This window comes from Stenotrophomonas maltophilia group sp. msm4 (assembly GCF_032025605.1).
Lineage (GTDB): Bacteria > Pseudomonadota > Gammaproteobacteria > Xanthomonadales > Xanthomonadaceae > Stenotrophomonas > Stenotrophomonas sepilia.
In genome coordinates this window covers 1,702,268-1,814,977 of sequence record NZ_JAVSKK010000001.1, presented here as the reverse complement: position 1 = coordinate 1,814,977, position 112,710 = coordinate 1,702,268, and the positions used below count along the sequence as shown (strand labels likewise).

Below are 112,710 nucleotides of genomic sequence, written 5' to 3'. Positions count from 1 at the left end.
TTGATCTGAAGCCGGGCGACGACCCGGAGCTGCCGGTTGAACAGCCCGGTCCCTTCGGCCTGCGCATCGGCATGACCCGTGCCCAGGCCATGGCGCAGTTCCCGAAGCCGCCGGTATCCAGCCCGCATGCCTACGACGGTGACCAGGGCGAGTACCTCACCTGGCAGGACCCGGGTTCGGACCTGGGCATCCGCCTGGAACTGTTTGAAGGGAAGGTCACCCGGATGTACTGGGGAACCAGCGATGCGATTGAACTGATTGAAGGATGTGCCTGAAATGCCCGTATCCCGACTCGATGCCTGTTTCCTGCGTCTGCGCGAACAGCAGCGCAAGGCGCTGATTCCCTTCGTCACCGCCGGTGATCCCTCGCTGGAGGCGACCGTGCCGGTCATGCACGCACTGGTCGAGGCCGGCGCCGACGTGATCGAACTGGGCGTGCCGTTTTCCGACCCGATGGCCGATGGCCCGACCATCCAGCGCAGCTCCGAGCGCGCGCTGGCACGCGGCGCCGGCAGCCGCTACGTCCTGCAGGCCGTGGCGCAGTTCCGCGAACGCGATGTGCAGACCCCCGTGGTGCTGATGGGCTACCTCAACCCGGTGGAGATCCATGGCTACGCGGCCTTCGCCAAGGCCGCCGTCGACGCCGGCGTGGACGGCGTGCTGCTGGTCGACCTGCCGCCGGAAGAAGCGGGCGATGCCCAGCAGGCGTTCGACGCAGCCGGCCTTGCGCTGGTCCTGCTGGCGTCGCCGACCACCAGCGAGGCGCGAGCCGACAAGCTGCTGGCGCTGGCCCGTGGCTATCTCTACTACGTCAGCTTTGCCGGTGTCACCGGCGCGTCCGAGCGCCTGGACAGCGATGCCGCCGGTACCCGCCTGCAGGCGTTGCGCGCGCGCGCATCGGTGCCGGTGGTGGCGGGCTTCGGTATCAAGGATGCCGCCAGTGCCGCGGCCATGGCCCGCCAGGCCGATGGCGTGGTGGTCGGAAGCGCGCTGGTGGCGGCGCTGGCGGAAGCGGGCTCGGCGGAAGACGCGGTGCAGCGCGCCCGGGCCTTCCTCGCCCCGCTGCGGCAGGCGCTGGACGCGTAACAGGACTGCCGGCCGCTGGCCGGCGTCCTCCTGATGGCTGGCGTGCAAAGGCTGCCGGCCGGCGGCGGGCACCGTCCAGCACCTAAACGTACGTCCCAGCATGGTTTTTTCCCGCTGCCCCGCGGCTGGCAAGGGGGTGCACGGGCGGGGAAAGCGGAGCTAGACTGTCCGCCTTTGCGGCCCCCGGGCCGCCCTGAACGGAAGTGTCCTCCCGCATGAGTTGGCTCAGCAAGTTGATGCCGTCCGGCATCCGCACCGACAACACCCCCAGCAAGAAGCGCAGTGTCCCCGAGGGCCTGTGGGAAAAGTGCAGCAACTGCGGCAGCGCGTTGTACCGTCCGGAACTGGAAGAGAACCTGGAAGTCTGCCCGAAGTGCGGCCATCACATGGCGATCCGCGCGCGCGCGCGCCTGGCCGCCCTGTTCGACGCCGACAGCACCACCGAGATCGGTGCGCGCCTGGGGCCGACCGACCTGCTCAAGTTCAAGGACCAGAAGAAGTACAGCGAGCGCATCAAGATCGCGCAGAAGAATACCGGCGAGTACGACGCGCTGATCGCCATGCGCGGCCTGCTCAAGGGCCGTGCGCTGGTCGCATCGTCTTTCGACTTCGCCTTCATGGGCGGCTCGATGGGCTCGGTGGTCGGCGAGCGTTTCGCACTGGCCGCAGAAACCGCAGTCGAGATCGGGGCGCCCTACGTGTGCTTCTCGCAGAGCGGTGGCGCCCGCATGCAGGAAGGCCTGTTCTCGCTGATGCAGATGGCCAAGACCTCGGCCGCGCTGGGCAAGCTGCGTGAAGCCGGGCTGCCGTACATCTCGGTGCTGACCCATCCGACCACCGGGGGGGTCTCGGCCTCCTTTGCGATGCTGGGCGACATCAACATCGCCGAACCGCAGGCGCTGATCGGCTTCGCCGGCCCGCGCGTGATCGAGCAGACCGTGCGCGAGAAACTGCCGGAAGGCTTCCAGCGCTCGGAGTTCCTGCTCGAACATGGTGCCATCGACCAGATCTGCGATCGCCGCGAGCTGCGCGACCGCCTGTCCGACCTGCTGGCGATGCTGGGCCGTCAGCCGGCGCCGGAGGTGGCTTGATGGGAGGCCGCAAGTACTTCGGTACTGATGGCATCCGTGGCCGGGTCGGCCAGGGCGTGATCTCGGCCGACTTCGTGCTGCGCCTGGGCAACGCCCTGGGCCGTGTCCTGGTCGCCCAGCGCGGCCAGGACGGGCGCCGGCCGATCGTGGTGATCGGCAAGGACACCCGCATCTCCGGCTACATGTTCGAGGCGGCACTGGAAGCCGGCCTGGTGGCCGCCGGTGCCGATGTGCAGCTGCTGGGGCCGATGCCGACGCCGGCGGTGGCGTTCCTGACCCGTACGCTGGGCGTGGATGCCGGCATCGTCATCAGTGCCTCGCACAACCCGCACTACGACAACGGCATCAAGTTCTTCTCCGCCCAGGGCGAGAAGCTCGACGATGCCACCGAGCTTGCCCTCGAAGCGGCGCTGGACGTTCCGTTCACCACCGTCGAATCGGAGAAGCTGGGCAAGGCGTCGCGTGGCCGCGAGGCGGTCGGCCGCTACATTGAGTTCTGCAAGGCCAGCGTGCCGCGCGCGTTCGACCTGCGTGGCGTACGCCTGGTGCTGGACTGCGCGCACGGCGCCACCTACCAGATCGCACCGCTGCTGTTCCGCGAGCTGGGTGCCGAGGTGATCGGCATTGGCGCCGAGCCCAACGGCGTCAACATCAACGCCGGCGTGGGCTCCACCCATATCGACAATCTCGCGGCCAAGGTCCGCGAAACCCGCGCCGATCTCGGCATTGCCTTCGACGGCGACGGCGACCGCGTGCTGATGGCCGACGACCAGGGCAACCCGGTCGACGGCGACGACCTGCTTTACATCCTGGCCCGGGCATGGAAAGCCGAAGGCCGCCTGCGCGGCCCGGTGGTTGGCACGCTGATGAGCAACTACGGCGTGGAGAAGGCCTTCGCCGATCTGCAGATTCCTTTCGTGCGCAGCAACGTCGGTGATCGCTATGTGCACCAGGCGCTGATCGAAGGCGGAGGGGTGCTCGGCGGCGAAGCCTCCGGCCACCTGCTGTGCCTGGATCGGGCCACCACCGGTGACGGCATCGTCAGTGCGCTGCAGGTGCTGGTGGCGTTGCGCAACAGCGGGCAGACCCTGCGCCAGGCATTGAAGGGGCTGGTGCGGGTGCCGCAGAAGACGGTCAACGTGCGGCTGGGCAATGTCTCGGCCAAGGCCACCGTGCAGGCCGACAGCGTGCAGGCCGCGCTGGCCGTCGCGCAGCAGTCAGTGGCCGGCCGTGGCCGTGCGTTCCTGCGCCCGTCCGGTACCGAGCCGGTGGTGCGTGTCACTGTCGAGGCCGATGATGCAACGCTGATGCAGGACACGCTGGACCGCCTGTCTGCAGCGGTCCGTGAAGCCGCCGCCTGAGGCAGCTGTGCATTTGCCCAAACAGAAACGCCCCGCAATGCCGGGGCGTTTTTTCGTTCAGGCGGCAAGGCGGCGCGAGGCTCACGGCCCCGGCACCATCTTCTTCTGCCGCGCCTTGAAGCCATTGAACAGCGGCGCGATCAGGGGGGTGTAGCTCTGGGCGATGCGCTTGCGCAACCAGCTCGCCGGGCGGTTGCGGATCGCGAAGCGGTAGATGCGTTCCGGATCGCCGCCGACCACGTTACGGCCGAACGGGTGGGTGGTGTGCAGGTAGCGAAAGCCGTGCTCGCGTGCCACCTCGATGTGGTCCTGGTCGAAATCGCCGTAAGGCCAGCACAGCGTATCGGACACCTCGCCGAGCTTGTCCCGCAGGACTTCGCGCGAGACTGCCAGGTCGTGGCTCAGGCCCGCACGGCGCTGTGCGCGGTCCAGGTCGTCGCGGCGCAGCCAGCGGGTGTGGGTATGGGTGTGGCAATGCACTTCGAAGGTGCCGGCGGCGATGGCCGCGCGCGCTTCGCTCCAGCGCATCATCACGTCGTCGCTGCGGTTCTGCTCGTAGATCGCCGCTTCGCAACCGCGGTGGTCCGGCGTGGCAGGCAGCACTGCCCCGGCAAGCCCCGCGTGGGGCCGCTCCGGGCCTTCACCCATCCAGCCGGTGACCACGAACACCACTGCGTGCATGCCGTACTTCTGCAGGATCGGGTGCGCATACACCCAGTTGTCCAGGTAGCCATCGTCGAAGGTGATCACGATCGACTTGCGCGGCACCGGCTTGCCGGCCAGGAAGCCGGCGTACTGGTCCAGTGTCAGCGAAGTCCAGCCGTTGCCGGCCAACCAGGCGATCTGGCTTTCGAAATTTTCCGGTGACACGGTGATCATGCCCGGCGACGGACTGACGTGGTGGTGCATGAGCACCGGTACGGTTCGGGCATCAGCCATGTCCCAGCTCCTTCAGCCACTGGCGGTAGTAGTGTTCGGTGGTCTCACCGTGGCCATCGGGGGTGAACCGGTGCGCGCCGTGCATCCAGTCCCACCCGGCGCGGCCCATCTGCCGCCGCCGTTCCGGATCTTCCACCAGCAGGCGCAGTGCGCCTGTCAGGGCTGCATTGTCGCCCAATCGGGTGAGGATCGCATTGCTGCCCTCGACCACCATCTCCGGCACGCCACCTACGCGCGTGGCCACGATCGGTACCCCGACATAGGCGGCCTCCAGGAACACGGTACCGGCCGCTTCCTTGTGCGAAGCCAGCGCGAAGATGTCGAAGCCGGCCATCAGCCGGCACGCGCCGTCACGATAGCCGAGCAGGTGGACCTGTTGCTGCAGCCCATGCTCGTCGCGCAGCGACTGCAGCCGATCCATGACCGGCTGGCCATCGCCGATCACCACCAGGTGCAGGTTCGGATGCGTCCTGCACAGCGGCACCATCGCCTGCAGGAGGTCGGCATGGCCCTTGGGTCCGCGCAGCACCGCCACGCAACCGACCACGATGTCCTGCTCGCCGAAACCGAGCTCGGCGCGCACCTCCGCGCGCACCTCCTGCAGGCATTGCCAGGGATCGGCCTTGCGGATCTCGCTCCAGCGCGGCGGGACTGCAATTGGCGGCACGATACCGATGTGCTCGGCCGGAATGCCGCGCTCGGTCAGCAGCTGCTTGACGAAGCTGCTGACGGTCATCACCCGGTGCGGCAGGCCGGTATAGGTCAGCAGCGAGTTGACCGGGCTCATCAGGTGGCGCGAGCGTATTACCAGCGGTGTGCCGCCCAGGCGTGCACCGGCGGCGGCGATCAGCGCGTCACGGCGGCTGGTGGTGTTGACCACGTCGTAGCGCTCGCGACGCACCAGGCGCGAGACCGACCAGATGCCGCGCAGCAGGCGCAGCAGGCCCCCATGCGCAGGGTGTACACGGTGAAACCGTCGTCGCGTGCCAGCTTGGCCAGGCGCGCTTCGGGCTGGCACAGCAGCGCCACCTCATGGCCACGCGCGCGCATCACCTGCATGTGGCGGAAGATGTAGATCTCCTGCCCGCCCATTCCCTTGGCGGCTTCGGTGTGCAGGATGCGCAGCGGACGGTTCATGCGGGATCGATCCTTGAAGGTCAACGATTGCGGAAGCGGGTCAACGCTTCCCATGCAGTGCGTACGGCAGCCGCATCAGGGGCCTGCTGGGGCAGCGGGAGGTAGTGCCGGTCCAGCGCTGTGGCGTTGCCGAACTTGTCGAACACGTAGATCGCGTCGCCATGGCGTATCGCGCGCTGCGACCAGCTTTCGACCACCAGGGCACGCGGGCCCTGCGGTTCGGCCAGCAGGTCCTGGCCGGTGCTGTAATCGCTCAGCGCGTTCTCGCAGCCCAGCGCATGGCGCATCAGTGTCGGTACCCAGTCTTCGTGCGAGCTGGTGCGGGCGTCGCGGCCAGCGGCCCTGCCTGGCCAATGCAGCACGAACGGGACCTGCAGCTGGTAGTCGGAGAAGTTGCCGTTGTGGCCCCAATAGTTCAGCTTGAGGTCGTTGAACTCTTCGGCATGGTCGCCGGTGACCAGCACGATGGTGTCCTCGGCCAGGCCCTGTGCGCGCAGGTCGTCCAGCAGCGAGCCGATCAGGCTGTCTGCGTAGTGCACGGCGGTGCGGTAGCGGTTGAGTTCCGGCGTCGGGTCATGCTCCGGGCCGAATTTGAGGAAGTCGATGTCCGCAGCCATCGGCGTCGCCACGGGCGGGTAACCATCGGGCATGTGGTACGGCGCGTGGGTGGAGTCGAGGAACACGAAGCCAAACCACGGGCGCTGCGCCGCCTGGCTGGCGCGGATGTCCTGCTGCAGTGCACTGATGATCGCGCGGTCGCGGCCGTCGGACTTCAGTGCCGATGGCCCCTGGTGCAGCTGGTCGCGCACATCGGCGAATGCCGTGCGATCGAATTCCGGGCTGTACAACGGCGCACTGCCGTACAGGTGCAGGTCGTAGCCCTGCTGGCCCAGCACCTGGAACAGCTGCGAGCCGCGCTGCTCGTCGAGCATGCTTGGCCAGTAACCACCGGGCAGGCCGTACAGCAGCCCGAACAGGCCGTAGCGGGTGGCATTGCCGGTGCTGAAGTGCTGGTCGAACACGCGCGCGTCCTGCGCCAGCGCCGACGTGTTGGGCATCAGCTGCGGTGTCAGCACGTCCTGGCGCAGCGATTCCAGCACCACCATCAGCACATTGGGACGATGCGGGTTCTGGCACCGCAGCGGGTGCAGTGGGTACTGCAGCTGCGCATGGCGCGGGTCGGGCAGGCCGGCCTGCTGCTGGCTGACCACGCCCAGGCGCCGCATGAAGCTCTTGGCGGTGATCGGTTGCGCCCACGGCAGGTAGTTCCACTGCGCGATCACATCGCGGTCGCCGCGGGCGTCGTAGTAGGCGGTGGCCACCTGGCCGCCGGCCATCAGAAGCGCGACCGCTGCCCACGCCTGCAGCACCCGTCGCCGGCGCGGCACTGCCGGCAGCAGCTTCCAGCACGCCCAGGCCAGCAGGCCTTCGGCGGCGAAGACCGCGGCGACCAGCAGCGCGACCTGCAGCCAGGTCTTCCAGGACAGGGCGACCTGGTCCTGCAGGGCGCCGCCGAACACCATGTTCACGACCATGGCGTTGAGGTGGAAGCGGTACAGGGTGAACACCTTGGCGTCGACCAGCAGCAGGCACAGCCACAGGCCCTGCAGGAGAACGGCGCTGATGCTCAGCGTACGGGCAGTGCGTGGCCACAGCCCCAGCAGCAACGGCAGCAGGCCGGCCAGCGCGCCGAACGCGAGCAGGTGGCCGGGCAGGGCGATCGCGAGGTAGGCCAGGCCCGCGCTGCCGCCTGGATTGTCCCGCAGCGGCACGTTGCCCAGTGCGATCGCCGCAGCCAGGACCGCATTGCCGGCGACGAACAGCGACCACCAGGCCAGCCGGCGCCAACGCCGGGTGAAGCCTTCAAGGGCGAGTGCGGCAGGGGCGGCTGCAGACATGGCGAAGCGGATTCAGGGAGCGGGGAAAAGGTCGGGCCCCACGTGACGGAAGCGTTAATCCGCGCGCGGGTCGCGCATTGTATCGGTTTGTTTCTTCGTATCGAGTGGCGTCCCCCGGGCGATCTGTCACAATGTTCAGGCGGGCCATGAATGCGCTGGCCCCCCAGACCCAATGACAAGCCAGGAACCGCTGTGAGCCAGATCCCCACCCTCGACATCACCCGTTTCGACAGCGACCGCGAGGCCTTCGTGGCCGAGCTGGGCGCGGCCTATCGCCAATGGGGATTCGCGGGCATCCGCAACCACGGCATCCCGCAGGCCGACATCGACGCGGCCTACGATGCCTTCAAGGCCTTCTTCGCCCTGCCGGAAGAGGTCAAGCGCAAGTACCACGTGCCTGGCAGCGGCGGGGCCCGCGGCTATACCCCCTTCGGCGTGGAGACCGCCAAGGGCTCCAAGCACTTCGACCTGAAGGAGTTCTGGCACATCGGCCGCGAGATCGCCGAGGACTCCAAGTACCGTGACGTGATGGCGCCGAACCTGTGGCCGACCGAAGTAGAGGGCTTCCGCGAGCGGGGGTACGGCCTGTACCAGGCGCTGGACAACCTGGGGTCGCGCGTGCTGTCGGCGCTCGCCCTGCACATCGGCCTGCCGGAGAATTTCTTCGCCGACAAGACCAACTTCGGCAATTCGATCCTGCGCCCGATCCACTACCCGCCGATCACCACCGACGACATCCCGAACGTTCGTGCCGGTGCTCATGGCGACATCAACTTCATCACCTTGCTGGTGGGTGCCAGTGCCGCGGGCCTGGAAGTGCAGTCGCACGACGGCGAGTGGGTGCCGTTCACCTCGGACGCGGACACCATCGTGGTCAACATCGGCGACATGCTGCAGCGCCTGACCAACCATGTGTATCCGTCGACCATCCACCGCGTGGTCAATCCTCCGGGCGAGCTGGCGCGCCAGCCGCGCTACTCGGTGCCGTTCTTCCTGCACCCGAACCCGGACTTCCTGATCGACGTGCTGCCCTCGTGCATCACCCCGGAGAACCCGAGCCGGTACCCGGAGCCGATCACCGCCCACGGCTTCCTCGAGGAGCGCCTGCGCGAGATCAAGCTGAAGTAAAGAGAAGTGAGGCCGCCGAAAGGCGGCCTTGTTTTTTGCAGGGTCGCAACCTGCGCCCGCGGTAGTGCCGGCCGCTGGCCAGCAAGCCCAAAGCCAAAGCGGCTCTGGATTCGTGCCGGTTGAGCGGGGCGGCGTGGGTTGGCAGGACACGCCGTGAACCCGTCCATGGGGGCTCGATGGCGCCATCCATGGCGCCAACGGTCCTGCCAACCCACACCGCCCCACCCCCGACAGTTTCCCGGTGACGGTGGGTAAATCCCGATTCTCGGTAGGTGTCGACCTTGGTCGACACGGTAGATCCACGCCATGCGTGGATGAGATCTGTCAGATCGAAGTGGGGCAGGGCACCCGGAATGCCGCTTTTGCTCTTGCTCTTCTTTTTTCTTTCCGTGGCGGGCGGAACCGTCGGAATGTGTCAGAGGCCGGGCGGGCGGGGATGACGGGGGTGTTCGCGGCATCCATGCCGCGGCCAAGCCCCAGATCCAGCCGGGCTCTCCGCGACCAACCCGACCCCCGCCACGAGGGGCTGCGCCGTTGGCTGAAAATCCATGTAACCGCTTACACGGAAACGGATTTTTGCCGTAGCGGGTATCATGACCGGCTGACTTCACACAGGAGCCACCCGCTCATGCGCCGCAAGATCGTCGCCGGAAACTGGAAGCTGCACGGCAGCCGTCAATTCGCCAATGAACTGCTGGAGCAGGTGGCCGCCGGGCTGCCGCTGGAGGGCGTGGACGTGGTGATCCTGCCGCCGCTGCCGTACCTGGGCGAGCTGGTCGAGGACTTCGGCGCGACCGGCCTGGCCTTTGGTGCACAGGACGTCAGCAGCAACGAGAAGGGCGCCTACACCGGCGAGGTCTGCGCAGCCATGCTGGTCGAGGTCGGGGCCCGCTATGGCCTGGTCGGCCACTCCGAACGCCGCCAGTACCACCATGAAAGCAGCGAGCTGGTCGCGCGCAAGTTCGCCGCCGCCCAGCATGCTGGCCTGGTCCCGGTGCTGTGCGTGGGCGAGACCCTGGAACAGCGGGAGGCCGGGCAGACCGAAACGGTCATCGCCAGCCAGCTGGCGCCGGTACTGGAACTGGCCGGTGCGGCCGGTTTCGCCAGCGCCGTGGTCGCCTACGAGCCGGTCTGGGCCATCGGCACCGGCCGTACCGCCAGCAAGGAGCAGGCGCAGCAGGTGCACGCGTTCATCCGTGGCGAAGTCGCGCGTATCGATGCTAGAATCGCCGATTCACTGCCCATTGTTTACGGCGGTAGCGTGAAGCCCGACAATGCCGGGGAACTGTTCGCGCAGCCGGATGTCGATGGTGGGCTGGTCGGCGGCGCCTCCCTGGTGGCCGCGGACTTCCTGGCCATCGCACGGGCGGCGGCCGCGAACTAATCCTAGAAGTATTGTCCGAGGGCGGTTTCCAATGCTGATGTTGATCCTCAATGTCGTCTACGTGCTGGTCGCTGTGGCCATGATCGCGCTGATCCTGATGCAGCGTGGCTCGGGTGCGGCGGCAGGTTCGGGCTTTGGTGCCGGTGCCTCGGGCACGGTGTTCGGTGCGCGTGGCGCCTCGAACTTCCTGTCCAAGTCGACCAAGTGGCTGGCTGTCGTGTTCTTTGGCATCAGCCTCTTCATGGCCTGGTATGCCGGTCACGGCACCCGTCCGGCGGCCGACCAGGATCTGGGTCTGATGTCCGCCCCGGCAGCGACCGCTCCGGCGGCGCCGGCGGGCGAGCTGCCGGCCGTCCCGAAGGCCGATGCGGTCCCGGCAGCCCCGGTTCCGGCCGCCAATGTGCCGGCTCAGGCGGAATCTTCGGTTTCTGGTGAAGAAAAGCCTTCGGAAGGCTCCCAGAAAGACTGAAGCCGGTTACAATACGCGGCGCATCGGAAAGATAGTCTGATGTGATCGTTTGCCCAGGTGGCGGAATTGGTAGACGCACTACCTTGAGGTGGTAGCGACGCAAGTCGTAGGGGTTCGAGTCCCCTCTTGGGCACCATTTGTAAGTAAAGCGGGTTCGTCTGGCGCGCAAGGCGCCAGGCAGGTTCCCGTCCACTCCCCCATGCCAAAGCGCCTGCAGGCGCAGCGGCAGAGGCAAGAGAGAATCGCTGTGCTGGCCGAATATTTGCCGTCTCTGCTGTTTCTGATCGTTGCCACCGGTATCGGCGTTACGCTGATGCTGGTTGGTCGATTCCTCGGTCCCCGCCGCCCCGATCTGGAAAAGCTGTCGCCGTATGAGTGCGGCTTCGAAGCCTTCGAAGACGCGCGCATGAAGTTCGACGTGCGCTACTACCTGATCGCGATCCAGTTCATCGTCTTCGACCTGGAAATCATCTTCATCGTGCCGTGGACCCAGGTCTTCATGGAACTGGGCGCCCGTTCGCTGGTCACCATGGGCCTGTTCGTCGGCATGCTGTTCCTCGGTTTCATTTACGTCTGGAAGAAGGGAGCGCTGGAATGGGAGTGATTCAGACTCTCGATGGCCTCATGAACAATCCGTCGCCGGAAGGCCGGGTTGATGACATCCTGCGGCCGGAAGGCGACAACCCGCTGCTGGAAAAGGGCTTCGTCACCACCAGCGTCGACGCACTGCTGAACTGGGCGCGCACCGGCTCGATGTGGCCGATGACCTTCGGCCTGGCCTGCTGCGCCGTCGAGATGATGCACGCCGGCGCCGCGCGCCTGGACCTGGATCGCTACGGCGTGGTGTTCCGCCCGTCGCCGCGTCAGTCCGACGTGATGATCGTGGCCGGTACCCTGGTCAACAAGATGGCCCCGGCGCTGCGCAAGGTCTACGACCAGATGCCGGACCCGAAGTGGGTCATCTCGATGGGTAGCTGCGCCAACGGTGGCGGCTACTACCACTACTCCTATTCTGTGGTGCGCGGCTGTGATCGCGTGGTGCCGGTGGACGTCTACGTCCCGGGCTGCCCGCCGACCGCCGAGGCGCTGGTGTACGGGATCCTGCAGCTGCAGAAGAAGATCTGGCGTACACAGACCATCGCCCGCTGACCCCTTCACCTGACTAGAGCGCGCCAAGCCCCCATGGCAGAGCAAGCATCCTTCATCGACCGACTCTCCGCACGTTTCGCTGGTGCGAAGGTCATCGTGGTCGAACCCCGCGGCGAAGTGACGCTGGAAGTGCCTGCCGCCGAGTGGCACGCCACCGCCCTGGCGCTGCGTGACGAGTTTGGTTTCGAGCAGGCCGTGGATCTGTGCGGCGTCGACTACCTCGGTTATGGCTCCGACGAATGGGACACCGCCGATGTGTCCTCGCAGGGCTTCAGTCGAGGCGTCGAAGGCAAGGCCCAGGGCCGCTTCGCGTGGGGCGAGTTCCCCACCGAGGAAAACGGTGCCGACGGTGCCCGCCCGCAGCACATGCCGACCCAGCGCTTCGCCGTGGTCGCGCAGCTGCGTTCCTACCAGCACAACCTGATGATGCACCTGCGCTGCTTCGCTCCTGACGAAGCGCTGCCGGTGGTGTCCTCGCTGACCAGTATCTGGCCGGGCCTGAACTGGTTCGAGCGCGAGGCGTTCGACCTGTACGGCGTGATCTTCGAAGGCCACCCGGACCTGCGCCGGATCCTGACCGACTACGGTTTCGTCGGCCATCCGTTCCGCAAGGACTTCCCGCTGATCGGCAATGTCGAAGTCCGCTACGACGAAGAGAAGAAGCGCGTGATCTACGAACCGGTCACCTCGGTGGAGCCGCGTGTCGGCGTGCCGCGCGTGATCCGCGACGACGCCCGTCTGCAGACCGCAGAAGGTGAGCGCGCGCAGGAGGCAGTGAAGTGAGCCACGTACACCAGGCCGGCGAAGCATTCGCCAGCAACGCCGCCGAGAGCCGGCAGGAAATCCGCAACTACACCATGAACTTCGGCCCGCAGCATCCGGCCGCTCACGGTGTGCTGCGCCTGATCCTGGAAATGGACGGTGAAACCATCATGCGCGCCGACCCGCACGTGGGTCTGCTGCACCGTGGTACCGAAAAGCTGGCCGAGTCCAAGCCGTTCAACCAGTCGATCGGCTACATGGATCGACTGGACTACGTGTCGATGATGTGCAACGAGCACGCCTACGTACGCGCGATCGAGACCCTGATGGGCATCGAGGCGCCGGAGCGTGCCCAGTACATCCGCACCATGTACGATGAAATCACCCGCATCCTCAACCACCTGATGTGGCTGGGCTCCAACGCGCTCGACCTGGGCGCGATGGCGGTGATGCTGTACGCCTTCCGCGAACGCGAAGAGCTGATGGACTGCTACGAAGCGGTTTCCGGCGCGCGCATGCACGCGGCGTACTACCGTCCGGGCGGTGTCTACCGCGACCTGCCGGACCACATGCCGAAGTACAAGGAATCGCGCTGGCACAAGGGCAAGGCGCTGAAGCAGCTCAATGCTTCGCGCGAGGGTTCGCTGCTGGACTTCCTGGAGAACTTCACCGTCGAGTTCCCCAAGCGCATCGACGAATACGAAACCCTGCTGACCGACAACCGCATCTGGAAGCAGCGTACCGTCGGCATCGGCGTGGTCACTCCCGAACTGGCCCACCAGTGGGGCATGACCGGCGTGATGCTGCGCGGTTCGGGCATTGCCTGGGACCTGCGCAAGAAGCGTCCGTACGCCAAGTACGATGCCGTCGATTTCGACATCCCGCTGGGCAAGGAAGGCGACTGCTACGACCGCTATCTGGTCCGCGTTGCCGAAATGCGCGAATCCAACCGCATCATCAAGCAGTGCGTGGCGTGGCTGAAGGCCAACCCGGGCCCGGTGATGGTGAAGAACTTCAAGGTCGCTCCGCCCAGGCGCGAGGACATGAAGGACGACATGGAAGCGCTGATCCACCACTTCAAGCTGTTCAGCGAAGGCTACTGCGTGCCGGCCGGCGAGACCTACTCGGCGGTGGAAGCCCCGAAGGGCGAATTCGGCTGCTACCTGGTCTCCGATGGCGCCAACAAGCCGTTCCGCGTGCACCTGCGTGCGCCGGGCTTCGCCCACCTGTCCTCGATCGATTCGGTCGTGCGCGGCCACATGCTGGCTGACGTGGTGGCGATGATCGGCACCTACGACCTGGTGTTCGGCGAGGTTGACCGGTAATGCCGTCCGCCACGCCAACGCCCGCTGCAGGCAGCCGGCGCAAGCCGGCGCCGCAGTTTCTGGAATTTCACGTTATGCATTTCGCTGAGGTCGGCCGATGAAGGCGACAGGTAATTTCGAGGCGGCGCGCGACGTCGACCCGATGGTGGTGCTGAGCGACAAGACCCGCGCTCACATCGATCACTGGCTGTCCAAGTTCCCGCCGGACCGCAAGCGCTCTGCCGTGCTGCAGGGCCTGCATGCGGCCCAGGAGCAGAACCAGGGCTGGCTGACCGACGAACTGATCGCCGGCGTGGCCAAGTACCTGGACCTGCCACCGGTGTGGGCCTACGAGGTCGCCAGCTTCTACTCGATGTTCGAGACCGAGAAGGTGGGCCGCAACAACGTGGCCATCTGCACCAACATCAGCTGCTGGCTCAATGGCGCCGAGGACATCGTGCGCCATTGCGAGAAGAAGCTGGGCATCAAGCACGGTGAATCGACCCCTGACGGCCGCGTCTACCTCAAGCGCGAGGAAGAGTGCCTGGCCGGCTGCGGTGGCGCGCCGATGATGGTCATCAACGGTCACTACCATGAGCGTCTGACCCTGGAAAAGGTCGACGAGCTGCTGGACGGGCTGGAGTAAGGGCATGGCACATCACCACGAATCCAAGGGTCCGGTCGGCCCCGCGCCGCTGCCGCACCAGGTGGTCTATACCACCCTGCATTACGACACCCCGTGGTCGTACGAAAGCTACCTGAAGACCGGTGGCTACGCTGCCCTGCGCAAGATCCTCGAAGAGAAGATCACGCCGGAGCAGGTCATCGAGATGGTCAAGGCCTCGGGCCTGCGCGGCCGCGGTGGCGCCGGCTTCCCGACCGGCCTGAAGTGGTCGTTCATGCCCAAGGGCAACATGCAGAAGTACATCCTCTGCAACTCGGACGAATCCGAGCCGGGCACCTGCAAGGATCGCGACATCCTGCGCTACAACCCGCATTCGGTCGTGGAAGGCATGGCGATCGCCTGCTACGCCACCGGTTCGACCGTGGGCTACAACTACCTGCGCGGTGAATTCCACCACGAGCCGTTCGAGCACTTCGAGCAGGCCCTGGCCGACGCCTATGCGAACGGCTGGCTGGGCAAGAACATCCTCGGCAGCGGCGTGGACATCGACATCTACGGCGCGCTGGGCGCCGGCGCGTACATCTGCGGCGAAGAAACCGCGCTGATGGAATCGCTGGAAGGCAAGAAGGGCCAGCCGCGCTACAAGCCGCCGTTCCCGGCCAACTTCGGCCTGTACGGCAAGCCGTCGACGATCAACAACACCGAAACCTACGGTTCAGTGCCGGCGATCATCCGCAACGGCCCGGAGTGGTTCAAGGGCCTGAGCCTGACCGCCAACGGTGGCCCGAAGTGCTTCTCGGTGTCCGGCTGCGTGCAGAACGGCGGCAACTTCGAAGTGCCGCTGGGCACCACCTTCGACGACCTGCTGGAAATGGCCGGTGGCCTGCGTCCGGGCCGCAAGCTCAAGGGCGCGATCCCGGGCGGCGTGTCGATGCCGGTGCTGACCGCGGCCGAGCTGAAGGGCCTGCCGATGGACTACGACACCATCCGTGCGCTGGGCTCCGGCCTGGGCTCGGGTGCGATCGTCGTGCTCGACGACAGCGTCTGCTGCGTCAAGTTCGCCTGCCGCATCAGCCAGTTCTTCCACAAGGAATCCTGCGGCCAGTGCACCCCGTGCCGTGAAGGCACCGGCTGGATGCACCGCGTGCTGGAGCGCATCGTCGCCGGCAAGGCCACGATGGAAGACCTGCACCAGCTGAAGGCAGTGGCCGGGCAGATCGAAGGCCACACCATCTGTGCGTTCGGCGAAGCGGCTGCATGGCCCATCCAGGGCTTCCTGCGCCAGTTCTGGGACGAGTTCGAGTACTACATCGTCAACGGTCATTCGATGGTTGACGGCAAGAAGGTGGAGGCAGCCGCTGCATGAGCGCGCAACCCGTAAATCCGAGCGTCCCACCCGATCACGTCACCATCGAGATCGATGGCAAGTCGCTGGTCGTGCCCAAGGGCTCGATGATCATCCAGGCGGCCGACAAGGCCGGCATTCCGATTCCGCGCTTCTGCTATCACGAGAAGCTGCCGATCGCCGCCAACTGCCGCATGTGCCTGGTGGACGTGGAGAAGTCGCCGAAGCCGGCGCCGGCCTGTGCCACCCCGGTGATGGACGGCATGAAGGTCGCCACCCGCAGCGAAAAGGCGCTGAAGTTCCAGCGCTCGGTGATGGAGTTCCTGCTCATCAACCACCCGCTGGACTGCCCGATCTGTGATCAGGGCGGCGAGTGCGAGCTGCAGGACGTGTCGCTGGGCTATGGCCGTTCGGTCAGCCGCTTCAACGAGCGCAAGCGCGTGGTGCCTGACGAGGACATGGGTCCGCTGGTTGCCACCGAGATGACCCGCTGCATCCAGTGCACCCGCTGCGTCCGCTTCACCGCCGACGTTGCCGGTACCTACGAGCTGGGTGGCATGTACCGCGGTGAGAACCTGCAGATCGGTACCTTCGACGGCAAGCCGCTGACCACCGAGCTGTCCGGCAACGTCGTCGACGTCTGCCCGGTCGGCGCGCTGACCAACAAGGTGTTCCAGTTCCGCGCCCGCCCGTGGGAACTGACCGCGCGCGAGTCGCTGGGCTATCACGATGCGATGGGTTCGAACCTGTTCCTGCACGTGCGTCGCGGCGAAGTGCTGCGCACCGTGCCGCGCGACAACGAAGCCGTGAACGAGTGCTGGCTGTCCGACCGTGACCGCTACTCGCACCAGGGCCTGTACAGCGAAGACCGTGCGGTCAAGCCGCTGCGCAAGGTCAACGGCGAGTGGAAGGAAGTGAGCTGGGCCGAAGGCCTGGCCGCGGCCGCCGAAATCCTCAAGGCCAACCAGGGCGACAACCTGGGCGTGCTGGTGCACCCGTCGACCTCGAACGAGGAAGGCGCACTGCTGGCCCGCCTGGCCAAGGGCCTGGGCTCGGGCAACATCGACCACCGCATCAACAACCGCGATTTCTCCGACGCCGCAACCGCCGAAGTGTTCGGCCTGCCGCTGGCCGAGATCGAGGGCGCCGACCGCATCGTGGTCCTGGGCAGCAACATCCGCCACGAACTGCCGCTGCTGCACGCTCGCCTGCGCAAGGCGCAGACCACCAAGGGCGCGAAGATCCACGTCGTCAATCCGGTGGACTTCGACTTCGCCTTCAGTGTCGCCGGCAAGCAGATCGTTGCCCCGTCGAAGTTCGTCGACGCGCTGGCCAACGCCGAGCTGCGTTCGGCAGTGCAGGGCGGCAACAACACCGTGCTGATCGTTGGTGGCATCGCCGAGAACCACCCGCAGGCTGCCGCGATCCGCGCTGCCGCGCGTGACTTCGCTGCCGCTACCGGTGCCAAGCTGTGCCGCATCCCGCAGGGCGCCAACGCCGTTGGCCTGACCCGCGCCGGCGTGCTGCCGGCTGGCAAGGACGTCGCCGCGATGCTGGCGCAGCCGCGCCAGGCCTACGTGGTGTACGGCCTTGAACCGGGCCTGGACTTCGCCGACGCCCCGGCCGCCCGCAAGGCGCTGGCCGGTGCGCAGGTGGTGGCCTTCAGCCAGTTCGCCTGCGCCTCGACCCGCGACGTTGCCGACGTGATCCTGCCGATCGGTGCGCTGCCGGAAATCGATGCCACCCTGACCAACCTCGATGGTCGCGAGCAGTCGGCCCGTGCCGGCGGCAAGCTGCCGGGCGAGGCCCGCGAAGGCTGGCGCGTGCTGCGCGCACTGGGCGGCGACATGGCCCTGGCCGGTTTCGACTTCACCGACCTGGCCGGCCTGCGTGCCAGCCTGGCCCCGGTGTCGGTCACCGTCGCTGCTTCGGCGCAGCCGGCAGTTGCCGGTGAAGGCCTGGAAGTGGCTTCGACCGCCGCGATCTACCGCACCGATGCGGTGGTCCGTCGCGCGCCGGCACTGCAGTCGCATCCGCTCAACAACGCCCCGCGCATCGTGCTGAACGCAGAAGATGCCGCTCGCCTGCAGCTGCAGGAAGGGCAGATGGCCAAGGTCGGCACCGACGCCGGCAAGGCCACCCTGCCGGTGGTGGTCGACGCCCGCGTCGCTGCGGGTTCGGTCTGGATTGAATCGGGCCACGGCGCGACCGCGCCGCTGGGTGCCGCTCGCGTATCGGTGGTGGCTGCATGAACGAATTGCTGTTGAACGCGGTCGACCCGCTGCACCAGTGGCTGCTGGGCCTCGGTGACATCGGCGCGCTGATCTGGATCATCCTGAAGATCCTGGTGATCGCCGTGCCGGTGATCATCTCGGTGGCCTTCTACGTGGTCTGGGAACGCAAGCTGATCGGCTGGATGCACGTCCGCCACGGCCCGATGTACGTGGGCATGGGCATCTTCCAGGCCTTCGCCGACGTCTTCAAGCTGCTGTTCAAGGAAGTGGTCCAGCCGAGCAGCGCCAACAAGGCGATCTATCTTCTGGCCCCGCTGATCACCCTGGCCCCGGCCTTCGCGGCCTGGTCGGTGGTGCCCTTCGATTCGCAGATCGTGCTGTCCAATGCCAACGCCGGCCTGCTGTACCTGCTGGCGATGACCTCGCTGGGCATCTACGGCATCATCCTGGCCGGTTGGGCATCGAACTCGAAGTACGCGTTCCTGGGTGCCATGCGCGCCTCGGCGCAGATGATCAGCTACGAAATCGCCATGGGCTTCGCCCTGGTCGGTGTGATGATCGCCGCCGGCAGCCTGAACCTGAGCAACATCGTCGCTGCGCAGGCCGGCAGTTCCGGCTTCTTCGACTGGTTCCTGCTGCCGCTGTTCCCGCTGTTCGTCATCTACTGGGTGTCGGGCGTGGCTGAAACCAACCGCGCGCCGTTCGACGTGGTGGAAGGCGAATCGGAAATCGTTGCCGGCCACATGGTCGAGTACTCCGGCGGTGCGTTCGCCCTGTTCTTCCTGGCCGAATACGCGAACATGATCCTGATCAGCTTCCTGATCTCGATCTTCTTCCTCGGCGGCTGGCTGAGCCCGGTCCAGGGCTGGGTCGATTTCGGCAATGTCTCGCCGCTGGTCGACTGGATCTGGAAGGGCGGTGCACCGTGGTTGTTCGTCAAGGTGTTCTTCTTCGCCAGTGCCTACATCTGGTTCCGTGCCAGCTTCCCGCGCTTCCGCTATGACCAGATCATGCGCCTGGGCTGGAAGGTCTTCATCCCGCTGGCCATTCTGTGGATCGCGGTTACCGCCGTCATGGTGTTCTTCGGCGTGATTCAAAAGGGCGTCTAAGTGATGAACAGGATTACCCATTACTTCAAGAGCCTGCTGCTGCTCGAACTGCTGGCCGGCCTCTGGCTGACGCTGAAGTACAGCTTCAAGCCGAAGTACACGATGATGTACCCGATGGAGAAGTTCCCGCAGTCGCCGCGCTTCCGCGGCCTGCACGCCCTGCGCCGTTATCCCAACGGCGAAGAGCGCTGCATTGCCTGCAAGCTGTGTGAAGCGGTGTGCCCGGCGCTGGCCATCACCATCGACTCGGCCAAGCGCGAGGACGGCACCCGCCGCACCACCCGCTACGACATCGACCTGTTCAAGTGCATCTTCTGCGGCTTCTGCGAAGAAAGCTGCCCGGTGGACTCGATCGTCGAAACCCACATCCTCGAGTACCACTTCGAGAACCGTGGGGAAAACATCGTTACCAAGCCGCAGCTGCTGGCCCTTGGCGACCGTCTCGAGTCCGAGATCGCCGAGCGTCGTGCCGCCGATGCCGCTTACCGCTGAGGTCGAGAGATGGATTGGGTAAATATCGCTTTCTGGGTGTTCGCCATCGCGGCAACGGTTTCGGCCGGTGCGGTGATCAGCGTGCGCAACCCGGTTCACGCCGTGCTCTGCCTGGTGCTGACCTTCTTCTCCATTGCCTGCGTGTGGCTGCTGGTGGGCGCCGAGTTCCTCGGCGTGGCGCTGGTGCTGGTCTACGTTGGCGCGGTGATGGTGCTGTTCCTGTTCGTGGTGATGATGCTGGACATCGACCCCACCAAGCTGCGTGAGGGCTGGGTGCGCTACCTGCCGGTCGGCCTCATTGTGGCGGTGGCGATGCTGGCGCAGATGCTGATCCTGATCGGCGTCAAGGCACGCTCGGTCACGCCGTTCCCGGCCGACAACGCCGCTGCGGTCGCCGCCGACAGTTCCAACATCACCTGGCTGGCACGCACGCTGTTCACCGAGTACCTGCTGCCGTTCGAGTTCGCCGCCGTCATCCTGACCGTGGCCGTGGTTGCCGCCGTGATGTTGACCCTGCGCCGCCGTACCGGCGTCAAGAGCCAGAACCCGGGCGAGCAGACCATGGTCAAGGCCGGCCAGCGCCTGCGCATGGTCAAGATGGGTGCCGAAGCACCGGTCGTGCACAGCAACAGCAAGCCGGCCACCGGCGAGGAGACCCAGCCGTGATTACCCTTGGCCACATCCTTGCGCTTGGCGCGGTGCTGTTCGCCATCAGCCTGGCCGGCATCTTCCTCAACCGGAAGAACGTCATCGTCCTGCTGATGTCGATCGAACTGATGCTGCTGTCGGTGAACATCAACTTCGTCGGCTTCTCGCGCCAGCTGGGCGATCCGTCCGGCCAGCTGTTCGTGTTCTTCATCCTGACCGTCGCCGCCGCGGAAGCCGCCATCGGCCTGGCGATCCTGGTGACCCTGTTCCGTACCCGCCGCACGATCAATGTCGGCGAAGTCGATTCGTTGAAGGGCTGATCCACAGATGGAAATCACTCTCTCCAAGAGTCTGTTGATCGCAGTGGTGCTCGCACCGCTGTTCGGCAGCATCATCGCCGGCCTGTTCGGTCGCCAGGTCAAGCGCTTCGGCGCGCAGACCATCACCATCCTCGGCGTCGCGGTGGCCTGCGGCCTGTCGATGTACACGTTCTACCAGTTGATGTGGGGCGGCGCGCAGCCGTTCAACCAGAACATCTACACGTTCTTCGAAGTCGGCCAGTACTCGGCCCACGTCGGCTTCATGGTCGACAAGCTGACCGCGATGATGATGGTGGTGGTGACCTTCGTGTCGCTGCTGGTCCACATCTACACGATCGGCTACATGCAGGACGATCCGGGCTACCAGCGGTTCTTCAGCTACATCTCGCTGTTCACGTTCTCGATGCTCACCCTGGTGATGAGCAACAACTTCCTGCAGCTGTTCTTTGGCTGGGAAGCGGTGGGCCTGGTGTCGTACCTGCTGATCGGCTTCTGGTTCAAGCGCCCGACCGCGATCTTCGCCAACATGAAGGCGTTCCTGGTCAACCGCGTCGGTGACTTCGGCTTCCTGCTCGGCATCGCCGGCGTGCTGTGGGTGTTCGGCACCCTGGACTACTCGCAGGTGTTCTCGCAGGCCGGCATGCTGGCCGACCCGCGCGCCCAGCTGCAGATCTGGGACGGCACCCTCCTGGGCATGCAGCTGCTGAACGAGCCGGTGATCTGGTCGATCGCCACCGTCATCTGTATCTGCCTGTTCATCGGTGCCATGGGCAAGTCGGCCCAGGTCCCGCTGCACGTGTGGCTGCCCGACTCGATGGAAGGCCCGACCCCGATCTCGGCACTGATCCACGCCGCGACGATGGTGACCGCCGGCATCTTCATGGTCACCCGCATGTCGCCGCTGTTCGAGCTGTCGCAGACCGCGCTGAATTTCGTGCTGTTCATCGGTGCCACCACCGCCTTCTTCACTGGCCTGATCGGCATCGTGCAGAACGACATCAAGCGCGTCGTCGCGTACTCCACGCTGTCGCAGCTGGGCTACATGACGGTTGCACTGGGCGTGTCGGCCTACTCGGCAGCCGTGTTCCACCTGATGACCCACGCCTTCTTCAAGGCGCTGCTGTTCCTGGGTGCCGGCTCGGTCATCATTGCCATGCACCACGAGCAGGACATGCGCAAGATGGGTGGCCTGCGCAAGTACATGCCGATCACCTTCATCACCATGTGGATCGGTACGCTGGCACTGGTGGGTACGCCGTTCTTCTCCGGCTTCTACTCGAAGGACACCATCATCGAGGCCGCCGAGCTGCACGCGCACCTGTCCAACAACTGGGTGGCCACCTACGGCTACTGGGCAGTGCTGGGTGGCGTGATCGTCACCAGCTTCTACAGCTTCCGCCTGCTGTTCCTGACCTTCCACGGCAAGGAGCGTTTCCGCGACGTGCATCATGACGATCATGGTCACGGCCATGACGATCACCACGCCGCCGACGCCCACCACGGCGATGCGCATCACGATGACCACGGCCATGGCCACGGTGGTCCGCATGAGCCGCACGAAACCCCGTGGGTGGTGACCCTGCCGCTGATCCTGCTGGCCATCCCGTCGATCGCCATCGGTTTCTTCAGCATCGGTCCGATGCTGTACGGCACCGACTGGGCCGGCCACCATGCCCACGATGCCATCAAGGGCCAGGCGCATACGTTCTTCACCGGCATCGTCGACTTCTACGATCCGGCCAAGAACACCATCGGCTTCCTGGGTGAGGAGTTCCACGGCCCGATCGCCTTCGCGCTGCACGGCATGATGGCTCCGGCGTTCATGCTGACCGTCGCGGGCTTCCTGCTGGCCGTACTGTTCTACCTGTGGAAGCCGGACCTGTCGGGCAAGGCGCGCAAGGCCTTCGCTCCGCTGGTGTCGGTGCTGGAAAACAAGTACGGCTTCGACAAGCTGTGGATCGATGGCTTTGCCGGTGGCAGCGTCAAGCTGGGCAAGGTCTCGCGCTGGATCGACAGCAACATCGTCGACGGCGTGGTCAATCTCTCGGCACGTGTTGTGGATGTCGCAGCCGGCGTGCTGCGTCGTACCCAATCCGGTTTCCTCTATCACTACGCCTTCGCGATGATCATCGGCCTGATTGCCCTGCTGGGCGTGCTGATGCATTACCTGCGTTGATGACCTGTACGGAATAAGAAGACGTGTCGAACTGGCCTCTACTCAGTGTCCTCATCTGGCTGCCGATCATCGGTGGCGCCCTGATCCTCGCGATCCGTGATGCGCAGACCGCCCGCTGGGCGTCGCTGGGCGTAGCGGTGCTGACTTTCGTGGCGAGCCTCTCGCTGCTGAGCGGCTACAACGCGGGCATCGACGGTCTGCAGTTCGTCGAGACCCATGCGTGGATCCCGGCGTACAAGATCGGCTACAACCTGGGCGTGGACGGCATTGCCGTGGCGCTGATCCTGCTGACTACCCTGGTCAGCGTGCTTGCCCTGATCGGCGCCTGGAGCGCCATCGACAAGCGCGTGAACCAGTACGTGGCGGCCTTCCTGATCCTGGAAGGCGTCACGGTCGGTATCTTCGCGGCGACGGACGCGATGCTGTTCTACGTGTTCTTCGAGGCGATGCTGATCCCGATGTTCCTGATCATCGGTGTCTGGGGCGGCCCGCGCCGCATCTACGCTGCGCTGAAGTTCTTCCTGTACACCTTCCTCGGCTCGGTGCTGATGCTGGTGGCGTTGATCTACCTGTACATGAAGGGCGGCAGCTTCCAGCTGGCCGACCTGTATGCACTGCCGCTGTCGGCCAAGGAACAGACCTGGATCTTCTTCGCGTTCCTGATCGCCTTCGCGGTCAAGGTGCCGATGTTCCCGGTCCATACCTGGCTGCCGGACGCCCACGTGGAAGCGCCGACCGCCGGTTCGGTGATCCTGGCCGCCATCGCCCTGAAGATCGGTGGCTATGGCTTCCTGCGCTTCAACCTGCCGATCGTCCCGGACGCTTCGCAGGAATGGGCCTGGCTGGTGATCGGGCTGTCGTTGATCGCGGTGATCTACGTTGGCCTGGTCGCCCTGGTGCAGGACGACATGAAGAAGCTGATCGCCTATTCGTCGATCGCGCACATGGGCTTCGTCACCCTGGGCACCTTTATTGCCCTGTGGCTGGTGCGTGAAGCCGGCAACGCCGATGCCGCCCGCCTGGGCCTGCAGGGCGCCATGGTGCAGATGATCTCGCACGGCTTCGTGTCCGGCGCGATGTTCTCCTGCGTCGGCGTGCTGTACGACCGCATGCACAGCCGCCGCATCGCCGATTACGGCGGCGTGGTCAACGTGATGCCGTGGTTCGCCACCTTCGCCATGCTGTTCTTCATGGCCAACGCGGGCCTGCCCGGTACCAGCGGTTTCGTCGGCGAGTTCATGGTCATCCTCTCGGCCTTCCAGCGTAATCCGTGGATCGCGCTGGGCGCGGCCACCACCCTGATCATCGGCGCCGCCTACACCCTGTGGCTGTACAAGCGCATCTTCTTCGGTGAAGTGGCCAACAGCCATGTTGCCGAACTGAAGGACATCAACGGCCGCGAATGGCTGGTGCTGGGCGTGTTCGCCATCGGCGTGCTGGCCCTGGGCATCTATCCCAAGCCGCTGACCGACCTGATGGAGCCCTCGATCGCGAAGCTGGCGATGCAGATCGCATCCAGCAAGCTGCTGTAATTCCAGGATTTGATGATGACCACCTCGCCGCTGCTGCCATTGACCGCCGCTGACCTGCCACCGCTCGCTCCCGAGCTGGTGCTGATCGGCAGCGCCTTCGCCCTGATGATCCTCGACCTGTTCGTCAGCAACCGGAACAAGATCGTCACCCACCTGTTCTCGCTCGCTGCGCTGGCCGTGGTGCTGTTCATGCTGGCCACCGGCGTGGGCGGGCAGGGCGAGGTCTTCCATGGCATGTTCGTGCGCGATACCGCCGCGGACGTGATGAAGACCGGGATCGTGCTGCTCAGCGGCCTGACCCTGGTCTATGGCTGGCGTTATCTGCGTGACCGCAACCTGTTCCAGGGCGAGATCCCGGTGCTGATCCTGTTCGGCACCGCCGGCATGATGATCCTGGTGTCGGCCGGCAGCCTGCTGATGGTCTACCTGGGCCTGGAACTGCTGGCGCTGTGCTCCTACGCCCTGGTCGCCAGCAACCGCGAAAACGGCCTGGCCTCGGAAGCGGCGATGAAGTACATCGTGCTCGGCTCGCTGGCCTCTGGCCTGCTGCTGTACGGCATGTCGCTGATCTACGGTGCTACCGGCAGCCTGCACCTGGACGTCATCCGTGACGCCATCCCGCACTCGGAAGAGCGCGTGCTGCTGATCACCGGTGCGGTGTTCATGATCGCCGGCGTCGCCTTCAAGCTGGGTGCGGCACCGTTCCACATGTGGCTGCCGGACGTGTACCAGGGTGCCCCGGCACCGATCGCGCTGTTCATCAGCTCGGCGCCGAAGCTGGCCGCCTTCGGCATGGCCTACCGCCTGCTGGAAATGGGCGTGGGCCCGCTGTCGACGGAACTGCAGCTGCTGATCGCCGGCCTGGCCGCAGTCTCGTTGGTCATCGGCAACCTGATGGCCATCGCGCAGAGCAATCTCAAGCGCATGCTGGCGTTCTCCACCGTTTCGCACATCGGCTTCCTGCTGATGGGCATCGCCGGTGGTGGCGCACAGGGCTATGCCGCTGCGCTGTTCTACGCACTGGCCTACGCCATCATGTCGACCGCCGCCTTCGGCGCGATCATCGCGCTGTCGCGTGCCGGCTTTGAAGCCGAGAACATCGAGGACTTCAAGGGCCTCAATGCCCGCAACCCGTGGATGGCAGGCCTGGTGCTGTGCATCATGGCGTCGCTGGCCGGCATCCCGCCGTTCCTGGGCTTCTGGACCAAGCTGGCGGTGCTGGGCGCGGCCGTCAACGGCGGCCTGCTGTGGCTGGCCATCCTGGGCGTGCTGTGCGCCGTGGTCGGCTGCTTCTACTACCTGCGCGTCATCAAGGTCATGTACTTCGATGAGCCGGTGGGCGAGGCCATGCCGCGCAACAACGACCGCGTGCTGGGTGTGGTGCTGGGCGTCAATGCCCTGGCGCTGCTGGCCCTGGGCCTGGCCTGGAACCCGATCATGGTCTGGTGCCAGCAGGCATTTGCGCATCTTGCATAAAAGTTGACACAAAGCTGCGCGATTCGTGTAATATGCGCAGCCTGAGTTGTCACTGCAGCGGTTCAGCCAGAACATCGTTGCGGTAGCCCTCCTCGAAAGAGCAGGGCAGCAGTTCAAGCACTTCCGGTGCGGGGTGGAGCAGTCTGGCAGCTCGTCGGGCTCATAACCCGAAGGTCGCAGGTTCAAATCCTGCCCCCGCTACCAACTTCGGATCGGCGCCAACCGATTTGATGAATGAGGGAAAGCTTGCAGTTTTTGGAGCCATCGCTCATAATTCCGCTTCTGATGCGGGGTGGAGCAGTCTGGCAGCTCGTCGGGCTCATAACCCGAAGGTCGCAGGTTCAAATCCTGCCCCCGCTACCAAGTAAGGAGATCGCCTTCGAAGTCCCGCTTCGAGGGCGTTTTTCTTTGGGCGGGTTCCGTTCTTGCAGAGTCGAGCCATGCTCGACTTCCGGTATGGAAAAGGGATCTGACCCGGCCCCGCACCTTGCACCAGCGCGGTGCAGCCGCTATCATCAGCGGCCTAGCAGTACCCCTGAAGGCGGCCTCCCAGCGGGAGTCCGGACCCGGAAGGAGGGCCGCGACCGGCAGGCAATGCAGGTTGCAACCGGAATCCAGTCACCGGAGTCTTTCCGGAAAAGGGGCCCAACGGGCCCTTTGTCGTTTCCGGGGCGTCATGTTTCCACGCCGGCCAAGGCCGGCACCCAACCATAGAGATCAAGGCAGGCTGTGAGCGACAAGGCAACCGACATCGCGAATCTGCTCGCCCCGACCGTTGTGTCGCTGGGCCTGGAGCTGCTGGGCGTTGAGTATCTGCCGGCCCCCGGCGGTGCGACCCTGCGCCTTTACATCGACGTGCCGCTGGCTGAACAGCCCGAGCGCATCATCAATGTCGACGACTGCGAGCGGGTCAGCCGCGAAGTCTCGGCGCAGCTGGACGTCGAAGACCCGATCAGCGGCAATTACACGCTGGAAGTGTCCTCGCCGGGCGTGGACCGCCCGCTGTTCAACCTGGAGCAGTTCGGCCGCCACCAGGGTGAATCGGCCAAGGTGACGCTGAAGCTGCCGCAGGACAACCGTCGTCGCCTGCAGGGCCGCATCGAAGCGATCGACGAGGCCGCGGGCACCATCACCTTCATCGTCGACAAGGCTGAAGTGGTCGTGTCGGCCGACAACATCGACAAGGCACGGATCATGCCCGACTGGGTGGCGCTGGGGCTGGCCCCGAGCAAGCCGACCGGTCCGGCACCGAAGCGTCCGAAGCCGAACACGAATTCTTCTTCCAACGAGCCGGCGGCAAAGAAGCCGCGCGCGGAGTGAGCCAATGAGCAAGGAACTGTTGCTGGTAGTCGACGCAGTCGCCAACGAGAAGGGCGTGCCGCGTGAAGTGATCTTCGATGCCATCGAGGCCGCCCTGGCCTCGGCAGCGAAGAAGCGCTATCCCGAGGAGGAAGTGCTGACCCGCGTGGTCATCGACCACAAGGATGGCAGCTACGAAACCTTCCGCCGCTGGGAAGTGGTGGCTGATGACGTGGTCATGGAATCCCCGGATCGCCAGATCCGCCTGATGGACGCCGTCGACGAGGCCGAAGGCGTCGAGGTCGGCGACTACATCGAAGAGCAGATCGAGAACCCGGACTTCGGCCGCATCGCTGCCCAGGCCGCCAAGCAGGTCATCGTCCAGCGCGTGCGCGAAGCCGAGCGCCAGCAGGTCGTGGATGCATGGAAGGATCGCGTGGGTGAGCTGATCACCGGTGTGGTCAAGCGCGCCGAGCGCGGCAACATCTACGTCGACCTCGGTGGCAATGCCGAAGGCTTCATTCCGAAGGACAAGGGCATTCCGCGCGACGTGCTGCGTGCCGGCGACCGCGTGCGCGGCTACCTGGCCGAAGTGCGCTCGGAGCCGCGTGGCCCGCAGCTGTTCATCAGCCGCGCCGCGCCGGAGTTCATGATCGAGCTGTTCAAGCTGGAAGTGCCGGAAGTCGGCCAGGGCCTGGTCGAAATCAAGGCCTGCGCCCGCGATCCGGGCGACCGCGCCAAGATCGCCGTGCTGGCCCACGACCAGCGCACCGATCCGATCGGTGCCTGCATCGGCATGCGCGGTTCGCGCGTGCAGGCCGTGTCCAACGAGCTCAATGGCGAGCGCGTGGACATCGTGCTGTGGAACGACAACCCGGCCAACTTCGTCATCAACGCGATGGCGCCGGCCGAAGTGCAGTCGATCATCGTCGATGAGGACAAGCACTCGATGGACCTGGCCGTTGCCGAAGACCGCCTGGCCCAGGCGATCGGCAAGGGCGGCCAGAACGTGCGCCTGGCCAGCCGCCTGACCGGCTGGCAGCTCAACGTGATGACCCAGGACCAGGTCACTGCCAAGTCGGAGGCCGAGCAGGCTGCCGCCCGCCAGCTGTTCATGGACAAGCTGGAAGTGGACGAGGAAATCGCCGGCATCCTGGTCAGCGAAGGCTTCGGCACCGTCGAGGAAATCGCATATGTCCCGGTCGGCGAACTGCTGGCCGTGGAAGGTTTCGACGAGGACATCGTCGAAGAGCTGCGCGCTCGTGCCCGCGATGCGCTGCTCAATGAGGCCCTGGCAGTCGAGGAAGGCCTTGAAGACGGCCAGCCGGCGCAGGACCTGCTGTCCCTGAAGGGCATGGACGAAGCCACCGCATATGCGCTGGCCGGCCACGGCGTGCGTACCAGCGAGGACCTGTCCGACCTGGCCGCCGACGAGGTCATGGACTTCGGCATCGAAGGACTGGATCAGGCGCGCGCCGCTGCGCTGATCCTGGCCGCCCGTGCCGAGGAGATCGCCCGACTGGAACGCGGCGAATGAGCCGGCAATGAACAGGGCCCTGAGCCGCTCAGGGCGTAGAATCCGCGCCACCTCCAGATGCGGGGGGGCGCCCACAAGATCATAGGATCCGAATGTCGCAGCAAACCACCATCCGCAAGCTTGCCGAACTGGTCAACACGCCGGTCGAAAAACTGCTGGAACAGCTGGCCGGTGCCGGCATGAAGTTCAGCGGTCCCGACCAGGTCGTGACCAGCTCCGAGAAGGTAAAGCTCCTGGGCTTCCTTCGTCGTTCGCACGGCAAGCCCGAGCAGGCCCCGGAAGAGACCGATCAGTCTGCGAAGAAGATCACGCTCAACCGCCGGAAGCAGCAGGAAGTGACGGTCAATTCCGGTCGCAGCAAGACGACCGTGAATGTCGAGGTGCGCCAGAAGCGTACCTACGTCAAGGATGGTGCTCGCGCCATGACGCCGGACGAAGAGCGCGCCGACATCCTGCGCAAGCTGGAAGAGTCGCGTGCGCGCAACCTCGCCGAACAGCAGGCCCTGGCCGAGAAGGATCGTCTGCGCGACGAGGCCATCGTCCGTGCCCGTGAGGAAGAGGCCGCCGCCAAGGAACGCGCCGAAGCCGAGAAGAAGGCTGCCGAGGAAGCTGCGGCTGCGGCCAAGGCGGCCGAGGCACTGGCCGCCAGCAAGCCCAAGCGTGCTCCGATCGACGAAACCGCGCCGCGCCCGCCGCGCGCCCCGGCCGCCGCCCCGGCTGCGCCGCGTGGTGCTCCGCCGCCGCCGCCGCGCAACGACGAGCGCAACAACCGCAGCGCGCCGCGCAACGAGCGTGGCCCGGGCGACCGCTTCGCCGGCCAGATGCACCTGTCGGCCGCCGATCGTGCGCGTCGCGGCAACAGCAACAACAGCAATTCGCGTGGACGTCCGGGTGGCCGCAACCAGTCCGGTGGCCGTCGCGACATGTCGCGTGGTGGCAACAATGCCGGCCCGCACGCGTTCGAACGCCCGACCGCCCCGGTCGTGCGTGAAGTCGCGATCGGCGAGACCATCACCGTGGCCGACCTGGCGCAGAAGCTCGCGCTGAAGGGCGGCGAGGTGGTGAAGGCGCTGTTCAAGATGGGCGTGATGGCGACCATCACCCAGTCCATCGACCACGACACCGCTGCGCTGGTGACCGAAGAACTCGGCCACAAGGCGATCCGTGCCAACGACAACGATGCCGAAGACGCGCTGCTTGCTTCGACCGGTGAAAACCAGGGCGAAGCCGTGCAGCGCCCGCCGGTGGTCACCATCATGGGTCACGTCGACCACGGCAAGACTTCGCTGCTGGACTACATCCGCCGCACCAAGGTTGCCCACGGCGAAGCCGGCGGCATCACCCAGCATATCGGTGCCTATCACGTCGAAACGCCCAAGGGCGTCATCAGCTTCCTGGATACCCCGGGCCACGCCGCGTTCACCTCGATGCGTGCCCGCGGCGCCAAGCTGACCGACATCGTGGTGCTGGTGGTTGCTGCCGACGACGGCGTCATGCCGCAGACCAAGGAAGCGATCCAGCACGCCCGTTCGGCGGGTGTGCCGCTGATCGTGGCGATCAACAAGATCGACAAGTCCGGTGCCGATCCGATGCGGGTCAAGAACGAGCTGCTCTCCGAGCAGGTCGTGGCCGAAGAGTTCGGTGGTGACATCCAGATGGTGGAGATCTCGGCCAAGACCGGCCTGGGCATCGACGACCTGCTGGACGCGGTGTCGGTGCAGGCCGAACTGCTGGAACTGAAGGCCGTCGACGAAGGCCGCGCCTCGGGCGTGGTGATCGAATCGTCGCTGGACAAGGGCCGCGGCCCGGTCGCTACGGTGCTGGTGCAGCAGGGCCGCCTGAAGAAGGGCGACTACCTGGTGTGCGGTATCCAGTACGGCCGCGTGCGTGCGCTGTTCGACGAAACCGGCAAGCAGCCGGAGTTCGCCGGCCCGTCGATCCCGGTGCAGGTCCTGGGCCTGTCCGGTGTGCCGGAAGCCGGAGACGACTTCGTGGTGGTCGAGGACGAGCGCCTGGCCAAGGATGTTGCGCAGCAGCGTGAGACCAAGCGCCGTGAGTCGCGCCTGGTCGCCACCGCTGGCAGCCGCATGGAAGACATCATGGCGACCCTGGGCAAGGGCGAGGGCCAGCAGGTCCTCAACCTGGTCATCAAGGCCGACGTGCAGGGTTCGGTGCAGGCCCTGAGCCAGGCACTGGTCGCGCTGTCCAACGAAGACATCCGCATCAACGTGATCCACTCCGGCGTCGGCGGCATCACCGAATCGGACGCCAACTCGGCGGCTGCTTCGAAGGCCACCGTCATCGGCTTCAACGTGCGTGCGGATGCTTCGGCCCGCCGCATCATTGAATCCAACGGCGTCGACCTGCGTTACTTCTCGATCATCTATGACGTGATCGATCAGGTGAAGCAGGTGGCATCCGGTCTGCTGGGCGTGGAGATCCGCGAAGAGATCATCGGTATCGCCGAGGTCCGCGACGTCTTCCGCAGCTCCAAGCTGGGCGCCGTTGCCGGCTCGATGGTCATCGAGGGCGTGGTCAAGCGCAACAAGCCGATCCGCGTGCTGCGCGACAGCGTGGTGATCTTCGAGGGCGAGCTGGAATCGCTGCGTCGCTTCAAGGAGAACGTCGAGGAAGTCCGCAACGGTACCGAATGCGGTATCGCGGTGAAGGCCTACAACGACGTCAAGCCGGGCGACCAGATCGAGTGCTTCGAGCGTATCGAAGTGCCGCGCACCCTGTAATGCTGCAAGGTGGCCCGACCAACGGTCGGGCCCTACCATGTACCTGTAGCGCCCGGCCGTTGGTCGGGCGACAATCGAATCAAAGGTAGTGCCCGACCGTTGGTCGGGCGACAACTGAACCAAGAGCTCCTCGTGCCCAAGACTTTCCATCGAACCGACCGTGTCTCCGCCCAGCTGCGCCGTGAGCTCGGCACCCTGGTGCACAACGCCGTGCGCGAGCACGGGTTGCCCTCGGTGAGCGTGTCCGACGTGGAAATCACCCGCGACATGGCCCATGCCAAGGTGTTCGTCACCGCGCTGATGCCGGAACGCTCGGCTGAAGCCGTGGCCGGCCTGAAGGAGCTGGGTTACCGCCTGCGCATGGATCTGGCCCGCGCGATGAAGCTGCGCCACGTGCCGGAGCTGCATTTCCACTACGACGATTCGGTCGACCGTGGTGAGCACATCGACAACATCCTGCGCGACCTGCCCGATACGCTGGCCGCGGAGAAGCGTCGCGAGAGCGACGAAGAATAAGCTAGCGCCGGGCCCATGCCCGGCGTCTTTCCATTCCGGCAACGCGATGCCTGTGCGGGCCGCGCCGCTGCAGCCGAGCATGGCTCGGCTCTACAACATCCTGTCATGACCCGAATTCAGTTCCGCCGCCTGGATGGCATCCTGCTGCTCGACAAGTCGACCGGCATGAGCTCCAACGCCGCCCTGCAGGTGGCGCGCCGCCTGTTCCGTGCCCAGAAGGGCGGCCACACCGGCAGCCTCGACCCGTTGGCCACCGGCCTGCTGCCGCTATGCTTCGGCGAGGCAACCAAGATCGCCGGCCTGCTGCTGGGTTCGGCCAAGGCGTACGATGCCGAGATCGTGCTCGGCCAGACCACGGATACCGATGATGCCGAGGGCCAGGTACTGCTGCAGCGCCCGGTGCCGTCGATCAGCGCCGAGGCCCTGCAGGCTGCGCTGGCGCCACTGACGGGGAACATCCGCCAGCGGGCTCCGATCTATTCGGCGCTGAAGCAGGGCGGTGAACCGTTGTATGTGAAGGCCCGCCGCGGCGAGGCCATCGAGGCCCCGGAGCGCGAGGTCCAGGTGCACGCCATCGAGGTACTCGAGCAGCAGCCGGAACGGCTGCGGCTGCGCGTGACCTGTGGCTCCGGCACCTACATCCGCAGCCTGGCACGCGACCTCGGCGAACGCCTGGGCTGTGGCGCCCATATCAGTGCGCTGCGCCGGCTGTGGGTCGAGCCGTTCCGTGAACCGGTGATGGTCACCCTGGACCAGCTGCGGGTGATGGCTGAGGCCGGCGACGAGGCGGGCATGGACGCGCTGCTGCTGCCGCTGGCGGCTGGCCTGGCCGAGTATCCGCGGGTCGACCTCGACGCCGCCCAGGCTCACCGTTTCTGCGTCGGCCAGCGCCAGCGTGACATGTCCTGGCCGCATGGCCTGGTGGCCGTGTTCGGTCCGGACGATGCTGTCCAGGGCCTGGGCCAGGTCGACGACAGTGGCCTGCTGGCCCCGCAGCGCCGTTTCAACCTCTGACCGGGGCAGGGTGGTTCAGCCCCGGTCCTTGTCCCGGAAGCCCCTGGCCGTTACAATTTCGCGGCCGTTTTCCGGCAACCTGCCTCGCGCAGGTTTCATCCTCGTAGTCCACGGCGAGCCTGGCGGTGCGCGAAGCGCGTTCCTGCCGGCCACGCATCACAGAGAAAAAAGAAATGTCGATCGACACCCAGAAGGTCATTGAAGACAACAAGCGCAGCGCCGCTGACACCGGCTCCCCGGAAGTCCAGGTTGCCCTGCTGACCGCCCGCATCGAACTGCTGACCGGCCACTTCAAGACCCACAAGAAGGATCACCACAGCCGCCGCGGCCTGCTGCAGATGGTCAACCGCCGTCGCAGCCTGCTCGACTACCTGAAGAAGAAGGACGTCGAGCGTTACAAGGCCCTGATCGAAAAGCTTGGCCTGCGTCGCTAAGCAACGAATCCCCCGCGGCGCAGCGATGCGCCGCGGTTTTGTTTTGTAGCACCGCAATCCCCGATTCAGGCCGGAACGATCCGGCCACCCGCTGGCGGCAAGGGTCGCCGACGGTCCAAATTCGCAGACAGCATCCCCAAGGACACCCTCCGTGGCAAAAATCACCAAAACCTTCCAGTACGGCAAGCACACCGTCACGCTTGAGACCGGCGAAGTCGCCCGCCAGGCCAGCGGCGCGGTCATCGTCAAGATGGACGACACCGTACTGCTGGTCACCGCCGTCGCCGCCAAGAGCGCGCGCGAAGGCCAGGACTTCTTCCCGCTGACCGTCGATTATCAGGAAAAGTTCTACGCCGGCGGCCGCATCCCGGGTGGTTTCTTCAAGCGTGAAGGCCGTGCAACCGAGAAGGAAACGCTGATCTCGCGTCTGATCGACCGTCCGATCCGTCCGCTGTTCCCGGAAGACTACAAGAACGAAGTGCAGATCATCGCCACGGTCATGTCGCTGAACCCGGACGTGGACGGCGACATCCCGGCCCTGATCGGCGCCTCGGCTGCGCTGGCCCTGGCCGGCACCCCGTTCATGGGCCCGATCGGCGCTGCCAAGGTCGGCTACAAGAACGGCGAGTACATCCTGAACCCGACCGTCAGCGAACTGGCTGACTCGCAGCTGGAACTGGTTGTCGCCGGTACCTCCAACGCCGTGCTGATGGTCGAATCCGAAGCCGCGCTGCTGTCCGAAGAAGTGATGCTGGGCGCCGTGACCTTCGGTCACCGCGAAATGCAGAAGGTCATCAACGCGATCAACGAGCTGACCGTCGAAGCTGGCACCAAGCCGTCGACCTGGGAAGCCCCGGCCAAGAACGACGCGCTGATCTCCGCCCTGAAGGAAGCCATCGGCCCGCGCCTGGGCGAAGCCTTCCAGGTGCGTGACAAGCTGCAGCGCCGTGACGCCATCTCGGCGATCAAGAAGGACGTGTTCGAAGCCCTGGCCGGCCGTGTGGCCGCCGAAGGCTGGAACCCGGCCGAGCTGTCGAAGGAATTCGGCGAACTGGAATACCGCACCATGCGTGACTCGGTGCTGGACACCAAGGTCCGCATCGACGGCCGTGCGCTGGACACCGTCCGCCCGATCACCGTGAAGACCGGCGTGCTGCCGCGTACCCACGGTTCCTCGCTGTTCACCCGTGGCGAAACCCAGGCCATCGTGACCATCACGCTGGGCACCGCCCGTGACGGCCAGGTCATCGACGCCGTTGCCGGTGAGTACAAGGAAAACTTCCTGTTCCACTACAACTTCCCTCCGTTCTCGGTGGGTGAGTGCGGCCGCATGATGGGCCCGAAGCGCCGCGAAATCGGCCACGGTCGTCTGGCCAAGCGCGGCGTGCTGGCTGTCATGCCGTCGCTGGAAGCCTTCCCGTACACCATCCGCGTCGTCTCGGAAATCACCGAGTCGAACGGTTCTTCGTCGATGGCCTCGGTCTGCGGCTCGTCGCTGGCCCTGATGGACGCCGGCGTGCCGGTGAAGGCACCGGTGGCCGGTATTGCCATGGGCCTGGTCAAGGAAGGCGACCGTTTCGTGGTCCTGTCCGACATCCTGGGTGACGAAGATCATCTGGGCGACATGGACTTCAAGGTGGCCGGTACCGCTGAGGGCATCTCCGCCCTGCAGATGGACATCAAGATCGAAGGCATCACCGAAGAGATCATGAAGCAGGCCCTGCAGCAGGCCAAGGCTGGCCGTCTGCACATCCTGGGTGAAATGGCCCACGGCCTGACCGCTCCGCGTGAGGAGCTGTCGGACTACGCGCCGCGCCTGCTGACCATCAAGATCCACCCGGACAAGATCCGCGAAGTGATCGGCAAGGGTGGCTCGACCATCCAGGCCATCACCAAGGAAACCGGCACCCAGATCGACATCCAGGACGACGGCACCATCGTCATCGCGTCGGTCAACGCCATCGCTGCCCAGGCTGCCAAGGCCCGCATCGAGCAGATCACCTCGGACGTCGAGCCGGGCCGCATCTACGAAGGCAAGGTCGCCAAGATCATGGACTTCGGTGCGTTCGTCACCATCCTGCCGGGCAAGGACGGCCTGGTCCACGTGTCGCAGATCTCCAGCGAGCGCGTCGAGAAGGTCGGCGACAAGCTGAAGGAAGGCGATGTGGTCAAGGTCAAGGTGCTGGAAGTCGACAAGCAGGGCCGTATCCGCCTGTCGATGAAGGCCGTCGAAGAAGGCGAAGGCGCCAGCGCCGAATAATCGGTACTGCTGATCGTGCGGTGGGTGAGGACCGTTGGTCCTCACGCTTTCGCAAATGAGAAAGCGGGCTTCGGCCCGCTTTCTCTTTGCCTGGAATCCTGTGGGCGAGGATCGTTGGTCCCTACACCTGCGCGCCTTCTTCCTCCTCTCCCAGCCACCACACCTGGCCCGGCTCGGGGTCACTCAGCGGGTGCTCGCGCTGTTCGATGGCCTCCAGCACGCGGCCGGGGGCTGCAGCAACCCACATCGCCATGAGCTTTTCCACCGCGGCCCGGCCCTGTGCGGCCGCGCCGAGGTCACGTTCGCGTCTCCATTGGTCTTCACGTGGTGCCTCATCGCCATGATGGTGAGGCGTGCCGTAGCTGCAGCGGCGGCACAGCCGGCGCACGGTGGCCGTCCAGTCCTCGACCATGCCGATGCCGGGCAGCGTGATGGCCTCCAGGGCAGCGATGTCATCGGCCGAGTCGCACTGCACGAACACGGTGAAGGTCGCCATGTCCGAAGGCTGCAGGCGCTGCATGGCATTGAACACCGGCACCTGGCGCTCGTCATAGGCACGTTGGCCGGTCGAGGCCCCGTCGTGCAGCACGATGTCGCCGAAGCGGAAGCCGCTTTCAGGCAGCGGTACGTTGTCGATGCGTGCACGCACCGGATCAATGCGGCTCATAAACACCACTTCGGCGTCGGACCACGGTGCCAAGCGCACGCAGGCTACGCCGAAGTTGCCCTCGATCGGGCCTTCGCCCTCGGGCAGGGTGATGCCACAGCGGGACCATTGGCGGCGTGCTTCGGCCCAGTCACCGACGCCGGTGGCGGCGATACCGGCATTCCACGCGGTGGCTTCATCGAACTCGCCGCGCAGCTGTTCTGATTGCAGGTTGTCCTGCAGTGAGGAGGCCCAGTCGCGCAGGTACTTGTGTGCCAATCCGCGCATGTAATGCAGGTACGGCACTTCGGCAGCGAGTGCGATCAGCTCGCCGAACAGCGCCACCGCCTGCTGCAGGTCGCCTTCGCGGAAGGCGGCGTAGGCGCGCGCCTCCAGTGCCTCGCGGTCGTCGAGGGTTTCGTCGCCAAGCAGGTCGCCGTCGTCGATACTGTCGTAGTCGGTGCTCATGTCCATGCGCGATTGAAGGTCTGCGGCTACCTTAGCCGATGCATGGGGCGGCGGCGTCGGTGCGTGTCCTGCTGCAGTGCATGACGGCAATCACGTGTCTGCCCCGCTGTCGTCACGGGATGCGGTGTGCCTGTCACGGGGCGACATGCCGCGACATCCGTCCCATGGGTCCTTCCGTTTGCTAACGTGGCGGCGCCTTTGAACCGGGAGATCCCATGTTCCGCCAGACCGTGGCCGTCCTTGCCGTGCTGATTGCCGGTGCCTTGCCCATTGCCGCGCACGCAGCGCCCGCACAGCAGCCGATCTTCGGCGCCTATTACCCTGGTGGATCGGCCGAGCGCTATCCGGTGTCGAGCATTCCGGCCGAGCGCCTGACCCACCTGTTCTACGCGTTCTCCACCATCGAGGACGGCCGCTGCACGGTCGGTGCGGAAGCGCCGAAGAATTTCGCCGCACTGGCCGAACTCAAGAAGGCGCACCCGCACCTGCGCACGCTGATTTCCATTGGCGGCTGGGGCGCAGGCGGCTTCTCCGATGCGGCACTGACCGAAACCAGCCGCAAGCGCCTGGTCGACTCATGCATGGCGCTGTTCTTCGAGCGCCATGCAGGCAGCTTCGATGGTGTGGACATCGACTGGGAATTCCCGGTCAGTGGTGGGCCGAGGGAGCTGGCACACCGCCCGCAGGATCGCGCCAACCTGACCCGGCTTGCGCAGGCCTTCCGCCAGGCACTCGATGCGCGCGGTCGCAAGGTTGGCCAGCCGATGCTGCTGACCGCCGCGTTGGCCGCCGGTCGCCTGCAGACCGATGGCCCCTATGATCCGGCGGCGAGCTACGACCTGCCGGCGCTGGCCAGGGTGTTCGATTTCATCAACCTGATGAGCTACGACATGGGCACCGGCTTCTCGTCGGTGTCGACCTTCAATGCGCCCTTGCATGAAGTGCCGGCCGATCCGCTGGCGCCGGAGCTGCGTCGCTGGAACAACGTGGCCGGCGCGGTGCAGTACTACCGCGAGCGCGGTGTACCGGCCGACAAGCTGGTGCTGGGCGTGCCGTTCTACGGGCGCGGCTTCAAGGTCACCGGCGTTGCACCGGATGGCCTGTATCAGCCTTACAGCGCACCGGCCGACGCCGGCGACTGGCGGGTGATCAAGGCGCGCTATCTCGACCACCCGGGCTGGACCAGGCACTGGCAGCCGCAGGCGCAGAGCCCGTGGCTGTACAACGCCGAACAGAAGGTCTTCATCAGCTATGAAGACCCGCGCTCGATCGGGCTGCGTGCGCAGTTCGCCCGCGAGCAGGGCCTGGCCGGGGTGTTCATGTGGGAGCTGACCGGCGACGACGAGCAGGCCAGCCTGCTCAACGCCATGCTCGGCCCGTGGCAGAAGGCGCGCATCGGCGATTGAGTCGCGTGCTGGCGCCGGGCTCATGCCCGGCGACGCTTCAGTTCGCCCAGACGCTGTTCGGATCGCCGTTGCGGGCGCGGCGCTGGCTGGCGACGGCCAGGCGGGCGAAGCCGAAGGCCATGGCCAGCGCGATGGCATCGATCCAGAACAGCGGCCACTGGCCACGCGCGGCGGCGCGCCACAGCCAGTCACCATTGAGTGCACCGTGCAGGACCGGCACCAGTGCAGTGCTGATCGCTGCGGCCCACAGCAGTTCGCGCGCGGCCTGCGCGGGGCGGCGCAGTGCAGCCCACAGCGCACAGGCTGCCCAGCTGCCGAAGCAGGCCCAGCGGATGCCGTGGTCGACCGCCGACGGTGCCAGCCGCTCCAGCACCAGTGCGGTGACGAACGCGATCGAGATCGCCACGCACAGGCCGATGCACACGCCGACCGTGGCCCGCGCCATGTTCACACCGGCACGTGGCTGTTGCGGCTGGCGACGCTTGCGCCGCGACTCGATCCACAACAGGTTGCCGGAGTAGAACAGGAACGCACCGCCGAGGCCGAGCAGGAAGTACAGCCAGACCACCACGCCGTTGCCGAACTCACCGAAGTGCAGCGCGTAGACGGCGCTGAGCGTGGCGTGGTTGGCGTCGCGCTGGCCCGGCAGCTGGGAGGCCAGCAGGTCGCCGCTGGCCACGTCCAATGCCACGGCACCAAGCGGACCGAGGGTGCCACTGGCCTCGCCGGTGATCTCGATCGTGGCGTTGGCATCGCCGCCATTGGCCAGCTTCAGGTAGGCCGGCTCGAAGTTGGCCACGCCCTGCGCGCGGGCCACTTCAAGTGCGCGCGCATGCAGCACGCGCAGGCTGCCCGGTGGCGCCGGAATCCCGCTGGCATCGCGCACCGGCGCAGTGTCCATCGCGGTCGGTACCGCCTGCAGCGCCTTGCCATCGTAGATCAGCGGATTGAGCAGGGCCATCTGCACGAACACCAGGCACAGCAGGGCGCCCGTGACCGCGAACATCAGGTGGAAGGGCAGGCTGAGCACGCCGATCACGTTGTGCGCGTCCTGCCACAGCTGCTTCAGGTTGCGACCCGGGCGCAGCGCGAACAGGTCGCCGAACAGCCTAGGCAGGTGGATCACCAGGCCGCTCAGCAGCGCCATGCCATACAGCAGGCTGACGATGCCCATCACATAGATGCCGGCCACCGGCAGGCCGAGGCTGTAGTGCAGTTCGTTGACCAGTTCGGCCAGTCCGGTCTGCGGCGGCGCGGGGCTGCCGGCGATCTGGCCCGGCCAGGCGTAGCGCCAGCTGCCGTCATCGGCCTGCCAGTACGCCAGGGGTTGCGGGTGTTCGGTACCGGGGAAGGTCATGCCAACGTGGCGGCGGGCCTCCGGGTGTGTCGCCAGTACGTCTTCCAGCAGGTACTGCGCATCGTCCAGGCCCGCCGGCAAGGCGGTGGCGGCGCCCGGGGTCTGCCACAGCGGCAGGTCGTGATGGAACAGGGTCAGCGCACCCGCATAGAAGGCCACGAAAAGGCCGAAGCCGGCGACCAGGCCGACCCAGGTGTGCAGGGTGGTGAATGTGCGCAGCGTCTGCGAACTGAACTTCATGGGGGAGCTCTCATTGCACCGCGCCGGCCAGGCGCAGCAGCCCGAGCACGGCGAAGCCGGCCGCGGCGCTGCCACCCAGAACCAGCCAGGCGCGCAGTGCGCTGCGGAAGCTGAACGCCCACAGGGCGGCCAGCATCCATAACGGGATGAAGGCGATCAGGGTCGGCACCAGTGCGCGCTGCCACGGGCCGGGCGGCAGCCAGGCCAGCAGGCCGGTCGCGGCGGCCGCAAGCAGGAAGCCAGCGATGATGCCGGCGATGGCGCGCGACCACATCACGGCGACTCCGTGCCCGGGCGATGCCAGGCGGCCAGCGCCGGCAGCAGCATCGCGGCGAGCATCCAGGTGCACAGCATCGCCACCAGACCGGCAGCGAAACCGAGTTCGGCCATCCACAGCCACAATGCGGCAGCCGCGGCGACCAGGCCGATCTGGCGGCCGAGGCGACCGGCGCGGCGCAGGCGCGGCCAACGGCAGTGCGGCGAGGCGGCATAGAAGGCCAGTGCCGAAAACATCGCTGCCAGCATGCCCAGGCTGCAGAAGCCCAGGGTGGAAAGGCCGACGGTGATCATTGCGGGCGGGCGCCGCGGCAGTGGGCCGGCGAACGCGGGGCACGGGCGGGGCCGGCGGGAGCCGGTCGGAGCGGGTGGCGCATCACGAGGTCCTGGGGGAAGCGGGCAGGCTGGCACGGGGCGGGCTGCGCGGACATGGTAATCATTGCGTTTTCACGCCGCCAGCGCCGGCCATTCAGCGGACCGTACGGCAGCCCTTGGGCTTTCCGGTGCGCTGGTTTAAGATCGTCGCAGACTCTTGACTGGAACAAGGTGGCCCGCGCCCAGCGCCGGCCGAGCGTGCGACATGAGCACTACCACCGCCCACTGTTGACCTGCCCCCGAAGGCCCTGTGTTCCAGGCGCCCTCGCGGCGCTTTTTTATTGCCCGGGCCGCGGCCCGGGAACGCTTTCCAGCCCGCCCCGCGGGCCCCGCACGAAGCCAATGCGATGATCAACATTACCCTTCCCGACGGCAGCCGCCGCGAGTTCGAAAATCCCGTCAGCGTCATGGACGTCGCCCAGTCGATCGGTGCCGGCCTGGCCAAGGCCACCATCGCCGGTTCCGTCGATGGCGTGCTGGTCGATGCCAGCGACGTCATCGACCACGATGCCAGCCTGCGCATCATCACCGCCAAGGACGAGGAGGGCGTGGAGATCATCCGCCACTCCTGCGCCCACCTGGTCGGCCACGCCGTCAAGCAGCTGTACCCGGACGTGAAGATGGTGATCGGCCCGGTGATCGCCGAGGGCTTCTACTACGACATCTATTCCGAGCGCCCGTTCACGCCGGACGACATGGCCGCGATCGAGAAGCGCATGGGTGAACTGATCGCCCAGGACTACGACGTCATCAAGAAGATGACGCCACGCGCCGAGGTGATCGAGATCTTCAAGGCCCGTGGCGAGGACTACAAGCTGCGTCTGATCGAAGACATGTCCGACGACATCCAGGCGATGGGCATGTACTACCATCAGGAGTACGTGGACATGTGCCGCGGCCCGCACGTGCCGAACACGCGCTTCCTGAAGGCCTTCAAGCTGACCCGCATCTCCGGCGCCTACTGGCGCGGCGACGCGCAGAACGAGCAGCTGCAGCGCATCTACGGCACCGCCTGGGCCGACAAGAAGCAGCTGGAGGCGTACATCAAGCGCATCGAGGAAGCCGAGATGCGCGACCACCGCCGCATCGGCAAGCAGCAGGACCTGTTCCACCTGCAGGAAGAAGCCCCGGGCCTGGTGTTCTGGCACCCGAAGGGCTGGGCACTGTGGCAGGTGGTCGAGCAGTACATGCGCAAGGTCTACCGCAGCAGCGGCTACGGCGAAGTGCGCTGCCCGCAGATCCTGGACGTGAGCCTGTGGAAGAAGTCCGGCCACTGGGACAACTACCAGGACAACATGTTCTTCACCGAATCGGAGAAGCGCACGTACGCGGTCAAGCCGATGAACTGCCCGGGCCACATCCAGGTGTTCAACCAGGGCCTGCACAGCTACCGCGACCTGCCGATCCGCTACGGTGAGTTCGGTTCCTGCCACCGCAACGAGCCGTCCGGCGCGCTGCACGGCATCCTGCGCGTGCGTGGCTTCACCCAGGACGACGGCCACGTGTTCTGCACGGAAAACCAGATCGAGTCGGAAGTGACGGCCTTCCACCAGCAGGCGCTGGCGGTTTACCGGCACTTCGGCTTCGACGAGATCCAGATCAAGATCGCGCTGCGTCCGGAATCGCGCCTGGGTGACGACGCCACCTGGGACAAGGCCGAAGGCGCGCTGCGCTCGGCACTGACCGCCTGTGGTGTGGAATGGCAGGAGCTGCCGGGCGAGGGTGCCTTCTACGGCCCGAAGATCGAGTACCACCTGAAGGACGCGATCGGCCGTACCTGGCAGCTGGGCACCATGCAGGTCGACTTCATGATGCCGGGTCGCCTCGGCGCCGAGTACGTGGACGAGAACAGCCAGAAGAAGCACCCGGTCATGCTGCATCGCGCCATCGTCGGCTCGATGGAGCGCTTCCTGGGCATCCTGATCGAGCACCATGCTGGCCAGTTCCCGGCCTGGCTGGCGCCGACCCAGGTGGTGGTGGCCAACATCACCGACGCCCAGGCCGACTACGTCTCGGGCGTGACCAAAACCCTTGCGGAGCAAGGCTTCCGCGTCAGCTCGGATTTGCGTAACGAGAAGATCGGCTATAAAATCCGCGAGCATACGTTGCAGCGCGTGCCCTACCTGCTGGTCATCGGTGACCGCGAGAAGGAGAATGGGGCTGTGGCGGTGCGTACGCGTTCTGGCGAAGACCTGGGCAGCATGAGCCTGCAGGCCTTCATCGAGCGGCTCCACGCCGAGGGCGCGTAAGCAAAGGTCCGGTCCGGGCGCACAGGCACCCGGACCGGTTCGATACCCTTGGGAGAACGTAATATCAGCACCCCTGACAACAAACAGAACCGCAAGAATCAGGAAATCCGTGTGCCGCGCGTCCGCGTGATCGGCAGTGACGGAGAAATGATCGGCGTGTTGTCGCGCGACGAAGCGCTGTCCATGGCCGAAGATGAAGGCCTGGACCTGGTCGAGATCCAGCCGCAGGCCGATCCGCCGGTCTGCAAGATCATGGACTTCGGCAAGTTCAAGTTCGAAGCGCAGAAGAAGGCCAGCGAGGCCAAGAAGAAGACCAAGCAGGTCGAGATCAAGGAAGTGAAGTTCCGTCCGGTCACGGACGAGGGCGACTACCAGATCAAGCTGCGCAAGATGCGCGGGTTCCTTGAAGAAGGCGACAAGATCAAGGTCAACATCCGCTTCCGTGGCCGTGAAATGAGCCACCAGGAACTGGGACGTGAAATGGCCAACCGGATCGAGGCCGATCTGGGCGAGGACATCGTCATTGAATCCCGTCCGCGCCTGGAAGGGCGTCAGATGGTCATGATGATCGCGCCGAAGAAGAAGACCTGAGGCCTGACGGGCCGCCTTGCGGGGCGCCTGGCTGAATGGTTCAGGGTAAGGGGGCGCCGCTGGCGTCCCTTTGCTTTTGCCGGATGCCGGTGAAGTGCCGGTGAAAGGGTTGCAGGGGCTGGTGGCAGGGCGGTTTTGCCTGTATCATGCCCGGCTCGACCCACCCAGGACGGGTCGTACGCCGATCATGGCAGGACGGAAAGAGCGGCCCAGGCCGCCGCCAGATCAGTCAGAAACCAGGGTCATATCCCATCAAGGACATTGCAATGCCCAAGATCAAGACCAACCGGGCAGCGGCCAAGCGTTTCCGCAAGACCGCCTCGGGCAAGTACAAGTGCGGCCACGCCAACCGTAGCCACATCCTCACGAAGAAAGCGACCAAGCGTAAGCGTAATCTGCGTCAGACGGGCCATGTCCGTGCAGAAGACGCAGGCCGTCTGGACCGCATGCTCCCTTACCTCTGAGGAACTGAAAAATGGCACGAGTTAAGCGTGGCGTACAGGCGCGTCGCCGCCACAAGAAGATTCTGGATCTCGCCAAGGGCTATTACAACGCCCGTCGCAAGGTCTTCCGCGTCGCCAAGCAGGCGGTCATCAAGGCACAGCAGTACGCCTACATCGGCCGTAAGCAGAAGAAGCGCAACTTCCGTTCGCTGTGGATCACCCGCATCAACGCGGCTGCCCGCATCAACGGCCTGAGCTACAGCCGCTTCATGAACGGCCTGCTGAAGGCCGGCATCACCCTGGATCGCAAGGTCCTGGCTGACATCGCCGTGCACGACGCAGCCGGTTTTGCTGCGCTGGCCGAAAAGGCCAAGGGCGCGCTGGCGGCATAAGTCCTTCCCGATGCCGTAACCGTTCACTCGGAACGGTGTCAGGTCAAGGCAATGCATGGGGAAGGGCGCAAGTCCTTCCCCATTCTTTTTTGGGTTCCGGCGAGGCCATGGCGGCAGCGCGGGGACGGCGGTGGCGACAGGGGTCGGCCCTTCGCGCATCGCGATGGCAGATCGACTGGAGTTCCGGCCCCCCATGAGCGACATCCAATCCCTCACCACCCAGGCGCTGGCCGATGTGGCCGCCGCACAGAGTCCCGACGTGCTGGAACAGCTGCGCGTTGCCCTGCTTGGCAAGAGTGGGAGCATCACCTCGCAGCTCAAGCAGCTCGGCGCCCTGCCGGCGGACGAGCGCAAGGCCGCTGGTGAAGCGATCAACCAGGCCCGCGACGCGCTGACCCGCGCGCTGGGCGAGCGCAAGGCGCTGCTGGAAGACGCGGCGCTGGATGCGCGCCTGGCCGCCGAAGCCATCGACATCACCCTGCCGGGCCGCAACGGCGAGCGTGCCGGCCTGCACCCGATCACCCGCACCCTGGAGCGCATCACCGGCATCTTCGGCCGGCTGGGCTACGAGCTGTCGGAAGGGCCGGAGATCGAGGACGACTGGCACAACTTCGAGGCGCTGAACTTTCCGCCGCACCATCCGGCGCGCGCCATGCACGACACCTTCTACTTCGGCGACGGCCGCCTGCTGCGCACGCACACCTCCGGCGTGCAGGTGCGCTACATGGGCGACCACGCGCCGCCACTGCGCATGATCGCCGCCGGCAAGGTGTACCGCAGCGACAGCGACCAGACCCACTCGCCGATGTTCCACCAGGTGGAAGGCCTGCTGGTGGACGAGCATTCGACCTTCGCCGACCTGAAGGGCACGCTGGCCGAGTTCGTGCGCGCGTTCTTCGAGCGCGATTTCGAGATGCGTTTCCGCCCCAGCTACTTCCCGTTCGTGGAGCCGGGCGCGGAAGTGGACATCGCCTGGCAGCAGCCCGACGGCAGCACCCGCTGGCTGGAAGTGCTGGGCTGCGGCATGGTCCATCCGAACGTGCTGCGCAACGTCGGCATCGATCCGGAGCGTTACACCGGCTTCGCGTTCGGCATGGGCGTGGAGCGTTTCGCGATGCTTCGTTACGGCGTCAACGATCTGCGCGCGTTCTTCGAGAACGACGTGCGATTCCTGAAACAGTTCGCGTAAGCCGCAGCCACGTAGAGCCGAGCCATGCTCGGCTGCTCCTAAATTTGCAGGCCCAGGCGCATGCGCCGGGCCCACCAGGGTGACACCATGAAATTCTCCGAAAACTGGCTGCGCAGCCATGTCCCGACCGGCGCCTCGCGCGATGAACTGAGTGCAGTGCTGACCGCCATCGGCCTGGAAGTGGAAGACGTGACCGCGCTGGGCGAAGGCCTCGATCACGTGGTCGTGGCGCGCATCGTCGAGGCCGTGCGCCATCCCGAAGCTGATCGCCTGCAGGTGTGCAAGGTCGACGCCGGGCAGGGCGAACTGCTGCAGATCGTCTGCGGCGCACCGAACGCGCGCCCGGGCCTGGTCGCGCCGCTGGCCATGGTGGGTGCGCAGATCGGCGAGCTGAAGATCAAGCCGGCCAAGCTGCGCGGCGTGGAGTCCAACGGCATGCTGTGCTCGGCCAAGGAGCTGGGCCTGGACAACGATGCCTCCGGCCTGCTGGAGCTGCCCGATGACGCACCGGTCGGCCAGGCCCTGATCGAGTACCTGGGCCTGCCGGACGCCAGTATCGAGATCAAGCTGACCCCAAACCGCGCCGACTGCTTCAGCCTGCGCGGCATCGCCTACGACGTCGCCGCCGCCACCCGCAGCGAAGTGCTGGACTTCGCCGCCGATGCCATTCCGGCGGTCGGCAGCCGTGAGCTGAGCATCCAGCTCGACGCTGGCGCCGAAGCGCCGCGTTACCTGGGCCGCGTCATCGAAGGCGTCAACGCCGCCGCCAAAACCCCGTTGTGGATGGCCGAGCGCCTGCGCCGCAGTGGCGTGCGTCCGGTCTCGCTGCTGGTCGACATCACCCAGTACGTGATGCTGGAGCTGGGCCAGCCGATGCATGCCTACGACCTCGGCACCCTGCAGGGCAGCATTGCCGTGCGCCGTTCGCGCGCGGGCGAGACGCTGAAGCTGCTGGACGGCCGCGATGCCGCGCTGGACGAGAGCTTCCTGGTGGTCACCGACGCCGATCGTGCGATCGGCCTTGCCGGCCTGATGGGCGGCTTCGACACCCGCGTCACCGACGCGACGACTGCCGTGTTCCTGGAAGCCGCGCACTTCGCGCCGGCTGCGATCATGGGCCGTGGCCGCAAGCTGGGCCTGCACACCGATGCCGGCCACCGCTTCGAGCGTGGCGTAGATCCGGCACTGCCGCGCACCGCCATCGAATACGCCACCCGCCTGGTGCTGGACCTGGCCGGCGGTACCCCGGCGCCGGTTACCGAGGCCGTGCGTGAAGCCGATCTGCCGCAGCCGGCAACCATCGTGCTGCGCCGCGCCCGCATCACCCGCGTGCTCGGCATCACCATCGACGATGCGGAAGTCGAGCGCATCCTGCGCGCGCTGGGCATGGACGTGGCTGCCACGGCCGAGGGCTGGCAGGTCGCCGCGCCGAGCCGCCGCTTCGACATCGCCATTGAAGAAGACCTGATCGAAGAGCTGGCCCGCATCCACGGTTACGAGCAGATCCCGACCACGCTGCCGGGCGGTGCCTCGCGCGTGGCGATGCCGAGCGAGACCCAGCTGGACGCGCTGAGCGTGCGTCGCCAGCTGATCGCCCGCGACCTGCAGGAAACCGTCAATTTCGCCTTCGTCGACGATGCCCTGCTGGCCCAGTGGCAGCTGCGCGACGGCCTGGTGCCGCTGGCCAACCCGCTGTCGGCCGAACTGGCTGTGATGCGCCCGTCGCTGCTGCCGGGCCTGGTCGCCACGCTGGGCCGCAACGCCGCCCGCCAGCTCGGCCGCGTGCGCCTGTTCGAGCTCGGCCGCGTGTTCGCCCAGCAGGCCGGAGATGGCCAACTGGCACCGCTGGAAACGCCGCGCGTGGCGGCAGCTGTCTGCGGTGAGGCGCAGGCGGTGCAGTGGGGCCTGCCGACCCGCAAGGTTGATTTCCATGACCTGAAGGGCGACCTGGAATCGCTGGCGGCTGCCAGTGGTGCGGTACTGGAGTTCCGCCCGTCGTCCCGTGCCTACGGCCACCCGGCGCGGTCGGCCGAGGTGTTCCGCGATGGCGTGGCGATCGGCTGGATCGGCCAGATCCACCCGCGCCTGGCCAAGGCGATGGATATCGAGGCCGATGTCTACGCCTTCGAGCTGGATCTGGAACCGCTGACCGCCCGTCGCCTGCCCCGTGCCGGCGAGCTGTCGCGCTTCCCGGCGGTGCGTCGCGACCTGGCGTTCCTGGTGCCTGAACAGGTGGCCTGGGCCGATCTGGCCGCGACCGTCCGCCAGGCCGCCGGCCCGCTGCTGCGCGACCTGAACCTGTTCGACCGCTATGTTGGCCAGGGCGTCGAGCCGGGGTTCAAGAGTCTCGCTATGGGCTTGATTTTGCAGGACAAGTCGCGCACTCTGACGGACCGCGACGTGGATGCGGTGGTGGCCGAGGCGGTCGCTGCCATCGAGCGTGAACACCACGCCCGGATCCGCGGCTGAGCGGGCAGCACTCGGGGGTAGCAGGCAATGGCATTGACCAAGGCGGAGATGGCGGAAAAGCTGTTCGACGAAGTCGGTCTGAACAAGCGGGAAGCCAAGGAATTCGTCGACGCGTTTTTCGATGCGCTGCGTGAAGCATTGGAACAGGGACGTCAGGTGAAGCTGTCGGGTTTCGGTAATTTCGATCTGCGGCGCAAGAACCAGCGCCCGGGTCGCAACCCCAAGACCGGCGAGGAAATTCCGATTTCCGCCCGTACGGTGGTCACCTTCCGTCCGGGCCAGAAGCTCAAGGAGAGGGTGGAAGCTTATGCTGGATCCGGGCAGTAACCGCGAACTACCGCCGATCCCGGCCAAGCGCTACTTCACCATCGGTGAAGTCAGCGAGCTGTGCGACGTCAAGCCGCACGTCCTGCGCTACTGGGAAACCGAGTTTCCCAGCCTTGAGCCGGCCAAGCGCCGAGGCAACCGCCGCTACTACCAGCGCCATGACGTGCTGATGGTGCGGCAGATCCGCAGCCTGCTGTACGAACAGGGCTACACCATCGGTGGTGCACGCCTGCGCCTGGAGGGTCCCGATGCCCGCGAGGAATCGGCGCTGAGCAACCAGATCATCAAGCAGGTGCGCATGGAACTGGAAGAAGTGCTGCAGTTGCTGCGCCGCTGATCCCATTTCCATCGTAATCCGCTATACTTCACGGCCCGCCGCACTGGCGGGCACATCGCAGCATCAGTCGGGGCGTAGCGCAGCCTGGTAGCGCATCTGCCTGGGGGGCAGAGGGTCGTCGGTTCGAATCCGGCCGTCCCGACCACTGTGATGAATCAGGAAGCCCGCGCAGCGATGCGTGGGCTTTTTTGTGCGTGCGGTGTATGCTGCGCGCCACTCGTACTACCGCGGCTGCTGAACCCGGTACTCACGAGAACACATCATGGAATCTGCAAGAAACCGTGCCTGGCGTCGCAGCCAGGCCCGCAACCGTGGTGGCGATCGCGCCACGACGGCCTACCGCTACAAGCCCGAGAAGAACTGGAAGCTGTTGTATACGCGCGATGCCAAGCTCGCGCGTGCACGCCAGCTGGGCTTCACCTATCCGGTCCTCAGCCCTCGCCAACTGCAGGAACAGGAATGATCAACCTGCTGTTCGTCTGCAGCCGCAACCAGCTGCGTAGCCCGACCGCCGAAGCCATGTGGCGACGGCGGCCCGGCTTCAACGCGAAGTCGGCCGGCACCAGCCCGCACGCACGACGCCCCATCGGCCCGGCGGATATCCGCTGGGCCGATGTCGTCTTCGTGATGGAGGCCAAGCACCAGCATCGCCTGAAGGCCGCGTACGCGCGCCTGCTGGAACACAAGCGCGTGCACTGCCTGGACATCCCCGACGACTATCGCTGCATGGATCCGGCGTTGATGGACCTGCTGGACGCAAAGGTGACCATGTATCTCGATCAGCTGCCCGAAAAGCGGTAGATCAGCTCCGGATCGCCTTCGTCCAATCCACGCACGATGCCGCTGTCGATGAAACCCGAGGCGGGCATCACCTCGCGGATATGCAGCATCGTCGAGGAAAGATCGGGTGTGCCATCGCAGGCTCCTGGACTGGATGCGCCCAGCCCATCGATCACGTCGGCCGTGTCTGCGTATCCGCCACAGCCAGCGTGTGGTCGGCAGTCAATACACGCGGAACTCGGCACGGCAGCCGTCGCTGACCCACACCCCGCGGCGGTCCCAGCCCCAGTTGCGGTCCTCGACGCACGGCGTCACCGACTTCTGCTTGACCAGGCGCACCTCGCGACGCACGCGGATGCGGCATTCCTTGTCCTTCTGCTCGTAGGACTCGCAGACCAGGCGCTCGCCGTCGTCATCCCGGTCACGGTCCCGGCCGCGGCCCGGCCAGCGGCCGCGTCCCTGTTCGTCTGCCACGAACTCAGCGCGGCAGCCTTCGGTGACCCAGAGCATGCGGCGGCTCTGGCCCCAGTTCTGGTCCTCGACGCAGCGGGTGACCGACAGCTGCCTGGCCATGCGCATGCGGCCTTCGATCGGGCACTGCTGGGTCTTGTTGAACTGCGACTCGCAACGCAGCGGTGGAATGTGATCGCTGTCGTAGTCCTGGGCGGCCACCGTGGTGGCCACCAGCAGCAGGGCCAGGGCGGAGGTGGCAATGGGCGGCAACAGGCGATGGGTCATGGAGAGCCTCGGCAGGGGGAATGGGCCGCAAGAATGGACCAGCCCGAGGCCGTCGGAACGGATCGTTCCGGCGCTGGCTCAGTGGGGATTTAGTAGTGCGCACCGGCCCATGCAGGGCCTTACATCCCTTATCATCGCGGCACATCCGATCGCATCGGCTTACACCTTCTTACATGTCTCCCACGCATGCCGGCGCAGCCTGTGGCTGCCGTCACTGGCGTGCAGCCGGCTTGCGGAGGAGGATGCGCGGACCACGACGACCACAGGGGGTTGCGTTGATCAGCAGTACCGTCATTCATCGCTCGGCTGGCGCAGAGGCTGGGCAGGTGCGTGTCCTGGACACCACGTTCAAGGGCAAGCATGTGTTCATTGCGTGGGGCCTGCGCGGGCCGGAACTGACCCGCAGCGCAGACCCGCCCGCCACCGTGGCTGCGCGCAAGGCGTTGCACGCCGTGGCCGGCCACAGCGAAGGGCCGCGCAGCCCGGAGGTGTTCATCGCCAACCAGTCGGCGGTGGCGATTACCGTCTATCGGCTGCTGACCGAAGCGCGTTCGGGCGATGCCATCTTCTTCCTGTGTGATTCGCAGGCCGTGGTCGACTGGCTGATCACCGCACTGGAAGTCCAGGGCGAAGGCTGACGCTGCGCGCGGTCAGGTCAGCGCCGCGTCCACCGCCGCAAGCGCGTGCAGGGTGGTGGTGTCGAACAACGGCACCGCACTGTCTTCGGGGCGCACCAGCAGCATGATCTCGGTACAGCCGAGGATGATCGCTTCGGCGCCGCGCGCGACCAGCCGCGCGATCACGCCGGCGTAGGCCTGCCGTGAGTGCTCGCTGACCACGCCGCCGATCAGCTCCTGGTAGATGATGTCGTGCACGCAGCGGCGATCATCAGCCTCCGGAACCAGTACCTGCAGCCCGAAGCGGTCCTGCAGCCGGTCGCGGTAGAACGCCTGCTCCATGGTGAAGGCGGTGCCGAGCAGTCCCACCTTGCGGATGCCGGCCTGCAGGATCGCCGTGGCGGTCGGGTCGGCGATATGCAGCAGGGGCAACCGGCACTCGGCTTCGATCCGGTCGGCCAGCGTGTGCATGGTGTTGGTGCAGATCACCAGCAGCTCGGCGCCACCGGCCTGCAGTCGCCGTGCAGCATCGAGCATGTGGTTGCCCAGCACATCCCACCGACCGTCGTGCTGCAACTGCTTGATGCCGGCGAAATCCACCGACCACAGCAGCAGTTGCGCCGAATGGGCGCCACCGAGGCGGTTCCGCACCGCCTCGTTGATGAGACGGTAGTACTGCGCGGAGCTTTCCCAGCTCATGCCGCCGATCAGGCCAAGGGTCTTCATGCTCAGCTCCATGCCAGGGAGCCGTCATTGCAGCACAACCGATGCGGGACTTGTACGACACATTAGTAATCGCTAATGTATAGGCCATGATCGAGAACGCCCTGTTCAAGGCGCTGGCCGACCCCACCCGCCGCCATATCTTCGAAAAGCTGGCCGATGGCGGGCAACATGCCAGCGCGCTACGCGAGGGCATTGCGATCAGCCAGTCTGCGATGTCCCAGCACTTGGCAGTGCTGCGCGATGCAGGGCTGGTGCGTGAGCAGCGTCAGGGACGTTTCGTCCACTATGAAGTCGATCCGCGCGGGCTGGCCCACATCGGTCGCTGGTTGCAGCGGTACCGGGCCTACTGGCCGGCGCGGATGTCCGCACTGCAGAACCTGCTGGAGGAGATGGACTGATGGACGATGTTCTGGAGGAAGCGGCTCCCGCGCTGGTGATGGAGCAGCGGTTGCCTGTGCCACCGGAACGGGTCTGGCGCGCACTGTTCGATCCGGCACTGCGTGAGCGCTGGTTGCCTGCCGCCGATCTTGCCGATCCACAGCCCTGCCTGTGCGAGGAGGGGCGGGAGCTGGGATTCCGCTTGCGCGATGCACAGCCCCCACATCTGCACAGCCTGGTGTGTTTCCGGCTGCGCGGTGATGAGGATGGGGGAACGGTGCTGACCATCGTGCACCGGCTCACCGACCGGCGCGCGCTGATACCGCCGGCGTCCAACGATGACCATCGCACGGTGATGCGCGCGGCGTGAGCCGGCGCCTGGATCGAACGCTACAGGGAGCAGGCACATGCGGGACAGAATGCAGCTGGTACCGATGGTGGTGGAACGCAGCGAGCGCGGTGAGCGCTCCTATGACATCTACTCGCGGCTCCTGCGCGAGCGCATCATCTTTCTCAACGGCGAAGTCGATGACACCGTATCGGCGCTGGTCTGCGCGCAACTGCTGTTCCTTGAATCTGAAAATCCGGAGAAGCCGATCCATCTGTACATCAACTCGCCGGGCGGGGTGATCTCCAGCGGCTTGGCGATGTACGACACGATGCAATACATCTCGGCCCCGGTGCATACGCTGTGCATGGGCACCGCGCGGTCGATGGGTTCGTTCCTGCTGATGGCCGGCGAGCCGGGTCACCGCGCGGCGCTGGCCAATGCCAGCCTGCATGTGCACCAGCCGCTGGGCGGGGTGCAGGGCCAGGCTTCGGACATCTTCATCCACGCCGAGGAGATGCAGCGCACCAAGCAGCGCATCACCCAGCTGTATGCGCGGCATTGCGGACGCAGTTTCGAGGAGGTCGAACAGACCCTGGACCGCGATCGGTTCATGAGTGCCGAGCAGGCATGCGAATGGGGCCTGATCGACCAGGTACTGGTACGGCGCGACGCGCTCGCGGCCTGAGTCTGCCTCTGTAACCACCGCATCCATGCTGCACTGTGTGTGCCGCGCCAGGCCGGCGCACTCTATGCTGGTTGGATGTTCTGAAGTGGACGCCTGATATGGCCCTGCATACCTGGTGGTGGTTCCTGGCCACGGTCTTCGTGCTGTGCGGGACGCCCGGGCCCAACATGCTGCACATCCTTGGCCGCAGCGTCGGGCTGGGGTTCCGTGGCAGTGTGCCGGCCATGGCCGGCTGCCTGCTGGCGATGCTGCTGGTGCTGGCGGCTTCCGCAGCGGGCCTGAGTGCGCTGCTGCATTCCTCGCCGATGCTGTTCGAGGTGCTGCGCTATCTCGGTGTGGCCTACCTGGCCTGGCTCGGCATCAAGGCCTGGCGTGACAGTTGCCGGCCCGCACCCGCGGTGGCCGATGCTGCCGAGGTCACACTGGCGCCGGTACATGGCGCAGGCGCGGTGTTCCGCGGCGGCCTGTGGGTCGGCTTGAGCAATCCCAAACTACTGCTGTTCGCCGCAGCGTTCCTGCCACAGTTCGTGGACCCGTCGCGCAGCCAGGCCGTGCAGTACAGCGTGCTGGTGGCAACCTTCGCGGCCTGCGAACTGTTCTGGTACGTGATGTACGCAGCCGGTGGCCACGGCCTGCGCCGTTGGCTTGCAAAGCCATTCGCACGGCGCTGGTTCGAGCGGCTGGTGGGAAGCGTGTTCCTGGCCTTCGCAGTGGCGTTGTTGCGCTTCCGGCCGCGTTGATTCACGCCGCACACGCGGCCCGTTCACGAGCGCCGCATCGGTGGCGGCCTAGCCTGATCGCACCGTTTGCATTCCCTGCAGGGAAAGGATCGACATGATCAAGTGGGCCATCATCTTCGCCATCATCGGCATCATCGCGGGCGTGCTGGGCTTCGGCGGCATCGCTGGCGCCGCCGTGGGCATCGCCAAGTTCCTGTTCTGGGCAGGCATCATCATCGCCGTGGTCCTGTTCCTGATCGGCATGAGCGTGGCGAAGAAGGTCAGCTAGCGCCAGTCGCGCAGCAGCGTCTTCAGTGCGCGCTGCTGCGCGAGAACAGATTGATCACCAGTACGCCGGCGCAGATCAGGCCTATCCCGATCAATGCCGGTGCATCCAGCCGCTGCTTGAACACCACCAGGCCGATCAGCGAAATCAGCACGATGCCGACGCCGGACCAGATTGCATAGGCGATGCCGGTCGGCACCGACTTCATGGTGACCGACAGCAGGTAGAAGCACAGCCCATAGCCAACCAGCGCGCCCACTGTCGGCCACAGCCGGCTCATGCCGTCCGAGGCTTTCAGCAGTGACGTGGCGATCACTTCCAGCACGATGGCGGCGGCCAGGTAGATATAAGGGTTCATCGCGGGCTCCGGGTCACTGCGGGTCGCACCGGATCAATCGTCGATGCGAGCGAAGCGCGCCTGCGGGCCGTGTTCGCCCGGAACCTGCTCGATGAACATCGGGTAGGGGCGTACCCACAGGCCGCCTTCGCCATAGAGTGCGCGATAAAGCACCATCGGTTCCAACGTCTCGCTGCTGCGGACGATATCAATCACCTCGTATTCGCCGCCCTTGAAGTGGCGATACCGGCCACGGACGAGATCGGGCAGGGGAGTCAGCTCAGCCATGGCAGGGCGTGCTCACTTGCGCGCCGGGCTGGCAGGCTTGGCGCAGTACGCGTCGATGGCCTCGGCCGTGTTGGCCAGGCCCTGCGCCTGCGCCAGTTCCCAGGGGCGCTCGCAGCGCTGGCTGTGTTCGCACCACTGATAGCCAGCAGAGCCGATACAGCCGTGTGCGTCACGGTCGCCCCCCACCACCGGCGTCGCTGGCGACGCCTCAGCGGCATCAGCGCGCGCGGTCGCCGTGTCCTGGCTGGCACAGGCGGCCAGAACCAGCAGCGCTGGAATCAGAAGAAGCACCTTCATGCGCGAGCTCCGTGCGTAAAGCGACATTTTCTGTCGCAAATAGCCCGTCAGCAAGCGCTCAATGCACGGCGGCGCGGATCAACTCTTCGATCAGGATCAGATAGCAGGCCACGAAATAGAACTTCAGCAACGTCGAACGCTGGTGCGGGAGGAAGGTGCGCATGTGGAAGGGGCCCCTGTTGATGACGGTAGTGTGAAGCCAGCCTGACTCCGTGACAAGGATCACGGAATGAACGGGCTAAACGGACTCAGGGATGTGAGGAAAGCCGAGATCCGATGCGAGGGCGCGGCATTTTCGTACAAATCTGATAGGCCATCCCGGAGGCGGTCGCTAGCCTGATGGTGTAACGGCAAGCGGCCAACTGCCTGCCACTGCACCCTTTCATCCGCAGGAGACTCCCGATGGTCATCACCGTCCAATGCAATGCCCAGCGCTGGTCCGTACTGCATCCGCAGCTGAGCGACACCACGGGTTACGCGCGGGGCGCCGACGCCTTTGATGCCGCCGCCGCGCTGGCCCTGGAGCATCACCGCCGCACCGGCCAGCGCAGCACGGTGCGGGTCGAGGCGCTTGGCAACACGGTAGACGCGCTTTACGTTGGAGAGTGACGCCAGCCCCCTTGGTGCAGTCAGCCACGGTTGAGTTGTTTGAATGGGGGAACAACTGCCATCGCGCCTCCCTCTGTGCGCCGGGCCGTGAATCCCGGATGCTTGCGCCATCGTATTCATCTGGAGATCTCGATGGGCAAGGCACTCACCTGGCGCACCCTGGCCTGCACCCTGTTGCCGATGCTGGCGGCCACCGGCGGCGCCCAGGCGCAGAGCTATGGCTACGGCTACGACGACGACCGCTATGGCGGCCGCGATGGCAGTGGCATCGTGCGCTGCGAGTCGGTCAAGAACCGCAGCAATGAGTGCCGCCTGGATGGCCGCGCGCGGTTGATCCGCCAATTGTCCGGTTCGCCCTGTGTGGAAGGTGAGACCTGGGGCCAGTCGCGCAACGGCGTCTGGGTCACACAGGGGTGCCGTGCCGAATTCGTTGGTGAATACCGCCGCGGCGGCGGCTGGGGCGGCAATGGCGGCAGCTGGGGCAACGGCAATGGATGGGGTGGTGGCGATGTGGTCACCTGCCATTCCAATGGCCACCGGCAGGAGTACTGCGATGCCCGCATCCGCCGGGGCGTGCGCCTGATCCGCCAGGACTCGCGCAGTGCCTGCATCGAAGGCCAGAGCTGGGGCTGGGATCGCCGCGGCATCTGGGTGAGCGATGGCTGCAGGGCGCAGTTCCAGGTGAACTGAGCTTTACGGGTTCAACCCGTGAAAATCAGAATAATCTGATACAGCTCACATTTTGAACGACGTATCGTCTGTGATCAGGGCGCCCTGCGTGCCCTGATACCCGGTGATGTCGATTGCCGTAGCCGGCATCAGCATCGCGCCGCCGTCGATACGCTGCCTCAAGGAGTGAGCTGCATGTTGATCCGCCTGCAATGCGAACAGCGCCAGTGGCGCGTGCTGCACCCGGATAGGCCGGAGCCGATCGAGTTCCGTGATGGCGCACGAGCCTATGACTTTGCCGAGACCCTGGCCCGCCTGCACTTCGTCGACACCGGGCAGCGCGCCGCCGTGCGCGTGGAGGCCAGCGGGGCGTTCGTGGAAGCGGTCAGTTACGGTTGAGCGTGGGGCGCCTGCTGGGGCAGGCCTGCGGGGTTCGGCCATCCACGCATGGCGTGGAACCACCTGCTTCCACCGTGGAAGGTGCGAGCCTTCGGCTGCACCTTCCCGTGATGCGTGGATTCCTGATCGGCCTCAGCCCGCGGCACTCAGCGGCGGGCTGCCTGCGGCCAGCTGTGGCCAACGCTTGAGCACGGCGGCGCGGATGCCGGCCGCATCGATACCGGCTTCGGCCAGCAGGTCCTCGCGGCTGGCGTGGTGTTGGTAGCTGTCGGGCAGGCCCAGGTGCAGGATCGGACGCAGCACGCCTTCGGCATTGAGCAGCTCACCGACACCGGAACCGGCACCACCGGCCACGACGTTGTCTTCGATCGTGACCAGGCCCTCGTGCTGGGCGGCCATGGCCAGCACCAGCTCGCGATCCAGTGGCTTGATGAAGCGCATGTTGACCACGCTCAGGCCCAGTTCGCGGCCGACCTGCTCGGCGGCGGGCACGGTGCTGCCGAAGGCAAGCAGGGCGATGCGGTTGCCCTGCAGGCGCAGCTCGCCCTTGCCGATCGGCAGGGTCGACAGGTCGGTGCCGGCCGCAACGCCGGTACCCGTACCGCGCGGGTAGCGCACGGCAGCCGGACCCGGGTGCTGCAGGCCGGTGCTGAGCATCTTCCGGCACTCGGCTTCATTGGAGGGTGCCATCACCACCATGTTCGGCACGCAGCGCAGGAAGCTGAGGTCGAGGTTGCCGGCGTGGGTCGCGCCGTCCGGACCGACCACGCCAGCGCGGTCGATCGCAAACAGCACGTCCAGATCCTGGATTGCCACGTCGTGCACCAGCTGGTCGTACGCACGCTGCAGGAAGGTGGAGTAGATCGCCACCACCGGCTTGCCACCCTGGGTGGCCATGCCGGCGGCGAGGGTGACCGCGTGCTGCTCGGCGATCGCCACGTCGAAATAGCGCTGCGGGTATTCCTTGCTGAAGCGCACCAGGCCGGAGCCTTCGCGCATCGCCGGAGTGATGCCGTAGAGGCGCGGCTCGGCGGCGGCGGCATCGCACAGCCAGTCGCTGAATACATCGGTATAGGTCGGCTTCTTGGCCCCGGCCTTGGCCACCAGGCCCTTGTCCGGATCGAACGGGCCCACGGCGTGGTAACCGATCTGATCGCCTTCTGCCGGCTCGTAGCCCTTGCCCTTGGTGGTCATCACATGCAGCAGCTTCGGGCCCTTGGAGGCGCGCAGCGTCTTCAGGGTGGACAACAGGGCCGGCATGTCGTGGCCGTCGATCGGGCCGGTGTAGTGGAAGCCCATTTCCTCGAACATCGTGGAGGGCACGAACATGCCCTTCCAGTGTTCTTCCCAGCGCTTCACGAAACGCGCCGGGTTGTTCTTCTTGTCACCGAGGATCTTCTTGCCACCTTCGCGCAGCGCGTTGAGCGTACGGCTGCCGGTCGCTCGGCCCAGCATCTTGGTCAGGCCGCCCACTGCCTCGGAGATCGACATGTTGTTGTCGTTGAGGATCACCAGCAGGTTCGGCTCCGGCTCCATGCCACCAGCGTGCATCAGCGCCTCAAATGCCATGCCGGCAGTCATCGCGCCGTCACCGATCACTGCCACAACCTTGCGGTCGTCGCCTTCGGACTGGCGGGCGATGGCCATGCCGAGCGCGGCCGAGATCGAGGTGGAAGAGTGGCCGACGCCGAAGGTGTCGTACTCGCTTTCCTCGCGCTTCGGGAACGGCGCGACACCGTCCTTCTGCTTGACAGTATGGATCTCGTCGCGGCGGCCGGTCAGGATCTTGTGCGGGTAGGTCTGATGGCCGACGTCCCACACCAGCTGGTCGACCGGGGTCTGGTACAGATAGTGCAGGGCCACGGTGAGCTCGATAACGCCCAGGCCGGCGGCGAAGTGACCTCCGCTCTTGCCCACCGATTCGATGAGGTAGGCGCGCAGTTCGTCGGCGACCGCCCTCAATTCGGATTCGTCGAACGTGCGCAGGTCATCCGGTGTCTGGATGCGCGCGAGGCGGGGATAGCGGGCAGAGTCGATCATCATGTTCGCACTTTTTCTGAACGCCCATTTTCGCCCTCAAACGGGGGTGGGGCAAGCAAACGCCGCCGTCCGTGACAGGACGGTGAGGGTTGCATTTTCGGGCATTCAGGTGCTGAGTTTCGAGCGCTTGGGTAACTGCGCCTTCAGGAAGGCCATCTGGTCGGCCAGGATGTTGCGGTTGGACAGGATCAGGTGCTCGATCCAGCTGGGCCGGTAGGGCACTGCCAGCAGGGGCATGCCGGCCTGCTGCGGGGTGCGGTCGCTCTTGCGCGAATTGCAGTGGAAGCACGCGGTGACCACGTTTTCCCAGCAGTCCAGGCCACCTTTGGACAGCGGCATGACATGGTCGCGGGTAAGCGTCGGGCGGGTGAACTGCTGGCCGCAGTACATGCACAGATGGGCGTCGCGGGCGAACAGGGCCTGATTGGTCAGGTTCGGCGTCGGGTCGATCGCGCGGGAGCGGGCGTGGCCGCGGGCAGCAATGATCGGGTGCAGGTCCATGCCGCTCTGCAGGCCGCTGAAGCGGTTGGTGCCACCGTGGATGTGCAGGCAGGGATCGCCAAGCGTCCAGGCCACTGCCTCGCGGGCGTAGAGGCAGGCCGCATCCTGCCAGGTGATCCAGTCCAGTACGCGTCCGTGGGCATCAAGCGAGAGCAGCCGGACCGAACCGGGGCGATGCAGCGTCGTGGCGTTGGGCGATGCTTCGGCGCCCGGAGCAGAAAACGGAGCTCCGGCTTCGATCAGACCCAAGCGTGTAGTGTCTGTCTCCATCGGGAGAACAGCTTATACCTGAATGTTGACGATTTGTGTATCGCCGACAGGCGATACACAAATCGTCAACATTCAGGTCCGCGCATTCCTCCTATCCCCCGCACCTGTCGGTGCGCCCTCCTTAACAAAGGGGGGCTTTTCTCCAGATGGATTCCGGTGGTTCTCATCCACGCGTGGCGTGGATCTACGGCAGTTCGCGGGGAACTGTCAGAGGCGGGGCGGTGTGGGGTGGCAGGACCGTTGGCGCCATGGATGGCGCCATCGAGCCCCCATGGATGGGTTTACGGCGTGTCCTGCCAGGCCACACCGCCCCGCCATCCACCGGGATGCAGCTGTTGCTGTTGCGGTTGCCGGCCAGCGGCCGGCACTACCGCGGGTGCCGGGCGGCAGCCCGGCTCAGACGCCGAATCGCTCGTCGTCCATCGCCATCAGCGGGGCGGCGCCGGACTGGATCGCGGCGGCGTGGCTGAGGGTGCGCGGCAGCACGCGGGCGAAGTAGAACCGCGCGGTCTCGCGCTTGCCTTGGGCGAAGGCGGCGCCGTGCGCGCTGGCATCGGCGGCGGCCACGCTGCGGGCCCACCAGTAGGCCAGCACCACGTAACCCGAATAGAACAGGTAGTCGTAGCTGGCCGCGCCCAGTTCGTCCGGATTGCCGGCCGCGCGCTGGAGCACATCCATCGTCAGCTTGCCCCATTCGGCGGCCTTGGCGCGCAGCGGGCCAATGAACTCGGCCAGCGCTTCGTTGCCCTCGTGTTCCTTGGCGAAGGCTTCGATCTCGGCCAGCATCAGCTTCAGGCCGGCGCCCTGGCTGGACGCGGTCTTGCGGCCGATCAGGTCCAGCGCCTGGATGCCGGTGGTGCCTTCATACAGCGTGGTGATTCGGGCATCGCGGGCCAGCTGTTCCATGCCGTGTTCGCGGATGTAGCCGTGGCCACCGAAGCACTGCAGGGCGTTGTAGGTGTTCTCGATGCCCCATTCGGTCTGGCAGGCCTTGGAGATCGGGGTCAGGAAGCTCACCAGGGTGTCGGCGCGCTCGCGCTCGGCCGCATCTTCGGCATGGTGGGCGACGTCGATCAGGGTTGCGGCGTGCAGCGCCAGCAGGCGGCTGCCTTCGACCAGCGACTTCACCGTCAGCAGCATGCGACGCACATCCGGGTGGACCAGGATCGGGTCGGCCGGCTTGTCAGGGAACCTTGCACCACTCAGGGCGCGCGACTGCAGGCGCTCACGGCTGTACTTCAGCGCGTTCTGGTAGGCGCGCTCGGACAGGCCGATGCCCTGCAGGCCGACCCCCAGGCGCGCGGTGTTCATCATGGTGAACATCGCCTGCAGGCCCTTGTGCGGCTGGCCGACCAGGTAGCCCTGCGCGCCATCGAAGTTCATCACGCAGGTGACCGACCCCTTGATGCCCATCTTGTGCTCGATCGAGCCGCAGCGCAGTGCGTTGCGCTCGCCGACGTTGCCGTCGCGGTCGACCTTGAACTTCGGGGTGACGAACAGCGAGATGCCCTTGGCACCCGGGGGAGCGTCGGGCAGCTTGGCCAGCACCAGGTGCACGATGTTCCCGGTCAGGTCATGCTCGCCGGCGGTGATGAAGATCTTGGTGCCGGTGATCGAATAGCTCCCATCGGCGTTCGGCTCGGCCTTGGTCTTTAGCAGGCCGAGGTCGGTACCGCAGTGCGGTTCGGTCAGGCACATCGTGCCGGTCCAGCGGCCCTCGATCAGCGGCTTGAGGAAAGCCTCGTGCTGCCAGGCCTCGCCGTGCTGCTTCAATGCTTCGATCGCGCCGTGCGAGAGCAGCGGGAAGTTGCCCCACGCCAGGTTGGCGGCGTTGATCATTTCGTTCAGCGGCACGCCCAGGGTGTGCGGCAGGCCCTGGCCGCCCAGCTCCGGCGAGGCGGTCAGGCCGGTCCAGCCGCCATCGACGAACTGGTCGTAGGCCTGCTTGAAGCCGGGCGGGGTGGTCACTTCACCGGTGGCCTGGTCGAGCACGCAGCCGATCTCGTCGCCGACGCTGTTGAGCGGGGCCAGCACGGTGGCGCTGAAGCGGCCGGCTTCCTCCAGCACGGCATCGACCACGTCGGCGGTGGCGTCGGTGAAGCCCAGGCGGGCGAACAGGGGTTCGACCTTGAGCACGTCGTGCAGGGCGAAACGGAGGTCGGAAAGCGGGGCGGTGTAGCTGCTCATCGGTACGTCTCGATTTGATCAGGGCAGGGGAGAGCGGCGCCGGGCGCCGCCACGAAAGGCGGGTTCAGCGCAGCACGCCGGGCAGGCCGGGGGCCTGGTTGAGGGTGCTGCGGCTGCTGATGTCGAAGCTGCGCTGCTTCTTCTCCTGCGGCGTGGCCGCCACCGTTCCCTTCAGGCCATAGGCCAGGGTGCGGTTGCTGGCCAGCGCATCGGCCACCACCAGGCGCGCGGCCGAGCTGGGCACGAGGTCGACATTGATGACGTCGGCGGAGGTGCCGCCGATGGAGATTCCGGGCTTGGCCTGCAGGGTGCCGGCTTCGTTGTCGCCGACGGTCAGCGCCAGCGAGACGTCATCGAAGGTCATCGGCATCGAGCTGAAGTTCTGCAGGCGCAGGGCCACGGTCCAGTTGCCGTCGGCACGCACGGTCAGCTGCTGCAGGCTGGCCGCCGGTTCCGAAACACGCTTGACGATGCCGTTGTTGCAGGCAACAAGGGCGAGGGTGCACAGGACAATCAAGGCGATACGGAAACGGTGGAGCATGGGCGCAAGTCCTCTGGAGGGGTGCGTTTGAATAAGCATACTACGGCGTATGGTCGTTTGGATCGCCTGTGGCGACCCGTCGCAGAGGGTAGCGCGTGAAGATGGTGGCCGGGCGTGCGCGGCGCCGCGGTTGCGACGCGGTTCAATCGGCGGGCGTATCGCGAAGCGGGGCCATCAGGCGCAGCGGGCGCAGGTCGTAGCCCATGGCCTCGGCTTTTTCTTTCAGCGCTTCGAAGCGTGCGCGATCCATTTCCGGCAGGCGCGAGAGGATCCACAGGTACTTCCGGTCCGGTTCACCGACCAGCGCCCACTGATAGTCCGGATCCAGCGCCAGCACCCAGTAGTCGGCCCAGACCAGCGGGACCCAGCTCAGCCAGTCCGGCGCGAAGCGCACTTGCAACTGGCCGGGATGGCCGGCCACCGCGCGAGCCACGCCTTCGGCGACCACGCGCTCACCGTCGCCGTTGCGGCAGGCGTTGGTGACACTGATGCGGCCATCGCTGCGCAGTCCGTAGTTGGCGGTGATCTCGCCCACGCACTGCTTCTGGAACGAGACCGGAAGATGCGCAATCTCGTGCCACTGGCCGGCGTAGCGATCGATGTCCAGGCGCTCGACCGCGCGCACAGGTTCAGTGGCGATCACCGGGAAAGCGGCCAGCAGCAGGCAGGCGAACAGGGCGGGGCGCAGAGGCATCGTCAGGCTCCAGGCAGGAGTCTGGAGCGTAGGTGCCGCCGCGCATGCCGGTGTAAATGTTTCGTCAACCGGGCGTGTGCGCAGGCGCCGCATCCGCCATTCGTGCAGTGCGCGAAGCACGGACAAAAAAAAGACCTGCATCTCTGCAGGTCTCGAAAGATGGTGGCCGAAGACGGAATCGAACCGCCGACACGGGGATTTTCAATCCCCTGCTCTACCAACTGAGCTACTCGGCCAAACTGTGTGGCAATCACGATCAACTGCGATTCCCGAAAAAAAGACCTGCATTTCTGCAGGCTGTCGAACGTGGTGGCCGAGGACGGAATCGAACCGCCGACACGGGGATTTTCAATCCCCTGCTCTACCAACTGAGCTACTCGGCCACGTAGTTCATTGCAGCGAGGTCGCTGCCAAGGACGCGCATATTACGGAGGTCAGCCGCCTACGGCAAGCATTTTGGCAAAAAACCTTCACATTGCCGTCTGCGCAGGCGCAAGTACTTGATCCGCCGTCGCGGAGCGGGGGGCGCGCTGGATGCCGATTCAACCGGGCGCGGCGGCGCGGTGATCATCGCGTGCGGCGGAATTCAGCGGGCCACGGTGATCGACAAACGCGGCGTGGCGCGGCCTGCGCGTGGACGGCACCGATACCGGACATGGAACGCTGTTTTCGTGACCGCCATGGGGGAACGCTGCGGCGTAGTGTCGGCGTTCCTTTCCTGATGCTGGCAACAGCAGAGACCGTCGTCATGTCCGACTCATCGACCACCACCCGCATCGTGCTGGCGTCGCGTCCGCAGGGGGCGCCCGCCGCAGCCAATTTCCGCCTGGAGCAGGCCGCGCTGCCGCCCTTGGGCGACGGCGAGGTGCTGCTGCGCAATCGCTATCTCTCACTGGACCCGTACATGCGTGGACGCATGGATGAGGGACCGTCGTATGCCGCGCCGGTGGCAGTGGGGGCTGTGATGGAAGGCCAGACCGTGGCCGAGGTGGTGCAATCCAGGGCTGAGGGGGTCGCAGTGGGCGAACGGGTGCTGGCGCCGGGCGGGTGGCAGACCCACGCCGTGCTGCCAGCCAAGGCGCTGGGCCGCCGCCTGGACCCGGCCGGGCTGCCGTTGAGTACGGCGCTGGGGGTGTATGGCATGCCGGGCTTCACCGCCTATTCCAGCCTTCATGAAATCGCCCGCCTGCAGCCGGGAGAGACGCTGGTGGTGGCCGCCGCAACGGGGCCGGTCGGCGCGACCGTGGCGCAGTTGGCCAAGCTGCAGGGCGCGCGCGTAGTTGCCATCGCCGGTGGCGAGGCCAAGCGTGCCTATCTGCGAACGCTGGGCGTGGATGTGGCGCTGGATCATCGCGCGGCTGATTTTGCCGAGCAGCTGCGCGCGGCGGTACCTGCGGGTATCGACGTGTACTTCGAGAACGTCGGGGGCCATGTACTGGACGCGGTGCTGCCGTTGCTCAACGACTTCGCCCGCATTCCGGTGTGCGGCACCATCGCCACCTACAACAATCGTGGTGTCGCGCAGCCTGGCCCGGACCGCCTGCCGGCGCTGTTCAGCCAGATCCTGCGCCAGCGCCTGACCGTGCGCGGTTTCATCGTGCACGACTTCAAGCACCTGTGGCCGGACTTCGAGCGCGAGATGGCGCAGTGGCTGCGTGAGGGCCGCATCCAGTACCGCGAGGATGTAGTGGAAGGGCTGGAAAATGCACCGGAGGCGTTCTTCGGGCTGCTGCTGGGGCACAACTTCGGCAAGCTGGTGGTGAAGCTGGACTGAGGGCTTGGCCGGTGCCGGACAAGGTCGGCGGCTTGCGGGTCGCGTCAGCCGTTGGCGACCTTTTCCCGGCGCAGCAGTTCGCGCTTGCGTGCCACGCCCCAGGCATAGCCGGACAGGTCGCCGTCGCGGCGCACCACCCGGTGGCAGGGCACCGCCACAGCCAGCGGATTGCTTGCGCAGGCGCGTGCCACCGCGCGGCTCGATCGCGGCGCGCCGATACGCGCGGCGATCTCCGCATATGAGGCCGTCTGTCCACGCGGAATCTGCTGCAGCGCCTGCCATACACGTTGCTGGAACGCCGTGCCGCGGATGTCCAGCGGCAGCGTGGCGCCTCGCGAGGGATCCTCGACCAGGCCCACCACCTGTGCCACCAGTTGCTCATAGCCGCTGTCGGCCCCGACCAGTTCGGCCTGGCGGAAGCGCTGCTGCAGTGACTGCAGCAGCGCTTCCGGATCGTCGCCGAGCAGGATCGCGACGACGCCGGTGGCACTGCTGGCCACCAGCACGCTGCCCAACGAACTTTCGGCAAGCGCGAAGTGGATGACTTCGCCGCGACCACCGGCACGCCATTGCTTCGGCGTCATGCCCAGCAGCTTCGGCGCGTTCTCGTAGAAGCGTCCGCTGGAGCCGAAGCCGGCATCGTGGAAGGCGTCGGTGATGCGTTCCTTCTGCTGAAGTCCGCTGCGCAGGCGATCGGCGCGCAGCGCTGCAGCGTACTGCTTCGGGGTCAACCCGGTGGCCTGCTTGAACAGGCGATGCAGCCGGGTCGGGCTGCAGCCAGCGATGGCGGCCAACGCCTGCAGCGAGGGCTCGTCGAGGCTGGCCTGCAGATGGCGGCAGACCCGTTCGACACGGGCATCGGGAGCGGTGGTGGCGGCGCTTTCCATGGATGGATTCTGGCACGTGCCGGTTCTACGGAAACTCCGTTTCCTGCACCGGGTCGGGAGGCCCGGAAACGGAGTGTCGGCAGGCGAGAGGCGCGGCATCGTGGTGGCCACTCCACAACCGGTACCACCCTCATGCGCCTGAACAACAAGATCGCCCTCATCACCGGTGCCAGTGCTGGCATCGGCCGCGCCAGCGCGCTGCGCTTTGCTGCCGAAGGGGCAAAGCTGGTGCTCAATGCACGACGCCCACAGCCGCTGCTGGTGCTGGCCGAGCAGATCCGCGCCGCCGGTGGCGAGGTGGTGGTGCATGCCGCGGACGTGGCTGATCCGGCCACGGCACCGGCGCTGGTGGAACTGGCCCAGCAGTCATTCGGTGGGTTGGACATCGCGCTCAACAATGCCGGCATGCTCGGCCCCGGTGCACCGGCAGCAGAGTTCCCGGTGGATGCGTGGCGCGAGGTGATGGCCACCAATCTCGATGCCGCCTTCCACGCCGCACGCGCCCAGTTGCCGGCGTTGCTGGCACGCGGCGGTGGCTCGCTGGTGTTTGTCGGCACCTTCGTCGGCCACACCGTCGGCTTCCCGGGCATGGCGGCCTATGCGTCGAGCAAGGCCGGCTTGATAGGCCTGAGCCAGGTGATTGCCGCCGAATACGGCGCGCGCGGCGTGCGCAGCAACGTGCTGTTGCCCGGTGGCACCGATACCGAAATGGGCCGGCAGGCCGCACCGACCGGCGATGCCCGCGACTTCGTGCGCTCGCTGCATGCACTCAAGCGCATGGCCGAGCCGGAAGAGATCGCCAATGCGGCGTTGTTCCTGGCCAGCGATGAAAGCAGCTTCGTTACCGGTACCGCAATGCGCGTTGAAGGCGGCGTGTCGATCACCCGAACCTGAGCGCCGTCACGCGCGAGGCGAGTAGCGGATGCCGCTGCTGGCCATGAATCCCTTCGGGTCGAACCGGGCCCAGGCCTCGCCCCAGCTGAAGCGGGCGTGGCCGCCTGCCAGTTTGCGCCCCAGTGCCGTGGCCAAGGTGCGCCGCATGAAAGCGACTTCGGCATCGATCGCGGCCTGGGTCGGCCAGCCGTCTTCCAGTGTTGCACCGGGCAGATCGACGCTCATTGTCACCATGTCGAGCCGTTGCCCGTGGAAGCCCAGGCTGATGCCAGCGGGCGCACCGCCCAGGCTGAGCCGGTGCAGGCTGAGCCAGTGATAGCCGGTGCCGACATCGCGCTCCCCTCGCACCAGAGGGGCAAAGGCGACGCGCGCTTCGTCCAGTGACAGGGTGGGGCCGATCAATGCGGGCAGGTTGCCGAGCTGGATCCTGCCGTCGGTCGCATTGAGGAGCATCGGCAACGCGTGAGCTGCGTGCTGGGCAGGGGAGGGCATGGAACACAGGTGAGCGTGGTGCCCCGGATTCTGGCCGCGTGGGGCGCTGTCGGCAAGCCGCTTCCTGCACACGATGTTGGCATGGGACTGACCCGCGGCTCACCCGGCAACCTCTAGCGTGGTGGCAACGTTGGCCTGCTGCCGGCGAGGGAGTTTTCGATGAACGAGCAAAGCAGGGATCAGGACCCGAAGCAGGGTATCCAGGAAAGCCGCCAGGACAGGAAGCAGGACGATGTGGCCAAGCAGCGGCCGGGGCAGCGCGATCAACAGGTGCGCGATGCGCACTCGCGCGGCCCGCAACGCAAGGATGGTGACCAGGAGCCGGCCTGAGCCGGAGGCGCTGAAAAGAAAAAACCCGCAGATCATGGCGATCTGCGGGTTCTTCTGAAGAGTGGTGGAGCCAAGGAGGATCGAACTCCTGACCTCGTCATTGCGAACGACGCGCTCTCCCAGCTGAGCTATGGCCCCACGGCAGGCCTTCAGTGTAGCGCCGCCCGCCGCGCTTGCCAAGCGCCCGGCCGGGACGGGGCGGGGACGGGATCCACCGCCGTCCCGGACCGTTTCAGGCCAGGGCCTGCCGCAGCAGGGCGAATTCGACAGAGACCAGGCGTTGCGCAAGGCAATGCCGGGGGCGGCAGCAATGAGCAGTCGTTCCGCGAAGCCGCGACGCCGTAGCGCGAAGCCGCGGCGCCGTAGAAGTAAAGGCGAGAGTTGGTTTCGCAGCGCGCACGCGGGCGACTTGCGAGGGTCGATGTCGCGCTGACCCGGCTGCCAGGAGCTTCGGGATCAGATCCGTTTTCCTTGGGTGGTGCCGGCGGACTGTGCCGAAACCGCTTGTTTCGCCGGGTTCGGGTGCCGCGCAACGAAATCGTAACAATTTGGGGGATAATGGCCGCTTGCGCAGTTTCCCCCCTTTTTGCCGCCCGGCTCGCGCAGGCCGCACGGACGCCTCCTCAGAGCATTCCATGCCCTCCCATTCCGATTCCCGCCGCCTGTCGGGTCTGTCGTCTTCCTTCGTTTCCTTCCGCCGCCATCCGCTGGCCCTGGCCTGTGCCGGCCTGGCCCTGGTCGGCAGCTTCGGTGCCGCCGCGCAGGACAGCGCGCCGACCCCGACCGGCCTGGACACGATCACCGTGACCGCCGAACACCGTGAGCAGAACCTGCAGGAAGTGCCGGTTTCGGTGGGGGTGGTGCAGGGCGAGCGCATGCGCGACTTCACCGCCGGCGGCGACGACACCCTGCTGGCACTGTCCGGCCGCGTGCCGAGCCTGTATGCGGAAACCACCACCGGCCGCATCTTCCCGCGCTTCTATATCCGTGGCCTGGGCAATATCGACTTCTATCTGGGTGCCTCGCAGCCGGTGTCGATCATCCAGGACGATGTGGTGCTGGAGCACGTGGTGCTGAAGTCCAACCCGGTCTATGACGTGGACCAGGTGGAAGTGCTGCGTGGCCCGCAGGGCTCGCTGTTCGGCCGCAACACCACCGCCGGCATCGTCAAGTTCGACACCCTGAAGCCGACCCAGGACTACACCGGCCGGGTCAGCGCCAGCTACGCGACCTACAACAGCGTGTCGATCGACGGCGGCTTCGGCGGTCCGATCAATGACATCGCCTCGTTCCGCGTGTCGGCGCTGTACCAGCACCGCGATGACTACGTCGACAACACCTACAAGGGCCCGAGTGCCGACGGCACGGTCAGCCCGAAGAAGAACGCGATGGGCGGCTTCGATGACCGCAACGTACGCGCGCAGCTGCTGCTGACCCCGAGCGACCAGTTCTCGATCCTGGCCTCGGCCCACGCCCGTGACTACGAAGGCACCTCGACCTTGTTCCTGCGCGGTGCGCTGACCAAGGGCTCGAACAAGACCGACGTGCCGCGCGACCAGGTCGCCTACGACGAAGCCGACAACAACCCGCAGGCCTACAAGACCTACGGCGGCTCGGTGAAGGCGCGCTACGACTTCGGCGCGATCGACTTCACCTCGATCACCGCCTACGAGACCACCTCCGGTTACAGCCGTGGCGACACCGACGGCGGCGCTGCGGTGAACTTCCCGGTGAACGGCGTACCGAACGGCTACGGCCAGTCGATGGGCCGCATCCGTGACCTGGACCAGTGGACCCAGGAATTCCGCCTGGCCAGCCATGACGACAGCGCGCTGCAGTGGCAGGCCGGTGCCTTCTACTTCAACGGCAGCGACACCACCGACTTCTACCAGCGCGCCTGGTTCCTGCAGGGCGCGGCCCGCAACCCGAACAACTGGGTGCGCCTGCGCAACAAGAACACCTCGTGGGCCGGTTTCGGCCAGCTGAGCTATGCCTTCACCGACAAGTTCACCGTCACGGCCGGCCTGCGCCAGACCCGGGACGAGAAGCACACCCGCCTGCTGAAGACGGCTGACACTGCCGCTGGCGTGGTCACCTACAAGGGCCGCACCGACGTCAAGATGTCCGACACCACTCCGAGCTGGGATCTGAGCGCGATGTATCAGATCACGCCGGACGTGAGCGTCTATGCCAAGGTCGCCCGCGGCTTCCGCGGCCCGACCATCCAGGGCCGCTCGGCCGTGTTCAATGCCGACTTCACCACCGCCGATTCCGAGACCATCCTGTCCTGGGAAGCAGGCGTGAAGAGCAGCCTGTGGGACAACCGCCTGCGCTTGAACGCCACCGCGTTCACCTACACCGTCAACGACATCCAGCTCAACGGCAACGATTCGGACGGCAACGGCGTGCTGTTCAACGCCGACAAGGCCAAGGCCTATGGTTTCGAAGCGGACATGGAGCTGCGCCCGATCCCGAACCTGACCCTGAGCGCCGGCCTGAGCCTGCTGCACAGCGAAATCAAGGACAAGCGCGTCTACGCGCAGGTCTGCGGCCTCAACGGCCAGGTGGTGTGCACGGTGAATGACCCGACCATCAAGGTCGGTGCCAACACCTTCGCGCAGATCGACGGCAACCCGCTGCCGAACGCGCCGAAGTACAACGTCAACCTGGCCGCCCGCTACGACTTCCCGGTCAGCGACGCCGGCACCATGTTCGTCTCCACCGACTGGAACAAGCAGGGCTACACCAGCTTCGTGCTGTACGACAGCAAGGAGTTCAACTCCAAGGGTGATTTCGAAGGCGGCCTGAAGATCGGCTACTCGGGCAACTACGGTGCCTACGAAGTGGCGCTGTTCGCGCGCAACATCACCAACGAGAAGAACCTCAAGGGTGTGATCGAGAACTACATGGCTGCGGTCTACAACGAACCGCGCACCGTCGGTGTCTCGCTGAACATGAACTGGTAAGGCGTTGCCACGGTGGCTGGACTTCCCGCCATCGCACTGCTGGAATGCAAAGGGCGGCCCGGTGATCCGGGTCGCCCTTTTTCATGGCCCTCCACGGTAGCCGGACCGCAATCCGGCGCCGTGCTCGGCGCTTCAACGTGCCGGCAGCAGCGCCTGCAGCCGCGACTCCAGCTCCTGCTGGCGCCAGCCGGCCAGTGCGGCCGGCCATTGGCGGCGCTCCAGGTAGCTTTCCAGATGCTTGCGCGAGGCCAGCACGCCATCCGGCAGGCCCAGCTCGCGGCTGCGCTCGGCAACGGCGTCCTGCAGCCTCTTCAGTGCCTGCTTGTTGGTGTCGTTGGCGGGCAATGCCAGCGGTGCCTCGGCCTCATCGGCCAGCGGCGTGTCCAGCGCCTGCCACACCGCGCCGGCGAGCTTGCGCGGTGCCTTCGGGAACTGTTCAAACAGCGTGGCCAGCGCGGCGGCATCGGCCGGTGGCGTGCGTGCCAGCGTGGCGGCCAGTTCGTTGTCCAGGATCCAGCTGCGCGGCCGGTCGCTGCTGCGTGCCTGCACATCACGCCAGCGCAGCAGGCGCAGCAGGCGGCGCTGCGCGGGAGCATCGAGAAACTGCGCTGAGCGCATCGCCAGATGCGGCCAGCGGTCCTCGTCATTGGCGACGCTGGCCAGCAGGCGCTCGCCGTCGTCGTGCAGCCACTGCTGGCGGCCCAGCGCCTGCAGCTTGGCATCAATCGCGTCATGCAGCGCGAACAGATGCTCGACGTCGTCGGCGGCGTATTGCAGTTGCGACTCCGAGAGCGGACGGCGCATCCAGTCCGAGCGCGTTTCGCCCTTGGCCAGCGCCACGCCGGTGATTTCCGCGACCAGCTTCTGGTAGCCCATGCCGCCACCAATGCCGGCCAGCGAGGCGCCGATCTGTGTGTCGAACAGCGGTCGCGGCAACACGCCGCAGGTCCACTTGAAGGCAACCAGGTCTTCGCTGGCGCTGTGCATCACCTTGGTGATCGATTCATCGGCCAGCCAGGGCGCCAGTGCCTCGGTCATGCCGGGAATCAGCGGATCGATCAGCAGGATGTCCTGCCCGACCGCCATCTGCACCAGAGCCAACTGCGGCCAGAATGTGCGTTCACGGATGAATTCGGTGTCCAGGCCGATGCGGGCCGGACGCTGCTGGAAGTACGCATCCAGCTCGGCGGGGGTGGTGATCCAGGTTGCCACGGGTCAGGGCCTACTACTCGGGTTTGCTCAGGCAGGGGAGAATAGCCTAACGTCGGTCCGCGTCCGTGCCGAAGGAGATCCTGCTTGCGTTTTCCGCTGTCGTCCGTGCTGTGCACCGCTCTGGCCGTGGCCCTGGCCGGTTGCACACCGTCGCCCTCGGCGACACCGGAGCCGGGGCCGGCTGCCGGCGAAGACGCGCGGCCGCAGGAAGGTTCACTGGCGGAGCCGACACCGGGGGCCGGGCAGGGCAGCGTCACCATTGCCGGTGAGGATGCCACCGAGGACGTGCAGCGGTGGACACCGCCACGGGTCGACCGGCAGGGCCGCAGCGTCGCCCAGCTGCGTCGCGCAGCCGAAAAGGCGTTCAGCGAAGGGCACCTGTACGAGGACGCCGACGCGGCGGTTCCGCTGTGGCTGGCGGTACAGGAGGAAGACCCGGATGACCGCCTGGCCCGCAGCGGCCTGCAGCGTGCTCGCCAGCGCCTGCAGCAGCAGGCCGATGCCCTGCTGGTTCGGCCACTGCGGCAGCGCGAGGCGCTGGCCGAGGCGAGTCGCCAGGCGCTGGTGCTGCTGACCCTGGCGCCGAAGGATGAGAAGGTGCGCGCGCTGCAGGGCCGGGTGGAGCTCGCCCAGCGCGTGGTGGCCTATAACCGTGCTGGCGAGGAAGACCTGCGGTCGGGGCGGATCGGTGAGGACGGTGACGGTGCGATCGGCAACTTCCGTGAAGCGCTGGCTCTGGACGAACACAACAGCCGGGCGCGGCAGGGCGTGGCGGCGGCCGAAAGTGGCCTGATCCGCCGGGCCGAGGACGCCGCGCGCGTACGCGACTTTGCCAGTGCGGGCACCTGGCTGGCCGAAGCCAGCAAGGTCCGTGACTCGTCACCGACCATTGCCGATGCCTTTGAGCGCATCGAGCAGATCCGCGCCGCCGCGCTGCTGCAGCTGCGTGATGAGGGCCTGCGCGAGCTGGCGACGCCGCAGGGGCTGAAGCCGGCGCGCGAAAAGCTGGCCGAGGCCCTGCGCATCGCCTTGCCGGGGGATGCGGTGGTGGCCCAGCTGCGCGAACGCATCGATCTAGCCACCCATTACGGCAGCTTCCGCCCGGGCCAGGTGTTCAGCGACGCGATGCGTGATGGTGGGCGCGGTCCGCAGATGGTGGTGGTGCCGCATGGCGGCTTCCAGATGGGCGCGGGTGATGCCGAGCCCGGTTCCACCGACGCCGAGCGCCCCTCCCATTACGTTCGCTTTGACCGCGGCTTCGCGATGGCGATCACCGAGGTTACCGTCGGCGATTTCGAGCGCTATGTGAGGTCGACCAATGCACGACCACGTGCGACCCGGCGCGGCCACTCGGTGGTCTATGACGAGCGCAGCGGCAATTTCATCCGCCGCAGCGGCGTCGACTGGCGTTCGGATTACGATGGCGCGCGCGCACTGGGCAACTCGCCGGTGATGCATGTCAGCGTGCGGGATGCCGAGAACTACGCGGCATGGCTGTCCGAGCAGACCGGACGCAGCTACCGGCTGCCGAGCGAGGCCGAATTCGAATATGCGCTGCGCGCCGGGAACAGTGGCCGCTACCCCTGGGGAGACGCCGGTACGCCGCCGCCGGGCAGCGGCAACTTCACCGGCAGCAAGGACGTCTCGCCTTCGGGTCGGCACTGGCACAACGCTTTCATCGGCTATGGCGATGGCTGGTGGGGACCGGCGCCGGTGGCCAGTTTCCAGGCCAATGCTTTCGGCCTGCACGACATGGCCGGGAATCTGAGCGAATGGGTGGCCGACTGCTGGCACGCCAGCTACCGGCGTGCGCCGTCCGACGGTGTCGCCTGGTTCAACCCGGGCTGCCGGTCACGGGTGATCCGGGGCGGCAATTGGGCCAATGCGCCCGAGCAGACTCGTGCGGCCTGGCGGCAATCGCAGGATTCGGACACCACCAATGCGCGCATCGGCTTCCGTCTGGTGCGCGGCATCTGAGCGGCATCGGGCTTCACCCGCTGCTGGCGTCCGCGCACTAAGATTGCGCCGTGCCCGCCAGCCGGCGGGGTCTGCTGGAAGACCACCGATGCGCAACGATCCCTTTTCCCGCTCGCCCCAAGGCCCGCAGCGACGCGGCCTGTTCGGCAACATCCGCTGGTGGGTGCTGCTGCTGGCGGCGGGCTATGCGGTGTTCTACTGGTTCTCCAATCGCACCGTCGATCCCTACACCGGCGAGAAGGTGATGATCGACAGCAGCCTGGATGCGCGCCAGGAGACCGCGCTCGGTCTGCAGGCCTACCAGCAGATCCTCGCGCAGGAACGGCCGATGGATCCGAATGCGCCGATCGCGCGCGATGTGCGCGACATCGCGCAGCGCCTGATCGCCAAGGTGGATGTGGTGGAGACCGCGCTGGCACAGGAGCACGGCGTGCAGCCGGCGCATTTCGCGCGGGATTTCCAGTGGGAAGTGAATGTGATCCCGTCCGAGCAGGCCAATGCGTTCTGCCTGCCGGGCGGCAAGATGGCGGTCTACACCGGCCTGGTGCCGGTGGCGCGTACGCGTGATGCGATGGCGGTGGTGATGGGCCATGAGATCGCCCACGCGCTGCTGCGCCATGGTGCGCAGCGGATGGCGCAGCAGAAGCTGACCCAGATCGGGCAGATGGCCGGTGCCGCCAGCGGCATGGATGCGCAGCAGCAACAGATGATGATGTCGGCGATGGGCTACGGGTATCTGCTGCCCTATGCACGCAGCCACGAGACGCAGGCCGATGAAGTGGGGCTGATGCTGGCCGCAGCGGCGTGCTTCGATCCCCGCGAGGCGGTGCCGCTGTGGCAGCGCATGGGCCAGGCCAGTGGCGGCCAGGCGCCGCCGGAGTTCGCTTCCACCCACCCGAATCCGGGCACCCGCATCCAGAACCTGCAGGCACTGATGCCGAAGGCGCTCGAGTACCGGCAGAAGTTCTGCGAGCAGGCAAAGTAGGGGGTTGTTCGTCAGGGCTGCGCCCTGCACCTGCCGAAGCCAGAGCAACAGCAACAGCAACAGCCGAAGCAAAAGCTGGCTATCCGTGGGATGGCGGGGTGGGTCCGGTGGCGGGAGACGCCGTAAACCCGTCCATGAAGTGACCCCCGGGAGTTGGACATCAGATCCGACCCCGAGGGATACATGAACAGATACGACGCGCGTTTCAAACTGCAGGTCGCCAAACAGGCCTGCAAGACCTCCACATCGGTCAAAGCCGTTGCTCGTCGCTACGGCCTGGAGTTCTCCACGGTCAGGCGCTGGGTGGCGACCTATCGGCTGCATGGTTGGCGGGGATTTCATCGCCAGTCCCAGTCCTATGACCTCGCATTCAAGCTGGCTGTCCTGAAGAAGATGGGCCAGGACGGCATGTCCGGGCGGGAGGCCACCACTTACTTTCAAATTGGCGATGCCGGCGCGGTGGGTCGGTGGCGTCGCCTGTATGCTCAAGGCGGTGCCCAAGCGCTGGCACCACCTCCGCCGCCGCCCCGAAAGCCGATGAAAAAGACCCGTTCGTCCAAGCCACCTGAGGAAATGAGCCGCGATGAGCTGCTCAAGGAAGTTGCCTATCTGCGTGCGGAGACCGACTACCTAAAAAAACTCGATGCCTTGATCCGGGAAGAGCAGGCGGCGCAGGACGCAAAGCGCAAGCCATCCAAGGATTGAGGCAGGTTCATCCGCTGTCGCTTCTGCTCGAAGCGGCAGAGCTGTCACGCAGTACGTTCTATTACCAGAACCATGTCCTGGCCCATCCGGATCAGGATGAGGCAGCCCTGTGCGAGCGCATCCGGGCAATCTACGATCAAAGCCAAGGGCGCTATGGGTATCGCACGGTGACGCTGGAACTGGCCAATCAGGGCCATCGGACCAATCACAAGCGGGTACAGCGCCTGATGGGGGAGATGGGCCTGAAATCACGGGTACGCGTGAAGCGCTACCGGTCCTTCAAAGGGGCCGCCAATGTTGTGGTTGGCAATGACCTCAATCGCCAGTTCCATGCCGAGCGGCCCAACCAGAAGTGGGTGACTGACGTCACCGAGTTCAAGGTGCAAGGCATGAAGCTGTACCTGTCGCCGATCATGGACCTCTACAACGGTGAAATCGTGGCTTATCAGATCAAGCGCCAGCCTGTGTTCGATCTGGTAGGTCAGATGCTGGAGGAGGCCATCAAGAAGCTTTCGCCGGATGAGCGGCCAATGATCCACTCCGACCAGGGCTGGCAGTACCAGCATGAGAACTACCGGCACATGCTGGAAAAGCACTCGTTGAAGCAAAGCATGTCCCGACGTGGCAACTGCTTGGACAATGCGGCAATGGAAAGCTTCTTCGGGACGCTGAAGTCGGAGTTCTTCTACCTGAACAGCTTTGACAGCATCGAAAGCCTGGAGGCCGGGCTGGTGGAGTACATCAAGTACTACAACCAAGAGCGAATCAGATTGAAATTGAAGGGGCTAAGCCCGGTAAAGTACCGGGAACAGGCCCAAGCAGCCGCCTGACCCCACCGTCCAAGTCTCGGGGGTCACTTCACCATGGGGGCTTGGCCGCGGCATCCATGCCGCGGACACTCCCGCCACCGGACCCACCCCGCCTTCGACAGATTTCTGCGACCTGCCGGAATGGCGCTTGGGATCAGATCCGTTTTCCGCAGGAAAACGGATCTGACCCCGAATTGATTCGATATCTGAAAGAGATTCATCCACGCATGGCGTGGATCTACCCCATCGCGGAAAACTGTCAGAGGTGGGGCGGTGTCGGAGTGCGCGGTGTCAGCCGCATGGATGCGGCTGCCAAGCCCCCATGGGCGGTTTTACGGCGTCCCCGCACTCTGGCACCGCCCCGCCAACCCGCGGAATGCCAGCTTTTGCTGTTGCTGTTGAGGCTGCCGGCCAGCGGCCGGCACTACCGCGGGTGCAGGGCGCAGCCCTGCCGAACCCCCCTCTACTTGACCTGTACGTCGATCACGCCGTCACCAACGCGGGCCTGCAGCGCGTCACCGGGCTGTACCTGATCAACCTTCCGCACCAGCGTACCGTCATCGCTGCGGGTCAGGATGCTGTAGCCACGCGCCACGGTCGCCAGCGGGCTGACTGCTTCAAGTGAACGCGCCAGTCCGCGCAGTCGCAGTGCATCGCGCTCCAGCAGACGCTGCATCGCTGCCTGCGGCCGCCCACGCAGGGCGGTCAGGCGACGCTGCATCGCGTCCAGCTGGCGCTGCGGATGATGCCCACGCAGTACCGCAGACGCGTGACGCAGGCGCGCGGCACGGCGCTCCTGCTGCTGGTTGAACGCGGCATGCAGGCGCCGGCCCAGATCGAGCTGGCGTCGACGCAGCAGATCCAGTCGTGCCTGCGGGCTCTGGGCGTTCAGGCGCAACAGGGCGCGGTCGGCGCGCTGCATCGCCTGCTGCATCGCATGCCGTTGCAGCTGCACCATGCGGGCGGCCGTGCGGCGCAGGCGCAGGGCCAGTTCGCGCTGGTCGGGTACCAGCAGCTCGGCCGCCACCGAGGGCGTTGGTGCACGCAGGTCGGCGGCGAAGTCGCTCAGGCTGAAGTCGGTTTCGTGGCCCACCGCCGAGACCACCGGCGTGCGGCTGGCGGCGATCGCACGGGCCAGTGTTTCATCGTTGAAGGCCCACAGGTCTTCCAGCGAACCACCACCGCGGGTCAGCAGGATCACGTCGTAGCGGCCACTGGCATCGGCGGCCTGCAGCAGCCGGGTGATCTGCGCGGCGGCACTGCTGCCCTGTACCAGGGTCGGCAGCAGGTCCACTTCCAGCAGCGGGAAGCGCCGGCCGAGCACGCTCAGCACGTCGCGCACGGCGGCGCCGGTGGGCGAGGTGATCACGGCCAGGCGCTGCACGTGCGCCGGCAGCGGCCGCTTGCGTGCCGGGTCGAACAGGCCCTCGGCCTCCAGCCGTGCCTTCAGCTCCTCGAAGGCGCGGCGCAGCGCGCCTTCGCCGGCTTCCTCCATGTGGTCCAGCACCATCTGGTACTCGCCACGGGCGTCGTACAGGGTCACCTTGCCGCGCACCAGCACGCGCATGCCTTCGCGCGGCACGAACTTCAGGTACTGCGCCTTCATCCGGAACATCGCCGCACGCAGCTGCGCGCGCGCGTCCTTCAGGTTGAAGTAGAGGTGTCCGGAGGCAGGACGCGCCACGCTGCCCAGTTCGGCCTCGACCCAGATCGCCGGGAAGCTGCCTTCCAGCAGGTCGCGGGCCAGGGTGTTGAGCTGGCTGGGGGTGAGGATGTCGTTGTTGCGTGGCTGCATGGAAACGGCGTGCTGCGGGCGGAACGGGGGCTCAGGATCGCACGTCAGCGCGCCGTGTGCTGGCCCAGTGCCCACTGCACGTGTTCACGCACCAGCGGCGAGGGATCGTCGATGCGGGTCTGCAGCGCAGCCAGCGCTTCGGCCGAGGACGGCGCATTGCCCAGCGCCACGGCGATGTTGCGTAGCCAGCGCTCATGGCCGCTGCGCCTGATCGGGCTGCCTTCGGTGCGGCGCAGGAACTCGGCTTCGTCCCAGGCGAACAGCTGGTCCAGGCGCGCGGTATCGAGGTTGTTGCGCGCGCGGAAATCGGCTTCGTCGGTGCGCTTGGCGAACTTGTTCCAGGGGCAGACCAGCTGGCAGTCGTCGCAGCCATAGATGCGGTTGCCGATCAGCGGGCGCATCTGTTCGGGAATGGCGCCGTCGTGTTCGATGGTCAGGTAGGAAATGCAGCGCCGCGCGTCCAGCCGCTGCGGGCCGGTGATGGCCTGGGTCGGGCAGACATCGATGCAGCGCGTGCAGGTGCCGCAGTGCGCCGTGGCCGGCGTATCGATCGGCAGCGGGATGTCGATGTAGATCTCGCCGATGAAGAACCAGGAACCGCCATGGCGGTCGATCAGGCAGGTGTGCTTGCCGATCCAGCCGAGCCCGGCGTTGCGGGCCAGTGCGCGCTCCAGGACGGGGGCGGAATCGACGAACACGCGGTAGCCCAGTGGTGCGACTTCGTCGTTGATCTGCGTGGCCAGCTTCTGCAGGCGGTTGCGCATCAGCTTGTGGTAGTCGCGGCCCAGCGCATAGCGCGCCACGTAGGCGCGGCCCGGGTCGGCCAGCGTCGCCCACGCTTCGGTGTCATCCTTGTGGCTGTAGTCCATGCCCACCGAGATCACGCGCACAGTGCCGGGCAACAGCTCGGCTGGTCGTGCGCGCAGGGTGCCGTGGCGCGCCATCCAGTCCATCGTGCCGTACAGGCCCTGGCCCAGCCAGTCGGCCAGGTGCGCCTCGTCCTCGCCGAGCTCGATACCGGCGATGCCGCAGCGCTGGAAGCCATGCGCGCGGGCCAGTTCGCGGATGCGCTGCACGGCCTGGGCTGGATCGACGGGGGAGGGGGCGAGGGACATGCGCACCAGTATAAAATCCCTGCATGGCCAACCTCGCCGATCTGTTCGATTCCGCTGCCGCGCGTGCGCTGGATGCCCAGGCGTCCACCCTGGCGGGGGATGCTGGCTGGGGACTGATGGCGCAGGCCGGCCAGGCCGCCTGGCAGTGCCTGCTGCAGCATTGGCCGCAGGCGCAGCGCATCGGCGTGGTGGTCGGTGCGGGCAACAATGGCGGCGACGGCCTCGTGCTGGCTCGCCACGCGTTGCAGGCCGGGCGCGAGGTGAGGGTGATCGCCCTGCCGGGCCGGGCGCCATCGACCGCGCTGGCGCAGCGTGCAACATCGGAGTTCAGGTCCGACGGCGGCGCCATCACCGAGTTCGACGGCGCGCTGCCCGAGGCCGACCTCTGGGTCGATGCCCTGTTCGGGCTGGGTTTCGATCGCGCGCCGGAGGGCGCGGCGCAGGCGCTGATCGTTGCGATCAATGCGCAGGCGGCACCTGTGCTGGCCCTGGATGTGCCCAGTGGCGTCGATGCCGACCGCGGTGCGGTACCCGGCGCGGCAGTACGCGCTGCGCTGACCCTGCAGTTCATCGTGGCCCATCGCGGGCTGTACACCGGCGACGCGCTGGATCATTGCGGGCACAAGGCCCTGGCACCCCTGCAGTTGCCCGCGGCCGCATGGCAAAGCGTGTCGCCTGCCGTGGAGTACTGGACGCAGGCACGGTTGCCGGCCCTGTTGCCGCCGCGCCGCGCAAATACCCACAAGGGTGAATCCGGCCACGTGCTGTGCGTCGGCGGCAACCACGGCAGCGGCGGTGCCATCGCCATGGCAGCCGAGGCCGCCTTGCGCGCAGGGGCGGGGCTGTTGAGCCTGGGCACCCGCCGCGACCACGTCGGTCCACTGCTGGCTCGGCTGCCCGAGGCGATGACCCACGCGTTGGAAGACGGCGAAGCGCTGCCGGCCTTGCTTGACAGGGCGGAGGTGGTGGCGATCGGGCCCGGTCTGGGCCAGGACGAATGGGCACGCGCGCTGTTTGCGCGGGTGCTGGCCAGCGCCAGACCACTGGTGGTCGATGCCGACGCGCTGAACTTGCTGGCGCAGGATCCGCGTGCCTTGCCCGGCGCCGTCCTCACACCGCACCCGGGCGAGGCCGCACGCCTGCTCGGCTGCAGCACCAGCGACATCCAGGCCGATCGCTACGCCTGTGCGCAGACGCTCGCCGAGCGTTTCCACGCGGTGGTGGTGTTGAAGGGCGCCGGCAGCATCGTGGCGGCGCCCGGGCAAACGCCCCGGTTGATCGCCGCCGGCAATCCCGGCATGGCCGTGGGGGGCATGGGCGACCTGCTCACCGGCATCATCGCCGGCCTGCGTGCGCAGGGCCTGGCCGCCTTCGATGCCGCCGCGGCGGGCGCGTTGCTGCATGCGCTGGCCGGCGACGCGGCTGCCGCTGACGGTGCACGCGGCCTGCTTCCTACTGATCTGCTGGCGCCGTTGCGGCGACTGGCCAACCCGGAATGCTTCCCATGACCGATTTCTTCCTTGCCGACAGCGACGCCACCGAACTGCTCGGGCAGTGGCTGGCGGCCACCCGGCCGCCGCAGGCGCTGATCGAACTGCGCGGCGACCTGGGCGCCGGCAAGTCCACTACGGCCCGCGCGCTGCTGCGCGCGCTGGGCGTGCGGGGCGCGATCCGCAGCCCCACCTACACCCTGGTCGAGCGCTATCCGCTGGCCAGTGGCGGTGAGGCGTGGCACCTGGACCTGTACCGCATCGGCCAGGCCGGTGAGCTGGATTTCCTAGGCCTGGACGAGGGCAGCGCGGTGCTGTGGCTGGTGGAATGGCCGGAACGGGGCGCCGGCGCGCTGCCGCCGACCGATCTGGTGGTAGCGCTGGAGATCGAAGGACAGGGGCGCCGTGTCCGTCTCACCGGAGCCAGCGACGTTGGACATGAATGGCTGAAACGGCTGCCCCAAGGGGGCGACTTGCAGGCCATTTCTGTCGGCTGACGAGAACAAAGATCGGCAGGTTACGGATTATTAAGGAAAAAGGTGTTGCATTCCGTTCAGCGCGGTGATTGAATCCTGAGCCATGCGCCCGGGGAACCGTCTCATCGCCATCTGTGCCGCCGTCGGACTGGGTCTGGCGAGCGTCAGTGCGTGGGCGGGTGAAGTCCGCCAGGTGCTGCTGAACACCGGCGCGACCGGCACCCGTGCCGAGATCTCACTGGTCGGCAGTGGCGGCTACAAGACCCTGTCGCTGGCCGGCCCGAACCGCCTGGTGGTCGATTTCCCCGACTCCAGCGCCGTACGCAACCTGAAGATGCCGGCCGCGCAGGGCGTGGTCACGGCGGTGCGTACCGGACAGCCGGTCCCGGGCACTTTCCGTGTCGTGTTCGACCTTGCCGAATCGGTGGCGCCGTTCCGCCCGCAGATGCAGCGCGAGGGCAATGAATCCAAGCTGGTGATCGAATGGCCGGGTGATGGCCCTGCCGTGGCCACCACCAGCCGCCCGGCGACGCCACCGGCGGTGCAGCCGCAGGCGGCCCCTGCGGGGGGCTCAGTCGCGCCCACGCCGGCCGAGAACGCGCAGTCACGCACCGATGCTGCGCGGGCCACCGCCCTGCTGACCGCACAGGTGCAGCAGCAGGCCAGCGCCAGCGCCGCCGCACCCGCCACGCCGACCCCCGCACCGACCAGCGCGCCGGCCCAGGTTGCTGCGGCAGGCGTCGCGGCCAGCAGCACGCCCTCATCCTCGCCGGCTGCAATCCTCGCCGGCCAGCGCACTGCTGCGGTGGTGACCACGCCGCCGGCAACGGCCCCTACACCGGCACCGACGCCGGCCGAGCCGCCGCGTCCGGCCATGCCCAGCGATGCATCGCGCATCCGCATGCAGCCCGGCATGCGCCACCTTGTGGTGGCGATCGATCCCGGTCATGGTGGCCAGGACCCGGGTGCGATCGGCCCGACCGGCAAGCGCGAGAAGGATGTCACCCTGGCCGTGGCGCGTGAGCTGGCCCGCCAGGTCAACGCCACGCCGGGCCTGAAGGCCTACCTGACGCGCGACAGCGACGTGTTCATCCCGCTGCCGATGCGTGCGCAGAAGGCGCGTGCGAACAAGGCGGACATCTTCATTTCGATCCATGCCGACGCGGCCGAGAACCGTTCGGCCACGGGTTCGTCGGTGTACGTGCTGTCGACCAAGGGTGCCTCTTCGCAGCGCGCCCGCTGGCTGGCAGACAAGGAAAACGCGGCCGATCTGGTCGGTGGCGTTCGCCTGCAGCAGACCGAGGGCACGCTTGCCAATGTGCTGTTGGACCTGGCGCAGAGCGGCTACATGAAGGCGTCCGAAGACGCTGCCGGCCACGTGCTGGGCGGTCTGAAGCGGATCGGCAACAACCACAAGCCGAACATCGAGCGCGCCAACTTCGCGGTGCTGCGCACGTCGGACATGCCAGCGATGCTGGTGGAAACGGCGTTCATTTCCAATCCGGATGAAGAGCGCCGCCTGACGGACCCGGCTTACCAGCGCAAGGTCGCTGGCGCTGTGCTGGATGGTGTGCACACCTTCTTCAGCCGCCAACCGCCGCCGGGCACGTTGTATGCCGCCCGCGCGCAGGCCGAGATCGACGCCGCAGCCACCATGGCCGGCGGCAGCAAATAACCCGCCGAAGGCGGGTTTCTGCTTTCTGCAGAGTCGAGCCGCGCTCGACTGGGCCTTGCGGGTAGCCCGTCAGTCGAGCATGGCTCGACTCTACCCTTGGCCGCTCCGTTATCATCCCCGCATGACGTCTGCTACCCATCCGCGCCCGATCCGGCCGTTGCCGGAGATCCTGATCAACCAGATCGCCGCCGGCGAAGTGGTCGAACGACCCGCGTCGGTGGTCAAGGAGCTGGTCGAGAACGCGATCGACGCCGGCGCCAGCCGCGTTGATATCGATCTTGAAGAGGGCGGTGTGCGCCTGATCCGCATCCGCGACAACGGCAGTGGCATCGCGCCCGAGCAGTTGCCACTGGCAGTGTCGCGCCATGCCACCAGCAAGATCGCCGATCTTGACGATCTCGAATCGGTGGCCACGCTCGGTTTCCGGGGAGAAGCGCTGCCGTCGATCGCATCGGTCAGCCGCTTCACCCTGTGCTCGCGGCGCGCGCACGACGAGCACGGTTCGGCACTGCAGATCGAAGGCGGCAAGATCGGCGAGGTGACCCCGCGCGCGCATGCGCCGGGCACCACGGTGGAAGTGCGTGAGTTGTTCTACAACGTGCCGGCGCGGCGCAAGTTCCTGCGCGCCGAGCGTACCGAACTGGGCCATATCGAAGAGTGGCTGCGTTCGCTGGCGCTGGCACGGCCGGATGTCGAGCTGCGCGTGTCGCACAACGGCAAGGCCTCGCGGCGCTACAAGCCAGGCGATCTGTATTCCGATGCACGCCTTGCCGAAACGCTGGGCGAGGATTTCGCCAACCAGGCCGTGCGCGTGGACCACAGCGGCGCCGGCCTGCGCCTGCATGGCTGGATTGCGCAGCCGCATTATTCGCGCGCGAGCGCCGACCAGCAGTACCTGTACGTCAACGGTCGCTCAGTGCGTGACCGCAGCGTCGCCCACGCAGTGAAGATGGCCTACGGCGACGTGCTGTATCACGGCCGCCAGCCGGCCTATGTGCTGTTCCTCGAACTGGATCCGACCCGCGTCGACGTCAACGTGCATCCGGCCAAGCACGAGGTGCGCTTCCGCGATTCGCGGCTGGTCCACGATTTCGTCTATCGCACGTTGAAGGATGCGCTGGCCGATACCCGTGCCGGCATGTCGGCGCAGGAGATCGGAGCCGGCCCCGCACATCCGGCGGACGCCGCCGCCGTCCCGACGGCATCGAGCGCCGGCGCGTCGGGGTTCGGGCTGGTGCGTGGGGCTGCGCCCGGCTCGGGAGGTGGTGGTGGCGGATTTTCAGGCTGGCGTCCGCAGCAGCCGCTGGGCCTGCAGGTGGCCGATGCACCGGCCGCCTACGCCGCGCTGTATGCCACGCCGGCCGGTGCCGAACGCGCAGCGGCGTTGCCGCCGATGCCGAGCGAGAACGGGTTGCCGGTAACCAGTGCCGACGCGGGTGTACCGCCGCTGGGCTACGCGATCGCGCAGCTGCATGGCATCTACATCCTGGCCGAGAACGCTGAAGGCCTGATCGTGGTCGACATGCATGCGGCCCACGAACGCATCGGCTACGAGCGCCTGAAGAATGCGCACGATGGCATCGGCCTGCAGTCGCAGCCGTTGCTGGTGCCGATCACGCTGGCGGTGGGCGAGCGCGAGGCCGACACCGCCGAAAGCGAAGCCGACACACTGGCGGCGCTCGGCTTCGAGGTGACCCGGGCCGGCCCCGGGTCGCTGCACGTGCGCAGCATTCCGGCACTGCTGGCGCATGCCGAACCGGAAGGACTGCTGCGCGACGTGCTGACCGACCTGCGCGAGCACGGCCAGAGCCGCCGCGTGGCCAGTGCACGCGACGAGCTGCTGTCGACCATGGCCTGCCATGGCGCGGTGCGTGCCAACCGGCGCCTGACTGTGCCGGAAATGAACGCGCTGCTGCGCGACATGGAAATCACCGAACGGTCCGGCCAGTGCAACCACGGCCGACCGACCTGGGCCCGTTTTTCGCTGGCGGAGATCGACCGCTGGTTCCTGCGCGGACGTTGAGGGGAGCATCGATGCGTTATCGGGGAGTGGCGGGCCTGCTGGCCGCCGTGGTGTTGGCCGCCTGCAGCCCGGCAACTCCGCCGGCGCCGACGGTCGCTGAAGATCCGGCCTACGCGGCCGCGCAGCAGCAATGGCGTGTAGCGCGCTACCAGGACCTGACCCGGCCCGATGGCTGGACGGCCCTGGTCGGCCTGCACTGGCTGCAGAACAAATCCCAGTTCGTTGGCAGCGGCGCCACCAACGGCATCCGCCTGTCGGTCGGCCCGGACAGGCTGGGACTCCTGCGTCGCGACGGGACGCAGTGGTGGTTCACGCCTGAAGCCGGTGTCGATGTCAGCCACGACGGCCAGCCGGTGCGTGGCCGCATCCGCGTCGACACCGACAAGGACACGCAGCCGACGCTGCTGGCCTTCGATGGCGGCAAGGGCCAGCTCAGCATCATCCGCCGGGGGCCACGGGACGCGCTGCGGGTCAAGCATGCCGAGGCACCGGCGCGGCGTGATTTCGCCGGCCTGCGGTACTGGCCGGGCGGCGCGGACTGGCAGGTGCAGGCGCGCTTCATCGCGCATCCGCCGGGGAAGACCTTGCCGATCGTCGACATCACTGGCCTGACCACCGAGATGCCCAATGCCGGTGCGGTGGAGTTCGAACGTGATGGCCGCAGCTGGCGCCTGGAGGCGATCGGTGCGCCCGGGCAGCCACTGTTCCTGATCTTCGCCGACCGCACCAGCGGCCGCGGCAGCTATCCGGCCGGGCGCTATCTGGATACCGAGGCCCCCGCTGCAGACGGCACGGTGCGCATCGATTTCAACCATGCCTACAACCCACCGTGCGCGTTCACCGCCTACGCGACCTGCCCGCTGGCGCCGCCGGAAAACCGGTTGGACCTGCGCGTGGAAGCCGGCGAGAAGGCCTACCACCTGCCTGAAGGAGAAGGCTGACCATGCCGATCAAACACCTGTTCCGTACCGCGCTGTTGCTGGCGGCCTGCGCAGTGGCGCCACTGGCCACGGCCCGCGATGGCCAGGCCAGCCCTGCCGCGGCCGCGGCCGCAACGGCGGCCAAGCCGCCGGTACCCCTGTTGTGGAAAGTCACCGGCCCGGGCGATGCACGCGTGTACCTGCTGGGATCGTTCCATCTGCTGAAGCCACAGGACTACCCGCTGTCGCCCGATGTCGAGCAGGCGTTCGAAGCCTCGCAGCGGGTGGTGTTCGAACTGTCGCCGGAAGACATGCAGTCGCCCCAGCTGGCCAGCCGCATGGTGCAGGCTGCGACCCGCACCGATGGCAGTGAGCTGAAGCGTGATCTGGATGCGGCCACCTGGCAGAAGCTGCAGGCCTTTGCTGCCCAGAACCAGTTGCCGCTGGCGCAGATGCAGGGCATGAAGACCTGGTTCGTCGGTCTGAGCATTTCGATCGGGCAGATGCAGAAGCTGGGCCTGGACCCGGCGCTGGGCCTGGACCGCCACTTCATGGAACGCGCGCAGAAGACCGGCCGCAAGACCGCGGGACTGGAAGATATCGATACCCAGATCGGCATGCTGGACGGGATGACGGTGCAGGAACAGCGGCAGATGCTGGCCGAAGCACTGGACCAGGCCGGCAAGGCCGATGAGCAGGCGCGGCTGCTGCATGATGCATGGCGTCGCGGCGACGAGCGCCTGCTGTGGACCAAGATGGCGGCAGAGATGCGCCAGCGGTATCCGCAGCTGTACCAGCGCATCAACACCGGTCGCAACGATGCCTGGGTGCCGAAGCTGCAGCCGTACCTGCAGGCCGGGCAGGGCGGTACGCTGGTGGTGGTCGGCACGCTGCACCTGCTGGGCAGTGATGGCGTGGTCGAGAAGCTGAGGGCGAAGGGCTACAAGGTCGAGCGCGTGTGCACGGGGTGCAAGGCCAAACGCTGACGCACGGTTGGCGCGATGCCAAACAAGACGGCGCGCCAGGGGCGCGCCGTTTCCGTATCAGCCGTTGCTGCAGCTCAGCGGCGGGTCTTGCCGCCGGTGCCGGTACCGGTGCCGGGTTCGCCGGGCCTGTTGCCGGTTCCCGTTCCGGTGCCGCCCGGGCGCGGGCCACCGAAGCCGCTGCCCATGCTGCGCTGGAATTCCTGCCACAGCTCCAGGTTGCGCTCGGTCAGCTGGTTCATCATCGCCCACGGGGTCTGGCCCAGCAGGTTGCCCATCTGCTGGCGGAACTGCTGCTGCTGGTCGAGGAAGACCTGCATGCTGCGCTCCAGGTAGTTGCCCATGAAGCCCTGCAGGGAATCGCCGTAGAAGCGGATCAGCTGGCTCAGCAGCTGGGTCGACAGCATCGGTTCGCCGTCCTGTTCCTGGTCGGCGATGATCTGCAGCAGGACCGAACGGGTGAGGTCGTCGCCGCTCTTGGCGTCGCGGACTTCGAAGTCTTCACCGTCCAGGATCAGCTGGCGCACGTCCTCGATGGTGATGTAGCTGGAGATCTCGGTGTCGTAGAGACGGCGGTTCGGATACTTCTTGATGATGCGGGTCGCAGCCATGAAGCGGTACTCGTCACAGTAGACGCGCAGCATGGCGCAGTGCAGCAGCGGTTGCAACCGCCCCAGCCCCCGCCAGGCTTGGCTTTCAGCAGCGATCATGTTGCGCAGCAAGGGTTTGCGTGCTGCGCAGCATGACCATCGGCAGGGGCCGTCAGCGCATGCCGCAACGGCCCCTGCGCGGCTTACCAGCCCATGTGGTGGCCGCCGTTGATGTCCAGGTTGCTGCCGGTGATCCATGAGGCTTCCTCGGCCACCAGGAAGGACACGCCATAGGCGATTTCCTCCGGCCTGCCGAGGCGCCCGGTGGGGATGTCGGCGATGATCTTGGCGCGTACGTCCTCCGGAACCGCCATCACCATGTCGGTGGCGACGTAGCCGGGCGAAATGGTGTTCACGGTGATGCCGAAGCCGGCGTTCTCGCGGGCCAGCGAAATGGTGAAGCCGTGCATGCCGGCCTTGGCCGCGGCGTAGTTGGCCTGGCCGTACTGGCCCTTCAGGCCGTTGATCGAGCTGATCTGGATGACCCGGCCCCAGCAGCGGCGCCGCATGCCTTCGATCACCGGACGGGTGACGTTGAACACCGAATTGAGGTTGGTGTTGATCACATCGTGCCACTGGTCCGCGCGCATGCGGTGGAACGTCGTGTCGCGGGTGATGCCGGCATTGTTGACCAGGATCTCGACCGGGCCCAGCTCGGCCTCGACCGCACGCACCAGCGCCTCGGCGCTGCCTGGATCGGAGACATCGCCCGGGAAGATCGACACGTTGTAGCCGCGCTCGGTCATCGCCTGCTGCCATGCGCGGGCCTTGCCCTCGTCGCGGTAGTTGGTGGCGACCCGGTGGCCCTGGTCGGCCAGGCGTTGGCAGATGGCGGTACCGATGCCGCCGGTTCCGCCGGTGACCAGTGCGACGCGAGATGTCATGGAATGCTGTCCGGGAATCAGGTGGGGGAAGGGGGATTCTGCAACATCGGCGCGGAAAGTGCGCCGGCCGGCAACAGGATGTCGGTCCGCGGCAGTCGAACCGGGTCGAATGCCCGTTGCGCAGTGTGCAGCAGCGCATCCCGGTCATCGGCGCCGTCCAGTGCGGCAGGGGCCTGGCCCAGCAGCTGCCAGAGCGCGCGCAGTACCGGTACCGGCCGTGTACTGTCCACCGGCAGCGACGCCAGCGACTTGGACAGTTTGTGGCCGGGGGCGTCGAGCAGCAGCGGCAGGTGCCAGTAGCGCGGCACCGCCAGGCCCAGCGCTTGCTGCAGCAGGATCTGCCGCGCGGTGGAATCGAGCAGATCGGCGCCGCGCACCACTTCGGTCACCCCCTGCGCGGCGTCATCGACCACCACCGCCAGCTGGTAGGCCCAGCAGCCGTCGGCACGGCGCAGCACGAAGTCGCCGACTTCGGCATGCACGTCCTGCTGCTGCGGGCCACGCAGGCCATCGTCGAAGTGCACGACGCTGCCCGGTGGCACGCGGAAGCGGACGGCGGGGTCCGGTCGCGGTTGCCGCGCAACGCAGCGGTGGTGGATGCCGCCGCTGGCAGCCAGTTCGCTGCGGCTGCAGTGGCAGATGAAGGCCTGGTCGCTGGCCAGCAGCACGTCCAGCGCGGCCTGGTAGGCCTCGCCTCGAGCGCTCTGCCACAGGACCGGGCCGTCGTGGACCAGGCCGAACGCAGCCAGTGCCTGCAGCTGTGACTGCGCGGCGCCGGGCACGGTACGCGGCGGGTCAACGTCTTCGATGCGCAGCCGCCACAGGCCGCCGTGGTGGCGGGCCAGCAGCCAGCTGCCGAAGGCGGCAAGCAGGGATCCGGGGTGGAGCAGGCCGGTCGGCGAGGGCGCGAAGCGGCCGCAGGGAACAATGGCGGTCATGCAGGCTGAATCGTCGGTCAGGTTGGCGCTTGAATTCAAGCTGAGCGCACCGCAAATTGACGGATATCGACCCCTTCCGAGCCGGATTTTCCCATGTTCACCCGTATTGCCCTGTTCCTGGCGACCAACCTCGCGGTCCTGATCCTGGCCGGCATCGTCATGTCGATCCTGGGCGTGGACGCGCGTTCGATGAGCGGCCTGCTGGTGATGGCCGGCATCTTCGGTTTCGGTGGCTCCTTCATCTCGCTGCTGCTGTCCAAGTGGATGGCCAAGCGCTCCACCGGTGCGGTGGTGATCACCGAGCCGCGCAACCAGACCGAGCGCTGGCTGCTGGCCACGGTCGAGCGCCAGGCCAAGGCCGCCGGCATCGGCATGCCGGAAGTGGCGGTCTATGACGGCCCGGAGATCAATGCCTTCGCCACCGGTGCCAACCGCAACAACGCGCTGGTGGCGGTGTCCACCGGCCTGCTGCACAACATGAGCGAGGACGAGGCCGAAGCGGTGCTGGGCCACGAGATCGCCCACGTCGCCAACGGTGACATGATCACCATGGCGCTGCTGCAGGGCGTGCTGAACACCTTCGTGATCGTGCTGGCCCGCGTGGTCGGCGGCATCATCGACAGCGCGCTGTCGGGCAACCGCGAAGGCGGCGGCCGTGGCTTCGCCTACTACATCATCGTGTTCGTGCTGGAGATGGTGTTCGGCCTGTTCGCCACGATGATCTCGATGTGGTTCTCGCGCCACCGCGAGTTCCGCGCCGATGCCGGCGGTGCCTCGCTGGCCGGTCGCCAGAAGATGATCGCCGCGCTGGAGCGCCTGCAGCTCAACCATGGCCAGAGCACGCTGCCGACCCAGATTGCCGCCTTCGGCATTTCCGGTTCGACGGCCAAGAAGCTGTTCATGAGCCACCCGCCGCTGGAAGAGCGCATCGCCGCGCTGCGGGCGTCGACGGTGGCGTAAGCTTCTGCTTTCAAGGTAGTGCAGGAACGCCTGGCCGCGCGCCGGGCGTTTTTGTTGGCGCGCCGACGCATCTGTGGCGCCGGGTACGACCCGGCGAGAGTCATTTCCGCGACCGCGGAGGGGTGTCACTTTCTTTGCTCGTGCAAAGAAAGTAACCAAAGAAACACGCCGCCGGGGCGCGAGCCGTCGCTACGCGCCGGTACCCTGCGCTTCTCGGCGAATCAGGGGACGGCGCCGAACTCGCTGCGCTCAGACATCGGCGCCTCTTCGCCCCTGATTCCCCTGCGATGCTCGGCTCGCTCAAGGCGGACTGAAAGGTCAAGATCAAGATCAAGAACAACAGCATCCCCCGTCGCGAAGATGTACTGGGTGCAGCTGTGGCATTTGACCTTGGGTCCGCCTTGAGCGAGCCGAGCACCGCAGGTCCGGCGAGGGCGAAGAGGTGCGGGTGTCTGAGCGCAGCGAGTTCCCGCACCGTCCCTCGGCGGGCCGAGGAGCGCAGGGCACCGGCGTGCGCAGCACGTCGGCTCGCGCCCTGGCGGAGCGTTTCTTTGGTTACTTTCTTTGCGCGCAAAGAAAGTGACACCCCCCGCGGTCGCGGAAACGAATCTCCGTGCGCACAAACGAAAACGGCACCCTCGCAGGCGCCGTCTCCATGAACCGCTTTACGCAAAACCTCAGAACTTCGCGTCGAACTCGGCGGCGTAGCCGGTGTTCACCAGCACCTTCTGCAGCGACTCGGCCACCTTCAGGTTGCCGGCCACGATCTGGTGGGTCTCCGGGCCACGGTTGTCCATGCGGCCAAGAGTCGCGCCCTTGAAGTCACAGACCTTGCCGCCCGCCTCGCGGACCAGCAGCAGGCCGGCGGCGATGTCCCACGCCTTCACACCGGCTTCGAAGTAGGCATCGGCACGGCCGCAGGCCACGTAGGCCAGGTCCAGTGCCGCCGAACCGGTGCGGCGGATGTCCTCGCCGTGCACCAGCAGGGCGTCGACCGCCTTCAGCTGGGCGCTGGCGCGGCTGCGCTCGCGCGGGGCGAAACCGGTGTGGATCATCGTGCCTTCCAGATCCTTGCGGTCGGCCACGCGGATGCGGCGGTCGTTCAGCACGGCGCCGGCACCCCGGCTGGCGGTGAACAGTTCATTGCGCAGCGGGTCGAAGATGACCGCGTCGGTCGGCTCGCCGTTCTCTACCAGCGCGATCGACACGCAGTAGTGCGGCACGCCACGCAGGTAGTTGCTGGTGCCGTCCAGCGGGTCGATGACCCACATCTGGCGGCGCTCGCCCTGCACGCCACCTTCTTCGCCGAAGATGCCGTAGTCCGGGTAAGCGCGCTTGAGTTCCTTGACGATGACCTTTTCCGCGTCCGCATCCACTTCGCTGGCGTAGTCCATCCGGCCCTTCTGCACCACGTTCAGTGCCTCGAGCTTGTTGATGTTGCGCAACAGGACGTTGCCGGCGAGGCGGGCGGCCTTGACCATGACGGTGACGGCGGGTTTCTGCATGGCGTGGGCTCCCGGAAAGGCAGAAGAGATGGACTGGCGGGGGAAAAGAGCGGGTCCGGCGCAGTGGCCGGCCGCACAGTTTACCATTGGTCATCGTCCAGCTCGACCTTTTCCCTGTTCATGTCCCAGTTTCCTGCCACCACCCGCCTCCGATTCGTCCTGGTCGGTACCCAGCACCCCGGCAACATGGGGGCCGCCGCCCGTGCCCTGAAGACCATGGGCCTGGCCCGCCTGGTGCTGGTCGCCCCCGAGAAACCGCTGGACGAGGAGGCCTTCCGCCGCTCTGCCGGTGCCGAAGATGTGCTGGGGGACGCCCCGGTGGTCGCCACCCTGGCCGAGGCCGTGGCCGATTGCCGCCTGGTGCTGGGCTGCACCGCGCGTGCCCGCCGCGTGCAGCTGGAGGAGTACCTGCCGGCCGATGCCGCCGCTCGTGCGGTGGCCAAGGCGGGCGAGGGCGCCGAGGTGGCGCTGGTGTTCGGCCGTGAGCGCACTGGCCTGACCAACGAAGAACTGCAGCTGTGCCACGCGGCGGTGCACATCCCGTCCGATCCGGCGTTCAGCTCGCTCAACCTGGCTGCCGCCGTGCAGGTGCTGGCCTATGAGACACGCATGCAGCTGCTGGGCGCGCAGCCGGCCGCGGACGCCGAGCCCGGTTTCCGCGAACAGGCAGCAAGCCATGAACAGATGGAGAGTTTCTTCGCCCAGCTTGGCGACACCCTGGACGAGATCGATTTCCACAAGGGCCGCGCGCCGGAATCGGCGATGCGCAAGCTGCGCCGGCTGTTCCTGCGCAGCGAGCCGAGCGAGCAGGAAGTGCGCCTGTTGCGCGGCATCCTTGCCGACACCCAGCGGATGGCGCGGCTGGCGCAGGCGGGCAACAAGGACAGCTGACGACGTTCTCATTTTTTCGGGTAGTCTGTCCGGATACCCAGGGGGGATGAAGCCTGTGTCGGGTCTGCGAAGGGCAGTGCAGAGGGGACTGCTGAGCCTGGTCATGATCCTGCTGGCCGGGACGGTGCATGCAGCACCGGACCCGGTGCTGGTGCTGGGCCGGATCAGCGATGATCCCAAGGCCCATTACGAGCAGCTGCAACCGTTGCTGGACTATGTAGTGGCACGCATGCACGACGTCGGCATCACCGAAGGGAGGATCCTGATGGCACGCGACCCGCAGCAGATGGCCAGCTATCTGCGGCGGGGGCGGTCGACTGGGTCACGGAAACGTCGGGTACGGCGGTGGCACTGGGCCAGCGCAGTGGCGCGCGGCCGCTGCTGCTGACCGAGCGCAATGGCGTGCGTGAGTACCAGACCGTGTTCTTCGTGCGTCGCGACAGTCCGATCCAGCGGATCCAGGACCTGCGTGGGCATCGCCTGGCGCTGCAGAACACGGCGTCCACCAGTGCCTACCTGGTGCCGGTGATGACGCTGCTGCAGGAAGGGCTGGCGCCGCAGATCCTGGCCGGTGTGTGGGACGTGCCGGGCCGGGACAGCGTGGGGTACGTGTTCGCACGTAGCGAGTTGAACATCGCCACGTTCGTGCACAAGGGCATGGTCGAAGTGGGGGCGGTGAGCAGCGTGGACTGGAATGACGAGCGACGGATGCCTGCAGCATTCCGGCGCGACTTCCGCGAACTGCTGCGCACCGAACCCTACCCACGGGCGGTGGAAATGGTTCGCGCCGACCTTGACCCGCGGGTGCGTGACCGGCTGCAGGACGTCCTGCTGCAGGCGGCCAGCGACCCGCAGGCACAGGGGGCGCTGCATCGGTTTTTCGGCACTTCCGGTTTCCACCGCGTCGATGCGCATGCGCAGCAGCGGCTGGATGAATTGAAACAAGGATTGACGCGCGTGCGGATGGAAGTGGAATGAAGTGGCTCGGCTCGGGAATGCAGGCCCGGTTCCTGCTGGCGATGGGCGGGGCGATGGTCGTGGTGGTGGCGATCCTGGCGGTGTTGCTGGGGCGGCAGGCGGCGATGCAGCGCGAGGTGCGCAACCTCAGTGGTGGCGTCATCCATGAACTGTTCGACCGCAGCGTGCGCAGCCGCGGCGAAGCAATGGCGCGCGAGCTGTCCGACGCGCTGGCCAACCCGTTGTACTACCGCGACCTGGACCAGGTCGGTGCGCTTGTGCGCAGCACCGCACGGCAACCGGTCGTGCGCTATGTGCTGGTGTTCGACGAACGCGGCCGGCTGGTGCATGACGGCTCGATAGAGGTGTCCGGCTTCGGCCAGCCGATGACCGACCCGCTGGCCCCCAAGGCCGCGGTGGCGCAGGCGCTGGTGGTGCAGGAATCGCCCAAGGTGCTCGACAACACCATGCCGATCATGGTCGGCAACCAGCGCATCGGCGGCGTCCGCGTCGGCATGGCGCTGGACGAGGTGCAGCAGCGCGAACAGGCCGCCAATGCCACGCTCGGCGAGCGCCTGCAGCAGGTCGGCAGCCGCCACCTGGGCTGGCTGCTGCTGATGCTGGGCCTGCTGGTGGTGATCGGCGTGGTGGTGATCCTGTACGTGCAGCGCACCCTGGTGGCGCCGATCCGGGACCTGGCCGCTGCGGCGCGCCGCATCGAGGCTGGCGACTACCAGGCGCCGCTGGCCGAGAACACCCGCGACGACGAAGTCGGCGAGCTGGTGCGCGGCTTCGCCCGCATGCGCGATGCCATCGCCCGCCATGACCGCGAGGTGCGGCGCATGGCCTATACCGATGCGCTGACCGGGCTGACCAACCGGCTGGCATTCCGGGAAGCGCTGGACCATCGCCTGATGGCCGCGCGCGCATCCAATCATCGGCTGGGCCTGCTGTTTGCCGATATCGACGACTTCAAGCGCGTCAACGACACCCTGGGCCATGAGGCCGGTGACGAAGCGCTGTTGCAGTTCGCGCAGCGCATCGGCAGTGCGGTTACCGAAGCCGGTGGCGATGAAGCGCTGCTGGCCCGCTTTGGCGGCGACGAGTTCGTGATCCTGGTCGGTGATGGCGACGTGGCGGCCAACGCACGGCTGCTGGCCGAAGTGCTGGTGCGCGAGCTGGGCAAGCCGCTGGTGGTGCAGGGCCGGGAACTGTTCCTGGGCACTTCGATCGGCGTGACCCTGTTCCCGGACGATGCCGCTGATGCGACCACGCTGCTGAAGAACGGCGACATCGCCATGTACCAGGCCAAGATGGCCGGCAAGAACTGCTACCGCTATTACAGCCGTGCGATGGACCACGCGGTCGAGCGCCGCGTGCACATGGAGCAGGAGCTGCGCGGGGCCTGGGAGCGCGGCGAGCTGCGCCTGGCCTACCAGCCCATCTTCCGCATGCGCGACCGGCGCATGGTCGGCGTGGAAGTGCTGCTGCGCTGGCAGCATCCGACCCTGGGAACGATTCCGCCGTCGGTGTTCATCGAAGTGGCCGAGCAGAGCGGGTTGATCGAGCTCATCGGCCCGAAGGTGCTGCGTGCGGCCTGCATGGAAGCCTCGCAGTGGCCACGCGGGGCGGGCGGCGATGATCTGTTCGTGTCGGTGAATGTGTCGCCGCGGCAGCTGCGCGGCGGTGAACTGCCGGCATTGGTCGCGCAGTGCCTGCACGAGTCCGGGCTGCCGGCGTCGCGCCTGCACCTGGAACTGACCGAAACCGCGGTGATCGGCGACGAAATGGTTGCCGCGCAGCTGCTGGACAAGCTGCACCGCACCGGCGTGAAGGTCTGGCTGGACGATTTCGGTACCGGCTTCTCCGGTCTCAGCCATCTTCGCCAGGTGCCGGTGGACGGCGTGAAGATCGACAAGAGCTTCGTGGCCGACATGCAGCGCGATCCCGACGATCTGGCGCTGACCACGGCGATCATCGCCATGGCCCACGCACTGGGCATCACCGTGGTGGCCGAGGGCATCGAGCAGCAGGCGCAGTTCGAACTGCTGGTGCAGCGCGGCTGCGATCTCGGCCAGGGCTACTGGCTGAGCCACCCGGTGACCGCCACCGAAGTGGTGCGGATGATCGAGTCGGGCCTCTGACCGACACAAAAGGGGACGGAGGGGATTAAGTCGCTTATGCATTTGCGACTTAATCCCCTCCGTCCCTTTTTTTACAGCGGGCGCTTGCTCGGGTCGCCGGGCAGTTCGCGCACCAGTTTCGGGATCAGATAACCGGACAGGCGTGCGGTCAGGCCGGCAATCAGTGCCTTGGCCTGGGCATCATCCACTTCGAAGTGGGCCACGCCTTCGACCCGGTCCAGCTGGTGCAGGTAGTAGGGCAGCACGCCGGCGGCGAAGCTGCGCTCGCTCAGGTCCTGCAGGGCCTGCACGCTGTCGTTGACCCCGCGCAGCAGTACCGCCTGGTTCAGCAGCTGGGCGCCGACGCCGCGCAGGCGGGCCATCGCCGCGTCCACGCTGGCGTCGAATTCATTGGCGTGATTGGCGTGGACCACGATCGCCAGCGGCCATGGCAGGCTGCCCAGCCAGCACACCAGTTCATCGTCCACGCGTTCCGGCAGCACGATCGGCAGCCGGGTATGGATGCGCAGGCGGCGGATATGCGGAATCGCGCGCAGGGCGTCGGTCAGCTCGACCAGCTTGTGCGTGGCCAGTGACAACGGGTCACCGCCGGACAGGATCACCTCATCGATGTCCGGGTCGCCCGCGATGGCGGCTACGGCCTCCTGCCAGCCACCCTTGGCGGCGTTCTCCGCGGCATAGTCGAAGTGGCGGCGGAAGCAGTAGCGGCAGTTGATCGCGCAGCTGCCCGTGGCGACCAGCAGGGCGCGGCCACGGTACTTCTGGATGACGCCGGTGGCCTTCCTGGCGGCACCATCGCCCACCGCGTCGAAGCTGAACCCGGGCGCCGGGCGCATTTCCTCGTCGATCGGCAGCACCTGGCGCAGCAGCGGGTCGGCCGCATCGCCCACATGCATGCGGGCCACGAAGCCCTCGGGCACGCGCAATGCGAACTGGGCCATGGCCGCCTCCGAGACACCCAGCGCCGCCGCGTCCAGCTGCAGCCGGGCCAGCAGGGCGTGCGGGTCGCGCAGCGCCTGGCGCCAGAGCTGCTGCCAGCGCGCGGGGGCGCCTGGCGACTGGGGCCGGGGGAAGGCGGAAAGCTGCATGGAGAGGGGGCCTGCGGTTATCATGGGGGCAGAAAAACAGTCGCCCACCGGCATCCGGTGGGCTTTCCATTCTAACGGCTCGCCGCACCCGCGGCGTTTCTGCCACTCAGGAGTTTACGCATGGCCAGCTACGGCATGAACGACGTCAAGAACGGGATGAAGATCCTGGTCAACAACCAACCGGCCGTCATCATCGACACCGAATACGTCAAGCCGGGCAAGGGCCAGGCCTTCACCCGCGTGAAGTACCGCCTGATCAAGGACGGGCGTACCCAGGAAGTGACCATGAAGTCGACCGACTCGCTGGATGCAGCCGACGTCGTCGATACCGACATGAACTTCATGTACAGCGACGGCGAATACTGGCACTTCATGGATCCGGAGTCCTTCGAGCAGGTCCAGGCCACCAAGGCTGGCATGGGCGGCGCCGAGAAGTGGCTGAAGGGCGAAGAGTCCTGCGTGGTCACCCTGTGGAATGGCGAGCCGATCTTCGTTCAGCCGCCGAACTTCGTCGAACTGAAGATCACCGAAACCGATCCGGGCGTCCGTGGCGACACCTCGGGCGGCGGCGGCAAGCCGGCCACCCTGGAAACCGGTGCCGTGGTGCGCGTGCCGCTGTTCGTCAACCAGGACGAAGTGATCCGTGTCGACACCCGTTCGGGCGAATACTCCGCACGCGTCAAATAAGGTTCCGGCCGCAGGCCGACCTTGCTGTAGAGCCGAGCCATGCTCGGATACGCGCCAGTGCATTCGCGCTGGCGCTCCCATGATCTGCTTCGGCAGATCATGGGCCGCGCTTCACGGGTCTCCAGACCCCGCCGCTTCGCGGCAGCCCCTGACTCAGGGGCGTGTTCCCCAGAAGTATCTCGCCGCCCCCAGCCAGTGAGCCCGCATGAGCGATAGCCCGCACCTCCCCGAAGCCTGCGACCTGCTCATCGAAGCCGGTCATGTCGTTCCGATCGAGCCGCATGCGGTGGTGCTGGAAGACCATGCCGTTGCCGTGCGTGGCAGCGAGATCGTGGCCATCCTGCCGCGTGCCGAGGCGCGCGCACGCTTCCGTGCCGCACAGGTGGTCAGCCGCCCCGAGTCGGCGCTGATGCCGGGCCTGGTCAACGCGCACACGCACAACCCGATGACCCTGCTGCGCGGCGTCGCCGACGACCTGCCGCTGATGACCTGGCTGCAGCAGCACATCTGGCCGGTGGAAGCGGCGGTGATCGGCCCCGAGTTCGTCGCCGACGGCACTACCTTGGCCATCGCCGAGATGCTGCGCGGCGGCACCACCTGTGCCAACGAGAACTACTTCTTCGGCGACGTGCAGGCTGCGGTCTACAAGAAGCACGGTTTCCGCGCACTGGTTGGCGCGGTCATCATCGATTTCCCCACCGCCTGGGCCAGGACCGACGACGAATACTTCGCCAAGGCCGGTGAACTGCATGATCAGTGGCGCACCGATCCGCTGATCGGCACCGCGTTCGCGCCGCATGCGCCGTACACGGTCAACGATGCCAACTTCGAGCGGGTGCGGATGCTGTCCGACCAGCTCGACATGCAGGTGCACCTGCATACCCACGAGACCGCGCAGGAGATCAACGATTCGATCAAGCTGCACGGCCAGCGCCCGCTGGCGCGGCTGGATCGGCTCGGCCTGGTCAACGACCGCCTGATCGCGGTGCACATGACCCAGCTGACCGATGCGGAAATCCACCTGTGCGCCGAACGCGGCGTCAGCGTGGTGCATTGCCCGGAATCGAACCTGAAGCTGGCCTCCGGTTTCTGCCCGGCCTGCGCCCTGCAGCGCGCCGGCGTGAACCTGGCGATCGGCACCGATGGCTGCGCCAGCAACAACGACCTGGACATGTTCAGCGAGAACCGTACCGCAGCGATCCTGGCCAAGGCCGTGGCCGATGATGCCACCGCGCTGGACGCGGCCACCACGCTGCGCGCAGCGACGCTGGGCGGCGCCCGTGCGCTGGGCTTTGCTGACCGCATCGGTTCGATCGAAGTCGGCAAGCAGGCCGACCTGGTCTGTGTCGACCTGTCGGCGCTGGAAACCCAGCCGCTGCACAACGTGCTGTCGCAGCTGGTGTATGCCACCGGCCGCCAGCAGGTCAGCGACGTCTGGATCGCCGGCAAGCCGAAGCTGGTGCAGCGCGAGCTGGTCGGCATGGACCTGCCGGGCATCATCGCCAACGCGCGCCAGTGGCGCGAGCGCATCCGTCATATCCGCGCCTGATCCCTGGCGCCGCAAGGACCCCTCATGACTGCCCCCCACGCTTCCTCCAATTTCGATCAGGCCGAGCTGGACAAGTTCGCCGCGCTGGCCAACCGCTGGTGGGACGCTGACGGCCCGCAGAAGCCGCTGCATGCGCTGAACCCGGTGCGCCTGAAGTACGTGGCCGACCGCGTACCGTTGCGTGGCGCGCGCGTGCTCGACATCGGCTGCGGTGGCGGGCTGCTGAGCGAAGCGCTGGCGCAGGCCGGCGCCGACGTCACCGCCATCGACCTGGCCCCGGAACTGGTGAAGGTCGCGCGCCTGCATGCGCTGGAAAGCGGCGCCAAGGTCGACTACCGCGTGCAGGCCGCCGAGGATCTGGCCGCCGAGCAGCCGGGAAGTTTCGACGTGGTCACCTGCATGGAAATGCTGGAGCACGTGCCAGACCCGGGCGCGATCATCGACGCCTGCAAGCGCCTGCTGAAGCCGGGCGGCCACCTGTTCCTGTCGACCATCAACCGCACCGCGGCCGCCTTCGCGGTGGCGATTGTCGGCGCCGAGTACGTGGCGCGGCTGCTGCCCAGGGGCACCCACCACTACCAGGAATTCATCAAGCCGGCCGAGCTGGCGCGCTGGCTGCGCGAGGCTGACCTGCAGCTGGTGGATGTCAGCGGCATGGCCTACGAGCCGTGGCGCAACCATGCCCGCCTGAGCAGTCGCACCGACATCAACTACCTGGCCTACGCGGTCAAGCCGGCATGACCTCCGCCCGCTTCCCGCGTGCGGTGCTGTTCGACCTGGATGGCACGTTGCTGGACAGCGCGCCGGACTTCGTCGTCACCTGCAATGCGATGCTGGCCGAGCGGGGCCGGGCAGCGATCGATCCGGCGCAGCTGCGGCCGGTGGTCTCCAAGGGCTCGCGCGCGATGGTCGGGGCCGCTTTCCCGGACCTGGATGCCGCTGCGCGCGATGCATTGATCCCGGAATTCCTGCAGCGCTACGAAGCGCTGATCGGCCAGCACGCGGTGCTGTTCGACGGCGTGGCCGGCATGCTCGCCGCGCTGGATGAGGCCGGTACGGTATGGGGCATCGTCACCAACAAGCCGGAGTACCTGGCGCGCCTGATCCTGCCGCAGCAGGGTTGGCAGCAGCGCTGCGCGGTGCTGGTCGGCGGTGACAGCCTGGCCGAGCGCAAGCCGCACCCGCTTCCACTGCTGCACGCTGCGCAGGCCATTGGCATGGCCGCCGAAGACTGCGTGTACGTGGGTGATGACGAGCGCGACATCATCGCTGCACGTGCTGCCGCGATGCCGTCGGTGGCGGCGCTGTGGGGCTACCGCCTGCAAAGCGACGATCCGCTGGCCTGGCAGGCCGACGTGCTGGTCGAGAACGCTGAACTTCTGCAACTGGCCAGTCTCTGGCCGACCCGGCCGGCAGCCCCGGCCCAGCCGTAAGGAATCCCGTAGTGAGCAGTACCGCGCTGGACAGTTTCCTCGACAAGTGGCGCAGCCGTTGGCCGGAATGGTCGGTGGCCGCCCCGTTCGTGGCCGAACCGCAACGCGAGCTCGCAGTGGCGTGGTTTGCGCTGCTGCAGGAGTTCGACGACATGCTCAACACCAGCGGCGATCCGCTGCCCGCCGATGCCAAGCTGGCGTGGTGGGGCGAGGAGCTGCGCAGCTGGGCAGGGCATCGTTCGCGCCATCCGCTGGGCCGTCTGCTGGAGCCGGTGCGTGCGCCGTGGGTGCAACTGGCCGAAGCACTGCCGGACCTCGTTGAAGCGCGTACCGTTGCGCTGGATGCAGCCGGTGCCGAGCGTGCGCTGGTCAATTACGCCGACGCCGTGGCCGCAGTGGAAGCGGCCTTGTTTGCCGACAAGCCGCGCACCGGCGCCGGTCGTGCGGTGCAGCTGCAGACCCTGGCCCAGCGCCTGCAGGACGCCGGCGTGGCCGGTGTGCCGCGCAGCCTGTTGGATGAGGATTCCAGCACGGCCGCGCAGCGCTGGGCCCAGTACCTGTTGAAAGGATGGGGCAGCCGCGTGCCGGGCCCGCGCCCGCGGCGCGTGTGGTCGAGCCTGGCGCGCGCCCGCGTTGCCGCGCAGGCCGCAGGCAAGCCAATCGAAGCCACCCCGGTGCGCACGTTGCTGCGCGTGTGGTGGGCTGCCCGCGGTTGATCCAACTGTCTAGTAGTGCCGGCCGCTGGCCGGCAGCTCGGGCACTGCAGAATTCATGCGGTTGCCGGCCAGCGGCCGGCACTACCGTTATTTGCGTTCCAGCACCAGCAACGGGTCGATGCGGGTGTCGAACCAGTTCATGCCCCAGTGCAGGTGCGGGCCGGTGGCACGGCCGGTGGCGCCGACGGCAGCGATCACCTGGCCCTGCTCCACACGGTCGCCAACTTTTACGTCGATGCGCGAAAGGTGCAGGAAATTGGAACTGACCCCGAAGCCGTGGTCGAGCAGCAGCGTGCCACCGGTCAGGTACAGGTCCGGCCCAGCGAAGGTCACGATGCCGGCCGCCGGCGCCTTCACCGGGGTGCCGGTCGGCACCGCGATGTCCATGCCGGAGTGACCGGCCCCCGGCTGCCCGTTGTAGACGCGCGCATTGCCGAAGCGGCCGCTGATGCGGCCCTGTACCGGCCAGATGAAGGTCTGGGTGAAGTCGGTGCGGTCGTCATCGCGGGCACGTGCGGCGGTCACCTGCGCCTGTTCGCGCTTGATCCGCTCGGCGATCGCCGCCGGCGGATTGACCGTCTTCGGTGGCACCCCGTTGACCCGCTCGGTGGGCCAGTCGCGCGGCGTCACCGCAATGGTCGCGGTCTCGCTGCCACCATCGGGGCGTTGCACCTGTACGCGCAGCGGACCCTTCTCGTCGCGGCCGATGCCGAACACCACGCTGCCGTAGCCGCTCACCCGCAGCTGGCGGCCGGCGTACTGCACGCGACTGCCTGCGGGCACCTTGCCGATCACCAGCGCGCCCTGCGAGGCACTGGCCGGGAACACCACGCGGCTGTCGATCAGGCTGCCAATGCCATCCTGCGCGTTGGCCGAAGATGTGCAGAGCAGGGGCGCGGCCAGCAGCAGCGCCCCGATCATCAGTGCCGAACGCATCAGCGGTCGTAGGTCATGCGCTGGCCGGCGGGCTCACCCACCAGCTTGCTGCCGTCCCACACCAGCTGGCCGTTGACCCAGGTGGAGGCGATGCGCGAGCGGAAAGTGGTGCCTTCGAACGGCGACCAGCCGCACTTGGACAGCACGTCCTCGCGCTTGACGGTGAACGGCACGTCCTCCACCAGCACCAGGTCGGCAAAGTAGCCTTCGCGCAGGAAGCCGCGTTCTTCCACGTCGAACAGCTGCGCCGGCGCATGTGCGAATTTCTGCACCACCTGCTCGCGGGTCAGCTTGCCTTCGTGCACCCGCTCCAGCGCGGCCACCAGCGCGTACTGCACCAGCGGCAGGCCCGACGGCGCCTGCGCGTAGGGCTTCTGCTTCTCTTCCCAGGTATGTGGCGCGTGGTCGGTGGCCAGCACGTCCAGCACGTCATCGGCCAAGGCAGCGGTGATTGCCTCGCGGTCGGACACTTCCTTGATCGCCGGGTTGCATTTGATCAGGTTGCCCTTGGTCGCGTAGTCCGGGCGCGCGAAGTGCAGGAAGTGCACGCAGGTTTCGGCGGTGATCTGCTTGCGGCTGCCATCGGCGCGGATCAGCGGGCCCTTCTCGAACAGCGCCAGCTCATCGGCGGTGGAGATGTGCAGTACGTGCAGGCGGGTGCCGTGCTTGCGTGCCAGCGACATTGCCAGGCGGGTCGACTTGATGCAGGCTTCGCGCGAACGGATGTCCGGGTGCATGTCCGGGGTCAGCGCATCGCCGTACTTTTCCTGGAAGGCCTTGAGGTTGGCATCGATCATCGGCGTGTCTTCGCAGTGCGTGATGATCGGGGTCGGGCATTCGCGGAAGATCGCGTCCAGCGTTTCCGGGTTGTCGACCAGCATGTTGCCGGTCGAAGCACCCATGAACACCTTCACGCCCGGGGCCTTCTTCGGGTCCAGGGCACGGATCGCGTCCAGGTTGTCATTGCTGGCACCGTGGTAGAAACCGTAGTTGGCCCAGGCGCGGCCGCGCGCGAGCTCGTACTTGGCTTCCAGGATGGTTGAATCCAGCGTCGGCGGGTTGGTGTTGGGCATGTCCATGAAGCTGGTCAGGCCACCGGCCACGGCGGCCGCCGATTCGCTGGCGATGTCGCCCTTGTGGGTCAGGCCCGGTTCGCGGAAGTGCACCTGGTCATCGATCATGCCGGGCAGCAGCCAGCGCCCGGCCGCGTCCACCACCTGCTCGCCGTCGCGCGGCGCGAGCCCGCTGCCGATCTGCGCGATGCGGCCGTTCTCGATGCGCAGGTCACCATCGAAGGTGCGGCCTTCGTTGACCATGCGGGCGTTGGTGATGAGGGTGGAGGACATGTCAGTGTTTTCCTGTGCAACGGCAAGAGGGGGCGTTGGGGGACTCGGGCACGGGATCGAAGCCGCCGGGATGGAACGGATGGCAGCGGCCCAGCCGGCGCGCAGCCAACCAGCTGCCGCGCAGCGGGCCGTGCCGCGAGATGGCGTCCATCGCGTATTCAGAACAGCTCGGCACGAAACGGCAGCGCGGCCCCAGCAGGGGGCTGATGAAGCGCTTGTAGAAGCGCAGCAGGGCAATGAGCAGGCGCGAGATCACCCAGTCATCTTATGCCAGTTGGCATGAAGGACGCATTTGTGCAGGATGGGGCGTTGGTCGCATGTCGCCGATGGCCTGCGACCGGTACCAGCACCGTCGGGTGCTGGCCAGGTTCCGTACCGCGCAAGGCGGTCCGTGTTCGTCGGACTGCCCTCCAGGGCGCCTTGGCTCCAGGACTGAATGGAGCAGGGTGCCGAGGTTGCTGCTGCGGGTCGGGTAGGCTATAAAGGCCCGCTTTCCCGGGCCCCGGGAAATCCAAGGAAGAGCGTTTCGTGGCTGCTAAAAAAACTGCAAAGAAGGCCGCAACGGCCGCCAAGAAAACCGCCAAGCCTGTTGTGAAGAAGTTGGCGGCAAAGCCCGTTGCCAAGAAGCCGGCCAGCAAGCCGGCGACCAAGGCAGCGTCCTCGCAACCGGCGGCCAGGAAGGCCACCGCAAAGAAAACGCCGGTCAAGGCAACCAAGCCGGTGGCGAAGAAGGCCGCTGCGCCCGCCAAGGCCAAGCCAGCCGCCGCCAGCAAGAAGGCGCCGGTGAAGAAGACCGTCAGCAAGGCCGCGCCGGTGAAGAAGGCCGCCGCCAAGCCGGTGGTCAAGAAGGCCGCCGCCAAGCCGGCGCCGAAGGCGGTGGTGAAGAAGGCTGCAGCCAAGCCGGTCGCCAAGCCCGTAGCAAAGAAGGTCGCTGCGGCTAAACCGGCCGCCACGCCCGCCGCTGTAAAGAAGGTTGCCAAGAACGTTGCCGCGCCGGCCGCAAAGCCGACCCCGGCCCCAGTAGTGAAGTCCGCACCGAAGCCTGCTGCCAAGCCGGCTCCGGCCAAGCCTGTCCCGGCCAAGACCGTGGCAGTGGCGGCAGCCCAGCCGGCCTCAACGCCGGCCCCGGCCGCCGCTCCTGTCGCTTCGAAGGCCCCGCAATCCAAGAATCCCGTGCCCGTTTCGAAATCGCCTGCCAAAACCGCCGTGAAATCCGATTCCGCCCCGAAGACCGTGTCGCGCCCTGTCGGCAAGGTTGCCGTGGCCGTCGCCGCCCGCTCGGCAGCACCGGCCCCGCGCAGCAAGTACAAGGTGGTCGAGTACAAGACCGACGAGGCCACTGGCCGCCCGATCCTGCCGGCTGGCTACAAGCCGTCCTCGGAAGAGGAATACATGAGCCCGCTGCAGCAGGAGTATTTCCGCCAGCGCCTGCAGAACTGGCGCGCGGACCTGGTGGAAGAGTCCAAGCAGACCATCGAGAACCTGCGCGAGGAAGTGCGTGACATCGGCGACGAAGCCGAGCGTGCGACCCGCGAGACCGAGAACTCGCTGGAACTGCGTACCCGCGACCGCTACCGCAAGCTGATCGGCAAGATCGACAGCACCCTGAAGCGCCTGGAAGCAGGCGACTACGGCTACTGCGTCGACACCGGCGAAGAAATCGGCCTGGAGCGCCTGGAAGCGCGCCTCACCGCAGAGCGCACCATCGACGCCCAGGAGCGTTGGGAGCACCTGCAGAAGCAGCAGGGCGACTGATTCCAGTTCGTTGTCTGGTCATGCGAAAAACCCGGCTTCGGCCGGGTTTTTTGTTGGGTTCGTGTTGGCTGCGTAGGGCGGCGCCTTGCGGGTATCGGCGTGAGCCTGCGGGTGGGTCCGGGCAGGACAGGCTGCAAGTACATCCCTGTAAGCTCGGCCGCGGCATCCATGCCGCGGACGGTCCTGCCCGGACCCTCCCGCAGGCTCTCGACGGTTTCCTGCGTGCGCGGCCGATGTAGAGCCGAGCCCACGCTCTGCTCAGGCCGACAGGAGCGGTCATGCGTGCTCGCGGCTGTTGAGTCCGCCTTGTAGCGAGCCGAGCACCGCAGGGGAGTCAGGGGCGAAGAGGCCGCTCGATCCTGTAGAGCCGACTGCTAGTCGGCTGGCTCTCCGCGCCGTCCCCTGATTCGCCGAGGAGCGCAGGGCACCGGCGCGCAGCGCCGGCTCGCGGATGGCGGCGTGTTTCTTTGGTGACTTTCTTTGCACGAGGAAAGAAAGGCACACCCCGCCGCGGTCGCGGAAGTAGCCCGCCGGGCGCGGCCCGGCGCAACCGCTGCGTGGGCGCACGGAAATACGCAGCCGAGCATGGGCTCGGCTCCACAGGTTCACTGCAGGTCGCGAAGATTCAGTTTCCGCAGCGTTGGGTTCTTCCACGCGGTGATCCCGGCCACGCTCAGCACCGCGAATCCGCCCAGCACCACCGCCGGCACCAGGCCGAGCAGCTTCGCCATCGTGCCGGCATAGAACGCGCCCAGCTCGTTGGACGAACTGATGAAGATGCCGTTGATCGACGATACGCGACCGCGCATCTCTTCCGGCGTAGCCAACTGCAGGATGGTCGAGCGGATCACCACCGAGACGCCATCGAACGCGCCGTAGAACAGCAGGATCAGCGCCGACAGCCAGAAATGCTGCGACAACCCGAAGCTGATCACGCACAGGCCGAAGCCGGCCACCGCGAACAGCAGGACGCGGCCGGCATTGCGCTGCAGCGGGTGGCGCGCCAGCCACAGGCCCACGCACACCGAGCCCAGCGCCGGCATCGCGCGCAGGATGCCCAGGCCTTCCGGGCCGTGGTGCAGGATCTCGTGCAGGAACGCCGGCAGCATCGCTACCACGCCGCCCAGCAGCACCGAGAACATGTCCAGCGCCATCGCGCCGACCATGATCCGGTTGCCGACCACGAAGCGCGCGCCTTCGGCGATGCTCTTGAAGATCGGTGCGGCCGGACCGGTATGCACCGGTTCTTCCACCTTCAGTGTGGCCAGGCAGGCCATCGCCACCAGCGCAAAGGCCGTAGCCACCGCGTAGGACAGACCCTTGCCACCGAAGCCGACCAGCACGCCACCCAGTGCCGGGCCGGCGATCATGCCGGCCTGGAACACCACCGCGCCCAGGCCGGCGCCACGGGCGAACTGGTCACGGGCCAGCACGCGGGCGAACAAGGCGTTGTAGATCGGCGACAGGAAGGCGCGGACCATGCCGGTCAGCGCGATGGCCGCATAGATCGGCCACACGCCGTCAATCGGCAGCCAGCCCATGGCTACGCTGGTCAATACCAGTGCAGTGGCGATCAGCCCGCAACAGGCGACCATGCCCAGCCGACGGCGCGGCAGGTGATCCACCAGGTAACCGGCGAACGGAGCCACGCAGAAGAACGGCACGACCTCGGCCAGGCCGATCAGGCCCAGCGAGAACGGATTGCGGGTGACTTCGTAGATGTGCCAGCCGACAGTGACCGCGACCACCTGGTAGGACAGCATCGCGAAGATGCGGTAGGCCAGCAGCCTGGCGAAACCGGGGCGGGACAGCAGGCCCAGTGCACTGTCTTCGGCTGTGGCGGGTTCGCTCACGACGGGTCGCGCTGCAGCTGCGCCTGCGCCGTCTCGCGGATGAAGGCCAGCATCGCCGCCACACCATTGCTGCGGGTGGGCGAGAGGTGGCGGGCCAGGCCGATGTCCTGGATGTAGCTCGGCTCGGTGTCCAGGATCTCCTGCGCCGAGCGCCCGGAGTACACGCGCAGCGCCAGGAAGATCAGGCCGGAGACAATCGCCGAATCGCTGATGGCATGGAAGCGCAGCGACTGCGCGTTGCCCTCGGGCACGATCCAGACCATCGACTGGCAGCCGAGCAGGCGATGCTCTTCGGTCTTCCATTCTTCCGGGAAGGGCGGCAGCTTGCGGCCGAGGTCGATCAGGTACTGGTAGCGCTCGGACCAGTCGCCGAAGAAGCCGAATTCCTCGGCGATGGCGGCCTGGGCCTCGGCGGCGGTGGGTTCAAGCGGGAACGGGGAGTCGGTCACAACAGTCTCTACGGTGGGGGCGTGGGGCGGCCCGGCCACGGGGCTGGGCAGGTCAGCTGCGCTTGCGCGACCAGCGAACGCCCTGCGGGGTGTCATCCAGCACGATGCCTTCGGCGGCCAGCTGGTCGCGGATGGCGTCGGCACGGGCGAAATCGCGTGCCTTCTTGGCCGCGGCGCGCTCGTCGATCAGGCCTTGGACGCGGGCATCGTCGTCCTCGTCGCCCGCTGCGGTGCCGAACCACTGCGCCGGGTCGGCCTGCAGCAGGCCCAGCACCAGGCCCGCACCGAGCAGCTCGCCCTTCAGGCGTGCCTGTTCGGCCGGGTCGGTGGCACGACGCGCGTCGGCGGCGATGCGGGCCACTTCGGCCAGCGCCTGGGGTGTGTTGAGATCGTCGTCCAGGGTCGCTTCGACGCTGGCGGGGATCACTGCCGTGGCCTCGATCGACGCCAGTTCGCGCAGGGTGCCGTACAGGCGGTCCAAGGTGCGCACCGATTGTTCGATCAGCGCATCAGACCAGTCCAGCGGCTGCCGGTAGTGGGCCGACAGCAGGGCCAGGCGCAGCGCCTCCGGCGGATGCTGGCGGACCAGGTCGTGTACGCGCTCGATGTTGCCCAGCGACTTGCTCATCTTGGCGCCGCCGAAGTTGAGCATGCCGTTGTGCAGCCAGAAACGGGCGAAGATCCTACCTCCGTGGGCGCATTCGCTCTGCGCGATCTCGTTCTCGTGGTGCGGGAACTGCAGGTCGACGCCGCCGGCGTGGATGTCGATGGTCTCGCCCAGGTGGGCTGCGGCCATCGCCGAGCATTCGATATGCCAGCCCGGACGACCCCGGCCCCACGGCGATTCCCAGCCGGGCAGGTCGTCGCTGGACGGCTTCCACAGCACGAAATCACCCGGGTCGCGCTTGTACGGGGCCACGTCAACACGGGCACCGGCCAGCATTTCTTCCGGGTCACGGCGCGAGAGCTTGCCGTAGCCGTTGAAGCTGGCGACCGCGAACAGTACGTGACCCTCGGCGGCGTAGGCATGACCATTGGCGATCAGCTGCTCGATCATGGTGATGATCTGCGGCATGTGCGCGGTCACCTCCGGCTCGATGTCCGGCGGCACCACGCCCAGCGCGGCCATGTCTTCACGGTAGGCGGCGGCGAACTTGCCGGTGATGGTGCTGATCGGCACGCCCTGCTCGCGCGCAGCGGCGTTGATCTTGTCGTCCACGTCGGTGATGTTGCGGGCGTAGCGCAGCGCGCCGAAACGGCGCCGCAGCAGATCGGCCAGCACCCCGAACACCACTGGGCCACGGGCGTTGCCGATGTGCACGTAGTTGTAGACCGTGGGGCCGCACACATACAGGGTCGGACAGGCCGGGTCGAGCGGAGTGAACGGTTCGAGCTGGCGAGTCAGGTTGTTGTGCAGGCGCAGGGTCATGGGGCTGTGGCTGGGGGACAAGCCTGTGATTTTAGAACGTGTCGGCCCCCTTTGGGGCACTGGCTGCCACCGGTGGACGCCGGGTCCATCCTGGGTGGGGTGGGCAGGAGCAGCGTGGACGGGTAATGTTCAGCCCCTTGCGCTCGCCACTGCCTACACTATTGCCGTGTCCTTGCTCCCGTCGCCAATGAAATCCACCGCGTTGCTGACCCTGGCCTGCCTGTCGGCGCTGCCCGCCGTGGTGCTGGCCCAGGAGACCGAGCCCCGCAACCGGGTGGTGATCGTGGAGAACGTGAAGTTCGACTACGCCCAGGTGCTGAACGTCGAGCCGGTGTTCCAGACCCTGCGCGCGACCCGCACCGAGGAGCACTGCGAGCCGGTGTCGACACGGACCCTGGCCCCGGTGAACGTGACCGGCGAGGAGCCGGTCGAGGACAAGGGCCGGATCAGCCGCTTCTGGGATTCGGTGCGCTCGATGTTCAAGCGCAGCGACGAGGAGCCCTCCGAAGAGGCCGGCCCCGAAACGCCGGCCCCAGCGCCTGCCAACAATGGCCCGATGCTGACCCGCGACTGCCGCATCGTGCCGGTGGGGCGTGAATTCCGCCGGCCCATCGCCTACGACGTGGACTACGTCTACAAGGGCACCAAGTATCGGTCGCGGCTGCCGGAAGACCCGGGCAACCGGCTCAAGATCCGGGTGTCGATCACCCCCTGGGTCGGTCCGGAGCAGGGCGCCGCCGGCAATCCCTGATTCTGCGACCCCGGCCCCTTGCGCCGGTCACGGCCGCATGCAAAGATATTCGGCCATGAAGCTCACCGACTTCCAGCACGACAGCAGCGCAGCCCGACAGGCGTCTGGCATGACCTCGCGTGCGCGTCGACCGGAACCCCACATTCTCGCTGGGTAACCGGAGCTTTTTGCTGTTCGTCCGAAAAAAACCCAGCCCGCCGGCTGGGTTTTTTCGTTTCCGCCTTCTGAAAGCTGCAACTGCAACCTTTTCGTTTCACCTTTGCTTCCTGTTTTCCCTTCCACCGCGTCGAACCCGGCGCCGCCACGCAAGGAAAGATGATGTCCCCCAAGCACTTCCTGAACACCCAGGACTGGAGCCGCAGCGATCTCGACGCGCTGCTGACCCAGGCCGCGCTGTTCAAGCGCAACAAGCTCGGCGACCAGCTCAAGGGCAAGTCGATCGCGCTGGTGTTCTTCAACCCTTCCATGCGTACCCGCACCAGCTTCGAACTGGGCGCATTCCAGCTCGGTGCCCACGCGGTGGTGCTGCAGCCGGGCAAGGATGCGTGGCCGATCGAGTTCAACCTCGGCACGGTGATGGACGGCGATACCGAAGAGCACATCGCTGAAGTGGCCAAGGTGCTGGGCCGTTACTGCGACATCATCGCGGTGCGTGCGTTCCCCAAGTTCGTCGACTGGGCCTACGACCGCCAGGACATCGTCCTCAACAGCTTCGCCAAGTACTCGCCGGTGCCGGTCATCAACATGGAGACCATCACCCATCCGTGCCAGGAGCTGGCCCACATCATGGCGCTGCAGGAGCACTTCGGTACCCAGGACCTGCGCGGCAAGAAGTACGTGTTGACCTGGACCTACCACCCCAAGCCGCTGAACACCGCCGTGGCCAACTCGGCGCTGACCATCGCCACCCGCATGGGCATGGACGTGACCCTGCTGTGCCCGACCGCCGACTACATCCTCGACGAGCGCTACATGGGCTGGGCCGAGCAGAACGTGGCCGAGAGCGGTGGTTCGCTGAAGATCAGCCATGACATCGACAGCGCCTACGCCGGCGCCGACGTGGTCTACGCCAAGAGCTGGGGTGCGCTGCCGTTCTTCGGCAACTGGGAACCGGAAAAGCCGATCCGCGACCAGTTCAAGCACTTCATCGTGGACGAGCGGAAGATGGCGCTGACCAACAACGGGGTGTTCAGCCACTGCCTGCCGCTGCGCCGCAACGTGAAAGCCACCGATGCGGTGATGGATTCGCCGCAGTGCATCGCCATCAACGAAGCCGAGAACCGCCTGCACGTGCAGAAGGCGATCATGGCCGCCGTTGCCGGGCGCTGATCCAACACTTCAGCCGACCAGCGGTCGGCTCTACCGAATTCCCATCCCCCAAGTGGACCTGATCCCCATGAGCAACAAAGACGTCGTTCTCGCCTTCTCCGGCGGCCTGGATACCAGCTTCTGCGTGCCCTACCTGCAGGAGCGTGGCTACAACGTGCACACCGTGTTCGCCGACACCGGCGGCGTGGATGATGAAGAGCGCGATTTCATCGAGAAGCGTGCCGCCGAGCTGGGCGTGACCAGCCATGTCACCGTCAATGGTGGCCCGGCCATCTGGGAAGGCTTCGTCAAGCCGTTCGTGTGGGCCGGCGAAGGCTACCAGGGCCAGTACCCGCTGCTGGTCTCGGACCGCTACCTGATCGTCGATGCCGCGCTGAAGCGTGCTGCCGAGCTGGGTACCCACATCATCGCCCACGGCTGCACCGGCATGGGCAATGACCAGGTCCGCTTCGACCTGGCCGTGAAGGCGCTGGGTGACTACCAGATCATCGCGCCGATCCGCGAGATCCAGAAGGAACACACCCAGACCCGCGCCTACGAGCAGAAGTACCTGGAAGAGCGCGGCTTCGGCGTGCGCGCCAAGCAGCAGGCCTACACCATCAACGAGAACCTGCTGGGCGTGACCATGTCCGGCGGCGAGATCGACCGTTGGGAAGCCCCGGGCGAAGGTGCGCGTGGCTGGTGCTCGCCGCGCAGCGAGTGGCCGGAACAAGCGCTGACCGTCACCCTGAAGTTCGTCGAAGGCGAAGCGGTTGAACTGAACGGCAAGGCGCTGCCGGGCGACCAGATCCTGGCCCAGCTCAACAAGCTGTTTGCCCCGTACGGTGTTGGCCGCGGCGTCTACACCGGCGACACCGTGATCGGTCTGAAGGGTCGCATCGTGTTCGAGGCCCCGGGCCTGGTCTCGCTGCTGGCCGCGCACCGCGCGCTGGAAGATGCCGTACTGACCAAGCAGCAGAACCGCTTCAAGCCGGACGTGGCACGCAAGTGGGTGGAGCTGGTGTACGAAGGCTTCTACCACGACCCGCTGAAGACCGACATCGAAGCCTTCCTGAAGTCCTCGCAGGCCAAGGTCAACGGCGAAGTGGTGCTGGAAACCCGCGGTGGCCGCGTCGACGCGGTGGCGGTGAAGTCGCCGCACCTGCTCAACACCAAGGGTGCCACCTACGCACAGTCGGCCGACTGGGGCGTGGAAGAGGCTGAAGGCTTCATCAAGCTGTTCGGCATGAGTTCGACTGTCTATGCGCAGGTCAATCGCGGTTGACCTGTGACGGGGGGCCGGCCGCGGGCCGGCGCCTCGCAGCGTCAATGGAAGGTAGTGCCGGCCGCTGGCCGGCTCGTGGCACGGTTGGATCATTGCGGAGCCGGCCAGCGGCCGGCACTACCGATTTCGAACCCTACGGATATTCAGACACATGCTTGAACAGACGCTCGATCACCTGCAGGCCCTGGTGTCCTTCGACACCCGCAACCCGCCGCGTGCGATCACCACCGGTGGCATCTTCGATTACCTGCGCGCGAACCTGCCCGGCTTCAACGTCGAGGTGATCGACCATGGCGCGGGTGCGGTCAGCCTGTACGCCGTGCGTGGGACGCCGAAGTACCTGTTCAACGTGCACCTGGATACCGTACCGGACTCGCCGCACTGGAGTGCCGATCCGCATGTGATGCGCCGCCTGGACGACCGTGTGGTCGGCCTGGGCGTGTGTGACATCAAGGGCGCCGCCGCTGCGCTGGTGGCGGCGGCCAACGCCAGTGATGGCGATGCCGCCTTCCTGTTCTCCAGCGACGAAGAAGCCAACGACCCGCGCTGCATCGCCGCGTTCCTGGCCCGTGGCCTGCCGTATGAAGCCGTACTCGTGGCCGAACCGACCATGAGCGAAGCGGTGCTGGCGCATCGTGGCATCAGCTCGGTGCTGATGCAGTTCGCCGGCCGTGCCGGCCATGCGTCGGGCAAGCAGGATGCGGCTGCCAGCGCATTGCACCAGGCCATGCGCTGGGGCAATCGCGCGCTGGATCATGTGGAATCGCTGGCCTCGGCGCGCTTCGGTGGACTGACCGGCCTGCGCTTCAACATCGGTCGCGTCGAAGGCGGTATCAAGGCCAATATGATCGCACCGGCTGCTGAGGTGCGCTTCGGGTTCCGCCCGCTGCCGTCGATGGACATCGATGGCCTGCTGGCGACCTTCGCCGGTTTCGCCGAGCCGGAAGCCGCCGTGTTCACCGAGACGTTCCGTGGTCCCAGCCTGCCCGCCGGTGACATCGCCGAGGCCGAGAACCGCCGCCTGCTGGCGCGCGACGTGGCCGATGCGCTGGAGCTGCCGATCGGCAATGCCGTGGATTTCTGGACCGAGGCGTCGCTGTTCTCGGCCGCTGGCTACACCACACTGGTATTCGGCCCGGGTGACATCGCCCAGGCACACACCGCCGATGAGTTCGTGACGCTGGACCAATTGCAGCGCTATACCCACGCCGTGCACCGGATCATCGCCGCCGGCGCCTGATCGACCCTACAACGCCGCCATGCCCCGGGCATGGCGGAACTGCAACGCGGCGACCGCCGCCTGTGACGAAACCGAAATGTCTCCTGCCCTCCAGCCCCACCGCCAGACCCGCCAGACCATCGTGC

The 112,710-nt window shown here is 66.6% G+C and carries 107 protein-coding genes, 7 tRNA genes and 2 pseudogenes (2 of these 116 only partly in view); 80 read left to right on the top strand and 36 right to left on the bottom strand.

Going from position 1 to position 112,710, the window contains the following annotated elements; translation table 11 throughout:
- The 4 genes from ROV93_RS08610 to glmM form a co-directional block, all read left to right on the top strand.
- Positions 1-275 carry the 3' end of a hypothetical protein gene (locus ROV93_RS08610; protein ID WP_072168496.1) on the top strand. It extends 406 nt beyond the left edge of the window, so the window shows 275 of its 681 coding nt (coding positions 407-681); its start codon lies beyond the left edge, outside the window; the stop codon is at positions 273-275.
- 1 nt (position 276) lies between these two features.
- Positions 277-1,086: a tryptophan synthase subunit alpha gene (trpA, locus tag ROV93_RS08605; protein ID WP_072168495.1), complete on the top strand. Its 810-nt coding sequence runs from the start codon at positions 277-279 to the stop codon at positions 1,084-1,086.
- A 215-nt stretch (positions 1,087-1,301) separates the two neighbouring features.
- Positions 1,302-2,177 carry an acetyl-CoA carboxylase, carboxyltransferase subunit beta gene (gene accD, locus ROV93_RS08600; RefSeq protein ID WP_005417947.1) on the top strand — a complete coding sequence of 292 codons (876 nt, stop codon included), beginning with the start codon at positions 1,302-1,304 and terminating at the stop codon, positions 2,175-2,177.
- A complete protein-coding gene (gene glmM, locus ROV93_RS08595) occupies positions 2,177-3,538 on the top strand; it encodes a phosphoglucosamine mutase (RefSeq protein ID WP_072168494.1) in 1,362 nt (453 codons plus the stop codon). The genes accD and glmM overlap by 1 nt, the downstream gene beginning before the upstream one ends.
- An 81-nt stretch (positions 3,539-3,619) precedes the next feature.
- On the opposite strand, the gene ROV93_RS08590 is transcribed toward glmM, so the two are convergent.
- From ROV93_RS08590 to ROV93_RS08580, 3 genes and pseudogenes are all read right to left on the bottom strand, one after another.
- On the bottom strand, positions 3,620-4,477 hold the full coding sequence (locus ROV93_RS08590; RefSeq protein ID WP_061480014.1) for a polysaccharide deacetylase family protein: 858 nt from the start codon (positions 4,475-4,477) through the stop codon (positions 3,620-3,622).
- A pseudogene (locus ROV93_RS08585) lies at positions 4,470-5,614 on the bottom strand (glycosyltransferase family 4 protein). The gene ROV93_RS08590 and the pseudogene ROV93_RS08585 overlap by 8 nt, the downstream one beginning before the upstream one ends.
- Positions 5,615-5,634: 20 nt before the next feature.
- Positions 5,635-7,512: a sulfatase-like hydrolase/transferase gene (locus ROV93_RS08580; protein ID WP_072168492.1), complete on the bottom strand. Its 1,878-nt coding sequence runs from the start codon at positions 7,510-7,512 to the stop codon at positions 5,635-5,637.
- Positions 7,513-7,662: 150 nt separating this feature from the next.
- On the opposite strand from ROV93_RS08580, the gene ROV93_RS08575 reads away from it, so the two are divergent.
- The 27 genes from ROV93_RS08575 to pnp all read left to right on the top strand — a co-directional run bounded on the left by ROV93_RS08575 (position 7,663) and on the right by pnp (position 35,466).
- Complete coding sequence (locus ROV93_RS08575; protein ID WP_072168491.1) at positions 7,663-8,640, top strand: 2-oxoglutarate and iron-dependent oxygenase domain-containing protein; 978 nt, start codon at positions 7,663-7,665, stop codon at positions 8,638-8,640.
- A 628-nt stretch (positions 8,641-9,268) separates the two neighbouring features.
- Entirely contained in the window at positions 9,269-10,024 is a 756-nt protein-coding gene (gene tpiA, locus ROV93_RS08570) for a triose-phosphate isomerase (RefSeq protein WP_072168490.1), read from the top strand.
- Positions 10,025-10,055: 31 nt separating this feature from the next.
- Complete coding sequence (secG, locus tag ROV93_RS08565) at positions 10,056-10,493, top strand: preprotein translocase subunit SecG (protein ID WP_049415231.1); 438 nt, start codon at positions 10,056-10,058, stop codon at positions 10,491-10,493.
- A gap of 51 nt (positions 10,494-10,544) precedes the next feature.
- Positions 10,545-10,629, top strand: a tRNA-Leu gene (locus ROV93_RS08560).
- A 111-nt stretch (positions 10,630-10,740) separates the two neighbouring features.
- On the top strand, positions 10,741-11,097 hold the full coding sequence (locus ROV93_RS08555) for an NADH-quinone oxidoreductase subunit A (protein WP_005417937.1): 357 nt from the start codon (positions 10,741-10,743) through the stop codon (positions 11,095-11,097).
- Positions 11,088-11,642, top strand: a complete 555-nt coding sequence (locus tag ROV93_RS08550) for an NADH-quinone oxidoreductase subunit B (RefSeq protein ID WP_005417936.1) — start codon at positions 11,088-11,090, stop codon at positions 11,640-11,642. The genes ROV93_RS08555 and ROV93_RS08550 overlap by 10 nt, the downstream gene beginning before the upstream one ends.
- Before the next feature lie 33 nt (positions 11,643-11,675).
- A complete protein-coding gene (locus tag ROV93_RS08545) occupies positions 11,676-12,425 on the top strand; it encodes an NADH-quinone oxidoreductase subunit C (protein WP_010486428.1) in 750 nt (249 codons plus the stop codon).
- On the top strand, positions 12,422-13,729 hold the full coding sequence (locus ROV93_RS08540) for an NADH-quinone oxidoreductase subunit D (RefSeq protein ID WP_005417935.1): 1,308 nt from the start codon (positions 12,422-12,424) through the stop codon (positions 13,727-13,729). The genes ROV93_RS08545 and ROV93_RS08540 overlap by 4 nt, the downstream gene beginning before the upstream one ends.
- Positions 13,730-13,826: 97 nt before the next feature.
- A complete protein-coding gene (gene nuoE / locus ROV93_RS08535) occupies positions 13,827-14,354 on the top strand; it encodes an NADH-quinone oxidoreductase subunit NuoE (RefSeq protein ID WP_005410460.1) in 528 nt (175 codons plus the stop codon).
- A gap of 4 nt (positions 14,355-14,358) precedes the next feature.
- Positions 14,359-15,699 (top strand): NADH-quinone oxidoreductase subunit NuoF, encoded by a 1,341-nt coding sequence (gene nuoF / locus ROV93_RS08530; RefSeq protein WP_072168489.1) that lies wholly within the window; start codon positions 14,359-14,361, stop codon positions 15,697-15,699.
- On the top strand, positions 15,696-17,930 hold the full coding sequence (gene nuoG / locus ROV93_RS08525; protein WP_005417933.1) for an NADH-quinone oxidoreductase subunit NuoG: 2,235 nt from the start codon (positions 15,696-15,698) through the stop codon (positions 17,928-17,930). Before nuoF ends, nuoG begins: the two co-directional genes overlap by 4 nt.
- Positions 17,927-19,021, top strand: coding sequence for an NADH-quinone oxidoreductase subunit NuoH (nuoH, locus tag ROV93_RS08520; RefSeq protein ID WP_072168488.1), 1,095 nt, complete (start codon positions 17,927-17,929; stop codon positions 19,019-19,021). Before nuoG ends, nuoH begins: the two co-directional genes overlap by 4 nt.
- A 3-nt stretch (positions 19,022-19,024) precedes the next feature.
- Positions 19,025-19,513 (top strand): NADH-quinone oxidoreductase subunit NuoI, encoded by a 489-nt coding sequence (gene nuoI / locus ROV93_RS08515; protein ID WP_005417924.1) that lies wholly within the window; start codon positions 19,025-19,027, stop codon positions 19,511-19,513.
- Between the two features lie 9 nt (positions 19,514-19,522).
- Positions 19,523-20,179, top strand: coding sequence for an NADH-quinone oxidoreductase subunit J (locus tag ROV93_RS08510; RefSeq protein ID WP_005417923.1), 657 nt, complete (start codon positions 19,523-19,525; stop codon positions 20,177-20,179).
- Entirely contained in the window at positions 20,176-20,481 is a 306-nt protein-coding gene (gene nuoK, locus ROV93_RS08505; RefSeq protein WP_005417921.1) for an NADH-quinone oxidoreductase subunit NuoK, read from the top strand. The genes ROV93_RS08510 and nuoK overlap by 4 nt, the downstream gene beginning before the upstream one ends.
- A 7-nt stretch (positions 20,482-20,488) precedes the next feature.
- Positions 20,489-22,657, top strand: a complete 2,169-nt coding sequence (nuoL, locus tag ROV93_RS08500; protein WP_072168486.1) for an NADH-quinone oxidoreductase subunit L — start codon at positions 20,489-20,491, stop codon at positions 22,655-22,657.
- Between the two features lie 23 nt (positions 22,658-22,680).
- Entirely contained in the window at positions 22,681-24,189 is a 1,509-nt protein-coding gene (locus tag ROV93_RS08495; RefSeq protein ID WP_072168485.1) for an NADH-quinone oxidoreductase subunit M, read from the top strand.
- 15 nt (positions 24,190-24,204) lie between these two features.
- Positions 24,205-25,665, top strand: a complete 1,461-nt coding sequence (gene nuoN, locus ROV93_RS08490; protein ID WP_049415243.1) for an NADH-quinone oxidoreductase subunit NuoN — start codon at positions 24,205-24,207, stop codon at positions 25,663-25,665.
- 127 nt (positions 25,666-25,792) lie between these two features.
- A tRNA-Met gene (locus ROV93_RS08485) sits at positions 25,793-25,869 on the top strand.
- An 82-nt stretch (positions 25,870-25,951) separates the two neighbouring features.
- Positions 25,952-26,028, top strand: a tRNA-Met gene (locus ROV93_RS08480).
- Between the two features lie 366 nt (positions 26,029-26,394).
- Positions 26,395-26,985, top strand: a complete 591-nt coding sequence (rimP, locus tag ROV93_RS08475; RefSeq protein WP_005417913.1) for a ribosome maturation factor RimP — start codon at positions 26,395-26,397, stop codon at positions 26,983-26,985.
- Positions 26,986-26,989: 4 nt separating this feature from the next.
- Positions 26,990-28,501, top strand: coding sequence for a transcription termination factor NusA (gene nusA, locus ROV93_RS08470; RefSeq protein WP_005417911.1), 1,512 nt, complete (start codon positions 26,990-26,992; stop codon positions 28,499-28,501).
- A 92-nt stretch (positions 28,502-28,593) separates the two neighbouring features.
- Entirely contained in the window at positions 28,594-31,242 is a 2,649-nt protein-coding gene (gene infB / locus ROV93_RS08465) for a translation initiation factor IF-2 (RefSeq protein WP_053499259.1), read from the top strand.
- 132 nt (positions 31,243-31,374) lie between these two features.
- Positions 31,375-31,758 (top strand): 30S ribosome-binding factor RbfA, encoded by a 384-nt coding sequence (gene rbfA / locus ROV93_RS08460; RefSeq protein WP_005410447.1) that lies wholly within the window; start codon positions 31,375-31,377, stop codon positions 31,756-31,758.
- 105 nt (positions 31,759-31,863) lie between these two features.
- Positions 31,864-32,772: a tRNA pseudouridine(55) synthase TruB gene (gene truB, locus ROV93_RS08455; RefSeq protein WP_312539272.1), complete on the top strand. Its 909-nt coding sequence runs from the start codon at positions 31,864-31,866 to the stop codon at positions 32,770-32,772.
- Between the two features lie 173 nt (positions 32,773-32,945).
- Positions 32,946-33,206, top strand: coding sequence for a 30S ribosomal protein S15 (gene rpsO / locus ROV93_RS08450; RefSeq protein ID WP_005417886.1), 261 nt, complete (start codon positions 32,946-32,948; stop codon positions 33,204-33,206).
- Between the two features lie 151 nt (positions 33,207-33,357).
- Complete coding sequence (pnp, locus tag ROV93_RS08445; protein ID WP_005417884.1) at positions 33,358-35,466, top strand: polyribonucleotide nucleotidyltransferase; 2,109 nt, start codon at positions 33,358-33,360, stop codon at positions 35,464-35,466.
- 121 nt (positions 35,467-35,587) lie between these two features.
- Here pnp and ROV93_RS08440 read toward each other — a convergent pair whose 3' ends face one another.
- Complete coding sequence (locus ROV93_RS08440; RefSeq protein ID WP_255299222.1) at positions 35,588-36,580, bottom strand: hypothetical protein; 993 nt, start codon at positions 36,578-36,580, stop codon at positions 35,588-35,590.
- A gap of 215 nt (positions 36,581-36,795) precedes the next feature.
- Between ROV93_RS08440 and ROV93_RS08435 the strand changes: the two genes are divergently transcribed.
- Complete coding sequence (locus ROV93_RS08435; protein WP_072169121.1) at positions 36,796-37,986, top strand: glycoside hydrolase family 18 protein; 1,191 nt, start codon at positions 36,796-36,798, stop codon at positions 37,984-37,986.
- Positions 37,987-38,023: 37 nt separating this feature from the next.
- Here ROV93_RS08435 and ROV93_RS08430 read toward each other — a convergent pair whose 3' ends face one another.
- Genes ROV93_RS08430 through ROV93_RS08420 form a run of 3 tightly spaced genes read right to left on the bottom strand, consistent with a single transcriptional unit; the run spans position 38,024 to position 40,153 of the window.
- Positions 38,024-39,583, bottom strand: coding sequence for a PepSY-associated TM helix domain-containing protein (locus ROV93_RS08430; RefSeq protein WP_072169122.1), 1,560 nt, complete (start codon positions 39,581-39,583; stop codon positions 38,024-38,026).
- Positions 39,584-39,593: 10 nt separating this feature from the next.
- Complete coding sequence (locus tag ROV93_RS08425) at positions 39,594-39,857, bottom strand: hypothetical protein (RefSeq protein WP_061478092.1); 264 nt, start codon at positions 39,855-39,857, stop codon at positions 39,594-39,596.
- Positions 39,857-40,153, bottom strand: coding sequence for a hypothetical protein (locus ROV93_RS08420; protein WP_005410439.1), 297 nt, complete (start codon positions 40,151-40,153; stop codon positions 39,857-39,859). Before ROV93_RS08420 ends, ROV93_RS08425 begins: the two co-directional genes overlap by 1 nt.
- Positions 40,154-40,581: 428 nt before the next feature.
- On the opposite strand from ROV93_RS08420, the gene thrS reads away from it, so the two are divergent.
- From thrS to ROV93_RS08365, 11 genes are all read left to right on the top strand, one after another.
- Positions 40,582-42,483 (top strand): threonine--tRNA ligase, encoded by a 1,902-nt coding sequence (gene thrS, locus ROV93_RS08415; protein ID WP_072169123.1) that lies wholly within the window; start codon positions 40,582-40,584, stop codon positions 42,481-42,483.
- A 63-nt stretch (positions 42,484-42,546) separates the two neighbouring features.
- Complete coding sequence (infC, locus tag ROV93_RS08410) at positions 42,547-43,074, top strand: translation initiation factor IF-3 (protein ID WP_072169143.1); 528 nt, start codon at positions 42,547-42,549, stop codon at positions 43,072-43,074.
- 266 nt (positions 43,075-43,340) lie between these two features.
- A complete protein-coding gene (rpmI, locus tag ROV93_RS08405; protein ID WP_005410436.1) occupies positions 43,341-43,538 on the top strand; it encodes a 50S ribosomal protein L35 in 198 nt (65 codons plus the stop codon).
- An 11-nt stretch (positions 43,539-43,549) separates the two neighbouring features.
- Positions 43,550-43,909 (top strand): 50S ribosomal protein L20, encoded by a 360-nt coding sequence (rplT, locus tag ROV93_RS08400; protein ID WP_005410435.1) that lies wholly within the window; start codon positions 43,550-43,552, stop codon positions 43,907-43,909.
- Between the two features lie 193 nt (positions 43,910-44,102).
- Complete coding sequence (locus ROV93_RS08395; protein WP_072169124.1) at positions 44,103-45,098, top strand: phenylalanine--tRNA ligase subunit alpha; 996 nt, start codon at positions 44,103-44,105, stop codon at positions 45,096-45,098.
- An 87-nt stretch (positions 45,099-45,185) separates the two neighbouring features.
- On the top strand, positions 45,186-47,567 hold the full coding sequence (gene pheT, locus ROV93_RS08390) for a phenylalanine--tRNA ligase subunit beta (protein WP_072169144.1): 2,382 nt from the start codon (positions 45,186-45,188) through the stop codon (positions 47,565-47,567).
- Positions 47,568-47,594: 27 nt separating this feature from the next.
- Positions 47,595-47,894: an integration host factor subunit alpha gene (locus ROV93_RS08385; protein WP_312539264.1), complete on the top strand. Its 300-nt coding sequence runs from the start codon at positions 47,595-47,597 to the stop codon at positions 47,892-47,894.
- Complete coding sequence (locus tag ROV93_RS08380; RefSeq protein ID WP_053518690.1) at positions 47,875-48,231, top strand: MerR family transcriptional regulator; 357 nt, start codon at positions 47,875-47,877, stop codon at positions 48,229-48,231. The genes ROV93_RS08385 and ROV93_RS08380 overlap by 20 nt, the downstream gene beginning before the upstream one ends.
- 68 nt (positions 48,232-48,299) lie before the next feature.
- Positions 48,300-48,376 (top strand) — tRNA-Pro (locus ROV93_RS08375).
- 117 nt (positions 48,377-48,493) lie between these two features.
- Complete coding sequence (locus ROV93_RS08370) at positions 48,494-48,694, top strand: hypothetical protein (RefSeq protein WP_065196606.1); 201 nt, start codon at positions 48,494-48,496, stop codon at positions 48,692-48,694.
- A complete protein-coding gene (locus tag ROV93_RS08365; protein ID WP_072169125.1) occupies positions 48,691-49,032 on the top strand; it encodes a phosphotyrosine protein phosphatase in 342 nt (113 codons plus the stop codon). The genes ROV93_RS08370 and ROV93_RS08365 overlap by 4 nt, the downstream gene beginning before the upstream one ends.
- Positions 49,033-49,233: 201 nt before the next feature.
- Here ROV93_RS08365 and ROV93_RS08360 read toward each other — a convergent pair whose 3' ends face one another.
- Positions 49,234-49,749: a DUF3011 domain-containing protein gene (locus tag ROV93_RS08360; RefSeq protein WP_072169126.1), complete on the bottom strand. Its 516-nt coding sequence runs from the start codon at positions 49,747-49,749 to the stop codon at positions 49,234-49,236.
- A 242-nt stretch (positions 49,750-49,991) separates the two neighbouring features.
- Here ROV93_RS08360 and ROV93_RS08355 point away from each other — a divergent pair, with 242 nt between their 5' ends.
- Positions 49,992-50,387, top strand: a complete 396-nt coding sequence (locus ROV93_RS08355) for a hypothetical protein (protein WP_061478088.1) — start codon at positions 49,992-49,994, stop codon at positions 50,385-50,387.
- 12 nt (positions 50,388-50,399) lie between these two features.
- Here the strand turns inward: ROV93_RS08355 and ROV93_RS08350 are convergent, their stop codons facing one another.
- Positions 50,400-51,092, bottom strand: a complete 693-nt coding sequence (locus ROV93_RS08350; RefSeq protein WP_072169127.1) for an aspartate/glutamate racemase family protein — start codon at positions 51,090-51,092, stop codon at positions 50,400-50,402.
- An 86-nt stretch (positions 51,093-51,178) separates the two neighbouring features.
- Between ROV93_RS08350 and ROV93_RS08345 the strand changes: the two genes are divergently transcribed.
- The 5 genes from ROV93_RS08345 (at position 51,179) to ROV93_RS08325 (ending at position 53,494) form a co-directional block, all read left to right on the top strand.
- Entirely contained in the window at positions 51,179-51,490 is a 312-nt protein-coding gene (locus ROV93_RS08345; protein ID WP_072169128.1) for a metalloregulator ArsR/SmtB family transcription factor, read from the top strand.
- Positions 51,490-51,840 carry a polyketide cyclase gene (locus ROV93_RS08340; protein WP_072169129.1) on the top strand — a complete coding sequence of 117 codons (351 nt, stop codon included), beginning with the start codon at positions 51,490-51,492 and terminating at the stop codon, positions 51,838-51,840. Before ROV93_RS08345 ends, ROV93_RS08340 begins: the two co-directional genes overlap by 1 nt.
- 37 nt (positions 51,841-51,877) lie before the next feature.
- Positions 51,878-52,486: an ATP-dependent Clp protease proteolytic subunit gene (locus ROV93_RS08335; protein ID WP_005417839.1), complete on the top strand. Its 609-nt coding sequence runs from the start codon at positions 51,878-51,880 to the stop codon at positions 52,484-52,486.
- Between the two features lie 98 nt (positions 52,487-52,584).
- The gene (locus ROV93_RS08330; RefSeq protein ID WP_072169130.1) at positions 52,585-53,226 is read left to right on the top strand and encodes a LysE family translocator; all 642 of its coding nucleotides are present in this window, start codon (positions 52,585-52,587) and stop codon (positions 53,224-53,226) included.
- A 94-nt stretch (positions 53,227-53,320) separates the two neighbouring features.
- Positions 53,321-53,494, top strand: a complete 174-nt coding sequence (locus ROV93_RS08325) for a DUF1328 domain-containing protein (protein WP_005417836.1) — start codon at positions 53,321-53,323, stop codon at positions 53,492-53,494.
- Between the two features lie 22 nt (positions 53,495-53,516).
- Here ROV93_RS08325 and ROV93_RS08320 read toward each other — a convergent pair whose 3' ends face one another.
- Genes ROV93_RS08320 through ROV93_RS08310 form a run of 3 tightly spaced genes read right to left on the bottom strand, consistent with a single transcriptional unit; the run spans position 53,517 to position 54,413 of the window.
- A complete protein-coding gene (locus ROV93_RS08320) occupies positions 53,517-53,849 on the bottom strand; it encodes an SMR family transporter (protein WP_053499229.1) in 333 nt (110 codons plus the stop codon).
- 33 nt (positions 53,850-53,882) lie between these two features.
- A complete protein-coding gene (locus ROV93_RS08315; protein ID WP_072169132.1) occupies positions 53,883-54,116 on the bottom strand; it encodes a DUF1653 domain-containing protein in 234 nt (77 codons plus the stop codon).
- A gap of 12 nt (positions 54,117-54,128) precedes the next feature.
- Positions 54,129-54,413: a hypothetical protein gene (locus tag ROV93_RS08310; protein ID WP_072169133.1), complete on the bottom strand. Its 285-nt coding sequence runs from the start codon at positions 54,411-54,413 to the stop codon at positions 54,129-54,131.
- Positions 54,414-54,815: 402 nt separating this feature from the next.
- On the opposite strand from ROV93_RS08310, the gene ROV93_RS08305 reads away from it, so the two are divergent.
- From ROV93_RS08305 to ROV93_RS08295, 3 genes are all read left to right on the top strand, one after another.
- Positions 54,816-55,022 carry a hypothetical protein gene (locus tag ROV93_RS08305; RefSeq protein ID WP_072169134.1) on the top strand — a complete coding sequence of 69 codons (207 nt, stop codon included), beginning with the start codon at positions 54,816-54,818 and terminating at the stop codon, positions 55,020-55,022.
- 132 nt (positions 55,023-55,154) lie between these two features.
- Entirely contained in the window at positions 55,155-55,712 is a 558-nt protein-coding gene (locus tag ROV93_RS08300; protein ID WP_072169135.1) for a DUF3011 domain-containing protein, read from the top strand.
- Between the two features lie 174 nt (positions 55,713-55,886).
- Complete coding sequence (locus ROV93_RS08295) at positions 55,887-56,090, top strand: hypothetical protein (RefSeq protein ID WP_005417823.1); 204 nt, start codon at positions 55,887-55,889, stop codon at positions 56,088-56,090.
- 132 nt (positions 56,091-56,222) lie between these two features.
- Here ROV93_RS08295 and dxs read toward each other — a convergent pair whose 3' ends face one another.
- The 7 genes from dxs to ROV93_RS08260 form a co-directional block, all read right to left on the bottom strand.
- Complete coding sequence (dxs, locus tag ROV93_RS08290; RefSeq protein ID WP_072169145.1) at positions 56,223-58,130, bottom strand: 1-deoxy-D-xylulose-5-phosphate synthase; 1,908 nt, start codon at positions 58,128-58,130, stop codon at positions 56,223-56,225.
- A 105-nt stretch (positions 58,131-58,235) separates the two neighbouring features.
- A complete protein-coding gene (locus tag ROV93_RS08285) occupies positions 58,236-58,901 on the bottom strand; it encodes an HNH endonuclease (RefSeq protein WP_032954353.1) in 666 nt (221 codons plus the stop codon).
- Positions 58,902-59,297: 396 nt separating this feature from the next.
- Complete coding sequence (locus ROV93_RS08280; protein WP_061478075.1) at positions 59,298-61,088, bottom strand: acyl-CoA dehydrogenase C-terminal domain-containing protein; 1,791 nt, start codon at positions 61,086-61,088, stop codon at positions 59,298-59,300.
- A 64-nt stretch (positions 61,089-61,152) separates the two neighbouring features.
- On the bottom strand, positions 61,153-61,629 hold the full coding sequence (locus ROV93_RS08275) for an LEA type 2 family protein (RefSeq protein ID WP_072169136.1): 477 nt from the start codon (positions 61,627-61,629) through the stop codon (positions 61,153-61,155).
- Positions 61,630-61,771: 142 nt separating this feature from the next.
- Positions 61,772-62,323: a lipocalin family protein gene (locus tag ROV93_RS08270; RefSeq protein ID WP_005417806.1), complete on the bottom strand. Its 552-nt coding sequence runs from the start codon at positions 62,321-62,323 to the stop codon at positions 61,772-61,774.
- A 160-nt stretch (positions 62,324-62,483) separates the two neighbouring features.
- Positions 62,484-62,559, bottom strand: a tRNA-Phe gene (locus ROV93_RS08265).
- A gap of 71 nt (positions 62,560-62,630) precedes the next feature.
- Positions 62,631-62,706, bottom strand: a tRNA-Phe gene (locus tag ROV93_RS08260).
- A 365-nt stretch (positions 62,707-63,071) separates the two neighbouring features.
- Here ROV93_RS08260 and ROV93_RS08255 point away from each other — a divergent pair.
- A complete protein-coding gene (locus ROV93_RS08255; protein WP_072169137.1) occupies positions 63,072-64,097 on the top strand; it encodes an NADP-dependent oxidoreductase in 1,026 nt (341 codons plus the stop codon).
- Positions 64,098-64,141: 44 nt separating this feature from the next.
- Here ROV93_RS08255 and ROV93_RS08250 read toward each other — a convergent pair whose 3' ends face one another.
- Positions 64,142-64,984 (bottom strand): methylated-DNA--[protein]-cysteine S-methyltransferase, encoded by an 843-nt coding sequence (locus ROV93_RS08250; RefSeq protein ID WP_072169138.1) that lies wholly within the window; start codon positions 64,982-64,984, stop codon positions 64,142-64,144.
- Between the two features lie 132 nt (positions 64,985-65,116).
- Between ROV93_RS08250 and ROV93_RS08245 the strand changes: the two genes are divergently transcribed.
- Positions 65,117-65,878, top strand: a complete 762-nt coding sequence (locus tag ROV93_RS08245; protein WP_072169139.1) for an SDR family oxidoreductase — start codon at positions 65,117-65,119, stop codon at positions 65,876-65,878.
- A gap of 6 nt (positions 65,879-65,884) precedes the next feature.
- Here ROV93_RS08245 and ROV93_RS08240 read toward each other — a convergent pair whose 3' ends face one another.
- Positions 65,885-66,370: a hypothetical protein gene (locus tag ROV93_RS08240; RefSeq protein ID WP_072169140.1), complete on the bottom strand. Its 486-nt coding sequence runs from the start codon at positions 66,368-66,370 to the stop codon at positions 65,885-65,887.
- 159 nt (positions 66,371-66,529) lie between these two features.
- On the opposite strand from ROV93_RS08240, the gene ROV93_RS08235 reads away from it, so the two are divergent.
- Positions 66,530-66,700 carry a hypothetical protein gene (locus tag ROV93_RS08235; RefSeq protein WP_162838143.1) on the top strand — a complete coding sequence of 57 codons (171 nt, stop codon included), beginning with the start codon at positions 66,530-66,532 and terminating at the stop codon, positions 66,698-66,700.
- 62 nt (positions 66,701-66,762) lie between these two features.
- Here the strand turns inward: ROV93_RS08235 and ROV93_RS08230 are convergent.
- Positions 66,763-66,838, bottom strand: a tRNA-Ala gene (locus tag ROV93_RS08230).
- Positions 66,839-67,335: 497 nt separating this feature from the next.
- Between ROV93_RS08230 and ROV93_RS08225 the strand changes: the two genes are divergently transcribed.
- Complete coding sequence (locus tag ROV93_RS08225; RefSeq protein ID WP_072169141.1) at positions 67,336-69,666, top strand: TonB-dependent receptor; 2,331 nt, start codon at positions 67,336-67,338, stop codon at positions 69,664-69,666.
- A gap of 132 nt (positions 69,667-69,798) precedes the next feature.
- Here the strand turns inward: ROV93_RS08225 and rnd are convergent, their stop codons facing one another.
- Positions 69,799-70,878, bottom strand: coding sequence for a ribonuclease D (rnd, locus tag ROV93_RS08220; RefSeq protein WP_019660532.1), 1,080 nt, complete (start codon positions 70,876-70,878; stop codon positions 69,799-69,801).
- 84 nt (positions 70,879-70,962) lie between these two features.
- Here rnd and ROV93_RS08215 point away from each other — a divergent pair, with 84 nt between their 5' ends.
- The 3 genes from ROV93_RS08215 to ROV93_RS08205 all read left to right on the top strand — a co-directional run bounded on the left by ROV93_RS08215 (position 70,963) and on the right by ROV93_RS08205 (position 75,375).
- The gene (locus tag ROV93_RS08215) at positions 70,963-72,855 is read left to right on the top strand and encodes a formylglycine-generating enzyme family protein (protein WP_180890662.1); all 1,893 of its coding nucleotides are present in this window, start codon (positions 70,963-70,965) and stop codon (positions 72,853-72,855) included.
- An 88-nt stretch (positions 72,856-72,943) separates the two neighbouring features.
- Positions 72,944-73,840 carry a M48 family metallopeptidase gene (locus ROV93_RS08210; protein WP_065186028.1) on the top strand — a complete coding sequence of 299 codons (897 nt, stop codon included), beginning with the start codon at positions 72,944-72,946 and terminating at the stop codon, positions 73,838-73,840.
- A gap of 183 nt (positions 73,841-74,023) precedes the next feature.
- Positions 74,024-75,375 (top strand): IS3 family transposase gene (locus ROV93_RS08205; RefSeq protein ID WP_312538352.1). Its coding sequence is split into 2 segments (ribosomal slippage): positions 74,024-74,471 and positions 74,471-75,375, totalling 1,353 coding nucleotides; the frame shifts between segments, so codons are not numbered across the junction.
- 442 nt (positions 75,376-75,817) lie between these two features.
- Here ROV93_RS08205 and xseA read toward each other — a convergent pair.
- Entirely contained in the window at positions 75,818-77,149 is a 1,332-nt protein-coding gene (xseA, locus tag ROV93_RS08200; protein ID WP_072168413.1) for an exodeoxyribonuclease VII large subunit, read from the bottom strand.
- 44 nt (positions 77,150-77,193) lie between these two features.
- Positions 77,194-78,264 (bottom strand): tRNA epoxyqueuosine(34) reductase QueG, encoded by a 1,071-nt coding sequence (gene queG / locus ROV93_RS08195; protein ID WP_061478065.1) that lies wholly within the window; start codon positions 78,262-78,264, stop codon positions 77,194-77,196.
- Positions 78,265-78,287: 23 nt separating this feature from the next.
- Between queG and ROV93_RS08190 the strand changes: the two genes are divergently transcribed.
- The 6 genes from ROV93_RS08190 to ROV93_RS08165 all read left to right on the top strand — a co-directional run bounded on the left by ROV93_RS08190 (position 78,288) and on the right by ROV93_RS08165 (position 85,834).
- A complete protein-coding gene (locus tag ROV93_RS08190) occupies positions 78,288-79,772 on the top strand; it encodes an NAD(P)H-hydrate dehydratase (RefSeq protein ID WP_072168412.1) in 1,485 nt (494 codons plus the stop codon).
- Positions 79,769-80,251, top strand: a complete 483-nt coding sequence (tsaE, locus tag ROV93_RS08185) for a tRNA (adenosine(37)-N6)-threonylcarbamoyltransferase complex ATPase subunit type 1 TsaE (protein ID WP_072168411.1) — start codon at positions 79,769-79,771, stop codon at positions 80,249-80,251. Before ROV93_RS08190 ends, tsaE begins: the two co-directional genes overlap by 4 nt.
- Before the next feature lie 82 nt (positions 80,252-80,333).
- On the top strand, positions 80,334-81,905 hold the full coding sequence (locus ROV93_RS08180; protein ID WP_180890801.1) for an N-acetylmuramoyl-L-alanine amidase: 1,572 nt from the start codon (positions 80,334-80,336) through the stop codon (positions 81,903-81,905).
- Positions 81,906-82,026: 121 nt separating this feature from the next.
- Complete coding sequence (mutL, locus tag ROV93_RS08175; RefSeq protein ID WP_061478061.1) at positions 82,027-83,928, top strand: DNA mismatch repair endonuclease MutL; 1,902 nt, start codon at positions 82,027-82,029, stop codon at positions 83,926-83,928.
- Positions 83,929-83,939: 11 nt separating this feature from the next.
- Positions 83,940-84,869: a DUF1684 domain-containing protein gene (locus ROV93_RS08170; RefSeq protein WP_072168409.1), complete on the top strand. Its 930-nt coding sequence runs from the start codon at positions 83,940-83,942 to the stop codon at positions 84,867-84,869.
- 2 nt (positions 84,870-84,871) lie between these two features.
- A complete protein-coding gene (locus ROV93_RS08165; RefSeq protein WP_072168408.1) occupies positions 84,872-85,834 on the top strand; it encodes a TraB/GumN family protein in 963 nt (320 codons plus the stop codon).
- A 74-nt stretch (positions 85,835-85,908) separates the two neighbouring features.
- Here the strand turns inward: ROV93_RS08165 and phaR are convergent, their stop codons facing one another.
- From phaR to gluQRS, 3 genes are all read right to left on the bottom strand, one after another.
- Positions 85,909-86,442, bottom strand: a complete 534-nt coding sequence (gene phaR, locus ROV93_RS08160; protein ID WP_072168416.1) for a polyhydroxyalkanoate synthesis repressor PhaR — start codon at positions 86,440-86,442, stop codon at positions 85,909-85,911.
- Positions 86,443-86,624: 182 nt separating this feature from the next.
- The gene (gene phbB / locus ROV93_RS08155; protein ID WP_072168407.1) at positions 86,625-87,365 is read right to left on the bottom strand and encodes an acetoacetyl-CoA reductase; all 741 of its coding nucleotides are present in this window, start codon (positions 87,363-87,365) and stop codon (positions 86,625-86,627) included.
- Positions 87,366-87,382: 17 nt separating this feature from the next.
- Positions 87,383-88,303, bottom strand: a complete 921-nt coding sequence (gene gluQRS / locus ROV93_RS08150; RefSeq protein WP_072168406.1) for a tRNA glutamyl-Q(34) synthetase GluQRS — start codon at positions 88,301-88,303, stop codon at positions 87,383-87,385.
- Between the two features lie 93 nt (positions 88,304-88,396).
- Here gluQRS and htpX point away from each other — a divergent pair, with 93 nt between their 5' ends.
- Positions 88,397-89,263, top strand: a complete 867-nt coding sequence (gene htpX / locus ROV93_RS08145; protein ID WP_049415827.1) for a protease HtpX — start codon at positions 88,397-88,399, stop codon at positions 89,261-89,263.
- A gap of 677 nt (positions 89,264-89,940) precedes the next feature.
- Here htpX and ROV93_RS08140 read toward each other — a convergent pair.
- Complete coding sequence (locus tag ROV93_RS08140; protein ID WP_005417749.1) at positions 89,941-90,768, bottom strand: inositol monophosphatase family protein; 828 nt, start codon at positions 90,766-90,768, stop codon at positions 89,941-89,943.
- Between the two features lie 120 nt (positions 90,769-90,888).
- Here ROV93_RS08140 and ROV93_RS08135 point away from each other — a divergent pair, with 120 nt between their 5' ends.
- From ROV93_RS08135 to ROV93_RS08125, 3 genes and pseudogenes are all read left to right on the top strand, one after another.
- Entirely contained in the window at positions 90,889-91,659 is a 771-nt protein-coding gene (locus tag ROV93_RS08135; RefSeq protein WP_072168405.1) for an RNA methyltransferase, read from the top strand.
- Between the two features lie 103 nt (positions 91,660-91,762).
- Positions 91,763-92,637: pseudogene (locus tag ROV93_RS08130) on the top strand (phosphate/phosphite/phosphonate ABC transporter substrate-binding protein).
- Positions 92,634-94,760: an EAL domain-containing protein gene (locus ROV93_RS08125; RefSeq protein ID WP_072168404.1), complete on the top strand. Its 2,127-nt coding sequence runs from the start codon at positions 92,634-92,636 to the stop codon at positions 94,758-94,760. The pseudogene ROV93_RS08130 and the gene ROV93_RS08125 overlap by 4 nt, the downstream one beginning before the upstream one ends.
- Before the next feature lie 71 nt (positions 94,761-94,831).
- On the opposite strand, the gene epmB is transcribed toward ROV93_RS08125, so the two are convergent.
- Positions 94,832-95,872, bottom strand: coding sequence for an EF-P beta-lysylation protein EpmB (gene epmB / locus ROV93_RS08120; RefSeq protein ID WP_141653592.1), 1,041 nt, complete (start codon positions 95,870-95,872; stop codon positions 94,832-94,834).
- A 96-nt stretch (positions 95,873-95,968) separates the two neighbouring features.
- Between epmB and efp the strand changes: the two genes are divergently transcribed.
- The 5 genes from efp (at position 95,969) to ROV93_RS08095 (ending at position 100,233) form a co-directional block, all read left to right on the top strand.
- Positions 95,969-96,535: an elongation factor P gene (gene efp / locus ROV93_RS08115; RefSeq protein ID WP_005410381.1), complete on the top strand. Its 567-nt coding sequence runs from the start codon at positions 95,969-95,971 to the stop codon at positions 96,533-96,535.
- A gap of 205 nt (positions 96,536-96,740) precedes the next feature.
- The gene (locus ROV93_RS08110; RefSeq protein WP_053500540.1) at positions 96,741-98,084 is read left to right on the top strand and encodes a TRZ/ATZ family hydrolase; all 1,344 of its coding nucleotides are present in this window, start codon (positions 96,741-96,743) and stop codon (positions 98,082-98,084) included.
- Between the two features lie 24 nt (positions 98,085-98,108).
- On the top strand, positions 98,109-98,825 hold the full coding sequence (gene ubiG / locus ROV93_RS08105; protein WP_049412667.1) for a bifunctional 2-polyprenyl-6-hydroxyphenol methylase/3-demethylubiquinol 3-O-methyltransferase UbiG: 717 nt from the start codon (positions 98,109-98,111) through the stop codon (positions 98,823-98,825).
- Entirely contained in the window at positions 98,822-99,517 is a 696-nt protein-coding gene (locus tag ROV93_RS08100) for a phosphoglycolate phosphatase (RefSeq protein ID WP_072168402.1), read from the top strand. The genes ubiG and ROV93_RS08100 overlap by 4 nt, the downstream gene beginning before the upstream one ends.
- 11 nt (positions 99,518-99,528) lie before the next feature.
- Positions 99,529-100,233: a squalene/phytoene synthase family protein gene (locus ROV93_RS08095; RefSeq protein WP_072168401.1), complete on the top strand. Its 705-nt coding sequence runs from the start codon at positions 99,529-99,531 to the stop codon at positions 100,231-100,233.
- An 87-nt stretch (positions 100,234-100,320) separates the two neighbouring features.
- Here ROV93_RS08095 and ROV93_RS08090 read toward each other — a convergent pair whose 3' ends face one another.
- The 3 genes from ROV93_RS08090 to yidD are packed head-to-tail and all read right to left on the bottom strand — an operon-like array spanning position 100,321 to position 102,771.
- The gene (locus tag ROV93_RS08090; RefSeq protein WP_072168400.1) at positions 100,321-101,169 is read right to left on the bottom strand and encodes a M23 family metallopeptidase; all 849 of its coding nucleotides are present in this window, start codon (positions 101,167-101,169) and stop codon (positions 100,321-100,323) included.
- On the bottom strand, positions 101,169-102,515 hold the full coding sequence (locus ROV93_RS08085; RefSeq protein ID WP_061478048.1) for a dihydroorotase: 1,347 nt from the start codon (positions 102,513-102,515) through the stop codon (positions 101,169-101,171). The genes ROV93_RS08090 and ROV93_RS08085 overlap by 1 nt, the downstream gene beginning before the upstream one ends.
- Position 102,516: 1 nt before the next feature.
- The gene (gene yidD / locus ROV93_RS08080) at positions 102,517-102,771 is read right to left on the bottom strand and encodes a membrane protein insertion efficiency factor YidD (protein ID WP_014037867.1); all 255 of its coding nucleotides are present in this window, start codon (positions 102,769-102,771) and stop codon (positions 102,517-102,519) included.
- A 272-nt stretch (positions 102,772-103,043) separates the two neighbouring features.
- On the opposite strand from yidD, the gene dksA reads away from it, so the two are divergent.
- A complete protein-coding gene (dksA, locus tag ROV93_RS08075) occupies positions 103,044-104,270 on the top strand; it encodes an RNA polymerase-binding protein DksA (protein ID WP_072168399.1) in 1,227 nt (408 codons plus the stop codon).
- A 605-nt stretch (positions 104,271-104,875) separates the two neighbouring features.
- Here dksA and ROV93_RS08070 read toward each other — a convergent pair.
- From ROV93_RS08070 to cysS, 3 genes are read right to left on the bottom strand one after another with little or no spacing between them, the layout of a single operon-like run.
- Positions 104,876-106,123 carry an MFS transporter gene (locus tag ROV93_RS08070; RefSeq protein ID WP_072168398.1) on the bottom strand — a complete coding sequence of 416 codons (1,248 nt, stop codon included), beginning with the start codon at positions 106,121-106,123 and terminating at the stop codon, positions 104,876-104,878.
- Entirely contained in the window at positions 106,120-106,572 is a 453-nt protein-coding gene (locus tag ROV93_RS08065) for a SufE family protein (protein WP_061478045.1), read from the bottom strand. The genes ROV93_RS08070 and ROV93_RS08065 overlap by 4 nt, the downstream gene beginning before the upstream one ends.
- Positions 106,573-106,624: 52 nt before the next feature.
- A complete protein-coding gene (cysS, locus tag ROV93_RS08060) occupies positions 106,625-108,001 on the bottom strand; it encodes a cysteine--tRNA ligase (protein WP_072168397.1) in 1,377 nt (458 codons plus the stop codon).
- Positions 108,002-108,188: 187 nt separating this feature from the next.
- Here cysS and ROV93_RS08055 point away from each other — a divergent pair, with 187 nt between their 5' ends.
- From ROV93_RS08055 to ROV93_RS08035, 5 genes are all read left to right on the top strand, one after another.
- Positions 108,189-108,752, top strand: coding sequence for a hypothetical protein (locus ROV93_RS08055; RefSeq protein ID WP_072168396.1), 564 nt, complete (start codon positions 108,189-108,191; stop codon positions 108,750-108,752).
- 318 nt (positions 108,753-109,070) lie between these two features.
- Positions 109,071-110,081 (top strand): N-acetylornithine carbamoyltransferase, encoded by a 1,011-nt coding sequence (locus ROV93_RS08050; protein ID WP_072168395.1) that lies wholly within the window; start codon positions 109,071-109,073, stop codon positions 110,079-110,081.
- A 67-nt stretch (positions 110,082-110,148) separates the two neighbouring features.
- On the top strand, positions 110,149-111,345 hold the full coding sequence (locus ROV93_RS08045; protein ID WP_072168394.1) for an argininosuccinate synthase: 1,197 nt from the start codon (positions 110,149-110,151) through the stop codon (positions 111,343-111,345).
- Between the two features lie 151 nt (positions 111,346-111,496).
- The gene (locus ROV93_RS08040; protein ID WP_049412643.1) at positions 111,497-112,585 is read left to right on the top strand and encodes an acetylornithine deacetylase; all 1,089 of its coding nucleotides are present in this window, start codon (positions 111,497-111,499) and stop codon (positions 112,583-112,585) included.
- A gap of 76 nt (positions 112,586-112,661) precedes the next feature.
- Positions 112,662-112,710, top strand: partial view of an acetylglutamate kinase gene (locus ROV93_RS08035; protein ID WP_061478039.1) — the 5' end (the start) only. 1,280 nt of this gene lie beyond the right edge of the window; 49 of the gene's 1,329 nt are visible here — the first part of the coding sequence; its start codon is at positions 112,662-112,664; its stop codon lies beyond the right edge, outside the window.

Coding starts and splice junctions, on each gene's coding strand:
- trpA (WP_072168495.1), top strand. CDS start 277: ATGCCCGTATCCCGACTCGATGCCTGTTTCCTGCGTCTGCGCGAACAG.
- accD (WP_005417947.1), top strand. CDS start 1,302: ATGAGTTGGCTCAGCAAGTTGATGCCGTCCGGCATCCGCACCGACAAC.
- glmM (WP_072168494.1), top strand. CDS start 2,177: ATGGGAGGCCGCAAGTACTTCGGTACTGATGGCATCCGTGGCCGGGTC.
- ROV93_RS08590 (WP_061480014.1), bottom strand. CDS start 4,477: ATGGCTGATGCCCGAACCGTACCGGTGCTCATGCACCACCACGTCAGT.
- ROV93_RS08580 (WP_072168492.1), bottom strand. CDS start 7,512: ATGTCTGCAGCCGCCCCTGCCGCACTCGCCCTTGAAGGCTTCACCCGG.
- ROV93_RS08575 (WP_072168491.1), top strand. CDS start 7,663: ATGCGCTGGCCCCCCAGACCCAATGACAAGCCAGGAACCGCTGTGAGC.
- tpiA (WP_072168490.1), top strand. CDS start 9,269: ATGCGCCGCAAGATCGTCGCCGGAAACTGGAAGCTGCACGGCAGCCGT.
- secG (WP_049415231.1), top strand. CDS start 10,056: ATGCTGATGTTGATCCTCAATGTCGTCTACGTGCTGGTCGCTGTGGCC.
- ROV93_RS08550 (WP_005417936.1), top strand. CDS start 11,088: ATGGGAGTGATTCAGACTCTCGATGGCCTCATGAACAATCCGTCGCCG.
- ROV93_RS08545 (WP_010486428.1), top strand. CDS start 11,676: ATGGCAGAGCAAGCATCCTTCATCGACCGACTCTCCGCACGTTTCGCT.
- nuoE (WP_005410460.1), top strand. CDS start 13,827: ATGAAGGCGACAGGTAATTTCGAGGCGGCGCGCGACGTCGACCCGATG.
- nuoF (WP_072168489.1), top strand. CDS start 14,359: ATGGCACATCACCACGAATCCAAGGGTCCGGTCGGCCCCGCGCCGCTG.
- nuoG (WP_005417933.1), top strand. CDS start 15,696: ATGAGCGCGCAACCCGTAAATCCGAGCGTCCCACCCGATCACGTCACC.
- nuoH (WP_072168488.1), top strand. CDS start 17,927: ATGAACGAATTGCTGTTGAACGCGGTCGACCCGCTGCACCAGTGGCTG.
- nuoI (WP_005417924.1), top strand. CDS start 19,025: ATGAACAGGATTACCCATTACTTCAAGAGCCTGCTGCTGCTCGAACTG.
- ROV93_RS08510 (WP_005417923.1), top strand. CDS start 19,523: ATGGATTGGGTAAATATCGCTTTCTGGGTGTTCGCCATCGCGGCAACG.
- nuoL (WP_072168486.1), top strand. CDS start 20,489: ATGGAAATCACTCTCTCCAAGAGTCTGTTGATCGCAGTGGTGCTCGCA.
- nuoN (WP_049415243.1), top strand. CDS start 24,205: ATGACCACCTCGCCGCTGCTGCCATTGACCGCCGCTGACCTGCCACCG.
- nusA (WP_005417911.1), top strand. CDS start 26,990: ATGAGCAAGGAACTGTTGCTGGTAGTCGACGCAGTCGCCAACGAGAAG.
- infB (WP_053499259.1), top strand. CDS start 28,594: ATGTCGCAGCAAACCACCATCCGCAAGCTTGCCGAACTGGTCAACACG.
- truB (WP_312539272.1), top strand. CDS start 31,864: ATGACCCGAATTCAGTTCCGCCGCCTGGATGGCATCCTGCTGCTCGAC.
- rpsO (WP_005417886.1), top strand. CDS start 32,946: ATGTCGATCGACACCCAGAAGGTCATTGAAGACAACAAGCGCAGCGCC.
- ROV93_RS08440 (WP_255299222.1), bottom strand. CDS start 36,580: ATGAGCACCGACTACGACAGTATCGACGACGGCGACCTGCTTGGCGAC.
- ROV93_RS08435 (WP_072169121.1), top strand. CDS start 36,796: ATGTTCCGCCAGACCGTGGCCGTCCTTGCCGTGCTGATTGCCGGTGCC.
- ROV93_RS08430 (WP_072169122.1), bottom strand. CDS start 39,583: ATGAAGTTCAGTTCGCAGACGCTGCGCACATTCACCACCCTGCACACC.
- ROV93_RS08425 (WP_061478092.1), bottom strand. CDS start 39,857: ATGTGGTCGCGCGCCATCGCCGGCATCATCGCTGGCTTCCTGCTTGCG.
- ROV93_RS08420 (WP_005410439.1), bottom strand. CDS start 40,153: ATGATCACCGTCGGCCTTTCCACCCTGGGCTTCTGCAGCCTGGGCATG.
- thrS (WP_072169123.1), top strand. CDS start 40,582: ATGATCAACATTACCCTTCCCGACGGCAGCCGCCGCGAGTTCGAAAAT.
- rpmI (WP_005410436.1), top strand. CDS start 43,341: ATGCCCAAGATCAAGACCAACCGGGCAGCGGCCAAGCGTTTCCGCAAG.
- rplT (WP_005410435.1), top strand. CDS start 43,550: ATGGCACGAGTTAAGCGTGGCGTACAGGCGCGTCGCCGCCACAAGAAG.
- ROV93_RS08395 (WP_072169124.1), top strand. CDS start 44,103: ATGAGCGACATCCAATCCCTCACCACCCAGGCGCTGGCCGATGTGGCC.
- pheT (WP_072169144.1), top strand. CDS start 45,186: ATGAAATTCTCCGAAAACTGGCTGCGCAGCCATGTCCCGACCGGCGCC.
- ROV93_RS08385 (WP_312539264.1), top strand. CDS start 47,595: ATGGCATTGACCAAGGCGGAGATGGCGGAAAAGCTGTTCGACGAAGTC.
- ROV93_RS08380 (WP_053518690.1), top strand. CDS start 47,875: ATGCTGGATCCGGGCAGTAACCGCGAACTACCGCCGATCCCGGCCAAG.
- ROV93_RS08370 (WP_065196606.1), top strand. CDS start 48,494: ATGGAATCTGCAAGAAACCGTGCCTGGCGTCGCAGCCAGGCCCGCAAC.
- ROV93_RS08365 (WP_072169125.1), top strand. CDS start 48,691: ATGATCAACCTGCTGTTCGTCTGCAGCCGCAACCAGCTGCGTAGCCCG.
- ROV93_RS08360 (WP_072169126.1), bottom strand. CDS start 49,749: ATGACCCATCGCCTGTTGCCGCCCATTGCCACCTCCGCCCTGGCCCTG.
- ROV93_RS08355 (WP_061478088.1), top strand. CDS start 49,992: ATGCGCGGACCACGACGACCACAGGGGGTTGCGTTGATCAGCAGTACC.
- ROV93_RS08350 (WP_072169127.1), bottom strand. CDS start 51,092: ATGAAGACCCTTGGCCTGATCGGCGGCATGAGCTGGGAAAGCTCCGCG.
- ROV93_RS08345 (WP_072169128.1), top strand. CDS start 51,179: ATGATCGAGAACGCCCTGTTCAAGGCGCTGGCCGACCCCACCCGCCGC.
- ROV93_RS08340 (WP_072169129.1), top strand. CDS start 51,490: ATGGACGATGTTCTGGAGGAAGCGGCTCCCGCGCTGGTGATGGAGCAG.
- ROV93_RS08335 (WP_005417839.1), top strand. CDS start 51,878: ATGCGGGACAGAATGCAGCTGGTACCGATGGTGGTGGAACGCAGCGAG.
- ROV93_RS08330 (WP_072169130.1), top strand. CDS start 52,585: ATGGCCCTGCATACCTGGTGGTGGTTCCTGGCCACGGTCTTCGTGCTG.
- ROV93_RS08325 (WP_005417836.1), top strand. CDS start 53,321: ATGATCAAGTGGGCCATCATCTTCGCCATCATCGGCATCATCGCGGGC.
- ROV93_RS08320 (WP_053499229.1), bottom strand. CDS start 53,849: ATGAACCCTTATATCTACCTGGCCGCCGCCATCGTGCTGGAAGTGATC.
- ROV93_RS08315 (WP_072169132.1), bottom strand. CDS start 54,116: ATGGCTGAGCTGACTCCCCTGCCCGATCTCGTCCGTGGCCGGTATCGC.
- ROV93_RS08310 (WP_072169133.1), bottom strand. CDS start 54,413: ATGAAGGTGCTTCTTCTGATTCCAGCGCTGCTGGTTCTGGCCGCCTGT.
- ROV93_RS08305 (WP_072169134.1), top strand. CDS start 54,816: ATGGTCATCACCGTCCAATGCAATGCCCAGCGCTGGTCCGTACTGCAT.
- ROV93_RS08300 (WP_072169135.1), top strand. CDS start 55,155: ATGGGCAAGGCACTCACCTGGCGCACCCTGGCCTGCACCCTGTTGCCG.
- ROV93_RS08295 (WP_005417823.1), top strand. CDS start 55,887: ATGTTGATCCGCCTGCAATGCGAACAGCGCCAGTGGCGCGTGCTGCAC.
- dxs (WP_072169145.1), bottom strand. CDS start 58,130: ATGATCGACTCTGCCCGCTATCCCCGCCTCGCGCGCATCCAGACACCG.
- ROV93_RS08285 (WP_032954353.1), bottom strand. CDS start 58,901: ATGGAGACAGACACTACACGCTTGGGTCTGATCGAAGCCGGAGCTCCG.
- ROV93_RS08280 (WP_061478075.1), bottom strand. CDS start 61,088: ATGAGCAGCTACACCGCCCCGCTTTCCGACCTCCGTTTCGCCCTGCAC.
- ROV93_RS08275 (WP_072169136.1), bottom strand. CDS start 61,629: ATGCTCCACCGTTTCCGTATCGCCTTGATTGTCCTGTGCACCCTCGCC.
- ROV93_RS08270 (WP_005417806.1), bottom strand. CDS start 62,323: ATGCCTCTGCGCCCCGCCCTGTTCGCCTGCCTGCTGCTGGCCGCTTTC.
- ROV93_RS08255 (WP_072169137.1), top strand. CDS start 63,072: ATGTCCGACTCATCGACCACCACCCGCATCGTGCTGGCGTCGCGTCCG.
- ROV93_RS08250 (WP_072169138.1), bottom strand. CDS start 64,984: ATGGAAAGCGCCGCCACCACCGCTCCCGATGCCCGTGTCGAACGGGTC.
- ROV93_RS08245 (WP_072169139.1), top strand. CDS start 65,117: ATGCGCCTGAACAACAAGATCGCCCTCATCACCGGTGCCAGTGCTGGC.
- ROV93_RS08240 (WP_072169140.1), bottom strand. CDS start 66,370: ATGCCCTCCCCTGCCCAGCACGCAGCTCACGCGTTGCCGATGCTCCTC.
- ROV93_RS08235 (WP_162838143.1), top strand. CDS start 66,530: ATGAACGAGCAAAGCAGGGATCAGGACCCGAAGCAGGGTATCCAGGAA.
- ROV93_RS08225 (WP_072169141.1), top strand. CDS start 67,336: ATGCCCTCCCATTCCGATTCCCGCCGCCTGTCGGGTCTGTCGTCTTCC.
- ROV93_RS08210 (WP_065186028.1), top strand. CDS start 72,944: ATGCGCAACGATCCCTTTTCCCGCTCGCCCCAAGGCCCGCAGCGACGC.
- xseA (WP_072168413.1), bottom strand. CDS start 77,149: ATGCAGCCACGCAACAACGACATCCTCACCCCCAGCCAGCTCAACACC.
- queG (WP_061478065.1), bottom strand. CDS start 78,264: ATGTCCCTCGCCCCCTCCCCCGTCGATCCAGCCCAGGCCGTGCAGCGC.
- ROV93_RS08190 (WP_072168412.1), top strand. CDS start 78,288: ATGGCCAACCTCGCCGATCTGTTCGATTCCGCTGCCGCGCGTGCGCTG.
- tsaE (WP_072168411.1), top strand. CDS start 79,769: ATGACCGATTTCTTCCTTGCCGACAGCGACGCCACCGAACTGCTCGGG.
- ROV93_RS08180 (WP_180890801.1), top strand. CDS start 80,334: ATGCGCCCGGGGAACCGTCTCATCGCCATCTGTGCCGCCGTCGGACTG.
- mutL (WP_061478061.1), top strand. CDS start 82,027: ATGACGTCTGCTACCCATCCGCGCCCGATCCGGCCGTTGCCGGAGATC.
- ROV93_RS08170 (WP_072168409.1), top strand. CDS start 83,940: ATGCGTTATCGGGGAGTGGCGGGCCTGCTGGCCGCCGTGGTGTTGGCC.
- ROV93_RS08165 (WP_072168408.1), top strand. CDS start 84,872: ATGCCGATCAAACACCTGTTCCGTACCGCGCTGTTGCTGGCGGCCTGC.
- phaR (WP_072168416.1), bottom strand. CDS start 86,442: ATGGCTGCGACCCGCATCATCAAGAAGTATCCGAACCGCCGTCTCTAC.
- phbB (WP_072168407.1), bottom strand. CDS start 87,365: ATGACATCTCGCGTCGCACTGGTCACCGGCGGAACCGGCGGCATCGGT.
- gluQRS (WP_072168406.1), bottom strand. CDS start 88,303: ATGACCGCCATTGTTCCCTGCGGCCGCTTCGCGCCCTCGCCGACCGGC.
- htpX (WP_049415827.1), top strand. CDS start 88,397: ATGTTCACCCGTATTGCCCTGTTCCTGGCGACCAACCTCGCGGTCCTG.
- ROV93_RS08140 (WP_005417749.1), bottom strand. CDS start 90,768: ATGCAGAAACCCGCCGTCACCGTCATGGTCAAGGCCGCCCGCCTCGCC.
- ROV93_RS08135 (WP_072168405.1), top strand. CDS start 90,889: ATGTCCCAGTTTCCTGCCACCACCCGCCTCCGATTCGTCCTGGTCGGT.
- ROV93_RS08125 (WP_072168404.1), top strand. CDS start 92,634: ATGAAGTGGCTCGGCTCGGGAATGCAGGCCCGGTTCCTGCTGGCGATG.
- epmB (WP_141653592.1), bottom strand. CDS start 95,872: ATGATAACCGCAGGCCCCCTCTCCATGCAGCTTTCCGCCTTCCCCCGG.
- efp (WP_005410381.1), top strand. CDS start 95,969: ATGGCCAGCTACGGCATGAACGACGTCAAGAACGGGATGAAGATCCTG.
- ROV93_RS08110 (WP_053500540.1), top strand. CDS start 96,741: ATGAGCGATAGCCCGCACCTCCCCGAAGCCTGCGACCTGCTCATCGAA.
- ubiG (WP_049412667.1), top strand. CDS start 98,109: ATGACTGCCCCCCACGCTTCCTCCAATTTCGATCAGGCCGAGCTGGAC.
- ROV93_RS08100 (WP_072168402.1), top strand. CDS start 98,822: ATGACCTCCGCCCGCTTCCCGCGTGCGGTGCTGTTCGACCTGGATGGC.
- ROV93_RS08090 (WP_072168400.1), bottom strand. CDS start 101,169: ATGCGTTCGGCACTGATGATCGGGGCGCTGCTGCTGGCCGCGCCCCTG.
- ROV93_RS08085 (WP_061478048.1), bottom strand. CDS start 102,515: ATGTCCTCCACCCTCATCACCAACGCCCGCATGGTCAACGAAGGCCGC.
- cysS (WP_072168397.1), bottom strand. CDS start 108,001: ATGACCCTGCGCCTGCACAACAACCTGACTCGCCAGCTCGAACCGTTC.
- ROV93_RS08055 (WP_072168396.1), top strand. CDS start 108,189: ATGAAATCCACCGCGTTGCTGACCCTGGCCTGCCTGTCGGCGCTGCCC.
- ROV93_RS08050 (WP_072168395.1), top strand. CDS start 109,071: ATGTCCCCCAAGCACTTCCTGAACACCCAGGACTGGAGCCGCAGCGAT.
- ROV93_RS08045 (WP_072168394.1), top strand. CDS start 110,149: ATGAGCAACAAAGACGTCGTTCTCGCCTTCTCCGGCGGCCTGGATACC.
- ROV93_RS08040 (WP_049412643.1), top strand. CDS start 111,497: ATGCTTGAACAGACGCTCGATCACCTGCAGGCCCTGGTGTCCTTCGAC.